At 54.0% G+C, this 115,343-nt stretch carries 95 protein-coding genes and 5 pseudogenes; 56 read left to right on the top strand and 44 right to left on the bottom strand.

Translation table 11 applies throughout. The features are described from left to right. The first annotated feature begins 272 nt into the window (after positions 1-272). Genes GPL81_RS05825 through GPL81_RS05815 form a run of 3 tightly spaced genes read left to right on the top strand, consistent with a single transcriptional unit; the run spans position 273 to position 3,343 of the window. Positions 273-1,022, top strand: a complete 750-nt coding sequence (locus tag GPL81_RS05825) for an electron transfer flavoprotein subunit beta/FixA family protein (RefSeq protein WP_160105737.1) — start codon at positions 273-275, stop codon at positions 1,020-1,022. Beyond that, positions 1,022-1,951, top strand: coding sequence for an electron transfer flavoprotein subunit alpha/FixB family protein (locus GPL81_RS05820; protein ID WP_160105735.1), 930 nt, complete (start codon positions 1,022-1,024; stop codon positions 1,949-1,951). The genes GPL81_RS05825 and GPL81_RS05820 overlap by 1 nt, the downstream gene beginning before the upstream one ends. Before the next feature lie 57 nt (positions 1,952-2,008). Next, positions 2,009-3,343, top strand: a complete 1,335-nt coding sequence (locus GPL81_RS05815) for an MFS transporter (protein WP_160105733.1) — start codon at positions 2,009-2,011, stop codon at positions 3,341-3,343. Positions 3,344-3,399: 56 nt separating this feature from the next. On the opposite strand, the gene GPL81_RS05810 is transcribed toward GPL81_RS05815, so the two are convergent. Beyond that, entirely contained in the window at positions 3,400-5,994 is a 2,595-nt protein-coding gene (locus GPL81_RS05810) for a winged helix-turn-helix domain-containing protein (RefSeq protein WP_246218898.1), read from the bottom strand. Positions 5,995-6,310: 316 nt separating this feature from the next. Beyond that, a complete protein-coding gene (locus GPL81_RS05805; protein ID WP_160105731.1) occupies positions 6,311-6,775 on the bottom strand; it encodes a PaaI family thioesterase in 465 nt (154 codons plus the stop codon). A 424-nt stretch (positions 6,776-7,199) separates the two neighbouring features. Here GPL81_RS05805 and GPL81_RS05800 point away from each other — a divergent pair, with 424 nt between their 5' ends. The 25 genes and pseudogenes from GPL81_RS05800 (at position 7,200) to GPL81_RS31350 (ending at position 36,129) form a co-directional block, all read left to right on the top strand. Then, a complete protein-coding gene (locus tag GPL81_RS05800) occupies positions 7,200-8,384 on the top strand; it encodes a lipid-transfer protein (protein WP_160105730.1) in 1,185 nt (394 codons plus the stop codon). Between the two features lie 73 nt (positions 8,385-8,457). Beyond that, positions 8,458-8,895, top strand: coding sequence for a MaoC family dehydratase N-terminal domain-containing protein (locus GPL81_RS05795; protein ID WP_160105729.1), 438 nt, complete (start codon positions 8,458-8,460; stop codon positions 8,893-8,895). Between the two features lie 10 nt (positions 8,896-8,905). Further along, complete coding sequence (locus tag GPL81_RS05790; RefSeq protein ID WP_160105727.1) at positions 8,906-9,340, top strand: MaoC family dehydratase; 435 nt, start codon at positions 8,906-8,908, stop codon at positions 9,338-9,340. Between the two features lie 31 nt (positions 9,341-9,371). Further along, a complete protein-coding gene (locus tag GPL81_RS05785) occupies positions 9,372-10,205 on the top strand; it encodes an SDR family NAD(P)-dependent oxidoreductase (RefSeq protein ID WP_160105725.1) in 834 nt (277 codons plus the stop codon). Positions 10,206-10,304: 99 nt separating this feature from the next. Then, on the top strand, positions 10,305-11,447 hold the full coding sequence (locus tag GPL81_RS05780; RefSeq protein ID WP_160105723.1) for an acyl-CoA dehydrogenase family protein: 1,143 nt from the start codon (positions 10,305-10,307) through the stop codon (positions 11,445-11,447). 97 nt (positions 11,448-11,544) lie between these two features. Further along, positions 11,545-13,107, top strand: a complete 1,563-nt coding sequence (locus GPL81_RS05775) for a long-chain-fatty-acid--CoA ligase (RefSeq protein ID WP_160105721.1) — start codon at positions 11,545-11,547, stop codon at positions 13,105-13,107. Between the two features lie 107 nt (positions 13,108-13,214). Next, positions 13,215-15,035, top strand: a complete 1,821-nt coding sequence (locus GPL81_RS05770; protein WP_160105719.1) for a DUF1302 domain-containing protein — start codon at positions 13,215-13,217, stop codon at positions 15,033-15,035. Positions 15,036-15,060: 25 nt separating this feature from the next. Then, positions 15,061-16,428, top strand: a complete 1,368-nt coding sequence (locus GPL81_RS05765; RefSeq protein WP_160105717.1) for a DUF1329 domain-containing protein — start codon at positions 15,061-15,063, stop codon at positions 16,426-16,428. Positions 16,429-16,516: 88 nt separating this feature from the next. Next, positions 16,517-17,707, top strand: coding sequence for a lipid-transfer protein (locus GPL81_RS05760; protein WP_160105715.1), 1,191 nt, complete (start codon positions 16,517-16,519; stop codon positions 17,705-17,707). 160 nt (positions 17,708-17,867) lie between these two features. Beyond that, positions 17,868-18,977, top strand: coding sequence for a CaiB/BaiF CoA transferase family protein (locus tag GPL81_RS05755; RefSeq protein WP_160105713.1), 1,110 nt, complete (start codon positions 17,868-17,870; stop codon positions 18,975-18,977). Between the two features lie 57 nt (positions 18,978-19,034). Next, positions 19,035-20,228 carry an MFS transporter gene (locus GPL81_RS05750; protein ID WP_160105711.1) on the top strand — a complete coding sequence of 398 codons (1,194 nt, stop codon included), beginning with the start codon at positions 19,035-19,037 and terminating at the stop codon, positions 20,226-20,228. Between the two features lie 10 nt (positions 20,229-20,238). Further along, positions 20,239-21,138, top strand: coding sequence for an MBL fold metallo-hydrolase (locus GPL81_RS05745; RefSeq protein ID WP_343038520.1), 900 nt, complete (start codon positions 20,239-20,241; stop codon positions 21,136-21,138). 297 nt (positions 21,139-21,435) lie between these two features. Beyond that, positions 21,436-22,938, top strand: coding sequence for an aldehyde dehydrogenase (locus GPL81_RS05740; RefSeq protein ID WP_425502527.1), 1,503 nt, complete (start codon positions 21,436-21,438; stop codon positions 22,936-22,938). A gap of 205 nt (positions 22,939-23,143) precedes the next feature. Beyond that, the gene (locus tag GPL81_RS05735; RefSeq protein WP_160105859.1) at positions 23,144-23,992 is read left to right on the top strand and encodes a helix-turn-helix transcriptional regulator; all 849 of its coding nucleotides are present in this window, start codon (positions 23,144-23,146) and stop codon (positions 23,990-23,992) included. A gap of 1 nt (position 23,993) precedes the next feature. Beyond that, positions 23,994-25,376 carry an aspartate aminotransferase family protein gene (locus GPL81_RS05730; RefSeq protein ID WP_160105707.1) on the top strand — a complete coding sequence of 461 codons (1,383 nt, stop codon included), beginning with the start codon at positions 23,994-23,996 and terminating at the stop codon, positions 25,374-25,376. Between the two features lie 266 nt (positions 25,377-25,642). Beyond that, a complete protein-coding gene (locus GPL81_RS05725) occupies positions 25,643-27,028 on the top strand; it encodes an APC family permease (RefSeq protein WP_160105705.1) in 1,386 nt (461 codons plus the stop codon). Between the two features lie 137 nt (positions 27,029-27,165). Then, positions 27,166-27,381, top strand: a complete 216-nt coding sequence (locus GPL81_RS05720; protein WP_160105703.1) for a hypothetical protein — start codon at positions 27,166-27,168, stop codon at positions 27,379-27,381. A gap of 220 nt (positions 27,382-27,601) precedes the next feature. Next, positions 27,602-28,248, top strand: a pseudogene (locus GPL81_RS05715) (dTMP kinase). A gap of 85 nt (positions 28,249-28,333) precedes the next feature. Beyond that, on the top strand, positions 28,334-28,693 hold the full coding sequence (locus GPL81_RS05710; protein ID WP_160105701.1) for a biotin/lipoyl-binding protein: 360 nt from the start codon (positions 28,334-28,336) through the stop codon (positions 28,691-28,693). Positions 28,694-29,555: 862 nt separating this feature from the next. Further along, a complete protein-coding gene (locus GPL81_RS05705; protein WP_160105699.1) occupies positions 29,556-29,831 on the top strand; it encodes a hypothetical protein in 276 nt (91 codons plus the stop codon). 375 nt (positions 29,832-30,206) lie between these two features. Next, positions 30,207-31,487, top strand: coding sequence for a tyrosine-type recombinase/integrase (locus tag GPL81_RS05700; protein ID WP_160105697.1), 1,281 nt, complete (start codon positions 30,207-30,209; stop codon positions 31,485-31,487). A gap of 624 nt (positions 31,488-32,111) precedes the next feature. After that, on the top strand, positions 32,112-33,401 hold the full coding sequence (locus GPL81_RS05695) for a hypothetical protein (RefSeq protein ID WP_160105695.1): 1,290 nt from the start codon (positions 32,112-32,114) through the stop codon (positions 33,399-33,401). A 332-nt stretch (positions 33,402-33,733) separates the two neighbouring features. Further along, complete coding sequence (locus tag GPL81_RS05690) at positions 33,734-34,303, top strand: TetR/AcrR family transcriptional regulator (protein WP_160105693.1); 570 nt, start codon at positions 33,734-33,736, stop codon at positions 34,301-34,303. 222 nt (positions 34,304-34,525) lie between these two features. Beyond that, positions 34,526-34,945 carry a phospholipase D-like domain-containing protein gene (locus GPL81_RS05685; protein WP_246218901.1) on the top strand — a complete coding sequence of 140 codons (420 nt, stop codon included), beginning with the start codon at positions 34,526-34,528 and terminating at the stop codon, positions 34,943-34,945. A 341-nt stretch (positions 34,946-35,286) separates the two neighbouring features. Further along, a complete protein-coding gene (locus tag GPL81_RS31350) occupies positions 35,287-36,129 on the top strand; it encodes a hypothetical protein (protein WP_246218897.1) in 843 nt (280 codons plus the stop codon). Between the two features lie 83 nt (positions 36,130-36,212). Here the strand turns inward: GPL81_RS31350 and GPL81_RS05675 are convergent, their stop codons facing one another. The 7 genes from GPL81_RS05675 to GPL81_RS05645 all read right to left on the bottom strand — a co-directional run bounded on the left by GPL81_RS05675 (position 36,213) and on the right by GPL81_RS05645 (position 43,475). Continuing rightward, on the bottom strand, positions 36,213-37,076 hold the full coding sequence (locus GPL81_RS05675) for a DUF4231 domain-containing protein (RefSeq protein WP_160105689.1): 864 nt from the start codon (positions 37,074-37,076) through the stop codon (positions 36,213-36,215). Between the two features lie 543 nt (positions 37,077-37,619). After that, on the bottom strand, positions 37,620-38,894 hold the full coding sequence (locus tag GPL81_RS05670; RefSeq protein WP_246218896.1) for a tetratricopeptide repeat-containing protein: 1,275 nt from the start codon (positions 38,892-38,894) through the stop codon (positions 37,620-37,622). A 149-nt stretch (positions 38,895-39,043) separates the two neighbouring features. After that, positions 39,044-39,460, bottom strand: a complete 417-nt coding sequence (locus GPL81_RS05665) for a TIR domain-containing protein (protein WP_160105687.1) — start codon at positions 39,458-39,460, stop codon at positions 39,044-39,046. A gap of 418 nt (positions 39,461-39,878) precedes the next feature. Beyond that, positions 39,879-41,150 carry a TIR domain-containing protein gene (locus GPL81_RS05660; protein WP_160105685.1) on the bottom strand — a complete coding sequence of 424 codons (1,272 nt, stop codon included), beginning with the start codon at positions 41,148-41,150 and terminating at the stop codon, positions 39,879-39,881. Between the two features lie 187 nt (positions 41,151-41,337). Beyond that, a complete protein-coding gene (locus GPL81_RS05655; RefSeq protein ID WP_160105683.1) occupies positions 41,338-41,703 on the bottom strand; it encodes a histone-like nucleoid-structuring protein, MvaT/MvaU family in 366 nt (121 codons plus the stop codon). A gap of 369 nt (positions 41,704-42,072) precedes the next feature. After that, entirely contained in the window at positions 42,073-42,516 is a 444-nt protein-coding gene (locus GPL81_RS05650; RefSeq protein WP_160105681.1) for a hypothetical protein, read from the bottom strand. 32 nt (positions 42,517-42,548) lie between these two features. Continuing rightward, complete coding sequence (locus GPL81_RS05645; protein ID WP_160105679.1) at positions 42,549-43,475, bottom strand: hypothetical protein; 927 nt, start codon at positions 43,473-43,475, stop codon at positions 42,549-42,551. 151 nt (positions 43,476-43,626) lie between these two features. On the opposite strand from GPL81_RS05645, the gene GPL81_RS05640 reads away from it, so the two are divergent. Beyond that, positions 43,627-43,932 carry a helix-turn-helix domain-containing protein gene (locus GPL81_RS05640; RefSeq protein WP_160105677.1) on the top strand — a complete coding sequence of 102 codons (306 nt, stop codon included), beginning with the start codon at positions 43,627-43,629 and terminating at the stop codon, positions 43,930-43,932. 168 nt (positions 43,933-44,100) lie between these two features. Here GPL81_RS05640 and GPL81_RS05635 read toward each other — a convergent pair whose 3' ends face one another. From GPL81_RS05635 to GPL81_RS05625, 3 genes are read right to left on the bottom strand one after another with little or no spacing between them, the layout of a single operon-like run. Further along, positions 44,101-44,577 (bottom strand): hypothetical protein, encoded by a 477-nt coding sequence (locus GPL81_RS05635; RefSeq protein ID WP_178122567.1) that lies wholly within the window; start codon positions 44,575-44,577, stop codon positions 44,101-44,103. Then, positions 44,574-44,954 carry a hypothetical protein gene (locus GPL81_RS05630; RefSeq protein ID WP_160105675.1) on the bottom strand — a complete coding sequence of 127 codons (381 nt, stop codon included), beginning with the start codon at positions 44,952-44,954 and terminating at the stop codon, positions 44,574-44,576. The genes GPL81_RS05635 and GPL81_RS05630 overlap by 4 nt, the downstream gene beginning before the upstream one ends. 11 nt (positions 44,955-44,965) lie before the next feature. Next, on the bottom strand, positions 44,966-45,391 hold the full coding sequence (locus tag GPL81_RS05625) for a hypothetical protein (RefSeq protein WP_160105673.1): 426 nt from the start codon (positions 45,389-45,391) through the stop codon (positions 44,966-44,968). Positions 45,392-45,482: 91 nt separating this feature from the next. Here GPL81_RS05625 and GPL81_RS05620 point away from each other — a divergent pair, with 91 nt between their 5' ends. Both GPL81_RS05620 and GPL81_RS05615 read left to right on the top strand, forming a co-directional pair. Beyond that, a complete protein-coding gene (locus tag GPL81_RS05620) occupies positions 45,483-45,773 on the top strand; it encodes a helix-turn-helix domain-containing protein (protein WP_160105671.1) in 291 nt (96 codons plus the stop codon). 74 nt (positions 45,774-45,847) lie between these two features. After that, entirely contained in the window at positions 45,848-46,297 is a 450-nt protein-coding gene (locus GPL81_RS05615; protein WP_160105669.1) for an antitoxin Xre/MbcA/ParS toxin-binding domain-containing protein, read from the top strand. A gap of 144 nt (positions 46,298-46,441) precedes the next feature. On the opposite strand, the gene GPL81_RS05610 is transcribed toward GPL81_RS05615, so the two are convergent. Then, positions 46,442-46,921, bottom strand: coding sequence for a pyridoxal-dependent decarboxylase (locus tag GPL81_RS05610; protein ID WP_246218895.1), 480 nt, complete (start codon positions 46,919-46,921; stop codon positions 46,442-46,444). Between GPL81_RS05610 and GPL81_RS05605 the strand changes: the two genes are divergently transcribed. The 3 genes from GPL81_RS05605 to GPL81_RS05595 all read left to right on the top strand — a co-directional run bounded on the left by GPL81_RS05605 (position 46,908) and on the right by GPL81_RS05595 (position 49,316). Then, positions 46,908-47,708, top strand: a complete 801-nt coding sequence (locus GPL81_RS05605) for a substrate binding domain-containing protein (protein ID WP_246218894.1) — start codon at positions 46,908-46,910, stop codon at positions 47,706-47,708. The two genes, GPL81_RS05610 and GPL81_RS05605, sit on opposite strands and share 14 nt — an antisense overlap. A 138-nt stretch (positions 47,709-47,846) precedes the next feature. Then, positions 47,847-48,113, top strand: coding sequence for a hypothetical protein (locus tag GPL81_RS05600; protein WP_160105665.1), 267 nt, complete (start codon positions 47,847-47,849; stop codon positions 48,111-48,113). Positions 48,114-48,314: 201 nt separating this feature from the next. Then, positions 48,315-49,316, top strand: coding sequence for a hypothetical protein (locus GPL81_RS05595; RefSeq protein ID WP_160105663.1), 1,002 nt, complete (start codon positions 48,315-48,317; stop codon positions 49,314-49,316). A gap of 334 nt (positions 49,317-49,650) precedes the next feature. On the opposite strand, the gene GPL81_RS05590 is transcribed toward GPL81_RS05595, so the two are convergent. Further along, complete coding sequence (locus tag GPL81_RS05590; protein ID WP_160105661.1) at positions 49,651-50,277, bottom strand: hypothetical protein; 627 nt, start codon at positions 50,275-50,277, stop codon at positions 49,651-49,653. Between the two features lie 409 nt (positions 50,278-50,686). Here GPL81_RS05590 and GPL81_RS05585 point away from each other — a divergent pair, with 409 nt between their 5' ends. After that, positions 50,687-51,241, top strand: coding sequence for a hypothetical protein (locus tag GPL81_RS05585; RefSeq protein WP_160105659.1), 555 nt, complete (start codon positions 50,687-50,689; stop codon positions 51,239-51,241). Positions 51,242-51,633: 392 nt separating this feature from the next. Here the strand turns inward: GPL81_RS05585 and GPL81_RS05580 are convergent, their stop codons facing one another. From GPL81_RS05580 to GPL81_RS05570, 3 genes are all read right to left on the bottom strand, one after another. Beyond that, a complete protein-coding gene (locus GPL81_RS05580) occupies positions 51,634-51,972 on the bottom strand; it encodes a hypothetical protein (RefSeq protein WP_160105657.1) in 339 nt (112 codons plus the stop codon). 367 nt (positions 51,973-52,339) lie between these two features. Then, a complete protein-coding gene (umuC, locus tag GPL81_RS05575; RefSeq protein ID WP_160105655.1) occupies positions 52,340-53,626 on the bottom strand; it encodes a translesion error-prone DNA polymerase V subunit UmuC in 1,287 nt (428 codons plus the stop codon). Continuing rightward, entirely contained in the window at positions 53,619-54,044 is a 426-nt protein-coding gene (locus GPL81_RS05570) for a LexA family protein (RefSeq protein WP_160105648.1), read from the bottom strand. Before GPL81_RS05570 ends, umuC begins: the two co-directional genes overlap by 8 nt. Before the next feature lie 277 nt (positions 54,045-54,321). Here GPL81_RS05570 and GPL81_RS05565 point away from each other — a divergent pair, with 277 nt between their 5' ends. Together GPL81_RS05565 and GPL81_RS05560 are read left to right on the top strand one after the other, a co-directional pair. Next, complete coding sequence (locus tag GPL81_RS05565; RefSeq protein WP_160105647.1) at positions 54,322-55,227, top strand: TIR domain-containing protein; 906 nt, start codon at positions 54,322-54,324, stop codon at positions 55,225-55,227. Continuing rightward, the gene (locus GPL81_RS05560; protein ID WP_160105646.1) at positions 55,224-55,991 is read left to right on the top strand and encodes a hypothetical protein; all 768 of its coding nucleotides are present in this window, start codon (positions 55,224-55,226) and stop codon (positions 55,989-55,991) included. The genes GPL81_RS05565 and GPL81_RS05560 overlap by 4 nt, the downstream gene beginning before the upstream one ends. A gap of 110 nt (positions 55,992-56,101) precedes the next feature. Here the strand turns inward: GPL81_RS05560 and GPL81_RS05555 are convergent, their stop codons facing one another. The 3 genes from GPL81_RS05555 to GPL81_RS05545 form a co-directional block, all read right to left on the bottom strand. Next, on the bottom strand, positions 56,102-57,061 hold the full coding sequence (locus GPL81_RS05555; RefSeq protein WP_160105644.1) for a hypothetical protein: 960 nt from the start codon (positions 57,059-57,061) through the stop codon (positions 56,102-56,104). A gap of 230 nt (positions 57,062-57,291) precedes the next feature. Further along, positions 57,292-58,362, bottom strand: a complete 1,071-nt coding sequence (locus GPL81_RS05550; RefSeq protein ID WP_160105642.1) for a DUF4238 domain-containing protein — start codon at positions 58,360-58,362, stop codon at positions 57,292-57,294. Between the two features lie 587 nt (positions 58,363-58,949). Beyond that, positions 58,950-59,837 carry a cupin domain-containing protein gene (locus GPL81_RS05545; RefSeq protein ID WP_160105640.1) on the bottom strand — a complete coding sequence of 296 codons (888 nt, stop codon included), beginning with the start codon at positions 59,835-59,837 and terminating at the stop codon, positions 58,950-58,952. A gap of 178 nt (positions 59,838-60,015) precedes the next feature. Here GPL81_RS05545 and GPL81_RS05540 point away from each other — a divergent pair, with 178 nt between their 5' ends. Beyond that, a complete protein-coding gene (locus tag GPL81_RS05540; RefSeq protein ID WP_160105638.1) occupies positions 60,016-63,936 on the top strand; it encodes a TIR domain-containing protein in 3,921 nt (1,306 codons plus the stop codon). A gap of 99 nt (positions 63,937-64,035) precedes the next feature. Here the strand turns inward: GPL81_RS05540 and GPL81_RS05535 are convergent, their stop codons facing one another. Together GPL81_RS05535 and GPL81_RS05530 are read right to left on the bottom strand one after the other, a co-directional pair. Beyond that, positions 64,036-64,725, bottom strand: coding sequence for a hypothetical protein (locus tag GPL81_RS05535; protein ID WP_246218893.1), 690 nt, complete (start codon positions 64,723-64,725; stop codon positions 64,036-64,038). 36 nt (positions 64,726-64,761) lie between these two features. Further along, the gene (locus tag GPL81_RS05530; RefSeq protein WP_246218892.1) at positions 64,762-65,859 is read right to left on the bottom strand and encodes a helix-turn-helix transcriptional regulator; all 1,098 of its coding nucleotides are present in this window, start codon (positions 65,857-65,859) and stop codon (positions 64,762-64,764) included. Between the two features lie 111 nt (positions 65,860-65,970). Between GPL81_RS05530 and GPL81_RS05525 the strand changes: the two genes are divergently transcribed. Beyond that, the gene (locus tag GPL81_RS05525) at positions 65,971-66,843 is read left to right on the top strand and encodes a hypothetical protein (protein ID WP_160105634.1); all 873 of its coding nucleotides are present in this window, start codon (positions 65,971-65,973) and stop codon (positions 66,841-66,843) included. A 50-nt stretch (positions 66,844-66,893) separates the two neighbouring features. Further along, positions 66,894-67,256, top strand: coding sequence for a hypothetical protein (locus tag GPL81_RS05520; RefSeq protein WP_160105632.1), 363 nt, complete (start codon positions 66,894-66,896; stop codon positions 67,254-67,256). A gap of 114 nt (positions 67,257-67,370) precedes the next feature. Here GPL81_RS05520 and GPL81_RS05515 read toward each other — a convergent pair. Continuing rightward, a pseudogene (locus tag GPL81_RS05515) lies at positions 67,371-67,925 on the bottom strand (TolC family protein); the annotation flags it as partial. Continuing rightward, positions 67,925-68,185 (bottom strand): annotated as a pseudogene (locus tag GPL81_RS05510) (cysteine hydrolase); the annotation flags it as partial. The pseudogenes GPL81_RS05510 and GPL81_RS05515, both read right to left, overlap by 1 nt. A gap of 71 nt (positions 68,186-68,256) precedes the next feature. Between GPL81_RS05510 and GPL81_RS31920 the strand changes: the two are divergent. The 3 genes and pseudogenes from GPL81_RS31920 to GPL81_RS05495 form a co-directional block, all read left to right on the top strand. Further along, a pseudogene (locus GPL81_RS31920) lies at positions 68,257-68,613 on the top strand (AAA-type ATPase lid domain-containing protein); the annotation flags it as partial. Further along, positions 68,606-68,854 (top strand): hypothetical protein, encoded by a 249-nt coding sequence (locus GPL81_RS05500; protein ID WP_160105630.1) that lies wholly within the window; start codon positions 68,606-68,608, stop codon positions 68,852-68,854. The pseudogene GPL81_RS31920 and the gene GPL81_RS05500, both read left to right, overlap by 8 nt. A 189-nt stretch (positions 68,855-69,043) precedes the next feature. Then, on the top strand, positions 69,044-69,967 hold the full coding sequence (locus GPL81_RS05495) for a hypothetical protein (RefSeq protein ID WP_246218891.1): 924 nt from the start codon (positions 69,044-69,046) through the stop codon (positions 69,965-69,967). Between the two features lie 227 nt (positions 69,968-70,194). Here GPL81_RS05495 and GPL81_RS05490 read toward each other — a convergent pair whose 3' ends face one another. The 3 genes from GPL81_RS05490 to GPL81_RS05480 form a co-directional block, all read right to left on the bottom strand. Then, positions 70,195-70,701 (bottom strand): DUF1353 domain-containing protein, encoded by a 507-nt coding sequence (locus GPL81_RS05490; RefSeq protein WP_160105628.1) that lies wholly within the window; start codon positions 70,699-70,701, stop codon positions 70,195-70,197. A gap of 163 nt (positions 70,702-70,864) precedes the next feature. Continuing rightward, positions 70,865-72,565: a caspase family protein gene (locus tag GPL81_RS05485; protein WP_160105626.1), complete on the bottom strand. Its 1,701-nt coding sequence runs from the start codon at positions 72,563-72,565 to the stop codon at positions 70,865-70,867. 402 nt (positions 72,566-72,967) lie between these two features. Then, the gene (locus GPL81_RS05480) at positions 72,968-74,671 is read right to left on the bottom strand and encodes a hypothetical protein (RefSeq protein WP_160105624.1); all 1,704 of its coding nucleotides are present in this window, start codon (positions 74,669-74,671) and stop codon (positions 72,968-72,970) included. 302 nt (positions 74,672-74,973) lie between these two features. Here GPL81_RS05480 and GPL81_RS05475 point away from each other — a divergent pair, with 302 nt between their 5' ends. Next, a complete protein-coding gene (locus GPL81_RS05475; protein WP_160105622.1) occupies positions 74,974-75,894 on the top strand; it encodes a ketopantoate reductase family protein in 921 nt (306 codons plus the stop codon). Positions 75,895-76,223: 329 nt separating this feature from the next. Here the strand turns inward: GPL81_RS05475 and GPL81_RS05470 are convergent, their stop codons facing one another. From GPL81_RS05470 to GPL81_RS05455, 4 genes are all read right to left on the bottom strand, one after another. Continuing rightward, positions 76,224-77,087, bottom strand: coding sequence for a hypothetical protein (locus GPL81_RS05470; RefSeq protein ID WP_246218890.1), 864 nt, complete (start codon positions 77,085-77,087; stop codon positions 76,224-76,226). A gap of 1,149 nt (positions 77,088-78,236) precedes the next feature. Then, positions 78,237-79,100, bottom strand: a complete 864-nt coding sequence (locus GPL81_RS31340; protein ID WP_178122566.1) for a TIR domain-containing protein — start codon at positions 79,098-79,100, stop codon at positions 78,237-78,239. 315 nt (positions 79,101-79,415) lie between these two features. Next, positions 79,416-79,988, bottom strand: a complete 573-nt coding sequence (locus GPL81_RS05460) for a TetR/AcrR family transcriptional regulator (protein WP_246218889.1) — start codon at positions 79,986-79,988, stop codon at positions 79,416-79,418. Positions 79,989-80,073: 85 nt separating this feature from the next. Next, the gene (locus GPL81_RS05455) at positions 80,074-80,787 is read right to left on the bottom strand and encodes a glutathione S-transferase family protein (protein ID WP_160105620.1); all 714 of its coding nucleotides are present in this window, start codon (positions 80,785-80,787) and stop codon (positions 80,074-80,076) included. Positions 80,788-81,122: 335 nt separating this feature from the next. Between GPL81_RS05455 and GPL81_RS05450 the strand changes: the two genes are divergently transcribed. Next, on the top strand, positions 81,123-81,341 hold the full coding sequence (locus GPL81_RS05450) for a hypothetical protein (protein ID WP_160105618.1): 219 nt from the start codon (positions 81,123-81,125) through the stop codon (positions 81,339-81,341). 246 nt (positions 81,342-81,587) lie between these two features. Here the strand turns inward: GPL81_RS05450 and GPL81_RS05445 are convergent, their stop codons facing one another. Beyond that, positions 81,588-81,908 carry a hypothetical protein gene (locus GPL81_RS05445; RefSeq protein ID WP_160105616.1) on the bottom strand — a complete coding sequence of 107 codons (321 nt, stop codon included), beginning with the start codon at positions 81,906-81,908 and terminating at the stop codon, positions 81,588-81,590. Between the two features lie 580 nt (positions 81,909-82,488). Between GPL81_RS05445 and GPL81_RS05440 the strand changes: the two genes are divergently transcribed. Continuing rightward, the gene (locus tag GPL81_RS05440; RefSeq protein WP_160105614.1) at positions 82,489-83,679 is read left to right on the top strand and encodes a patatin-like phospholipase family protein; all 1,191 of its coding nucleotides are present in this window, start codon (positions 82,489-82,491) and stop codon (positions 83,677-83,679) included. A 189-nt stretch (positions 83,680-83,868) separates the two neighbouring features. On the opposite strand, the gene GPL81_RS05435 is transcribed toward GPL81_RS05440, so the two are convergent. Both GPL81_RS05435 and GPL81_RS05430 read right to left on the bottom strand, forming a co-directional pair. Beyond that, positions 83,869-85,320 (bottom strand): argonaute/piwi family protein, encoded by a 1,452-nt coding sequence (locus GPL81_RS05435; protein WP_160105612.1) that lies wholly within the window; start codon positions 85,318-85,320, stop codon positions 83,869-83,871. Beyond that, on the bottom strand, positions 85,320-87,194 hold the full coding sequence (locus GPL81_RS05430) for an SIR2 family NAD-dependent protein deacylase (protein ID WP_218585633.1): 1,875 nt from the start codon (positions 87,192-87,194) through the stop codon (positions 85,320-85,322). Before GPL81_RS05430 ends, GPL81_RS05435 begins: the two co-directional genes overlap by 1 nt. Before the next feature lie 727 nt (positions 87,195-87,921). Here GPL81_RS05430 and GPL81_RS05425 point away from each other — a divergent pair. From GPL81_RS05425 to GPL81_RS05405, 5 genes are all read left to right on the top strand, one after another. Further along, on the top strand, positions 87,922-88,653 hold the full coding sequence (locus GPL81_RS05425) for an HNH endonuclease (RefSeq protein ID WP_160105610.1): 732 nt from the start codon (positions 87,922-87,924) through the stop codon (positions 88,651-88,653). A gap of 348 nt (positions 88,654-89,001) precedes the next feature. After that, on the top strand, positions 89,002-89,559 hold the full coding sequence (locus tag GPL81_RS05420) for a hypothetical protein (RefSeq protein ID WP_160105608.1): 558 nt from the start codon (positions 89,002-89,004) through the stop codon (positions 89,557-89,559). A 116-nt stretch (positions 89,560-89,675) separates the two neighbouring features. Beyond that, the gene (locus GPL81_RS05415; protein ID WP_218585632.1) at positions 89,676-90,329 is read left to right on the top strand and encodes a hypothetical protein; all 654 of its coding nucleotides are present in this window, start codon (positions 89,676-89,678) and stop codon (positions 90,327-90,329) included. A gap of 306 nt (positions 90,330-90,635) precedes the next feature. After that, a complete protein-coding gene (locus GPL81_RS05410; protein ID WP_160105604.1) occupies positions 90,636-91,049 on the top strand; it encodes a GNAT family N-acetyltransferase in 414 nt (137 codons plus the stop codon). Positions 91,050-91,319: 270 nt separating this feature from the next. Beyond that, on the top strand, positions 91,320-91,805 hold the full coding sequence (locus GPL81_RS05405) for a hypothetical protein (RefSeq protein WP_160105602.1): 486 nt from the start codon (positions 91,320-91,322) through the stop codon (positions 91,803-91,805). A 187-nt stretch (positions 91,806-91,992) separates the two neighbouring features. Here GPL81_RS05405 and GPL81_RS31335 read toward each other — a convergent pair. Next, a pseudogene (locus GPL81_RS31335) lies at positions 91,993-92,206 on the bottom strand (hypothetical protein). A gap of 79 nt (positions 92,207-92,285) precedes the next feature. After that, entirely contained in the window at positions 92,286-96,629 is a 4,344-nt protein-coding gene (locus tag GPL81_RS05400) for an NACHT domain-containing protein (RefSeq protein ID WP_160105600.1), read from the bottom strand. Between the two features lie 223 nt (positions 96,630-96,852). Here GPL81_RS05400 and GPL81_RS05395 point away from each other — a divergent pair, with 223 nt between their 5' ends. Further along, the gene (locus tag GPL81_RS05395; protein ID WP_160105598.1) at positions 96,853-97,749 is read left to right on the top strand and encodes a toll/interleukin-1 receptor domain-containing protein; all 897 of its coding nucleotides are present in this window, start codon (positions 96,853-96,855) and stop codon (positions 97,747-97,749) included. A 77-nt stretch (positions 97,750-97,826) separates the two neighbouring features. On the opposite strand, the gene GPL81_RS05390 is transcribed toward GPL81_RS05395, so the two are convergent. Genes GPL81_RS05390 through GPL81_RS05380 form a run of 3 tightly spaced genes read right to left on the bottom strand, consistent with a single transcriptional unit; the run spans position 97,827 to position 100,835 of the window. Continuing rightward, positions 97,827-98,885 (bottom strand): TniQ family protein, encoded by a 1,059-nt coding sequence (locus GPL81_RS05390; protein WP_160105596.1) that lies wholly within the window; start codon positions 98,883-98,885, stop codon positions 97,827-97,829. Further along, the gene (locus tag GPL81_RS05385; RefSeq protein ID WP_246218888.1) at positions 98,882-99,727 is read right to left on the bottom strand and encodes a TniB family NTP-binding protein; all 846 of its coding nucleotides are present in this window, start codon (positions 99,725-99,727) and stop codon (positions 98,882-98,884) included. The genes GPL81_RS05390 and GPL81_RS05385 overlap by 4 nt, the downstream gene beginning before the upstream one ends. A 1-nt stretch (position 99,728) precedes the next feature. After that, positions 99,729-100,835: a Mu transposase C-terminal domain-containing protein gene (locus GPL81_RS05380; protein ID WP_160105592.1), complete on the bottom strand. Its 1,107-nt coding sequence runs from the start codon at positions 100,833-100,835 to the stop codon at positions 99,729-99,731. Positions 100,836-101,592: 757 nt separating this feature from the next. Between GPL81_RS05380 and GPL81_RS05375 the strand changes: the two genes are divergently transcribed. Further along, complete coding sequence (locus GPL81_RS05375) at positions 101,593-105,468, top strand: autotransporter outer membrane beta-barrel domain-containing protein (RefSeq protein WP_160105590.1); 3,876 nt, start codon at positions 101,593-101,595, stop codon at positions 105,466-105,468. Between the two features lie 68 nt (positions 105,469-105,536). Here the strand turns inward: GPL81_RS05375 and GPL81_RS05370 are convergent, their stop codons facing one another. After that, entirely contained in the window at positions 105,537-106,997 is a 1,461-nt protein-coding gene (locus tag GPL81_RS05370; RefSeq protein WP_160105588.1) for an MFS transporter, read from the bottom strand. 215 nt (positions 106,998-107,212) lie between these two features. On the opposite strand from GPL81_RS05370, the gene GPL81_RS05365 reads away from it, so the two are divergent. After that, on the top strand, positions 107,213-108,157 hold the full coding sequence (locus GPL81_RS05365; protein WP_160105586.1) for a SphA family protein: 945 nt from the start codon (positions 107,213-107,215) through the stop codon (positions 108,155-108,157). Positions 108,158-108,162: 5 nt separating this feature from the next. Here GPL81_RS05365 and GPL81_RS05360 read toward each other — a convergent pair whose 3' ends face one another. The 3 genes from GPL81_RS05360 to GPL81_RS05350 form a co-directional block, all read right to left on the bottom strand. Beyond that, positions 108,163-109,278 carry a CaiB/BaiF CoA transferase family protein gene (locus tag GPL81_RS05360; RefSeq protein WP_160105584.1) on the bottom strand — a complete coding sequence of 372 codons (1,116 nt, stop codon included), beginning with the start codon at positions 109,276-109,278 and terminating at the stop codon, positions 108,163-108,165. A 159-nt stretch (positions 109,279-109,437) separates the two neighbouring features. Then, on the bottom strand, positions 109,438-110,094 hold the full coding sequence (locus tag GPL81_RS05355) for a TetR/AcrR family transcriptional regulator (protein ID WP_160105583.1): 657 nt from the start codon (positions 110,092-110,094) through the stop codon (positions 109,438-109,440). 11 nt (positions 110,095-110,105) lie between these two features. Further along, positions 110,106-110,891, bottom strand: coding sequence for an enoyl-CoA hydratase/isomerase family protein (locus GPL81_RS05350; protein WP_160105582.1), 786 nt, complete (start codon positions 110,889-110,891; stop codon positions 110,106-110,108). Between the two features lie 143 nt (positions 110,892-111,034). On the opposite strand from GPL81_RS05350, the gene GPL81_RS05345 reads away from it, so the two are divergent. Beyond that, positions 111,035-112,177, top strand: a complete 1,143-nt coding sequence (locus GPL81_RS05345; protein ID WP_160105581.1) for an acyl-CoA dehydrogenase family protein — start codon at positions 111,035-111,037, stop codon at positions 112,175-112,177. Further along, positions 112,174-113,295 (top strand): acyl-CoA dehydrogenase family protein, encoded by a 1,122-nt coding sequence (locus GPL81_RS05340; RefSeq protein ID WP_160105580.1) that lies wholly within the window; start codon positions 112,174-112,176, stop codon positions 113,293-113,295. Before GPL81_RS05345 ends, GPL81_RS05340 begins: the two co-directional genes overlap by 4 nt. 331 nt (positions 113,296-113,626) lie before the next feature. On the opposite strand, the gene GPL81_RS05335 is transcribed toward GPL81_RS05340, so the two are convergent. After that, a complete protein-coding gene (locus GPL81_RS05335; RefSeq protein WP_425502528.1) occupies positions 113,627-114,979 on the bottom strand; it encodes a DUF1329 domain-containing protein in 1,353 nt (450 codons plus the stop codon). Positions 114,980-115,343 lie beyond the last annotated feature (364 nt).

Below are 115,343 nucleotides of genomic sequence, written 5' to 3'. Positions count from 1 at the left end.
CACCTTCATGTTGTACGAGTCGAGCAAGCAGGGGCGAACGGTCCAATTGGCCTGGCAGGCTCACCGGCGCAAGGAATTTGCTCGCGCGAACAGGCGGCTTTGCTCCCTGTACTGGTTCGTTGGAACTACGTTCAAAACCTTCCATGCATCCTACCTTTGGTTGTCGTCGTGCCGGGGTGGCCCTTCCTAGTATTAACCGTCATCTGCCTGCTGGCCCAGCGGATTTATCACTTGCCCGGGCATGCGGCTCGGCGCTTTTTTGGAGTAATGCGATGAAGGTCCTCGTAGCCGTCAAGCGCGTGGTCGATTTCAACGTCAAGGTCCGTGTCAAGGCGGACCAATCCGGCATCGACCTCGCCAACGTGAAAATGGCGCTCAACCCCTTCTGCGAAATTGCCGTGGAAGAGGCCGTGCGCCTGAAGGAACAAGGTATCGCCAACGAGGTCGTCGTGGTCTCGGTCGGGCCCGCCGCCGCTCAGGAGCAGTTGCGCACGGCGCTGGCACTGGGTGCTGATCGCGCCATTCTTGTCGAGTGCAATGAAGAGTTGAGTTCCCTGGCCGTGGCCAAATTGCTCAAGGCTGTGGCCGATCAGGAACAACCGCAACTGGTGATTCTGGGCAAGCAAGCCATCGACAGCGACAACAACCAGACCGGGCAGATGCTCGCCACGCTAGGCGGTTTCGCCCAAGGCACCTTTGCCTCGAAGCTGGCAATCGCCGGTGACTCGGTTCATGTCACCCGAGAAATCGACGGCGGCCTGCAAACCGTGTCATTGCGCTTGCCCGCGGTCGTCACCACCGATCTGCGCCTGAACGAACCGCGCTATGCCTCGCTGCCGAACATCATGAAAGCCAAGAAAAAACCGCTGCACAGCGTCACCCCGGCATCGCTGGGCGTGAGCACGGCGTCCACCGTCCGGGTCCTCAAAGTCGAGGCGCCGGCCACGCGTAGCGCGGGGATCAAGGTCAAGTCGGTTGCCGATCTGGTGGAAAAACTGAAAAACGAGGCGAAGGTAATCTGATGGCTATCCTGGTTATTGCAGAGCACGACGCCGGGGCAATCGCTTCGGCAACCCTGAACACCGTGGCGGCTGCCTTGCAGATCGGTGGCGAAGTTGACCTCTTGGTGGCCGGTGCCAACGCAGGTGCCGTTGCCGAGTCGGCGGCGAACATTCAAGGCGTTGCCAGGGTGTTGCTGGCTGATCATGCGGCCTATGCCCACCAACTGCCTGAAAACCTCGCGCCGCTGATCGTCGAGCTGGCCGGGGCTTACAGCCACATCCTGGCGCCGGCCACTTCCAACGGCAAAAACACCTTGCCCCGGGTTGCCGCGCTACTGGATGTGGACCAGATCTCCGAGATCATCTCGGTTGAGTCGACCGATACCTTCAAGCGGCCGATCTACGCAGGCAACGCCATTGCCACGGTGCAATCGACGGCGGCGGTAAAAGTCATTACCGTGCGGGCCACCGGCTTCGAGGCCGTTGCCGCCGAAGGTGGCTCTGCAGCGGTCGTGGCGGTGTCTGCCGTGCACGAAGCCGGGCAGTCCTTGTTCATCAGCGAAACATTGGCCAAGTCCGATCGCCCTGAATTGACGGCGGCCAAAATCGTCGTTTCCGGCGGTCGCGGCCTGCAAAACGGCGACAACTTCCAGCACCTGTACCGCCTGGCCGACAAGCTCGGTGCCGGGGTAGGGGCGTCCCGCGCAGCGGTCGATGCCGGTTTCGTGCCCAACGATCTGCAGGTCGGGCAGACCGGCAAGATCGTTGCGCCGCAGCTGTACATCGCCGTGGGTATCAGCGGCGCGATCCAGCATCTGGCGGGCATGAAGGACTCGAAAATCATTGTCGCCATCAACAAGGACGAAGAGGCACCGATCTTCCAGGTGGCCGATTACGGTCTGGTGGCGGATCTGTTCGAGGCGGTCCCGCAACTGGAACAAGCCCTCTGAGCCCGCAACCCGCTCTAAAGAGCGGGTTTTCTTTTTCACATTAATAAGGAGAGCAGCATGAGCCTCGCAGCGGAGCATTACCTGCCGGAAACAGCCGATTATTCGGCGCAGCAAACCCGTGCGGTGTACCGCAAGGTGATCTTGCGGTTACTGCCGTTTCTGGCCTTGGCCTATGCCATCAACGCCATCGACCGCCTGAATGTGTCATTCGCCAAATTGCGCATGGCCGAAGACATTGCGCTCACAGATGCCGCCTATGGCATTGGCGCCGGTATTTTCTACCTGGGTTACCTGCTGGTGGAAGTGCCCAGCAATATGTACCTGCAACGCATCGGCGCCCGCGCCACCCTGACACGCATCATGCTGCTGTGGGGGCTTGTATCGGTGGGCACGGCCTTTGTCACCACGTCGAACCAGCTGATCGTCGCGCGCTTCTTGCTCGGCATCGCTGAATCAGGCTTCTTTCCGGGCGTCATCCTGTACCTCACGTACTGGTTCCCACCGGCGTTGCGCGGCCGTATCACGGCGGTGTTTTTGATGTCGGCGATGTTTGCGGGCATTGTCAGCGGGCCGTTGGCCGGGGCCATCATGAGTCATTTCGATGGCTGGCTGGGATTGCGCGACTGGCAAGTGCTGTTCGTGCTTGAAGGTGTCCCCGCGATGCTGCTGGGGGTGTTCGGATGGTTCTGGCTGGTGGACAAACCCGAGGACGCCCGTTGGCTGAGCCCCCAGGAAAAACACGTCCTGGCCACAGCCCTTGCGCAAGGACGGCCGGGTGACAGCGCCAAGGCAAGCCTGGTGCAGATATTGCGCAATCCCCGGGTGTACATCGCCGGACTGGTGTTCTTTTGCATCTACAGCGGCTCGAACACGGTGTCGTACTGGATGCCGACGCTGATTCGGGGATTCGGTGTGGATGACCTGAAAACCGTCGGCCTGCTGTCGAGCATGCCCTACATCGGCGCGGTGTTCGGCATGTACCTCTTGGCCCGCAGTTCCGACAAACACCTGGAGCGGCGTTGGCATGTGAGTCTGACCATGTTGCTCAGTGCCACCTGCTTCTTTCTGCTGGGGCCGTTCCAGCACCATCTGGTGCTGTCGCTGCTGCTCATGAGCATCGGGGCCGCAGCCGCATTGTCCGCGCTGTCGTGCTTCTGGAGCATTCCGCCGGCCTTGCTCGCGCCTTCACAGGCGGCGGTGGGCATTGCGGTCATCAACTGCATCGGTGGCATGGCCGGGGTTGTCAGCCAGATTGTGGTCGGCGCGATCAAATCGGCGACCGGCAACCTGTACCTGGCCTTCGAACTGATCGGGGTCGTGCTGGTGGTGGGGGCGATGGTGTTGCTGGTGGCCATCCCGGCCCGACAGTTGACCGAGCGGGCAAAGCCGTAGAACCGGCCGTGCGCCTCATTGCGTGTTACTCCGCGATGAGGCGCAAGGGTCGTCGCTCAGGTGATCCAGCCTCGCGAGCGAGCGATGGCGAGGGTTTCATTGCGTCCGTTGGCGTTCAGCTTGGCGTAGATCTTTTGCAGGTGCGACTTGACCGTGAACTCGGAGAGAAACACCTTCTCGGCAATCTCTCGGTTGCGGTGCCCGGCGGCCAGCAGTTGCAGGATCTGGTACTCACGCACGGTCAATACCTGGTGAGCGCCATTATCGTTTTGCACGGCCTCCATGTTTGCGGCGCTGATGCCCAGGTGTTGCAGCAGCTTGTCGACAAAACCGGTCTCGATCCCCAGTTCCTTGCACAGAGCCTTGTTCGTCGTCGCCCAACGTTGCAGCAGGCCCGCCAGACGATCGCCTTCCTCGACGAACGTGCCGATGAACCCTTCATGACTGGCCAGCCGCAAAGCATCGTTCAACGTTTGGAAGGCCTCTTGTGATTGCTGGAGGCTGTCCAGCGCCATCGCCAGCAGAATATGCAGTTTCAGCTCACGACGGTGATGCAGCCACTGCCGGGCCTGCTCGATGGCAGCGCGCAAGGCTTTGACTGCCGCTGCGCCTTCACCCTGGGCAATGCGCAAGCGCTGACGGGCGATGTCGGGGGTATCCACGTCATTGGCAAAACGAATGAAGTCGGGGCGGTCCCAGTCGCCGGCAAGGTCTGCTGCGTGCAGGGCTTGCGCTGCCGTGTCCAGGCGTTGCTCGAGCAGCGCCACGCGGGCTCGCTCCAGCCAGGCCGAGCACTCCACGCGGCGTGAGCCGACCTGACGGCCAATGTGCTCCAGTTCCAGCAGACAACGCATCCAGGTCGTGCGATCGCCCTGGCGGTAAGCGATACGCGCGGTCAACACGTGAGTGGCAATCTGGTTGTCGGGGGAGCTGACGTGCTTGGCAAAAAACAGGCAGCGCGACAGGTATTTTTCTGCTTCGTCAAAGGCACCTTGCTCGTACAAGAGCAGACCATGGAGGATGTCCATCGACAGCGAGGCTTCGTGCGGATTGCGCTGGCCGTCGATTGGCAGTCTGCGCGGCGCGCTCTGAATGCGCACGATGGCATTGCTCAGGCGTCCCTGGATCAGGTCCAGAATGCTCTCGTTGACGCTGTAGGTATGGCGCAGGAAACTCGAATTGATCCGGGGGTCGCGCTGCAGCGCGTTGGACAGCAGCTTGCGGGCCTCGTCGTAGCGACCGCTGGCAACCATATTCATCGCCACCGTACTGGCCAGCACCATATACAGGTGGGCCTCATCGGCAGGTATGCGCGCCAGCGTCTCGATGCCCTTGCGGCAACATTCTTCGGCCTGGTCGGTTACGCCCAGATGCAGGCAATTAAGGACCTCGGCGACATAGGCATAGCCTGGTCCGGCCTGGCGCTCCAGACGTTCGGCAACCTGCCGGGCATCTTTCAGACGAGTCATGCTCGCCAGCAGCCAGGCGTAGGCCTGATTGAGGTCGGGATAACGGTCGCGGGTTTGCTCTGGAATGCGGTCCAGCCAACGCAACAGCAAGCGTGTGCGGCCACTGCCGATCAAGGTGTCGAGGTACGTGTTCAGTCCTTCGGCGGCCTTGTCCGGCAGCCCGGCGCTGAATAGGTGTTCAATCGCAGGAATCGGTTGCTCGGCATCGAAAAACCAGTTTGCAGCCGCTTCGTGAAGCGTGTTCGCCATGCCCGGATACTGACGCTCCAGCGCATGGCGCAGGAAACTGGCAAACAGGTGGTGATAACGGAACCACTGTTGCTGGCTGTCGACCGGCACCAGAAACAGGTTGGTCCGTTCCAGGTGATCGAGCATGGCGCGGCTGTCACTGCGTCCGGTCACGGCTTGGCAAAGCGGGACGCAAAATTGTTCGAGGACACTGGTCTGCATCAGGAACAACCGACAGTCTTCGGTCTGCCGCGCGAGGATGTCCTCGGTGAGGTATTCGGCCAGTTCCAGGTTGGAACCGGAAAAGGAGGAGATGAACGTGGCGTGATCGTCACGATCCTTGAGTGACAGGCTGGCCAGGTAGAGCCCGGCGATCCAGCCTTCCGTGCGGCGGTACAGGGCGCTCAGCTCGTCGTCCTCAAGCGGGATTTGCCGCTTGTCGCGAATGAACGCCATGGCTTCATCGGGAGTAAAACGCAGGTCGGCCGGTCGGATCTCCAGCAATTGGCCGCGGGCGCGAATCCGCCCCAGGCCAATGCCCGGTGTGGAGCGTGAAGCCATGACCACCACGCAGCCTGAAGGGATTTGCTCGATCAGTTGCTGGAGAAAATCCAGCAGGTCGGGGTTCTGCAACACTTCGACTTCGTCGAGCAGGACAGCGAACGGCAATGGGCTGCAGGCAATGAGTTCCAGCAGGTCCTGGGCGCTGCGTTGACGATCAGGCTGTTCGTTGCGTGGTGCTTGCTCGCTGGCCATCGGCAGCAGATCGCGCAAACCGTTGTCCAGCAGGTTGACGAAGCGTTGCAGGTCGTTGTCGGCAGGTTCCAGGTTGATCCAGAGTGCTGCCTTGCCGCCGGTCAGGTAGTGCTCGCGCAATTGCTGCATGAGGGTGGTCTTGCCGAAGCCGGCCGCGGCGCGAATCAGGATCAGACGGGCGGCCTGTGCATTTGTCATCTGCTGCAACAGGTGCGTGCGCGCCAAATGGCTGTCGGCACATTTTGGCGTGGCGTACTTAAGGGGGACATTTCTTGAGGTCGATACCTCACGTGCAGGAGGCGCGGAAGCCGGACCGGCGGACATTCCCGTAGGGTTGTCCCATTGAGCAGGCATTGAAAAAAACCTCCATAGCCGTCACCTGCCAAAGAGACCGAGGGCAAGGCGACCGTTTTATTATTCTGAGTCGGTCCATATTGCCACGTCTGGTGAATGTCCGAGACTTTAGTCTAACGCAGCCCCCTTGGAGCCGTGCCCCCGGCCACCGATGCTTGAGTCAGCCTTCGCGGCCCTTGCCGTGAAGGCTGGCGGTATTGCCGATGAACGTTGCGGTGCTGCGCGCCACCAGGCGTTCGCCATGGAGCAGGTCGAGACTGGCGTGAGACAACGTGCGCCCCAGCCGGTGCACCTGGACATGGGCCTCGACCCAGGCACCGACCGGGGCCGGGCTCAGGTAATCCATGCTCAGGTTGATGGTCGCCGGCGTCAGCTCGGCGTTCGTGGCCTTTTTCAGTACCAATCCGAGTGCCGTGTCGGCCAGGGTGGCGAGGAAGCCGCCATGGGCAATGCCCAGCAGGTTCAAGTGTTCCGGTCGGATGCGGGCAGCTATTACCGGGCGGTGCTCGTGGTAGTACAGGCCCGCGCAATGCGTCACGAAACCTGCGCGCGCCAAGGGCAGGAAGCCGGCAGGCGGTTCATCCCCGGCACCTTCGGTCGGCCACGGTGCTCTGTATTCGCTCATTTGAATCCTCGTCGATGAGTGTGCCGGGAGTGTCTTGCTTCCGGCATCTGTGGGGGTTGTGTCAGCAGATACGCGTGGTGCCTGCGATGCGCACAGGCGCGTTAGTGCTTCGCTGACAACCCAATCCTAGGCTGTGGTCCTGACTCGTCGTGAGCGCCGAACGGATGATGCTGCGGAGTAGATCCGGTGTCGTTCGAAGGAGGGTGGCCAGGGCGCAAACGGGCAGGGCGGGCCCCGTGCACTGCGGCGTGAAGGCAGCGGGGCGCTACTCCCTCCACACGTTCCTTGGAACGTCTTGCGGTACCTCCGCAACTTCATCCCTTCGACGGTCGAAGCGTGCGGGTTGGCAAACCTAGGATGAACGCCAACAACAACCGGCCGGCAAATACGACAACCGATCGTAAATGCCGAAGGAAGACCGTCCATGAGTGAAAAAGTCGTCGTCGCCGGAGTGGGCATGATTCCCTTCTCCAAACCCGGCAAGAGCCCAAGCTACACCCGGATGGGCGCCGAGGCTGTACGCCTGGCCCTGAAGGACGCCGGGATCGATTACGACAGAGTGCAAATGGCGTTTGCCGGCTATGTCTTTGGCGATTCCACTTGCGGCCAGACCGCCCTTTACGAAGTGGGCCGCACAGCCATCCCGATCATCAACGTCAACAATAACTGCTCCACGGGCTCCACGGCGTTGTACCTGGCCCGTGCTGCGGTGCAGAGCGGCCAGGCCGATTGCGTACTGGCCCTGGGGTTCGAGCAGATGCAGGCCGGTGCGCTCAAGTCACACTGGGATGACCGTCCACAGACGCGGGCCAGCGTGGTCCATGTTATGGAAGACCTGACCCGTGATGTCGACCTTCCCCGTGCCCTGAAAACCTTCGGCGGTGCCGGTCGCGAACACATGCAAACGTACGGCACCCGCATGGAGACCTTCGCCGCCATTCGCGCCAAGGCCAGCCGTCATGCTTCGAACAATCCGTTGGCGCTGTTCAAGAACATCCTGACCACCGAAGAGGTGATGAACGACCAGGTGCTCTGGCCCGGCGTGATGACGCGCCTGATGGCTTGCCCGCCGACTTGTGGTGCGGCGGCGGCGATTATCTGCTCCCCGGCTTTCGCCAGGAAGCACGGCCTGCGCAGCGACGTGGTGATCCTTGCACAGTCACTGGTGACCGACCCGGTCGAGTCATTCGATCCGCCGTCAATGATTGCCTATGCCGGTTTCCACATGACCCGGCGCGCTGCGCAAACGGTCTACGAGCAATCGGGTTTTGGCCCACAGGACATACGCGCTGTGGAGCTGCATGACTGCTTCGCCCACAACGAATTGCTGACCTACGAAGGCCTTGGACTGTGCGGGGTCGGTGGCGGCGAGCAATTCGTTCTCGATGGCGACAACACCTTCGGTGGTCAGGTAGTGACCAACCCCTCTGGCGGCCTGCTTTCCAAAGGGCATCCATTGGGCGCTACCGGCCTGGCCCAATGCTACGAGCTGACCCATCAGCTGCGCGGCACGGCCGACAAGCGCCAGGTCGAAGGCCTGAACATCGCCTTGCAGCACAACCTGGGTCTGGGTGGTGCCTGCGTGGTGACGATGTACGGGTGCAATTGAGTGCATCAGACGGCGTGTCCGCCAGGCCACGCACAACCAGCAAAACACGCATAACAAGAAGAGGAAGAGACCAATGACAGACAAAAGTCTGATCGGGCACAAGCTCGAATCGTTCAGCGTCGATGTGGAGAAGGGCCGCCTGCGCTTCTTCGCCAAGGCCATCGGCGAAACCGATCCGGTGTACATCAATGAAGCGGCTGCAATCGAGGCGGGCTACACATCACTGCCCGTACCGCCGACGTTTCTCAAGTGTCTGGAAAGCGAAGGTCGCGACCTGGGTGCGTTCCTGAAACTGGTGGACTTTGACCTCGGCCGCATCCTGCATGCCGAACAATCCTTCATTTACCACGCCGTGGCCTGCGCCGGTGACGTGCTGACGTTCGATGCGCGCATCTCGGATGTCTACGAGAAAAAGGGCGGTGCCCTGCAATTTGTGGTCACCGAATCGCGGGTGACCAACCAGGATGGCGTGCACATCGCCGATGTCCGTTCATCCCTCGTTCAGCGTTGAGGAAAAGTCGATGACTCTCTCTACCCAAACCGGCGTGCAGTTCTCCGATATCCAGGTGGGCGATGAAGTGCCGCTGCTGAAATTGCCGGCGGTCAACCGCACGGCCCTCGCGCTTTACGCTGGCGCTTCGGGCGACCACAACCCGATCCATATCGACATCGACTTTGCGCGTAAATCACGCATGTCCGATGTGTTTGCCCACGGCATGTTGTCGGCCGCCTACCTCGGTCGCCTGCTGACTGGATGGGTGTCGCAACAACAAGTGCGCAGCCTGTCGATTCGTTTCACCGGCATCACCCAGTTGGGCCATGTGCCGACCTGCACCGGCACGATCACCGAGAAGTTCGAAGAGAACGGCGAGAAACACGTGCGCCTGCAGATTCGTTGCTCGAACCAGTACGGCGAAGAAAAGCTCGCCGGCGAAGCCGTCGTGGCCCTGGCCTGAACCCTTACCCCTTTTCACAGGAACAAAATGCATGAAAAAGCTTGAAGGCAAAGTTGCTCTGATCACCGGTTCTGGCCGTGGCATTGGTCGTGAAGTCGCCCTGCAACTGGCCGCCTACGGCGCCAAAATCGTGGTCAACGACCTGGACGCCGAACCGGCTGAAGAAGTGGTCGCCGAGATCCGTGCCGCTGGTGGTGAAGCCGTGGCATGCGTGGGTAGCGTCACCGCCGCCGACTTTGCCGATCGTTTCATTCAGACCGCCGTCAAGAATTACGGCTCGATCGACATCATCGTCAACAACGCCGGCTACACCTGGGACAACGTGATCCAGAAGATGAGCGACGAGCAGTGGTACGCGATCATCGACTGCCACCTGACCGCGCCGTTCCGCATCCTGCGCGCCGCTCAGCCGGTGATCAGCGCCCTGGCCAAAAAAGAGGCCGCCGAAGGCCGAGAAGTCCTGCGCAAGGTGGTGAACATCTCCTCTGGCGCGGCGGGCGGTAACGTCGGCCAGTCCAACTACTCCTCGGGCAAGTCCGGCATTTTGGGCCTGACCAAGACGTTGGCCAAGGAATGGGGCCGCATGAAAGTCAACGTCAATGCCGTCGCGTTCGGCCTGATCGAAACCCGCCTGACCCAGGCGCTGGCAGGCGAAGACAGCAAGACCGTGAAAATCGAAGGCCGCGAAATCAAGGTCGGTGTCCAGCAGGCCATGATCGACGGCGCCAGCCGCGCCATTGCGCTGGGTCGTCCTGGCAAGCCGGAAGAGGCGGCAGGTGCGGTGGTCATGCTCTGCCTGCCGGAGTCCAACTTCTGCTCCGGCCAGACCCTGTACTGCGGCGGCGGTCCAGGCTCCAACTTCTAAACACCTGTCGCGATGTATGCCCCTGTCAGCAGGGGCAACGATGAGTCGAGCCTGTTGGCCGTCCACGGTCAGCAGGCTTCAGAACCCGAGGTATTTGCAATGCTGGAAAACTACCGCTCTCCCTGGATGACCGAAGACCTGGAACAGTTCAGTGACATGGTCAAGCGCTTTGCCAAGGAATACATGGAGCCCAACGAACTGAAATGGCGCGAACAGCATTTCGCCGACCGTTCTGCCTGGCTCAAGGCCGGCGAGTTGGGCCTGATCCTCCCTGACGTACCGGAAGAATACGGCGGCAGCGGCGGCGACATCGGCCACTACGTCAGCGTGGTGCAAACCATGGCCGCCAATGGCGGTGGCCTGGGCCTCGGCCTGAGCCATATCGTCGGGCACTACATTCTGGATTCGGGCACTGAAGCGCAAAAGCTCCACTGGCTACCGAAAATCGCCTCGGGCGAAGTGATCTGCGCGATCGCCATGACCGAACCCGGTGCCGGTTCCGACCTGCAATCGGTGCGTACCCGTGCCGTGCGCAAAGGTGACAAGTACGTCATCAACGGCGCCAAGACGTTCATCAGCAACGGCCAGACCTGCGACATGGTGCTGGTGATTGCCAAGACCGATACCAGCCAGGGCGCCAAGGGTGTCTCGCTGTTCATGGTCGACACCAATACCCCGGGTTTCCGCCGCGGCAATCTGCTGAGCAAAGTCGGCATGCACGCCCAGGACACATCGGAAATGTTCTTCGATGACGTCGAAGTGCCGGTGGATTGTCTGCTTGGTGAAGTAGAAGGTCGAGGTTTCTACACCTTGATGAGCCAGCTGCCCTATGAACGCGCCCAGATTGGTGTCGGTGCCGTTGCGGTGATGGAGCGCGCCCTGCGCCTGACTGTGGACTACACCAAGGACCGTACCGTGTTCGGCAAACCGGTGATTGATTTCCAGAACAGCCGTTTCGTGCTGGCGGATGTCAAGGCCACCGTGCTGGCCTCCCGGACGTTCATCGACGTGATCATCCAGCGCTGGATCGACGGCACTCTCGACACCACCCTGGCGTCGATGGGCAAGTTCTGGCTGACCGAGCGCCAGGGCGAAGTACTCGATCGCTGCCTGCAACTGTTCGGTGGCTACGGCTACATGAACGAATACCCGATCGGCCGGATGTGGGCCGATGCACGGGTGGCGCGTATCTACGGCGGTTCCAACGAGATACAGCGCGAGGTCGTTGCGCGCTCGCTCTGACCGCAGCGTCCTGAATTGCACAGGCCTCCAGAGCGCTCACTCCGGGGGCCGACAGTTCCAAATCAATTGAATAATAAAAAAGCAATTTGGAGTTTTCATGTACATCACACAAGGGCTGCACCGTCATCTGCAGCAACGTCCAAATGCCGTTGCGATCCGCTATCAGGGGCGCAGCATCAGCTATGCCGAGTTTGGCGATCGTGTTGCGCGGCTGGCCGGTGCGCTGAAAGGCCTGGGCGTTGCCAGCGGCGATCGTGTGGCGTTGCTGGCATTGAATTCGCCACTGTTTCTTGAGTATTACCTGGCCGTGCCGTGGGCAGATGCGGTGGTCAACCCGGTGAATTTCCGCTGGAGTGCGGCGGAGATCCTGTACTCGCTGGATGAATCGGAAACCACGGTGCTGATCGTTGATGAGCACCACAAGGAACTGGGTGTTCGGGTCCTGGAACAAGCCAAGACCGTCAACCTGGTGATTTACGCCGGGGAGGGCGAGACTCCGCCCGGGATGCTGCGCTATGAGTCGCTGATCGCGATCAGCGAACCGGTGGAAGACGTGCGCCGGGGAGGGGACTCCTTGCTGGGGATCTTCTACACCGGCGGCACCACCGGCCACCCCAAGGGGGTCATGCTCAGCCACAATAATGTGACCTTCTCGGCCTTGAACGCGCTGTCCCAGGGCCGGCTGGGGGCGGATGCGATCTTCCTGCACGCCATGCCTATGTTTCACCTTGCCGACTTCGCGGCGATCACGGCGTTGTTCCTGACCGGTGGCACCCACGTCATCGTGCAGTCCTTTACACCGCAGAACGTTCTGGATGCCATCGAGCAGGAAAAAATCAACGAGATCCTGCTGGCCCCGACCATGATCCAGATGATTCTGGACTGGCATGACAAGAACGGTCAGGCACACGACGCCAGCTCCCTGCGATACATCGGTTACGGCGCCTCGTCGATCACCCCGGCGCTGCTTGATCGGGCCCGGGCCGTGTTCACTAGTGCCGGCTTCTCCCAGGGCTACGGCATGACCGAGCTGTCCCCGGTGGCCACCACCCTGTCTGCGCAATATCACACCGCCGAATACCAGGCCAACGGCAAGATGTACTCGGCCGGCCTGCCGGTGAACTGTGTGGAAGTTCGCATCGTCGATGCCGATGACAACGACGTGCCGCACGGCACCGTGGGCGAAATCATCGTGCGCGGCCCGAATGTCATGCTCGGCTACTGGAAGAAACCCGAAGTCACCGCGCACACCTTGCGCGGCGGCTGGATGCACACCGGGGACGGCGGCTACATGGATGAAGACGGGTTCATCTATGTCTGCGACCGCCTCAAGGACATGGTGGTCAGCGGCGGCGAGAACATCTACTGCGGTGAAGTCGAGGCGGCCATCGCCAGCCATCCTGCGGTCGCGCAAAGCGCGGTGATCGGCATCCCTTGTCCGAAGTGGGGCGAGACGGTGCACGCGGTGATCGTGCTCAAGCCTGGGCTTGTCGTCACCAGCGAAGACCTCATTGCCCACTGCCGCGAACGGATTGCCGGCTACAAGGTGCCGCGCAGTATCGAGTTCCGCGAGGCACTGCCGCTGACCAGCGTCGGCAAGGTGTTGAAAACCGAACTGCGCAAACCGTTCTGGGAGAACCAGCAGCGCGGAATCGCTTGACCACCGCGTGATCCCCGTGGTCGCGCGCATCACTTTCACCCCCCAGGAACCACGCCGCTTGCTTGCGAGCGGCTTGGGACCTTTATGCCAATAAAAACGGAGAACGCATGAGCACCAAGAAAATGCGCAGAGTCTGCTACCCACACCTGTTGGCCGTCGCCATCGCCGCAGCCATCCATCCACAGGCCAATGCCCAGACATTCAGCATTGGCGAAATCGAGGGCAATTTCGACTCGGCACTGTCGGTAGGCGCCAGTTGGGCCGTCCGTGGACCGGACCCGGATTTCATTTCCAACTTCAACTCGCAAGGTGTCAGGGGCGAAGCCTCGTCCCGTACCAACGATGACAACCGCCTGAACTTCAAGAAGGGCGAGACCTTCTCGAAGATCTTCAAGGGCGTGCACGACCTGGAATTGAAGTACGGCGACAGCGGCGCTTTCGTGCGCGGCAAGTACTGGTACGACTTCGAGTTGATGGATGAAAGCCGTCCGTTCTACGACATCGAAGACCACGGCCGTCAGCGCGCCGCCAAGTCCTCCGGGGCGATGTTCCTCGACAGCTTTGTCTACCACAACTACACCCTCGACGATTTGCAGGGCAACGTGCGACTGGGCAAGCAGGTGGTGAGCTGGGGTGAAAGTACCTTCATCGGCAACTCGATCAACAGCATCAACCCGATCGACGTGGCGGCCCTGCGCCGGCCCGGTGCCGAAGTGAAGGAGGGCCTGATCCCGGTCAACATGTTCTACATGTCCCAGGGCTTGTCGGAAAACGTCACTGTCGAGGGTTTCTATCAGCTCGAATGGGCGCCTTCGGTCATTGATAACTGCGGCACCTTCTTTGGCAACGACGTGACGCCTGAAGGCTGCAATGACCGCGTGGTGCTGGCGGGCCTCGATCTGCCGCCGGGCGTGGCCAAGAACACCGGGACGCCTGGCCTGACGGATGATGCCTTCATCCCGCGCACCAAGACCAAGGATGCCCGCGACAGTGGCCAGTATGGGCTGGCGCTGCGCTGGTTTGCGGCAGAGCTGAACGACACCGAGTTCGGTGCCTATGTCATGAACTACCACAGTCGCAACCCAAGCCTGGATTTCACCCGGGCGACCAGTACCGCCAGCTCGGTGGCCGCGATCCGCACCGCCAGTTACAACGTGGTCTATCCCGAAGATGTCCGCCTGTATGGCCTGAGTTTCGCCACCAACGTGATGGGTACATCGCTGGGTGGCGAGGTCAGTTTCCGGCCCAACATGCCATTGAACCTCAACGGTGCCGACATCAACCTGGCGGCCACGGGCAACGCAGCTTCACCGCTGTTCGTCAGCGGGCACTCGTCCAATGTCGCCGGAGCGCCCGTTAGCGGTTACGAACGCATGCCCGTGTTGCAGACACAAATGAGTGCCACCCGGTTCTTCGATCAGATCCTCGGTGCCGACCGCCTGACCCTGGTGGGCGAGGTGGGCTACAACCGCATCAACGGCCTGGGCTCCAGCGACGGCACCGATGTGCGTTTTGGCCGCAACACCGTGTTCGGTGCCGGGCAACTGGTCAATCAGGCCGTCTGTGTTGGCCAGAACCTGCCGGTCCCGGGCCAGCCGGGCGTAACCCGTCCGAGCAACCCGCAGCAGGAATGCAACAGCCACGGTTTCTATACCACGGACTCCTGGGGCTACCGCCTGCGCGGCAAGCTGGATTACCCCAACGTATTCGCCGGCATCAACCTGTCGCCCAACCTGGCCTGGTCCCACGACGTCGATGGCGTAGGTCCCAACTTCGAGGAAGGCAACAAGGCCGTCAGCCTCGGTGTCGATGCCGACTTCATGAACACTTACACCGCCAGCCTCAGTTACACCGACTACTTCGGCGGAAAGTGGAACACCAACACCGATCGCGATTACGTCGCCTTGAGCTTCGGCGTGAACTTCTGACACCTGTCAAACGGAGAAAACAACAATGAAATCCAGCACTCTGTTTAAAGCCTGCGCGTTGTCACTGAGCCTGATCGCTTCCGGCGTCATGGCTGCCGTTTCCGAAAAAGAGGCCGCTCAACTGGGCACCAGCCTGACGCCCTTGGGTGGCGAAAAGGCCGGCAATGCTGATGGCAGCATTCCGGCCTGGACCGGTGGCCTCAAACCCGGCGCTGCGCCCGTGACCAATGACTTTCTCGGCAATCCGTTCGAGGGCGAAAAGCCGCAGTTCGTGATCACGGCCGCCAATGTTGCGCAGTACAAAAGCAAACTGACGGCCGGGCAACTGGCGATGTTCCAGCGCTACCCCGACACCTACAAAATCCCGGTGTTCAAGACCCAGCGCACGGCATCGGCGCCACAGGCGGTCTACGACGCGGCGAAGAAAAGCGCGCTGACCACCGAGTCGGCGAATGATGGCTACTCGCTGAAAAACTTCGAACAGTCGCGTTACTACGCTTTCCCGATTCCCAAGACCGGGCTGGAAGTGGTGTGGAACCACCTGACCCGTTCACGGGGCACCAACTTCATCAGCCGCCAGGCCCAGGCCACGCCGCAAACCAATGGTGACTACACCATCGTGCAGATCGAGACCGCGGCGGGACTGCCGTGGAAGATGGCGGACGTCAAACCCGAGGACAGCGCCAACATCCTGTTCTACGCCAAACAAACGGTGACGGCGCCAGCGCGCATGGCCGGCAACGTGTTGCTGATCCACGAGACCCTCGACCAGATCAAGGACCCGCGCATGGCCTGGGCCTACAACGCCGGCCAGCGTCGCGTACGCCGTGCGCCGCAAGTGGCTTACGACGGCCCCGGCACAGCCGCCGACGGCATGCGTGTCGCTGACAACGCCGACATGTACAACGGTGCCCCGGACCGTTATGACTGGAAGCTGATCGGCAAGAAGGAAGTCTACGTTCCCTACAACAACTACCTGCTGCAATCGCCGACGCTGAAGTACGCCGACATCATCAAACCGGGGCACATCAACCAGGACCTGACCCGCTATGAGCTGCATCGGGTGTGGGAAGTGGAGGGCACCCTCAAGCCGGGCCAGCGCCACATCTACGCCAAGCGCCATATGTACATCGACGAGGACACCTGGGCGGCGGTGGAAATCGACCAGTACGACGGTCGCGGTCAACTGTGGCGCGTCAGCGAAGGTTATCTGGTCAACGATTACCAGCAGGGCGTTGCCGTTTACGCCGCGATGGGGATTTATGACCTGCTGGCCGGTCGTTATCTGGTGTCGAACCTGGGCAACGAGAACAAGCGCGGCACTGACTACGCCTATCAGCCCACCATGAATGACTTCACCCCGGCAGCCCTGCGCAACGCCGGTATCCGCTGAGTCAACCGAGCAATCGCCATCCGTCCTCGCAAGGGGGCGGACGGCTATCCCTGTGCAACTTCTAGCTTATTGAATCTGGAGAGCAGCAATGTCGCAAAAACCTTACGTTGCCGGCGTCGGCATGATCCCTTTTGTCAAGCCAGGCACCAGCGGTACCTACATCGAAATGGGCAGCGAAGCGATTCGCCTGGCGTTGCAGGATGCCGGACTCAACTACAGCCTGGTTCAGCAAGCCTATGCCGGCTATGTCTATGGCGATTCCACCAGCGGTCAAGCGGCACTTTATGAAGTCGGTATGAGCGGCATTCCGGTGGTCAACGTCAACAACAACTGTGCGACTGGCTCCAGCGCATTGTTCCTGGCGCGCCAGGCCGTGGAAAGCGGTGCGGTCGAGTGCGCCTTGGCTTTCGGTTTCGAGCAGATGCAGCCTGGCGCCTTGAAAGGCCATTGGGACGACCGTCCACGGGCCACCACGCACAAGACCCAGGGCGTGATCGACGCCTTGACCGGCGACATTGCCGATATGCCGAGTGCCCTGCGCCTGTTCGGCGGTGCCGGTCGCGAGCACATGCAAAAGTACGGCACCCAGATGAGGACCTTTGCCGCCATTCGCGCCAAGGCCAGCCGGCATGCGGCCAACAACCCGTTGGCGTTGTTCCGCAAAGTGGTCAGCACTGACGACGTCATGAACGACCAACTGATCTGGCCGGGGGTGATGACCCGTCTGATGGCTTGCCCACCGACCTGCGGTGCTGCGGCGGCGATCATCTGCTCGGAAGCTTTCGCCAAAAAACATGGCCTGCGCACCGACGTGGTGGTCCTTGCCCAGTCGTTGACCACCGACAAACCCGTGTGTTTCGAAACCCGCTCGATGATCGAAGTGGTCGGTTTCGACATGGCCCAGCGGGCTGCCCGGGAAGTCTATGAAAAGGCCGGTGTCGACCCGCTGGACATCCGCGTTGCCGAGATGCACGACTGCTTCGCCCACAACGAACTGCTGACTTACGAGTCCCTTGGGCTGTGCGATGTCGGCGGCGCCGAGCGGTTTGTCCTCGACGGCAACAACACCTATGGCGGCCAGGTTGTCACCAACCCGTCCGGTGGCCTGCTGTCCAAAGGTCATCCGCTGGGTGCGACCGGCCTGGCGCAATGCTACGAGCTGACCCACCAGCTGCGCGGCACGGCGGACAAGCGTCAGGTCGAAGGCGCCAATGTAGCGCTGGCGCACAACCTTGGCCTGGGTGGCGCCTGCGTCGTGACCCTGTACGGTCGCGCCTGATAACGCGATCCCCCCCTGTAGGAGCGAGCTCGCTCGCGATGGTCGTCAACGATGACGCGTGTTTACTGGCTAAACGCGGCGCTCTTGAGTTCATCGCGTGCAGGCTCGCGCCTACAAAAGCCTGTGCCCAACGGCCACGAGATTCATTGAGGAAAGTTTCATGCTGTCAGGAATCAAGATCGTAGAAATCTGCGGAATCGGCCCGGGGCCATTCTGCGCCATGCACCTGGCCGACCTGGGGGCGGACGTGATCGCGGTGGAGCGCTCCGATTCCGTTTCGAACAACGGCAATGCCCCGGCCAACTCGCTCAACCGTGGCAAGCGTTCGATCGTGGTTGACCTGAAAAGCCCCGAAGGGCGCGAGACGCTACTGCAACTCCTCGAAAGCGCCGATGCCGTGATCGAGGGCATGCGTCCCGGGGTCATGGAACGCCTGGGCCTGGGTCCGCAGGAATGTCAGGCACGCAATCCACGGCTGGTCTACGGGCGCATGACCGGTTGGGGCCAGCAGGGTCCGCTGGCCAACGCGGCAGGTCATGACAACAACTACGTTGCATTGTCCGGTGCGCTTTACCACAGTGGCACGGCCGGCGAAGCACCGTCGTCGCCGATCACCCTGCTCGGTGACATCGGCGGTGGGGCGCTGTACCTGGCCGTCGGCTTGCTGGCGGGTATCCTCAGTGCCCGGCAGACCGGCAAGGGCACGGTGGTCGATGCGGCCATCGTCGATGGCTCGGCGCACATGATGCAGTTGATGATGTACCTGGGCGGTCGAGGGCTGCTATTCGAAGAGCGCGGTAAAAGTGTGCACGATGGCTCGCATTTCTACGCCACTTATCGTTGTGCCGACGACCAGTACGTGGCGCTGGGTTCGCTGGAGCCGCAGTTTTACACCTTGCTGATGCACAAGCTGGGTTTGCAGGATGACCCGCGTTTTGCCAGACAGTGGGACCGCAAGCACTGGGAAGAACTGCGCGGACTCCTGGCCGACATTTTTGCCCGTCAGCCACGCCAGCACTGGTGTGATCTGCTCGAAGGCAGCGATGTCTGCTTCGCCCCGGTATTGAGCCCGCGAGAAGCTTCGCAGCACCGGCACATGGTGGAGCGGGGCGTGTACTTCGAACGCGATGGCATGCTGCAAGCCAGTCCGGCACCGCGTTTTGACGGCCAGCGTGTCACCCCAGGCGAAATTCCCGACTGTGGTGCACACACCGCAGAAGTCATGGACGCGCTCGGGGCTCGTGGTCCAACCGCTGTATGGCGTTCATGATGGCGCAGATGCGTTTAAGCCGATTATCCGTACTTACTCCATAGTGATGGCTGTGCTTTGAAAGACTCTTCTCGTTTGCCTGGTGTTCTGGACATTGTTGTATTGGGGTGGCTGCAGATTCTGGCCTGGGGCGGCTCTTTCTTCCTGATGGCGGTCATGGCCGATCCGATCATGAAAGAGACCGGCTGGCCGAGCCCATGGGTATTTGGTGCCGTCTCCCTTGGCATCCTGGTCAGTGCAGTGCTGGCCCCTTTGACCAGTCGGCTTATCTCGCGCTGGGGCGGTCGCATCGTCCTGGCGAGCAGTGGTCTGTTCATGGCGATCGGGTTGTTCATCATGGCAAGTTCGACATCGCTCCCCCTGTTCCTGTGCGCCTGGGCGGTCATTGGTGTGGGTATGGCCCTGGGTCTGTACGATTCACTCCTGGCGACGTCGGGCGGGTTGTACGGCGAGCGGGCGGGGAGTGCCATTACCGGTATCACGCTGATCTCCGGGTTCGCTACCACCCTTGTCTGGCCAGTGGTTGCACTTGCCATTGAACATTTTGGCTGGCGCAGTACCTGCCTGGCCTATGGCTGTTTGCTGCTGGTCACCGTGGCGCCGCTCTACCTGTGGGTGCTTCCGGGGGGATTGGGCGTGCTCGCCAAAAGCAATGCACCGTACGAAAAGGCAGTTTCGGTGGATGGGCGTGTTTACCTGCTGCTCACGACCATCTTTGCGGTGGGGGCGGTGATCATGACGGTGATGTCGGTCCATCTGATTGCCCTGTTGCAGGGGCAAGGGTATTCCCTCGCCATCGCCGTCGGATTGAGTGCGCTGGTGGGACCCAGTCAAGTGGGGTCACGATTTCTCCAGGTTTTTGCACGAAAGCACCACCCCATAGGGATCACGCTCATTTCTGCCGTACTGATAGCGGCGGGCCTGATGCTGGTCGCGCTGGCACCTGCGGCCAGTGCCGTGGGGCTGGTGATTTTTGGTGCGGGCAATGGCTTGCGCGCAATCATTCGAGGCGTGCTGCCGTTGGCCCTTATGTCGCCATGGCACTATGTTCTGCTGATGGGGCGGATGGCCAGGCCGTCCCTGATTGTTCAGGCGCTGACTCCGCTGGTGGGCGGCTACATCATGCAGACGTCTGGCGTGGCCAGTGTTTGGGTGGGTGTCTGTTCATTGGCGGTGCTGAATGTGGTGTTGGTGTGTGGGCTGATGCGATTGATCCGCGTTGGCGGGGCACTGTCGCCAGCAGACTCATAGGGGCTTCGTTTTGTCATTGAATTGCAGCTACTACCGCGCTCCCGCCGTGCCGCGCCGACTGACCAGCCTCAACGGCGCACCGCGCAAGCTCGATGGAGGTGTGCTGTTTGGCAGTACACCACGCCGGATCTGGGAACAGTGGATGGCTCCCGATCATGAGCACCTGGTGGAACTGCCGTCCCGCGCTCTGCTGGTCCAGGAACCCGGCCGCAATATTCTGGTACTGGCAGGGAGTGAGTTGTTGTTGGCGCCTCTGCCGCGCACCTGCAACTGGCAACCCAGGCAGAGCGGTCTTCTGAACAGTCTGGGCAGGCTTGGCCTGGGCGAAAACGATATCGATCTGGTCCTGCTTACCCATTTGCATGCCAGCCCATCACCGCAGCAATGCCGGGTCATAGACGCGGGCCAACTGCTTCGCGTGCTGTTCCCTCGTGCCCGTTACCTCACAGGTGCCGAGCATTGGCGGCGGGCCCTGCATCCACATCCCCATGAACGCAGCCGATTCATACCCTGGATTTTGCGCCAACTGGAATTCGGCGGGCGCCTTGAACTGGTCGAGGAGGGCACGAGTCCCCAACTCGGCAGTGGATGGCATCTGCACCTGAGCGATGGCTATACCCGCGGGCAATTGTTGCCGGAGATCGCCATGCCAGGCGGGCCAATGCTGTTTGCCGGTGACCTGATTCCCACCAGCCATTGGCTCGACCTGACGGTCACCAGCGGGTATGACCGTAATCCTGAAAGCCTGATTGGCGAAAAGGAACGGATTCTGGATTATCTGGTATCCAACCGAGGGCGCCTGTTCTTGCCCCGGGATCCGCAGCATGCGCTAGTGAGGGTCATGCGTAACCGCCAATCACGTTACGTTTCCTACGATCATGCTGGGCACTTCATTCATCAGGAAGCATAAGGCCTGACGGACCGGGCCTTTTGTTTTGCTGCTCAAACTGCGTCACATCACACGACGTCATAGTTTCAACAATCAGCTGTCACCGGTAGAGTTTGAAAAGGTTATTTTTTTCTTCTGGCTAAAGTTTTGGCTGCGTAGAAGCGCTTATATATGTGAATTCAATATTCATTGTCGACTATGGACGCGGTCGAGCTGGTAGATACCTGATTAGTTTTTTTGTTCTGATAAGCCATATTTTTGCTCGTTTTCCTAAATCGCCGAGTGCCGCAACATCATGATCTTGACTCATAACAAATCATGGAGCAGAGCGTGCACGACTTTAGCTACTGGCAGCAGCGGGCTGCCAAACAGAATTTTGCCGACAAGGCCTGGATTGACGGTCGCTGGGTCGCAGCTCAATCCGGGGCAAGTTTCAATTCCATAAACCCCGCGACTAATAAACTTCTTGCGAATATATCTGCCTGCGGCGATGTCGAGGTTGACCTGGCAGTAAGGGCCGCGCGGCGTTCTTTCAACCAAGGGCCATGGGTTCGTATGGCTCCAGCTGAACGCAAGAAAGTCCTGCTGCGCCTGGCCGAGCTGTTGCTGGCCCATCGCGAAGAACTCGCGCTGCTTGAATCACTCAACATGGGCAAGCCGGTGATGGACGCCTACAACATTGACGTGCCTGGCGCGGCAAACGTATTCGCCTGGTACGGTGAGGCTGTAGACAAGATCTATGACCAAGTCGCGCCAACCGCGAGATCTGCCTTGGCAACCGTCACCCGGGAAGCACTCGGCGTGGTCGCCGCGGTCGTCCCTTGGAACTTCCCTTTGGATATGGCTGCCTGGAAACTGGCGCCCGCTTTGGCTGCAGGGAACAGCGTGGTGCTCAAGCCTGCCGAGCAATCCCCGGCTACCGCTTTGAGGTTGGCCGAGTTGGCTCAGGAAGCGGGCATTCCTGACGGCGTCTTCAATGTGGTTCCTGGCTTGGGGGAGGTCGCTGGCCGGGCGTTGGGTCTGCACCCTGATGTGGACTGCCTTGTGTTCACCGGCTCCACTCAGGTGGGCAAATATTTCATGCAGTATTCCGCACAGTCGAACCTCAAGCAGGTGTGGCTGGAGTGCGGCGGAAAAAGCCCAAGCCTGGTATTTGAGGATTGCCAAGACCTTGACCTGGCCGCTGAAAAGGCTGCCTTCGGCATCTTCTTCAATCAGGGTGAGGTCTGTTCCGCTAACTCCCGTCTCTATGTACAACGCTCGATTCAAGACGAGTTCATGGAACGCTTGATCGCCAAGGCAAGCCAATGGATGCCGGGCGATCCTCTGAATCCGGCAAGTCGTGCAGGGGCGATCGTAGACACTCAGCAAGCGGATCGAATCTCGTCTGCAATCGAGCAGGCTTCGTCGCAAGGAGCCCGGCTTGTGTGCGGGGGCAATCGCCTGACCTTCAATGGTTCAAACAACTTCATCGAACCCACCATCTTTGCGGATGTTCAGCAAGACATGGCGCTGAGTAGAGACGAGGTCTTCGGGCCGGTGTTGGCCGTCACGGCATTTGACACTGAGGAACAGGCACTTGCGATGGCTAACGACAGCCTCTATGGACTGGCCGCGTCTGTCTGGAGTGATGATCTCAATCGAGCTCACCGTGTAGCTCGAGCGCTTAACGTGGGCACTGTTTCAGTAAACACAGTGGATGCGCTTGACGTCAGCGTGCCTTTTGGCGGCGGTAAGCAGTCGGGTTTTGGGCGGGACTTGTCTCTTCATTCTTTTGACAAATATACCCAGCTGAAAACGACCTGGTTCCAGCTACGTTGATCCTGAGAGGGCTGATAATAATCGGCTGTCAGGGTGCGCTAATTCCCACTATAGGGTGATATCGGTTACGTATTGCCCGTGGGATAATCACAACAAGCAAGCGATACATTCGGACGCCTCGGGAAAGGAATTCCGAGGCGCCTACAAGCACAGGTGGCGTGTGGTGGACAGTGAACAACTTGCATCAGTGCAGTGGTATCAACAGATGGCAAAAGTGGTTACTGCTGTTGGTCGACCTGATTTTGTGAGTACGCTAGTTAGAGCCTTCAGCATACTTGCGCCACTCCAGGCTACGACGGTTTACCTCTATCCGCATGACGGTCTGCCCAAGGCCTTGTTTGAACGCGACGACGAGGGGCCGTGGTTACCGGAAGGAAACGTAAAACAATATCTCTCGGGCTTTTATTTGCTTGATCCGTTTTACAGTGTTTCTGTCGAGAGTGTCGGTTCAGGTTGTTATCACCTGGCGGATGTTGCTCCCGACCACTTTGAGCGAAGTGAGTACTATGTGGCCTTTTATCAGCATGCCCATATTGAGGATGAGCTTAATTACATTCTTCAAATTTCGCCTGGCTATACAATTGCGGTATCCCTGGCCAGTGCCAGCAAATTAAACGAGCAACAACTGCAACAGTTCAAGATGATAAGTCCTTGGGTGCTGGCGGTGCTCAGTAAACATTGGGAAGGGTTAGGTGCCGATACGTTTAATGGTATGTTTGAAAATCAATTTGCCCGAAAAATACATACTGCGTTAAACAATTTCGGCAGCTCGGTTCTGTCTCAGCGCGAATGCAAAATTGCTCAACTGATATTGAAAGGGCATTCAACCCGCTCCCTTGCCGAGCGTTTAGCCATATCTGAGGATACCGTTAAAACTCATCGTAAACATGCGTATAGCAAGCTGAATATTGCCTCGCAATCGGAATTATTTTCCTTGTTTATCCATTCTCTCGCGCAAGCTCAGGATGTTTTTTTCAAGGATCCGTTAGAAAACTATAGGGGTGCAGACAACAATCCGTCCCCGCCATCAATCCAAAAACAAGAAGGTGATTGAAATGAATTTACCATTCAAGCCAGGTCGGGCGACTGAAGATTACCAGGCCTCGGACGCGGCACATCACATTCATGCTTTCCTTGATCAAAAAGCGTTGAATGCGGAAGGGCCACGAGTGATGGTGCGAGGTGAGGGCCTCTACCTCTGGGACAATGATGGTAATCGCTATCTTGATGGTATGTCGGGTCTATGGTGCACCCAGTTGGGTTACGGTCGTACTGACCTCACTGCGGCAGCCAGTGCGCAGATGAACCAACTGGCTTACTACAATATGTTTTTCCATACTACGCACCCGGCCGTTATCGAACTGTCCGAACTGCTGTTCAGCCTGCTGCCCAAGCACTACAGCCACGCGATTTATACAAACTCAGGCTCAGAAGCAAACGAGGTGTTGATCCGCACCGTGCGCCGCTACTGGCAAGTTGTCGGCAAGCCTGAGAAGAAAATCATGATCGGTCGCTGGAACGGTTACCACGGCTCGACGCTGGCGGCCACTGCGCTCGGCGGTATGAAGTTCATGCATGAAATGGGTGGCATGATCCCGGACATCGCGCACATTGATGAGCCGTACTGGTATGCACAGGGCGGCGACCTTACACCGGCTGAATTCGGTCGTAAATGCGCGCTTCAACTTGAAGAAAAAATCCTGGAACTGGGCGCCGAGAATGTCGCAGGGTTCATCGCAGAGCCGTTCCAGGGCGCCGGCGGCATGATCTTCCCGCCTGAAAGCTACTGGCCGGAAATCCAGCGGATCTGCCGTCAATACGACGTCCTGCTTTGCGCGGACGAAGTGATCGGAGGTTTCGGGCGTACCGGTGAATGGTTCGCTCACGAGTACTTCGGATTTGAACCCGATACGCTGTCGATCGCCAAAGGCCTGACCAGTGGTTATGTACCCATGGGTGGGCTTGTACTGTCGAAGCGCATCGCAGAAGCGTTGGTAGAGCAGGGCGGAGTGTTCGCACACGGCCTGACCTACTCCGGTCACCCTGTTGCAGCCGCGGTCGCGGTGGCGAACCTGAAGGCGTTGCGTGATGAAGGCATTGTCACTCGGGTGAAGAATGATTCAGGGCCCTATTTGCAAAAATGCCTGCGTGAAGCCTTTGGTGACCATCCTTTGATTGGTGATATTCAAGGAACCGGTCTGGTTGCTGCGCTGCAGTTCGTTGATGATAAAAACACTCGCAAACGCTTTGAAAATGAGAATGATCTTGCCTGGCAGTGCCGTACTTTCGGGTTCGAAGAGGGCGTTATTATCCGCTCGACACTGGGCCGCATGATTATGGCCCCGGCGCTGGTAGCAGGGCACACGGAAATTGACGAGTTGGTTGATAAAACCCGCAAGGCTGTAGATCGCACCGCGAAACTCATCGGCCGGCTTTAAACATTCCAAGGCCCGGAGCGTCGACAAACTTTTCGTCGACGCTCTCTCTCCCCCCATACATTTGCCTTTCGCTGGAGTCGTTCGTGACGGCATCGGTTACGTGCGCGCTGCCAGCGGGGAGGGCAGAGATAGAATTTTATTCTGAAGGTTGAAATCGCCTTTTGAGTGAATCTTGATTTTTTCAGTCGCCGGAGATATTCGGCGACGCGTTTCCTTTCAGCCTGAATAACAGGCAATAAAGTACTCTCATGATTTAGGAGTTCGCAATGACTACAAAAATAAGCGTACCCGACTCTTCTGGCCATGCTGGCGAGAAAACAGAATACTCCGGCTCTTCCGCAACATTCAGAAAGTCCTTGGGCATACCCGCACTGGTGCTTTTCGGATTGGCATACATGGTTCCCCTTGCTGTATTTACAACCTATGGACTTGTCACGCAAATGACCAAGGGCAACATGCCCACTGCGTATTTGTTCACGTTAGTCGCTATGCTGTTGACCGCATACAGTTACGGCAGAATGGTTCAAGCTCACCCGTATTCAGGTTCGGTTTACACTTACACTCGAAAGGCATTTGGTGCTCATTTTGGGTTCATTGCAGGCTGGACTCTATTACTCGATTATATTTTTCTCCCTTTGTTAAGCTACCTGCTCATTGGGATTTACATGTCAGAGTATTTTCCAGCCGTTCCCGCTGCAGTGTGGGCTTTGGGCTCTATTGTGCTGGTCACCGGACTAAATCTTGTCGGAATAGAATCTGTTAATCGCGTAAATCTCGTTCTTGTTGTTGCGCAGTTGGTGTTCATCGTTGTTTTCGTAGCGCTTTCCGTAAGTAAACTTAGTGGCCAGGCGAGCGAGGTGTCTTTGATGCTTCCGTTCCACAACTCTGAATTTAGTTTGCCGCTTGTTTTTTCTGGCGCGGCTGTTCTATGTCTTTCTTTTCTTGGCTTTGACGCTGTATCAACGATGGCTGAAGAAACTCGAAACCCTCGCTTCCGCATCCCGGTAGCGATTATGGCCGTAACATTGATCGGAGGCGTTTTGTTCCTGGTTGTGTCGTATTTTGCACATCTGATTTTCCCTGAGTGGAAAACTTTTGTAGATGCAGATTCAGCGTCCGTCGATGTCATGCGTCGCGCAGGTGGTGAAATGCTGGTGACAGCGTTTACTGCTACCTATGTCGCGGGCTGTTTTGCCTCTGCAATGGTTTCTCAAGCTAGCGTTTCCCGGGTGCTTTTCGCCATGGGCAGAGATGGAGCGCTACCTCGAGTCTTTGGCGTCCTGCATACCAAAAAGCGAGTTCCAGCGGCAGCGATCATTGTTGTCAGCGCTCTATCGCTGATTGCGTTGTTCATCACACTGGATGCCGTTGCAAACATGATTAGCTTCGGTGCCTTATTTGCGTTTTCTGCGGTCAACCTGGCAGTGATCAAGCACTATTTGATCGATGAAAACAAAGTAGGCCCTAAAAACTATCTGCTCTATGGATTTATTCCAGCGCTAGGATTTCTCTCGACTCTATGGCTTTGGACAAGCCTGTCACACATGTCATTCTTGATCGGCTTGACCTGGATGGCTGTTGGGATCATATGCCTGATGTGCCTTACCAGAATGTTCAAGGTGAAGTTGCCAGAGTTGCAAATGGCCGAATAATACTTGAGTGGTGAGAGGTGCTGCTTCAGCCTCTCATCAGCTTCAGCCTGTGAATCAACATCAGTTTTTGCGGCTGAAACACGGACGAAACATTCCAGCCATATGATTCGCGTCACTGAAATCCAGGGGAGGTGGAGATGAATCGGCCATCAAGAAACATTCGCAAACTGCTCGACTCAGTCGCCACTAACAATGAGAGAGCGGCGCTCGATGTGATGCGCGCAGCAGAACAGCTCCAGGACGAGGTGCTTCGTCAACGGTTGCTCAACATGATTCACAGGCTCAACCAGGACGCCAATGATTTGCGAATGGCGCGCGACGATATCCAAGGCGGTGCCATAAAGCTCGCGTGATCGGTCTCGGAGGCGTTTCTTGGCTGCGCCTTCGGGCCACTGAGGCCCCGATGTTCATTAGCGCCTGTTACCCTGATTTTGAAACCCTTTAGCCAGAAACCAGGTTAGAGTCTTCATCATTGTCTGTTCATAAGCCCCCCACACGATTCGCGTAGTCGCCACAAGCGGTCCCAGCGAACGAACCGGGCAAAAAAACCGAATATTAATCGTTATGTGAAAAATGAATCGTCCGCTGTTTGTTTCTCTAGATGGGCCCAAGGGTGCCGGAAAAACCACACTGTTGGAGGCCGTTACTAAAGTATTGAGGGCAGACAACAAAAAGGTGATCCGACTTTGCGAGAAGAAAAGCGATCCCTATAGGGGCGAAACAATGACCCTCGTTAACAAACTCGTCAGAAATCCCACCCGGGATTTGGAGTTGGAGGTTTGTGAGCGCTTTGCTGATAGCCGTACCTGGATTTCCCAGCATGTCCTGGCTAAACAGCCACCAGGCAGCATCATCTTGATCGATCGCTGGTACCCGTCTGAAGCCGCATTTCGCCGGATAGTCCCGTTTGCAGAGATTCTCCAGTTGAACATTAATCGAAACGTGCGAGTGCCAGACCTGCATGTCGGGGTTGTTACCGCCCCTGATATTTCATGGGCGAGGGCAGCGGCACGACGCCGTGGGCTGAGCAGTACTGTGATCCATAAGCTGGAAGAACATGTCGCTTGTACCAAGGCGTTCGAGGGAGCGATTGCAGATAACGGCTGGGTTTATGCCGTAATGAAGGAGCGATCGAAGACGCAACGATGCAGGTGATTTCCGAGATCTATAGAGTCCTCGATTCTCATATGCAAGGCGCCGTTTCACAACGCAATATTTAGCAAATAACGTAATTACAAATCACTATGATTCGACGCTTTGTAAGGATATAAATCCGCTCCTCTCAGTAGCAGCTGAAAATAAGTCATGGAAAGACCAAGTTTTTTTCGCCAGGAGGTTTGGGCGACAGGCTCAGGAAAGCAGTTTGGAAGTGTGCTGATTCATCAGCCACTGCGTTGCACGCTGGTCGCCGGGCCAGGTTTGGCGTTGGTGTTCGCAGTGATCGCCCTGGCGTACTTCGGCACGTACACGCGCAAAGCCACTCCCAAGGGCTTGCTGATGCCATTGCAAGGCATGCTCAGGCTGACAGCATCGGGCAGCGGCATCGTCCGAGATGTTGCCATCCGCGAGGGTGAAAAGGTTGTCAAAGGTCAACCGCTGTTCACTCTTTCCGCGGAACGCAACAGTCTGGAGGGGGGACCCAGAAACTCACTTCCGAGCAATTGAATCAGCGCGAGTTGCTGTTTAAGTAGGCACAAACGAAAAGTCAGGTATGTATCATGAGTGATTTTGGATGGGCGCTAATTGTGGGGTTGGTGATTGTTGTTGGGGCAGTGAGGGTGTTCACTCAACGAACAGGCAAGAGTTTGACGCCTGTACAAGCAATCCTGCCTATTCCTGTAGCGTTTTTGCTGGCAGCCGCACTTGTATTGATATGGAGGGCTATTCCTATATGAAAGTTGCGCTGCAGGCAGAGAGTCAGGAGTGCGGGCTCGGCTCGCAGCAGCCCGATACGATAGGTTGCTGGCCCACCTTGAGCTCAAGGCCGCGGTAGGCGCTCTGGCGGAAAAGGACTTGCGTCGGATCAACGATCTGTTGGCAGGTCAGGAGCCGGGGAGAATCAGTATGCTTGTGCCCGCCAGTCGTTACTGATCGCGGCCTATAGCTCCAACTGGATCGATTTCGATAGTGACAGACAATTTCTTGCTGTGCTCAAAGCACTTTGGCAAAGTTCCGCTCTGACACATCATTTAACATAATATACATTATGCGTATCGTCCTATACGGGCGTGGGAGCGTTTGTCGCGATCAACGATTCACCGGACAATAATTATTGATTCACCGGAATCCTTTAGAAATCATAAGCCTGTGGATCTAGCCTCAACCTACATCTAGAAATTGCAAATGACCCCCTACGCATAAAGTATGGGGCCGCTCCTGGTGCTCCTGTGGCTCTCATCGCGACGCTAGAGGGGTTGGAGCCCTGAGCGATCCAGAAAAAGTGCTAATTCACCGGAAAAAAAACGTGGTGGAAAAAGAATGTTAAATCGCCGGAATATTTGCCCTTGAAGCATGAAAAAGGGATCGCGTGGGGATTGTTGAAGGCGAAGATGCAGTATTTGGGCAAGATAAGGTGCTCGTCGACCCGATTTCGAAGCCAAAACCGCATTATTTAATCACCGGAAAAAAGAAAAAAACCTCTAAATTATCGGAAATAGCCTCATTTTTTACCAATAAAAATTCGGATACGCCCGTAATGCTTGGGTTGCGCAAGATTTTTAATTCGCCGGAAAAAAGTGAAAAAAATGATGAATTGCCGGAATCGGCCATCATCAGCGGGCGTAAATGGTTCGAGAGCCGATAGTCGTCTATTCAGCACCCAAGTTGGTGAAATACCGCGTAAAACTTAATAGATAAGTCGATAATATATGTGCGATGTAATGATGAAGTTCGGGTGCGCCCGGCGCGGTCAGCACTTTCCTATTCGAGCGTTGTGACTACTAAGTAACGAAAAATAGTATGACATTGATTTGCTATCTCCTCCTCGATACCATCCGTCTGATGAGCGCGAAATCGGCACCAAGGTTAATTACACTAAACGGCTATTTAGTGTAGTTAACTTTTTATCTCAATCGAGTTCGTGTTCCCGCTCGAGGCCTCCAACTCACGCCCAATATCCGATAACTCCCAGACCCGGATATTTCATTCCCGCAAGTTGCCATTTCATGCAGGACGTCCCATGCCTTCGTCACCGCAACCCCTGTTTGAAAGCTACCGACGCTTTTTGGAGCTGAACTTTCAGCAGATCAGTGAAGAATTACCTCTGGTGCGGGAATACTTGGCCAGCTTTCCCGAGGCACTGGAGGCTCACCAGGGCTATATCGCTGCGCGTGGATTCCTCAAATCGTATGCCGGCAATGAAGCGACCTTCAATTCCTACCGCACGCACGTGGAACGCTTACTGCTTTGGTCACTGCTGGTGGCCCAGAAACCCTTGCTGGCATTACGTCGCAGCGACGCCGAGGCGTTTATGGAGTTCTGCTTGCGGCCGGCAGCGGCTTGGGTTGGCCCGGTGGTCAAGTCGCGCTTCGTTCGGGTCGGGGGTAAGCAGAAATGCAGCGCCGACACTTACCAGCTCAATGCCGCTTGGCGTCCTTTCAGCCAGACGGCGCCCAAACGTGACAAGTATCTTCCGGAACCGGCCACGACGGAAAACCGTTACAAGATGGCTCAGGGCTCCGTGGCCCAGGTGTTTGCCGTCTGTGGCAGCTTTTATCAGTACGCCATGGACGAAGGCCTCACCGAAGCCAACCCATTTCGCGCGGTCAAACAAAAAGCGGTCTATAAGCAACGCCATACCCAAGAGGTATCTGGCCGCGCCCTCTCCCACCTCCAGTGGGATTATGTGATCGAAACCGCGGAAGAAATGGCGGAAGAAGACCCGGTTCATGAGCGTACCTTGTTTGTGCTCACGACCTTGTTTGCCATGTATTTACGCGTTTCTGACCTGGTTGGTCGCGATAACTGGGAGCCGACCATGGGGGATTTTCGGCGCGATACCATGGGCAACTGGTGGTTTCATGTGGTTGGGAAAGGCAACAAGTCGGCTAAAATCAGTGTGCGCGATGACTATGTACACAGCTATTTGACACGCTATCGCCGACACTTGGGGCTGAGTGCCCTGCCCTCACCGCATGAGACCTATCCCCTGTTGACCACCTTGAATGGCCGGGGCGGCCTTTCAGGTCGGCACCTACGCCTGTTGCTTCAGCAGGTGTTTGATCGTGGCTTGCTGAAGATGACCGCAGAAGGCCGCAGTGATGATGAGATCGATAACCTGCGTTCGGCGTCGTTGCATTGGCTGCGCCACACATCGGCAACCTTTGATGCACCTTTTCGCGATATGAAGGATTTGCAGGCGGACCTGCGCCACAACAGTCTGAGCACCACGCAAAACACTTATTACAATTCGCTCGACGAGCAGCGCGCGCACTCGGTCAAACACCTTAAGTTGAAATAGTGGAGTTGAATGATTCGGCATATACAATGCTGTCCCGTGTACTTGGTCACAAGGGAGTCGTGGTTGTGGAACGGCACCGACCCCGCCAAGTTAATAGTACATGTGGTGTACTATTAAGTTGAATTAGCTATGACTGGCGCTTGATCCACGCACGCTGCTTTAACATTCTTTCAGCCGTGCTGCTTCGCGGTGACTGAATACTTCCCTCAGCGATGCTCCGCACCGACGTTCTACAACCGATCCCTTTTCCAACGTCCCAGGTGGAATCGCCTCGGTTGATAACTGGTATGTCTGTTCTTTGTTTCTCAAGGGTCATGACGCAGGACTACCGTAGCTCCAACTATTCGATTGTCTGGAGCCTCTTGTGAAAAATGTCTTTGGCTTGAACGTGATTTTTTCAGCGTTTACCTCCTCGTTCCCCGCACGATCGGCTTCTAATAATGAGGACGGGTTCACACATTCGCCCTCCGTGGTCAACCGGGCCCGCATGGCGCGTCGTGTGGCAAGAATCGATGATCGGTTCGACGGTGCACGCAAAGCGAGCTGAGCAGAGTCAAGCGTCACACTGCATGAGCTAGGCTGTCTGATCATCGACTCCATCAGCCACCTCCTAAGCGCTCATGCATGGAAAACACACCGAACACTCCAGCCGTCATTGATGAGTCGTCCGAGGACACCGTTACCCGGGAATCACTCTACGAGCAGGCTTGGTCAATGCCGATGACCAAGATCGCGGAACGTTATGGGGTGTCCTCAAGCTACTTGGCCCGCGTATTCACCCATTTGAATATTCCCCGCCCCGCTGTTGGGTATTGGGCGAAGGTCGCCGCGGGACAGCGTCAAACCTGTCCGCCGCTGCCGGAGGTCCAGCCAGGCGCTCTCCTCGCCTGGAGCCGGAACGGTGCGCCCGAACAGATCTCACGATCATTGCCTAAAGCCCCCGCCAAAAGTCGCGGGCGCTCGTCCAGTCGCGTTGCGACTCTTCCTCGCCGGCATCCGTTACTGGTGGACATTGAAGAGCATTTTAAGAAAGCCCAGGAGACCGATGAAGGCTATCTGCGGCCTTCAAAGCGCGCGATGGCCGATCTAATTGTGAGTCGCTCAGGTGTCAATCACGCCATTGACTTCGCCAATCAGCTGTTTTTGGCCCTGATGAAAAAGGGTCTGGCGGTCGCGCTCTCTGATCCGACGACTCACATGGGCCGTGAGACAGTGGATCATCGAGAGGTGGCATCAAACAGGTACGTGCACCCTGCCCTGTGGCGACCTCAACGTCCCACGGTCGTCTACGTCGGCACCGTTGTGTTCGGCCTGTCCATTTATGAGATCAGTGAATACGTCCACGTGAAGCGCCCCGAGAAGAAATACGTCCGCCTGACTGCGCTTCCGGTAAGTACCAGACGCTCCAATTACCCTGGTGGTTGGATGATGAGCGCCGATATGCCAAGCAGCAGATTGTGTTTGCAGGTGTATTCCCCCTACTACGGTGTGGAGTGGATTCAGCGATGGACCGAGAACAAGCCTGGCGATTTGGTCAGCAAAATTCCAGGCATCGTGAAGGCTTTGCTAGCCGAGGCTCCGGCTCTTGCGAGCAAGGTGGAGATCGAGCGAGTACGGAGCGAGCAGGAGCGGCAGCGACACCTGTTACAGATGGACGAGTGGCGACGCCAGGAGGACGAGAAGCGTCGGCTCAAGGCGATTCAAGACAGCAAAGATCAGCTTGAAACGGTAATTCAAACCTGGGCGAAGGTGAACAGTATTCAGGCGTTCTTCGAAGACATTGCGCAAAGGGCGCAGCGCCTCGAATCAGAACAGCGGCAGGCTGTACTGGATCGCCTGGCTAAAGCGATGGCGCTGATTGGCGACTTGGATGCGCTCAAGCACTTTGAAGCTTGGAATCCACCCGAAGTTTAGTTATGCCGTCAATATTCAGGTCCCTGACGACTCGAAACTTTACGCCATCAGCGTAATTCGTTCCTTGGGCGAAGGACTCAGCTGACCCAAAATTTACCCAGTCCCTCGATCCCTCTTTTCTGTGCACTGTGCCTCAGAGACTGAAATTAAGGTGTGCGTACTTCCCAAGAATTGTGATGGTCCTCAGCGTTCGCTGACCGGGCTTGGCAAAACAAGCTGAGCATTCGGCGACTCTCATTGCGATCCCGTTATATGACGACTATCATGCTTGGCCATTTGCCTATTTATGGTGGCGCCAGGCTATCCGGTAAGCTCGCCACCAGGAGTAAATAATGAGGGTTACAAAGGAGAAAGCCGCTCAAAACAAGCAATCGATGGTTTTCGCCGCGGCTCGTTCCTATCGTGAAAAAGGGACTGAAGGAATTGGCATCGCCGAATTGGCCCGCTCGGCAGGTCTGACTCATGGAGGATTCTATGGGCAATTTCCAGGCGGAAAAGACCAGCTAATTGCAGAAGCGGTGAGCAAGATATTTGAGTCGAATATTGAATGCTGGAAGTCTGCTGAATCGCTCAAATCGATCATTGAATTTTACCTCTCCGAGGCGCATCGAGATGACAGCGGGAACAGCTGTCCTATTCCATCATTGGGATCTGATGTCGCGCGCTGCGGTGGTTCTGCCAGTGCTTCGTTCACCGGTGGGATCCATGGCCTGTTATCTGCCCTGATGGGGCACATGCACCAAGGCACACCGACTGAGAAAAATGAAAAGGCATTGCAGATACTGGTATCAACTGCCGGTGCAACGCTCATTGCCCGAGCAGTCGATGACGAGGGCTTGTCCTTGCACGTGTTGCAGACGGTGGCCAAGATATTGGCCGCTACCACGTCATTGACTGAATGAGGCGTGCTGAGTCCCGACCATCAGCAACTTAGAGACTGCTCATACTGCTGAACGGTGTGCCACGAGATAATCCTGTGCAGGGCTATCTGCTGGTCACAAGACTACGCAGTATCGACCCGCCCAACTCGGCCGAGGATCGCTTTTATCTGTGAACAGAGAGGTCATGTGGAATTCATTCTAAACCGCGAGGAAAGAGATCACCTTGGTGTGATAACCCAATTGATGGGCGAGGCTCAGCGAATAGTTCTGTGTTCCGGATGGATAGATCAAAAAGGGCTGAGGCTTCTTCGTACCGCTTTAAAGTCTGCACTCGCTCGAGGAGCGGAGATGACAATCGTGACAGACGTGAGGCATACACCACTACGATGCCGTTCCAGCCTTGCCAGGATGACAGCGCTTAGGCATGTCTTGGCCTCCAAAGAGACCCGACTTCATACCAAACTGTACTACTTCGAAAATGGCAGAAGCTACTCAGCGCTAATCGGTTCGGCCAACCTCACCGAAGGTGGCCTGACGCTCAACCATGAATTTTCGACGCTGATGCATGGTTGTCATGGCGATGCACAGCATCGAAGGATCAGTGAATACCTTGACCAACTCGATGCACGACACAGTCACTCAACCCCTCATTTGCGGGCCTAAATGCCGCGTAATTCAGCGATCATTCATTCCATCGATAGCACCATCGAACCCAGGAAGCTCTCTTAAAAAAAGGCGCGCGTAACATTCACTCCACACCCACCCACTAGATCCGGAGCGCGCCGCCATGGAACGCGTGATCATCCTCAGACATCGCTGTCTCGGTCCTCGCAGCAAACCCTTTCGCGGTCTCCTCGGTAAAACCTCCGATGTGGAAAAATCTAGGCCAGAGTTGCTGAAACCAAGTTGCGCTGAAACGTTAAGATCCGCATTCTGGCGGGATGTGTAGCGCCTTGGCGAATGCACAATTACGGGGTATCAAGCATGCTAAGGAGTGCGGTTTCATGTTCAATTTATTGGTGAACGCCGGTGGCTGGGCGGACAATCACGACACTTTCAGTCACGGAAGAATTCTGGAGTACACGACCCCTGCGCTGGTAACCCAAATGAGAGCTGATGGGGTGCTCAACGTTGCCGCTCTGACCGCCATGCCGACCCTTTTTATGGATGAAATGCGAGGGGACGGCGAAGAGTTTGCAAGGGTGGGCACCATTATGAGTATTCGAGACGGGGCTCGAGGTCAGGTGCTTTTAGATTACATCTACGACGCGAATGTCCCCCCGATCCCTATCGCAGAAATCTATCGCTTGCGCTCCAGACTCGGCATCAATGACTACGAATTTTCGCGCACACATTGGGCGGTGAAAGATATAGATCTTTTCCGATTCATGCTGACCGAGTTAAGAGGTTCTCGTCGTCATCCGAGGATCTTCCAGTTGCCGGAGTCAGCGACACTCGTCGACGACCAGCTATCGGTAATGATGCCATTTGCAAACTCTGCCTTAGTACTTGCCGCCATACAGCGGGCCGCAGGGGCGGCAGGTATGAGATGTGACCGGGCCGATGATATCTGGGACCACCAGACGGTTATGGAGGATGTCGTGGCACTGATTGATCGGTCTGCAATCGTGGTATGCGACTGCACAGGCCGAAACGCTAACGTGTTTTACGAGATTGGCTTGGCGCACGCTTGGGGCAAAGAGGTAATCCTGATCACGCAAAACCCGGCTGACATCCCTTTCGACCTCGCTCACCTTCGGTATCTGCATTACCACCCGAACAATGAAGGCCTGGCGACGTTGGAGGCTCAGCTGCTCGCCAGGATACGGACTTTGCGCGGAGGCTGATCAAGAGACCCGAAGCAGCTGAACAAACCTCTGCGTGGGTAAAGTCGGGCTGTGGCGCTGACCTACAGGCCACAGCCAACTCATCAATTATCTTTGCGCGCAACCCATTGCGTGTGCTCTCTCGAGAAGGCGTTTTCGGCGTCCCCGACGAATGAGGAAAACCTTTGTTCGGTCATCTCTACCTGAGATTGTTCTCGGACAAACTGAATCTCAAAGGCGGTCAAGGCGTAGGACGCTGACAGTTCGGTGTATCTTTTCGCCTGCATCCAGCTGAGTAGACTCGCTGCGGCAGCCACCATCACGTCGGTTGGCCAATAAGGCGCGGTCAGAAAGGCAATTCTGACGAGGGCTAATATGATTGCGACGACGTTGACGCCGATCAACAATCTGAAGAACCACTTGGCTGCGCGGGCATTGGAAGTTGCCTTTGCGTTGTACCAAGCCAGCTGATTTTCGATGCGATGCTCCAGGTACGCCGCCCTCCTCGCTTCCAAGCTCTGCGCGCGAAGCCGCGACATTTCCTCACTGATCTGAGGACTGTCCAGGTGGGAGGTCAGGACGCTAGCGATATCTCGATTCTGGTCAAAAACCGCCTTAATTTTCCGTCTGAACATTTCTTTCGCAGCTTCATCTTCATCGTCAAACGGTTCGGCTTTGGAAATGTACCTCCAGGTCAAAGTCTTGATCGACTCTGCGACAGCCCGACCCGCATACCAGAATCTTTCAGGACGATGAATTGCGAGGAAAACCGAACAACCCAGCGCTCCGAGCAGCGTGAGTGCTTGCAACACGGCCATGGACCAATGAGGGAAATTGATTACGGAAAGCAGGGCTGCACAGACCAGGAGAAACAGATTCACGCCCAAGGCACGGAAAAAATCCCCCTGCCGATCCTTCGATAGCTGATCTGTAGATTGATACAACGCTGGAAAGTCTTTTTCCTGCACGACGCTACTCCCTAATAACCCAGTTTTTTGTAAATATCGTCGCCATAGTAGTAGTTCTTGGTAGACATTTTTGAGAAATTTTCGATCGCATATAAAACAATTTTGGCTGAAAAAGGTACGAAAATCGCCCCTGCGCTGATGAGTAACGATGGGCACGTATGCTTTACCATGGTTCTTGTATTATCTAGATTGACCGCAATGATGCGACAACCTTTTTCGATGGCTACCTCAAGTTCCCAGCAGACTTATTCATGTTTGTAGCGAGTATCTTTTCCGATCAGGATCACAAATGTATCCGCAGCGTGAGGTGCTCCCTGCATTTTTGTTTGATCTGTCCTTCATCTTCTGGGTCTAGCGCGTCAGTGAGCTTGCAGTTCGAAAAGCTTACATCCGCGTACTCTGCATCGCTCCAGCCGAGCATAATCCCAATCATGCGAACGTCACTGTTGGTGAAGCCAACAATGACTTTCCGAGTCTCCATACGAAATTTCTTTTACACCATCAGTGTCGCTTTCTTCCGAGTAATCTGTACCGCACAAAAGACTAAGCGTTTTGTTGTCTACGGGTATCCAGGTTGATGATTTCACTCTTTCCTAACTGGAAGGTCTCAATCATCCATTGGATTGACATGTTGATCATGAATTCAGCCTCGTAAGCGATGGCCTCCTTCGCGTGACCTAGCGCCAGATAGCAATTTGAGAGGGTGGCGTATACCCACTTTATGTCTGATCGATCGACAGAATCGCTTTCTGCGAGGATAAGCTCCAATCCCTCAACGACTGAGGCCCGAACTTTGCGCGCTGACATGAAATCGAACTTCATTTCGTCCGCGTCTGACTGTTTTTCACCGCGGTATTCGTAGCAGAGCGCCAGGTTCTCTCCGTTGTAGTAATCGCGGCGGACCTCATACCCTCTGCCGTAATGCTTGATGGCCAAATCAAGATAGTGTCTTTCACCTAGCTCCAGCCAAAGCCGTTTGCAGATCGCACCAGCAATCCCCAGCGTTTCTGGATCATTGGAACTGTCAGGCGACAGAGCCGCCAACACATCCATCGCTTCAAACAATGCGACTGATAAAGTCGGAAGCTGCGCTTTGTAGGTAGCAAGCGCCAGTTGCTGGAGAATAAAGGGCTCTCCCGGTTTCATAATGGCTGCGAGCTTCAGTGTCTCTTTAGCATCTCCATGGCGACTCTGATCAGAAAACATCTGAGCCCTATGCATCAGGCCTGCGAGTCGAGTTTGCGCGGCTTCTGCGTCATCCAATAAGTCAGCGTACTGCTCGTCGGTCAGGCGAGGACGCTGGAGGCGAGGCAAGAAGGTGTAAACAGGGCTATCGGGCTGCGTCGAGAGCATTACAGCAGCAATTAGGTCTCCCAGCGCAGCACTGGCCCTCCTCGCCTCTCTTGCCGCGATATCAAATCCAATGTGGTTGTAGCGGAAGGTGCTGACGTGGTTAAGGTCAAAATACAGTCGCCCTTCATCCTCGACCATTATGATGGTCGAATTCGGCCGCAAAGCGTGCCGGACGCCCAGCTCGTACACGGCGTTGACGTTACCCGTGGATATATCTGCAATGACGAGATCCGCACGAAGCAGCATCTCGTACATTTGTGTATCAATTATCCCCGAGTGCACGATTTCATCTGCACGGATGCACCGCATGTTTTGAGCGGCTACAGCAGGCTGAATAATCGACTCGTAGGTTGCATCCAGGTCCAAGGTACGGCCTGATTCGAAATCGGTTTTCTTCCCGAATCCCATAATGACGAAACATACTTTCATATTCTCAGAATCATCAGGTAAATCTGTACCAGGCATGTCAACACTCTTAAACCGGAAGCATAGAAAATCCCGAAGCGCCAAAGGCACTTCGAAATAATCCAGGAGGGGGTTAGGTCCAGCGCGTCTGAATGGCGTTAATTAGAAACACCTCAGTTCAACGCTGCTTTGATAACGGGGCAATAGCCTTAATAACCAATTTTCGCATTGTTTAATGCGTCCACGATTCGATCCCTGGTGAAACTGGTAGCCCAAGAGGTCCCAACATTCAACAAACCTGCCGGCGACTTATTATCTTGAGCAAGCTTGATTGCCGCGATTTTGAGTCTGACGTCACTTTGTTTAGCCCTTTCGATTTCCCACTTCATCCAGTCACTCTCATGACTTTTTTCCCCGACGAGCACCAAGATGTGGGTCGCTTCCATCATCATTTTGGTTAGCGCGGTTTTGACTACCCCCGCATTGCTGCTGTTAATAGCTACGTCCGGGCCGCGACTATCAAACGCGAAATCGAAATCTTTGTTGGCATCCCAAGCTTGCAGTAAACGCTTGTAGAGAACGTCTTCCGAGTGGTCGTAGCTGATAAAAACCTTGTGCTTAGCCATTGATACACTTCCCTTTGATTGTAATTTTATTGGACAGGATCACGTTAACCGAACAAAACGCCCGACAGCCACACCTAATCACCATGCACAGATTCTCACGCAGCTGTTTCAATGAAACAGACACGAATAATCCGCAGCAAGGAGCGCATGTAATAATTAAATTGCAGATAGACCCGAAAAACTGAGGGTAGTCATGCGCAGTAACTTTGAAGTCAAGCATGACGCCCGTAATGCGACAATGACAGATAACAGCGCGAAATCAACACCTACCATGCATGATTAGTCGTTTTTTTGAGAAAAACTTTCGTTACTGAGACTATCCTGAGTCAAGAGATAAGTTTGCCAGGCTGTTGTGAAATGCAGAGCACCTGAAATGCCAGCGCTTGCTTCAAATGATGGCGTTTGCCCAAGCTGGCAGCTATGCACCAGGATCCAGCGCATCAGCCGCTTCTAACCTGCTCACAACACTGACCAGTACTGCTTCGCCGTTAGCTTTGCCCCTACAGGTCATCTTCAAAATAAATCGAATTCTGTAGTACTCGTCGATGCTGTTTGAGACGTAGATGTCCATGTGAAGGTCGTTGACTCGGACTGACCGTGCAGGCATAGGCTTCATTTCAAATTCACAGTTCAATGCCGACATCCATTTGCCTCCAGCTATCGTGACTGCGTCCTGCTCACGATAGGTGGTGTTCGGCGGAGGAGGAAAACCCGAGGTGTCAGTTGCTGTCAGATACCACTTAATGGGCTCTTTGGAAGTGTTGTGAATGCTCAGTGTCCCGTGGGCCACATCAAAATCGAGCGCAATGCTGGGTGCGAGGGGGTGGAACGGCAACACCTTGCTGAAATCATCACTACGGTCACGCAAAATCCGATAGCTGAAAATCAGCTCGTCGATTTCGGTACCTCGGGACTGGTCTGCCACGTACTCAATTCTCACTAGGGCATAAAACCCTAGGTGACTTTGCACGACACACAACGCACCGATGTGGGGGCTGAGGTTGGGTGATGAGAAATCTAATGAGGCCGCAGCAGTCACGTCTGAGCACTCCCAAGCACCAGGAGCGAAGGCTATTCCCCGGACGGTTGGGGTGTCGTTGTAAATATGGATCGACTCGCTGCCCGCTCTGCTGAAGTGCAGTTCGAAACTCCAATCCCCAGCACCGATAGTGAACCGACCGCCAAAGCTGCCATAGCCGAACCGCACAGTGTTCGTGTCTTCTGGGCTGAATGGCGGCGCTACAACACTCGCCTTCTGCGTAGACAAGTCGACACCCAGCTTCTTGCATATCAGCAAGGCAAGCTGCTCGGGTTCATAGTTTTTAGCCTCGACGTAAATTTCGCTCAGCGGCATGCCGGGGACTTTTACACGATCGAAAACCACTTGGAGCACGGTGTCATCGTTGCGTTCGAGGCGCGAGGCCAAGGCCGCACTGCGTTCAACCTTGCACCAGGGTTTGGCGACGTACTCATTGGAGACGAACATAACCACGTAGCGGGCATCGGTACCGTAAATGCCATCTAGTGACACGATGCCATCCGTTCCCCACAGAAGGACGGCTTCATCAGTGTCAAAGAAGCAACTCACCCCGAAACCTTTCAATGACCGAGCCACGCGCTCGACATAGCCCCGTTGCTCACCAGCAAACGAGAGTGCAACTTCGTACTTGAATGCTTGTTCTGCGGTCATCGTAAATCTCGAACGGGTGATTACAGCGGATCGTACACATTTATCTCGAGGTGGGGGCAACCGACAGCAGCAAGACCGTCACGCCCCCTCTCAGGGTCCCCTTCGACGTCGAGCAAGCACCTTTCAAAACGTACCAGCATGGCTGAAACGACAAAGGCCCCTAAGGGCCTTTGTCGTGAGACTAAATTTATTTGGTGCGCCAGGTCTCAACCTTTTCGGCGCCGTGCTTAAGCTTCCATTGTTTGAGCAAACGATGGTTGCCGCCTTTGGTTTCAACCGTCTCACCAGTTTCAGGATGCTTATAAACTTTGACTTCCCGCGGCCGACGCGTTGCGCGCGACGGTGCAGCAGCTCCTTTGCGGCGACCAGCCTGAGGGTCGAGCAATGCGATGACGTCTGGCAAGCTCCGCCCATACTCGCTGAGTAGCTTGCGAAGCTTGGTTTCGAACTCCATTTCTTTCTGAAGGCCGGCATCCTTTTTCATGTTTTCCAGTGCGGCTGTCTGCGAAGCTAGTTGAAGCTCGAGCTTTCGGTATTCGGCGAGACGTGACATGGGAGAACCCTATGCTGGTGAAAAAACGTTCTGTTGAGTGCGGTTGTCGCCTGCAATAGAGACTGCGCTAAGAGCAGCGCGACTCAATTTTTATTCCCCAGTACGAAAAGTTTAGCCTCGGACATTAGAGAAGCATCGGCTTAGCGCTGACTGCGTCGCTGCTGGTAGTAGTTAATCCTGACCAGATACTAGAACAACGCTTGCTGTTCAGTATAGTTTTTCACCTGCTGATAAATTTGCCCTGGACATTCGAATAAAAACTCATCGCAACCTAATCCCCTCTAGCCTGGGCCCCTTCGGAGGAGATAACTAGGTAAGGCATCAGTGGCATGCACTGACACCAATTTTGCGTTTTATTACCCCGTGGCGTCACGCTTGATCAAAAACACGTCGTGCCTTGAAGTGACGTCGCAGAATGAGATAAGCCACGCCACCACCCATCAGCGCCAAGATGCAAAGCGACAATCCAATGGAGTGAGTTGCCTTCAATACCCCGATGAAAAGCGGGCTCAACAACAGCATGACTACGACACTCAATGCAATTGTCATGGCTACTGGTTTAACCGCGGAAAGCCTCACCACTTCCCCATCCGCGAGCTGCGCCGAGTATAAGGTGTGGTTCCCCAGTATGCTTCGCACCATTGATAGCTTGACCTGACGCCCTACCTTAAGAAAGGACCTCATAAAATCATCGCACACAACATTCTTCACGCGCGTGCCATTCACCTTGATGAATGACAGCGTTCTCTCCCCCTCCGAGTACGAGCCATAGCCAATTTCTTCGATCACGCCGTCTACAATCAAAATACTCAAAATCCCCTCCCCCAACTCATGCACCGAGTGCTTCAAATCGTTTTTGTTAAAAGCACGTTTCCACTTGCAGCGTCGATGACGTCAATGCGTTGCGGCGCAATCAGTACCCACCTTTGCGACCCCAGATTCCCGCCCAAACGCTCGCGCTCCACGGACTGCACATATCCATAGACATCGATTTTGACGTTCTGGCGTAGCGCTTCAATTTGGCGTGCTTTAGCCTCGTCCTTAACTTCGAAGAAGACCTGGGAGCCACCGGTGAATCCAATGTAATACGGCACTGGACCGGGATTTAGATAGCAACGTAGCTTCGGTGCTTGCTCCAATGTGGTGGAGTTGCGGCTCTCATCGTCCGTATAGCTAAGCTTGTCCGAGAACAGGCAGTTATCGACCGAAAAACCTTTCTTCTCACTGTCGTAATTAGTCAAGGTGACGGGCACCCATTCATCTGACGTGAATTTTACCAAGGGCCTCTCTTTAACTTTGCCAGCCTCCGCTAGGGCTAGTGCGTTGATTTTTTCTGCTAGATCCTTTTTCTTGAAATTATCACCACTAGTAAGTCGTTCGGTTCCTAGTCGAGACAGCTCGGGGTTTGCCTTACGGGCATTGAATGCATCTCCAACTGAATCGGCGATGTCCGCTGCACTTTCCTCCCAATTACGCCTTGCGTTGTACAAATTGAAGGCGAGTAAAGGGCTTCTCATGTCTAGGTATTCGCGCGCATCACCTAAACCAGGATCTGAAAAGCTCACACTCTGAGGCTTGTTTTCATCTTCGATTTGTTTGAATACGGCATCATTTGCAGTCTTTTGATCCGTGAGAGAGTTGGTTTTTGTTGACTCATTTGTGACACCGACCTTATCCCCCTCCTCCCCACAGCCGCCTAATCCGATACAGCCGGCAAGAACAGCCGCAGCCATCACAAGACCTCGCTGAACGGAGGTCGATCCCATTTTCATGCCATTGCTCCTGATTGTTTTCTAACGCAAATCAGCCGTCTATGGCTGATCAAAGGGGGATTGCTAATCCCATGCCGCAAACTACCAAAACGGTAGTATTTGTAAAAGACGAAAATAGCACGATGACAGCCTTCCAAACCTAGAAGACGTCATGCGGACGAGCACACTTTCTATAAGACTCAAGCACGCAAGGCTGTGCGCCGATCTTTCACAGGAAGAGCTGGGCATACGAATCGGGCTAGAGCCAGCATCTGCGAGCACGCGGATGAATCGCTACGAGCTGGGCAAGCGCATGCCAGACCCCGAGTTAGTCGAGCGCCTAGCGGCAGAATTGAACTTGCCTGCGGCTTATTTTTACGCCGTCGAGGATGCTGAGGCCGATCTTTTGCAGCGTTACTTTCGGTTGAGCGAAGAAGGGAAAGCCAAGCTTGATAGATACTTGGCAGCCTTAGTCTAGCGCCGAAGCCAAGGCCTGAGGTCTTCCGAGCTGCGACAGTACTGCATAGATGACGGCGTATTTGCAGTCTTGTTTAACTCAATCGATTTGGGTGAAACGGCACGCAAAGGTCGAAACATAAACCTGCCGTTTGGCTCTGCACTCCTCGCCCTACTCATAAAAATGCGGTTAGTAGCGATCGCCATCGACGTAAAATCCGAGGTCGTTGAGCACATCGTTTAACGCACCAATGATCCTGGATTCCGCGCGAAATTCAGCCGTGGTGTATGACAACGCCACAGCAAGTCGAAGCCGCTCCTCCTCAACGCTCGAAGGGTCGAACGACCACACCTGGATCTTTGCAACACTCGTATCGTTGTGGTGAAAATCGTCAATGAGCTGAGCGCTGGACGACATTGCCCTCCAGCGTTCCAAAGAAACGCCATATGTCCGCTGCGGCCAATCCGCAAGCATTGTGCGTTGATCCAAGAATGTGTCGCCTACGCAATCCAGCGAATCCTCCAGATTCCTAACGGTGATATCGAATAGTCGCGGTGACGAGACGTAGCTTCGAACCTCGTCCAGGTCAATCAGCGAATCGCCGCATTTAAGCGCCCTGTGCAGGACTTCAATCAACCCATCGCGGTTGGCCATGCTGTATTTCATTGCTCAGCTTCCGTAATGGATTCACATCGTGGATGGTGGAAATGCACTCGCCGATCCGAGACGCGATTACCGCAGATGACGCAGATGTGGATGGAAGCCGATTCCGCCAGACTGAAAACGCCTTCAACATAATCATCCCCTCCGCGGTAGTAGATCCTCAATCCGCCAAACTTTTCCTTCACCTCCTCCACGGCCACCTCGCCACAGCCAGGGTGAGAGTCTGTACGGGCTGAAACGAGGGAAAATGCATGACTCAGGATGTCGAACCAACCGTCACCGCACTCAAACCCCCAAAAAAAGTGATCATTGATAAACGTGGCATTCGGGAATAGTGACAGGTTGGGTTTGCAGAGCAAATGCTCGAGGTTTGGGCTCATTTCGGGCACCTTCAACCGGCTGACCATATGACTTTCCCTGCGGCGTACGACGTATCCGCGGAAACGTCTGAATAGGTGCTCCCGCTCGCAACCTCGTATAGATACTTGCTTCCTTCTTCACTCGGGATGCCAATCAGCTTCGAAAGCGTCTCCATCCGCCACTGGTCCGTACCGTTCATCCATCCAGGCGAAACAAGCTGTACCCCACTGACAAACGCAGTGTCCGAGTTCGACCGCATCAGGCTCAAAAGGCCGATGACATCAGGGATCAAGAATTGCTGAGCGCACACGTGTTCAGGATCACCCTCCTGGAAATACTGATGTGTGACATAGAACCACTCGCGGTTCTCAGTCTGGGCGATGAATGCCCAACGCGTCGTATTTTGTTCAAACGACGGTAGGCGTGGCAGCTTTGCTGCCTCATAGGTTTCGAACATATAATTTCCCAAAAATCGCAAATGAACACTATAGTGCGTGGTATTATAGTGTTCATTTCATGCTTCATCATCTCTTTTGAGAGATGACAAGATGGAACTGAATTTTGCCTTCGCCCAGGCGCTTAGAAAATCACGGTCACGACGAGGGCTAACCCAGGAAGATTTTGTATCGGTGACGAGCCGGACCTATATCAGTCAGCTAGAGCGGGGATTGAAAACCCCAACCCTTGAGAAGGTTGAACAACTCGCTGCCGTCATGGATATCCACCCCGCCAGCCTTCTCATTGAGTGCTATCTAGAGAGATCACCAGATATCGATTTGAAGACGCTTTTCGCCAAAATTCGATCCGACCTTTCTCGCCGATCTGTAGAGAACCGTTGAGTTGATTTAGGATGTGCAGGTTTGACCAAGGCGGGTTCTGATCAATACTAGGCGACGTCATGGGAGGTGGTTGCGTGACTGAGCACATTGAGAAGAAGCCGTATGCCTTTCCGAGCCCAGGCAGCTTGGCTAGTGTCGTATCAACCCGAGCCGATTGGGTGAAGTGCTCAAAGCTGATAAAGGACGGATTGCCGGCATCCTTCTTCAATGACCTCAGCACGCTGATCGGGCTAGCTCCCAGCGATCTTGCGAGACTCATTGGGGTGAAGGAGTCTGCCCGCAGGCGATGGGTAAGGACAGGCACACTGAATATGAGGGAAAGCGATTATCTTTTTCAGACAGCTGCCGTCCTCTACTCCGCGCTTGGGTTGTTTGAAGGAGATCAATTAGCCACGCAAGAGTGGCTGAACCGACCAGCCCTGGCCTTGGGCCAGAAAACGCCAGCAGAGCTGTTATCTACCTTCGTTGGTATGAACCTGGTCGAGGCGCTTATTTGGAAGATCGAAAACGGAGTCGTGGTATGAGTGTTTGGTCGCGCCCCATAAAAGCGGCTCAAGGATTGTGCAGGCACGATCTAACGGGGCTCACTCAGCTCTTTCAACCATGGGACATCTGATTTCTTATCAGCAAATGAAATCCCTCCTTACATCGAGAGGGCTTTTCTGGATTCAGCTCGCTTGATGTTGGTACGAGTTTCTGCCCGCGACGAGCACCTTTACCAGGCGTGCAATGTCCTCGTCTGTTGTTCTCCAGGAGGAGATGCTGAGCCGAAACGCAGCCTTGCCATCCCAAGAAGACATCCCGAACCACACCTCCCCGGATTCATGAGCCGCAGACTGAATGGCCCGAGTCTCTTCGTCATTTTGCCCTCTGACGATCAATTGGTTGAGGACAACTCGATCAATGACGTCAAAACCTTCCGCCCTTAGGGTATCCGCAAGTTGCGTTGCCTGAGCGCAATGTCTGTCGACCATTTCTGCGACACCGTTACGCCCTAAAGTACGAAGAATCGCCCACACAGGTATCCCTCGGGCACGCCGAGAAAACTCGAGAGTAAGGTTTTTCTGCGATGTAGCAGTCCCTGATGAATAAACCGCGTCGCTGTTCATGGCCGCAGCGAGCGTTGAGGGATCCTTGCAGATCGCCATTGCGCAGTCGTACGGTGTGTTCAGCCACTTGTGCCCATCTACCGTCCAACTAACCGAAGCTGGTGCTGAATTTTTGGCTCGTGTCGAACCCATCCTGGCGGCCCTCGACGATGCGGAGAACAGTATTCGGGAGAATGGTGATTTGCGTGGACTGCTTCGGATTGGGATGCCATCGACAATGGGTATACGCGTGGTCATACCGAGGCTCGCAGCCTTCACAGATCGCCACCCTCTGCTTCATGTTGAGTTGCTACTGGAAGATCAGTGGCAAGACATGGTCAAGGAAGCGGTTGACGTAGGAATACGAGTTGGCAGCCTGCCGGACCTGGCAGGTACAGCGAAGCAGATCGGAACCATGCGACGGGTAATTGTTGCATCACCTCATTACCTCGAACGCCATGGCACTCCGGCTACTCCCGCCGACATCGAGCAGCATCGAATCGTCGGCGGCCCTGCGGGTTCACATGTTTCTTCGTGGAAGTTTGCTCGAGATGGCGACGAGGTCTCAATCAACCTCAACCCCATGGTCTCGACCAACGATACTGCTGGAGCATTAGCAGCCGCGGTGGGAGGTCTAGGCATTGCCTCTACCACCTCCTGGGCGTGCCACATGGAAATTGAAAGTGGTGCGCTGGTGAGCGTACTCCCAGAGTGGAAAATGGCGGAGCTTCCGGTGCATGCGTATTTTCCCATGGGGCGAACCACACGAATGGCAGCACGCGCATTTGTCGACTTCCTCTCTACCGTGTTGGCCAGCGATCCACAGCACTTCGGTCCACTGAAGTAGGCTTGCCGGTCCTCAAGATTTTGCCAGCAGAGCGGTAGGATAAGGAAAATTCCAGTGTTCAAAGGCGATCGGCTACGATCAATAGATTCAGCCTGATCCACGCTGCTTTAGAAGCGCAAAAATTCGGAGGCACTACAGTTGGGAGAGTCCAGCGACGATATTGGCAAGGCTTACAGCAGCCCCAATCTTACCTTCGAAGAGTTGGTTGAAAGAAAGGCGCTTAACCATCAGCGGATGGATGCGATCAGAGAAAAATGGCATGCCGAGAATGCTGCAATGACGATTAGTGAACGCCTCGAAGCGGCCGAGAGATTTGGGCGAGCGTTTGAGACAATCGCAGAGCAGTTTTCCAGAAGCAGGCGCCTAGTTGCCTACAAGCGCAGCGTAAGCGAAAAGTCCGATTGAAGTTTGGAGACCTAGCGCTTTAGACGAAGCCAAGCGGCAAGGAGGATTGACTAGGTTTTTAAGGGTGTTAAACGCATCAGCGTCGAAAGCCCCAGAATGACCGGACAGCACGCTGTAATTCGAGCTTTTACAGATCAGGGCGAGTGGCCTGAATGCTGTCAATTTGCTAGTATTCCAGGTCATTTCTGAAAGAGCTTGTTTATGTCTCTGGCCGCCCTCTTCGAGCTACACGAACGCGAAACACTGTATTCAGGTGCAAACCAGGCCATCTGGCACTCCCATTATGATGCTCTGCACCGCGCCAAGAAAGCGGCTAGGGAAGAAGACTTCGTAGCTACATTGGTGACGACCGGAATACCTTCCCTTGCTGAACGCTGGGCTCCACTGCTCCGCTCAAAAGGTATATCGCTAAAACTTGCCGGAGTGTTCTGCCATGGCCACCCCCAGGTTTCGTTTGGCACCCCAGCGAAAAAAGTCGAACTCGCTGATTTGCTCATCGTTCACCAGCACACGAAAGCGGGCCGAGTGTCAGCCAGAGCGATTTTACTGCAAGCGAAAATGTCGACTGATTCTACTCACCGGCTTTCCCGATCTGATGCTCAGCTTGACCTGTTTAGCCATTGGCCACCGTTTGAGTTTGTAACGGGAGGTCTTGCGCCGGGCGTGCGAGATATCAATGAACATGGCAAAGGCTCACGCTATGCGTTGGTACATGCGGGGGAGGCTTACCCTGAAAATATCAGTTGGGCCGACCAGTGCCCTTGGGCGGCGAGTGATGCAAAACAGCTACTAACGGCTGATCGCTCCCTCGCGCGCTTGTTGGGCGACATGCTGCTCAATAAAGACGGTAGACCGTTTAATCTAGGTACCAGCAAGGATGATTGGTCACGAACGATAAATGAGCTACTGCAAACCACAGGGCAACGTACGTTCAAGCGCGCAAACATCAGACAGAATCATACTTCTAGAATCACCGAGGCAGGCGCGGGTACTGTCGGCTTCATGCTGACGTATCTTGATGAAAAACAAATCGCCAGCCCGACGCTGACGTCTAAAGGTTCATTGCTCGACCGTTATTTCGGAACCGTGCCTATTTTCCAAGAGGGAAATGACGGCTCGGATTTGCCACCGAGAGATGAAACTGATCAGCCTCGCGGTGGGCTCTCAACCCTCATCATCGAGACGACTGAGGGAATAGGTTAACGATACGGGAGCCCATCCATAACGGTCTCTCTGCCACCGATGCCTGCGTTAATATCAACATGCTCCACCACTGAAAATGCTCTTAACGTTGTGGCGCACATAAGCTGTAATTTTGCGTTTCCGGTTGATCTTGCGCAGGTTGGGGCTTTTCGCTCGCCGTGTCATCAGATTGGTTAAGGCAGGTTTGAGCAAAACAATGTGAAGAACCGCCGGCTCGCGATCTTTGCGGCCTCTGAGAAAATCACTGTGCCGGACCGTTACCAGGCAACTGACGCCAATAAAGCTTGTGCCGATACATCTGATCGGTTCGCGTATAGGCACACCTTGACGACAGCTAAACATTAATCGCCGAACGGCGACGCTCGCGTGCCTCTCGTTCAGAATCGACACTTTTAATCACTTCACTCATTTGCTTGTCTCGACTCCACTCATCGGGAAGCCCCTCTTCACTAGGTAAGCCGGCATGTACACGGAGCGATCGTGCGAATTCTGACGCTCGGAGTCCTAACTCTGCGTAACCACGGCGTCTAGTCCAAAAGTAATCTGTGTGTTCCGGCGGATCATAATTGTATTCCTGTATTCCTGCGAGATTACTCATGAGCTGCTCGTGCTGATCGGGAAGCCTGAGGATCGAATACAGGAGATGTTTTGGTAAGAGCTTCCAATCAACACCTATGTCTAATGGATGAAACTCTGGAAGCGCTGTGTTCACCACATGTTCTTCACCATTCCGACCGGCTGGTTGTCCTTGTTCAGTACCGTCATCACAAGCTGCATGCATGCAGCCGTTAGCGAAGCGCTCCAAGTGAGAAACGACGATAACCCCCAGATACGCGGTATCTTTTTTTCGCTTAGTACGATTCGTTAAACCTTCCTTAACGGCGACAAATGAGTTACCAATCACAACCCCGCTAATACCAGCCACAGCCGAAATTATTGCGGAAACATTTCCAGCGTCCATAGTTGATCTCCGTAGGTCTAAGAATTCATTAACGATACGTATACACTCAATTTTTAAAGTCACCTAATGATCACCTTGCCTCTCGATTGAAGACTCGCTAGGCATTTGTGGCGGCCATAAAATGCACTTGCCTCTTTTTAGGACGACAGAGTTTTGGCTCTCATTGATGAATCGAACGGCAAACGATAAGAGTTGGCGGCAAAGTGTTGCCGGGCGAACTCGGAAAATCCGTTATAGTTACCCAGATGGAGGCGAAGTTAGTGCTTTAAGCCCTGTAATTAAAGGCTCCTGAGGGTTCTTCATATGTGGCACCTTTGTTGCTAGGGTTAGTTGCCGAAGATGTAACCTCCTCCACTTACAAAAAGGAATGAATCATGATCATAGGTAGTCGCGAGCTTCCCCTCGCGTCTTGGCAGAAGCCCGCCATCAATACAGAGGTGTGCCAAAGGATTCGCTTTTCAACCTAGCAGCACCACCACAATCCTCCCAATCTGTATCCAGCAGTAGCGAGACTTCGACGAGTACAGGTTCAGATGACAAGCAAAGCTTCGATGAAGCATTTGCGAAGATGATGGTAAATCTGAGGATGGCAACATCCTCGTCCGAAGAAGCAGTCGCCCCAGCAGTGTCTCCCCTACCTACATTGGTGTCTGAGAGTCAGGGGGCTACTATTTCCGCAGGTAATGACGATGTAGCGGACAATCTCACCCTCAGCCTGTACCAGGACTCCCCTACGTCCGAAAAATCTGCGACGGACAAATTCATGGAGTTCATGAATCAAACGGACGCGGAAAAGGCGAGAGAGCAACTTACGGGGGTAAGTAAGGAAGAGTACGAAAAAATGTCGCCTGAAGAACAAGCCTCTCTCGACAAAAAGGTTGAGGAGTTAACCAAGGAAAAGGCAAAAATGGAGCAGCAGGTAGTCAAAGCGAAAATTGCGATGGCCAAGGCTGAATTCGCCTGACCTCACTGAAACAGAAAAATGAAGGGCAGGACAAATACTTAGCCTGCTCTTCTTGGCCGCAGGTGTTTAGTGGCACGCATTTTTAGCGAACGGAGCTGAATACGTAAACACCTAGCTAATCCTAGTAGATCCCGTAACAGGCATCGGGCTAGCTGTTTTCCTGGCAGGCGGCATTTGCACTTTTTTTCCAGCAGTACGCCACGGGCACGAAAATTATCAACACCGCAAGACAGACCGGCGCAACGATCGGAGTTGCCATCTTTGTAGGTGTTTCCGGTGCAGTGCTTCATCTCGAACAATTAAAATTGACTTGGCTGTTTATGGCCAGTCTTAAACCGTTAGCGACACTCAGCATTGTTTCTCAGGATGCGTGCCTGACCTACTTGCCTCTATTAGGGCTGGATCGGCAAAACCGACACCACATCGATATATTTAAACTTCTTTTTCTTTGCCTCAGCTTTGGCTTCCAGCTCCGCGGTCAGAGTACTTAGGGTGTTAGCGTCATAGACCAGTACTTCTACCGGTCCTTCGAACTCCCTTGTTACGTGCAACGTCACCCTGAGCTTAGGTGAAAGGGGTTTAGAAACAAGACGCCAAGTAGGCCGAGCGTGAACCTCCGGCTCACGGCTCTCTTTGGGTGCAAATGCTTCTACCGTCGCTTCAGAGGGCGCTGGTTTGGGCGTACCAAATAAAGCCTGGCGCATCTCTTCTTCGTTCAATTCCGCGGACATGTATGATTACCTCATGTTGTGTTCTATTCGAATACGCCTACAAGCGTACCGTGCGTTTGAAGCGCCCGAACGAAGCATTTCGGAGACGCCTGCCATAGCTTGAGTCACGGTTGGAATCAACGCATGTGTCCTAGAAGGGCAGCACAGCATGTGTGACTACTAAGGGTTACGTTGGTCATGCTCATGGACAGAGAGCGTCTATCGCTTTGTTCAATGGAAACCTCACACCGAAAGCACGCGCACTCCAAATCAACCCCATACTTCAACGTGGACTACTTCCCTCGAATGAGGGGCTCCAATCAATAACCTATAGCGGTGTGCACATTGTAAGGCAATGCGCGAGTGGACGACTCGGCGGTTGTATATCCTAAGCCTGTTTTCTGCCGACGGTCCAAAGCTCATTAATTTTTGTGGTGTAGCTTTGGCTCATCATCTCACGTCGCATAGCCCAATCGGGATTTGCAGGCACGCTGGCCGAGCGTAGCGTTCCCCTACCCCAGCGATTGTTGATCTTGTCCAACACACCCATGAGATTTGTAGCCCCCAATGGTTGCGAGACGGGAAACAAGTCATCCGTGAACTCACCTGGCTTACAGAGATTTAGCAGTAGAACTTCGGCTTTGCTGTACTTGAACCCTGGGCGATAAACAGAGTAGAGCGCATCTACAGCTACCTTGGTCAGCAACCTTACATCGTCTGTCGGATACGGCAAATCAACGATCACACCATTTGTGTATTTTGCCTCCTCGGGGTTGAACATCCCCGTACGGATGCTCACACGAATTTTTTTACAGACCGATCCCTGCGCTCGCAATTTTTCAGATGCTCGCATCACGTACATCGCGACCGCCTCTTTGATCGGGGCTAATTCAGTAAGACGCCTGCCAAACATTCTGCTGCAACAGATTTCTTGTTTGGGAGGGTCAGGTTCGTCTAACTCAAGACAAGGTGTACCCGCTAGCTCCCTAGCCGTTTTTTCAATGACGACGCTGAATTTCCTACGCAGCATCGTAGGATCAGATGTGGCTAGATCCATCGCTGTCTTAATTCCTAACGAGTCCAAATGCACCTTCATGCGCCGGCCGACACCCCAAACCTCACTGACGTCGGTATTTCTCAGAACCCAGGCGCACTTAAAAGGATCGCAGATATCTACGACCCCACCCGTTTCAGTCTGAAGACGTTTTGAAGTGTGATTTGCCAGCTTCGCCAATCTTTTTGTGCGGGCTATTCCTACCCCTACGGGGATGCCGGTGCAGCGCAATACGTGACTTCGAATTTTGCGTCCCAGCGCATCAAGATTGGCGATGCCCGAGAGATCCGCAAAGGCCTCATCGATGCTGTAAATTTCGACTGAGGGCACCATGGTTTCGATCAGTGTCATTACACGCTCACTCATGTCACCGTACAGGGCGTAGTTACTGCTGAACGCCACCACACCATTGCGATGAAGGTGATCCTTAATTTGGAAATATGGTGCCCCCATTTTTACGAATGGTTTCGCATCATAGCTTCGAGCGATCACACAACCATCGTTGTTTGATAGCACAACGATTGGTGTCTTAGCGAGATCCGGTCTGAAGACGCGCTCGCAGCTCGCGTAAAAGCTGTTGCAGTCGATCAGCGCAAACACAGGCTCTGCTTTTTTAAACATGGCGACGTACGCTGTTGGTGATAACCCCCCAAATCGCCAATTCATCCCCCTCGAGGATGTACCGCGGCGGGTACTTCGGATTCTCCGAAAGAAGGATCATCTGAGCACCCCGCTTACACAGGCGCTTACACACGGGCTCGTTATTGAGGAGCGCGACAACAACGTCGTTATGACCCGCCTCCAAGGCACGATCAACTATTGCCAAGTCACCATCAAATATTCCCGCACCCAGCATGCTGTCCCCTGCGATGGAGATGAGATAAACGTGCGGCGCACGGATATTTAGAATTTCGTCGAGGGAGATGTGTTTTTCAATATGGTCCGCCGCAGGCGAAGGGAAACCAGCTGGGACGCGGAACGAGCACTTTGGAACCTTGATGCCATCTTCAGCAATGGGACCTAGCACGATAAAACTCATGTGAGCGCCTTTACAGATACTGTTTATTTGTACAGTAAACGTCGAAGACGAGCTTAGGTCAAATTTCGCGTCCACGTTTGCGATAAGTGGACCAGCAGGCGCGAAGGGTAGCGGGTATTTGAGACCCCTGCCCTGCTGTGCTGGCGTATCTCCGAGGTGCCTGAAACTGATTAAACCGAGGAGCTGATGGCACCTAATGGTGGCTAATTAATCTCGCTTTGACATCTCGCGTCATGGGATGATGGGCATCATTAATGCTTGGCCACGGAGGTCGGTTGTGCTCGAACGATTACAAGGTGAAAACGGACGACTGGAAGTGATGCAACTGCTGATGAAGCAGACTCTGGTCGAACACAATTCGGAGCGTGCAGATTTCCTCTTCGCCAACGGCACGCTGCATAGCTTTAATCCAGATACACCCCTCATCAGCGTTGGCGAACATACCACTGACGTTTACTTCATCCTCACCGGAGCGGTGCGTATTCATGTTGGTCGCTTCACCCTCGTAGACGCCTACCCTGCGGGCAATCAAGTCGGCGAAATTGCGGCAATTGAGATCACTGTCCGGACGACCACGGTAACGCCTGTGGAGCCAGTGATTGCTCTAAAACTCACGAAAGAAAGCTTCGTAGCTTTTCTCGATAAATTTCCGGCAGCGTCAAAAACGCTCGCATTGGATTTCGCAAATCGTTTGATCTCCCGAAACAAAGCGATAGCCAAACCTGGTAAGCGGTTCAGGATTTTTGCGATTTCTTCGAGCGAGGCACTGCCCGTTGCCATGTCGGGGACGAAGCATTTTTCGTCAGGTGGGCGGTATGAGTACACGCCGTGGCCAGCTGAAGTTTTCAGAATTGCGCATTACCCCATGGAGGATCTCGAGGCTGAGCTAGATAGAGCAGACTTCGCAATCGCGATTGCTCAAGGTGACGACATAGCAATATCCCGAGGCGGCCAGCAGCCTTCACCAAGAGATAACGTTTTATTTGAGCTGGGTCTATTCATGGGACGGCTGGGTAGAAAGCGCACCATCTTGATGGTTCCTGAAGGCAAAGAGGTGAAGTTGCCGAGCGATTTGAAGGGGTTGTCAATCATCGAATACCCGGAAGACCTCAACACAAATCCGTCTGTTGCTATCGCAGTATGGCAACGGGTCAAGGAATGTATCGATGGAGCACTCGCATGAACGAATCACAAATCAAGGCGATCAAGCAGGCAGCCGTCGACGGCCTGAATAAAGCGGTAAAAAACTGGAAAAAGGTTGGCCACCAATTTAGAGCTATGTTGGACAGCGTCAGCAACGAGTCCTTCCAGGTCAACGCCAGCAATATCCCTGGGCATCCGTTTGTGAATGAAAACGAACCTAAGGTCGATGACTTCGTGGCTTTGGTGGTAGACATGCGCAAGTCGTCCGAAAGGCTCAAGACAATCCAAAAATTCGTGGGAATCGAAAGTGGTTTTCAACGCATCTATTATGAGACGTCAGCGCTTTTACCGGCGCTGGCCCAAACGGCGTTATACAACGACGGTCATGTCACTGAATACCTGGGTGATGGGTTGCTGATCCTATTCCAGGTGGACCAGGATTCCCCCAAGAAAACCTACTCAGAAGCTTACTTGGCAGCCCAAGCTTGCGTGACAACGAGTCGCCAATTAGTAAACGAACTGCTTAGCGAACGTTTCGGTCTCCCAGAGCTACACATCGGTGCAGGACTCGCTACAAGCAAAGCATTGGTAACAATGGTCGGTATCCCAACCAACTCCCAAGCCAAGGTCATAGGGCAATGCGTCTGGGAGGCTTCCAAATTGAGCGATGGATATAATCTCGTACACGTAGCAGCAGGTCTCAAAGAAATCTGGCCACAAAGCCCAACAGGAAATTTGCGATTTCAAAAGCTTACTAAATCATCAAAGCATGATGTCGAAGGGTTCAAGGTAAGCAACGGATAAGAGAACCTGTAAGATAACGTTAATACTGAAAGGTGTATCACAACCGGAGAGAGCCTAAACGGCTCTCATCTGGCCTCACGATTTTATCGTCAAAAATATGCTTCCACATCTCAGCGAAGATGGCCTAACTCTTTTTCGGGTCCCCAATGCGTCCCATTCCACATAATCGGAAGAATTCTCGGCCCCTCCTGCACGCCTCCTGGCCATTTCTTTGCAGTCTCTCCCGCCTCCAAATACCATGAGTATTTGAGAATCGTCGCATTGAATTCGTCTTTGAGCCAAATATACTTGCGGAAAACTCCAGAATCTCCACCGTCAAAGTTTAAATTCCATCCATATAATTCTTTCCAACAGCAGAACTGATCCAGTCGTTTTAGCTCAGGTCCGAAACCAGAAACCCGCTCATCAAATTTATTCAGGAAATACAGAATCGAGGATTTCACCCTCAGCAAAAAACTTAGCCAATCAGTTACATATCCAGATATGTAATTGAAAGGGTAATTAAGTAAATACTTTCGGCCTTCGGAGTCAGTTCCAATAGCAGACTCATGTAATGGAAATGTGCCAACGTTATCTTTTAAAACATCAAATACCACGTCATCCAGTATTACTCGGGGGTTGACAGCTTGAGGTTCAAGCCCATAAGCACACTGATAGGCAGTTCCGAAAAGCATGGGGCCATGATGATAAACATTGCCGTATGTCACAGCGCCACGAATGTATATCCCAATGCTCGCACCTTGCACTGACAGCTTGGTGATTTTATTGCAAATTGCTTTGAATCCATCGAAGCTGCCTTCCGTCGATATTATTACACAGTCGGAAATGTAGCTTAGCCTGGGATCCCCCAACTCCCTCTCTACCAAGCCATCCTCGACGTGCTCGTAGACGAGTAAATCATGGTGGCCATTTGACTCAACAGACTCTCGATGCAGAAAATCCAATATATCTTTCACACGCTTAAAATCTGCGCTCTCTTCTGTCGCGCTTTCTACAGAATTGATTAATGCTTTGAAGCCAAGAATATCAATAAACGCGACAAACCTTTTTTCATACCCTTCAATCTTCACATCCCCTCCCGAAAATTAGACTTGCGTAATTTACAATGCAGTTGTATTTTTTTGCCACATACCACTTTAGAGTGGCGTAAGCAACAGAGCTGCTCGTAAACTACAGCGGCATCGTACGATTAGGCTTTTAGTAACAAAAAATCTATAAATACTGTACAAGAGTTCTTTTGATTTTGTAAACAATATTTTCGTCGCAGAAGCAGCATTGGATGTTTACACTTAAGGGGCAGTCAAGTCGTAACTTTAGACTGTTTCTTTTTTTCTTGGTCAACATAGAATTCAGACTCAGCCTGACTCTGTTCCACGTGCCAATTTTTCCACATCAATCGTTCGTCCTCAAACCTTTTTGGGCAAACCAATCTTCGACGAATTGACGGAATAGTTGGATCTTGATCTATAGAAAAGATATAGCGGTGAGCATGCTCAATGATCAACCGCCTGATCGAATGAGCCCACTCGGTAGATACCACGGTATCGCGATCCAACGGCCTAAACCCTACTTGCGTGTACATCAGGTGATTTGGACTCAATGGCATAAAAATTTGAGTACCTCGACTACCCCATCCACCACCAAAGTTGTACCTCCCTCCTTCAAAGGTATTGAGTCGAATGACCGGGTCATCAGTAGTTGGCCAAACAACGCCAGGCGGCGCACGTAAAATTGTCCACTTGTGCTGAAGGATGTGCCGCACGGTGCTCGATAGGAGATGACGTAAATGGCTGATCCAATGGAGTCTACCATTGAGCATTTCCGCCTGAACTGTTCCGCCATCTCCATCGGGTGATCGCTGGATGGTGACTTGAATAGGCGGATCATAAGTACTAAATCTCTCAGGCCTTATCAGCTTTTCGCCGCGCTGAGCCGCTCGTTCTAAATCATTTATTGACCGGCGAAGTACCTCATCAAAAATGCCGGGAAGTGTTTGGTTAAGACGTCTCTGCGTCTCAATTAGCCTTGCAGGCGTCCTCAAATCTTGAGCCGCCAGGTATTTGACCAATGTCTTCCATTCGCTAGGAACCAGCCTCTCGCTACTCAGCGCCTTGGTTAGAACAGGTCTAGCTGGCGACTCGAACTCGCGATCTAGCCACACCTCAAATTCGTCAGTCAGACCTTGGTTCGTGACGTAGGTATAAAGATGTTGTAGGTAGGCAATTCCCCTCACAGAATGAGATTTCCAGTGAGGGATATTCTGATTTTGTACCAGCAATCGGTAGGTATTTATCTTTTTGTCGACGGCCCACTGCCTCAGGTAAAACTGGGGGACATAATGGTTATCGACATGTAGCTCTTCATGAGACACAAGAAACTCCCTTTAAAAAAGCTAATTCCAACCCAACCAGGGTCTCCTTCGAGACGGTAAAGCCTTGGCGCCTTCCGTGAGTCAGTGTGCGCATCGATAATAACGTCTTCCCGCCGGATTTTGTCTGGGGGAGGACAATATAGATTGCGGTCGGCAGCTGCCTTGCGAGGTTGAGCGCTTTTGGCTTTTGCACGCAGAAGCTCGATTAACTTGAGTCTCCGAGCAGCAGCATTCACCTGCTCAAGCTGCCGCCGTTTTTCCGCTTTCGCCAGATCTTTTTCTTGGCGACGCTTTCGAAGCTGAATAGCCTGAGATCGCGCTTTTTTTGCCATGTGGGTCCCAATGCCGAGAAAATCCCTGCTGGGAAAGGATGTCGATAGCAACACAGCTTAGCCGGGCACGGCTTGGGGTCCAATTGAGGCAAGGAATACCTAAAGCATTTTTACCAAGCAGGCTGCTTAGATTTGCAGACATTAGTGAGCTACGTCGATCCCCACTAACCAGATGCACCTCTACCGGAAGGCGCTCCCAAGCATACTGCCGACAGTCCGCCACGAGCGCGATGAACGGAATCTGGCCACCAACAACTAAGGAAAACAGGAGCCCTCACGAGGAATACGAAAATTGTCGGGTGCTCCACCAACGCTATCTTTGAAAGCTTGGCTGAACTCCGCCGCAGAGTTGTAGCCCATCATCACACCTATTTGCAGTAACGTTTTTCTACTGGATGTGAGCAGTGGAAAGGACATTAAAACGCGGAGCAATTGTGAAATCGTAGCCGATGTAAACCCGGAAATTTCTATGACCTCGCGCTCCGAAGATTCGTAAAAAACACCAGGTGAGGCTTCCAGGGACCAACCTCGTTGCGGATCATTGATCATCGAGGAAACGTACCTACTGAGCGTCGGGTGAGCACACAAGGACAGCAATCCACAGCGAGAGTAGTTTAGATGGATCATTTCCCGGAACGCCAACCCCAGCGCACACTTAACAAATGCTCCTGTTACGGGCCATGGCGTCCCTTCTTCTTTCGCTAGCTCTGAGTTGAGCAGATTGACCATACGCCGAAATGGAGACTCGACCGCGACCAGGCTGGACGGCAGAAGCAATCGGTCGGGCAGCAATTTGAAAAACGTAGATGTAGCCCCTTTTGTCCCTATGACACTGGCACATAGGACCTTGGACTCATATTTAGGGGTAGACCTCATCATCTCCATTTCCACATCACCGACTGCACCATACGGTGACGTCTCTGGGAGACCCGTGTCTTTTGAAACAATGCGAAGGCTATCGTTATTATTGATGAGCAAGAAATCGCCGGCACTTAACCAAACCTCATCCTCGTCCTCCAGCAACACACCGCAAGCACCCTCGAGTATGCGCCGAAGCAGCATCGACGTCCCGCCTACACAAACCCCTCTTTGCTGATCTCTTTTCACAACCAGCCCGCCACCAGTCGACCAAGGCAAACTCACCGCAGCCCTTCGTGTGTGCATCTAAGTTTCTCGGTAATCACCCATTAACTTCTGCTCCAACCCCAATCCCCAATCCCCACTATTCTCAACTGAAAAATGAGAGCCTTTGCAGGTACGGACGGTATCCCTGCGCGCATTGATAACTTCACTGAGGTTTTGTTACCGGAAGGCAACGTGAATGAACGCGGAAACTCCGAGATATGCGGCCTTTATCAGCTACCGTCACATGCCCCGCGACCGGCGCTGGGCAATTCGTATCATGCGCGAGCTGGAATCCTACCGCACTCCAAAAGCACTTCAGCGCGATGCCTATCCAGACCGCTTGGGGCATCTGTTTCGTGACGAAGATGAAATTCCGGCCTCTTCCGATCTCTCCGATCAAATCAAAACAGCGTTAGCGCAAAGCGAGTATTTGATTGTCGTTTGCTCGCCCGACACTCCAGGCTCTCAGTGGGTGCGCCGCGAGATTGCGTTGTTCCAAGAAATGGGTAAGGGAGATCGTATCATCCCCCTACTTATTGCTGGGGAACCGCATGACGCCTTCCCACCAGAATTGCTAAAGCGTCGGGTCATACTAAAGCAACCTGATGGGACAGAAAGCATGGCCTGGGAGGATGTCGAACCTATTGCCGCCGACGTTCGCCCACGCAAGGATGAAAGCAGAACCCAAACTGAACGTCGTGCGCTGTTGCGCCTGGCCGCTGCGCTGCTTGGCTGTCGCTATGACGATTTAGCGCACCGCGATGCCGAGCGCCAGCGTACGAAACTACGTTACCAATTGTCTGGTGCTGCCGCGTTTATGCTTATCGCGGGGTTATGCGGGTCTTGGTGGTGGGATGCAAACCTGCGAATTAAGACAGAGTACTGCGCCAGCTACGGCAATCGCTGGGAGATCCCGTTTTGTGTGGGTCAGTTAGAAGAAAAACAACAAACTGGGCGAGGTATTAGTTACCGCTTTCGTATCCAGGGAGGGCGCGTGCTGGAGCTAGCTCAGGTCAATGGCTCTGGCTCCTTAGTGGAGAGACAGTACGCGAATTCCCAATATGCTTTGGATGAGCCTTGGACTAATGGGGTAGCGCAGTGGAACTTCAGATATTTGACCAAGGCATTCGGGGCAGAGCCAGTGCTCTCCTCCGCCATCCTGACGGATAGAACGGGCAAGCCGATGCGTCATATCAGTTATCAATTCGCTGACGATCATCAAGAAGCAACCGCACAATTTGACCAGGGGTTGGACCACGGCTCGGTTGTTGCCGAGAGACAGTTGGCGTCTGGAAGCCACCTGAGTCTGGTAGAGGTCAAGCCCAGCCTTGAGGGGCTGAGGTCAAGTATTGGCCAGCACCATCTAGTCTTCGACGGGCAAGGTAGGCTCAAGCGCCGAGAGTTTGAGCCAGTTGGTGGCGGTGCAACGGTCCCCGACGCATTAGGTGTGTATGGGCGTAGTTATACGTATGGCGATGCGGGTCTTATCACTCAGATTCGTAACCTTGATGCAGAGGGCAAAGAGCTGATCGAAAAGTCTGGCGTCGCAGCCGTTGGCTTGAGCTACGACACTTTGGGAAATTTGCACAGCGTGGAATGGATTGATCGCAGTGGTAAGCCGCATATCAATGAAAACTTATTTTCGCGTGTAGTCTGGCGGGACGACGAGCATGGGAACAGGGTGAATGTGGAGTACCTCGGTCTTGATGGACAACCAGTCCTCAGCAAAGGCTTAGGTGCTGCTCGACTAAGTTATCTCTACGACAAACACGGAAATACAGTGGAGACCACGTATTTCGGTCTTGAAGGGCAACCTGTTCTCATCAAGGGTGAAGGTATTGCTCGAGTGACACATCGCTACGACGAGCGAGGCAATCAGGTGGAGACCGCTTCATTCGGCCACGACGGTAAACCCGCTTTCAACAACAGCACCGGAACTGCTCGATTGACGTCTCGTTACGACGAGCGCGGGAACATTGTGGAGACCGCGTCATTCGATTTCGACGGCAAGCCTGTTCTCGACAAAAATACAGGTACTGCTCGAATGACCTCTCGTTACGACGAGCGCGGGAACATTGTGGAGGGTGCGTATTTCGGTGTCGATGGACGCCCAGCTCTGCGTAAGGACGTTGGTGCCTCACGATTGACCTTCAAATACGATAAACAAGGAAACATAGTGAATGTCGCGTATTTCGGCCTTGATGGCCAGCCTACGCTACGAAAGGACGCGGGTGTTGCGCAATGGGTCATTCATCACGACGAGCGAGGGAATGAGGATTGGGAGGCATATTTCGATACTGATGGCCACCCGGCTTCGCGAAAGGACTCGGGAGCTGCTCGATTGACCTACAGGTATGACGAACGCGGCAACGTAGTGGAGGTCGCGTACTTCGATCTGAAAGGCCAGCCGGTATTGCTCAGTGACGTAGGTGCTGCTCGATTGACCTATCGCTATAACGAGCGTGGGAACTTGGTGGAAGAAGCATATTTCGGCATTCATGGCCAACCTGTTCTACATAAGAACACTGGTGCAACTCGTGTGACTTATCGCTATGACGAGCGAGGCTACAGAGTGGAGGCTTCGTATTACGGGGTTGAAGGAGACCTTGCTCTTAGCAAAGACTTAGGTGCTGCCCGCTTGACCTACGTTTTTGACGAACGCGGTAACACAGTGGAGATCGCGTATTTTGGCATTCAGGGACAACCCGTTCTCAGCAAAGACTCAGGTGCTGCACGATTGACCGCTCGCTACGACGAACAAGGGAACGGAGTGGAAGAAGCGTATTTCGGCATTGAGGGGCAACCCGTTTTTAGCAAAAGAAAGGGTGCCACGCGAGTAACCTATCACTATGACAATCGCGGAAACGCAATAGAGACCGCGTATTTCGGGTTTGACGGACAACCCGTTCTCAGCAAAGACTCTGGCGCTGCGCGAATGACTTCTCGCTACGACGAGCGCGGAAATTTCGTGGAGGTCGCGTACTTCGGCATTGAGGGACAACCCATTCTCAGCAAAGACTCAGGTGCTGCGCGAGTGACCGCTCGCTACAACGAGCGCGGATACATCGTAGAGGAGGCTTATTTCGGTATTAATCATCAGCCGACTCTGCGCAAAAAGGTGGGTGCTGCGCGAGTGACCTCTTCTTTCGACAAGTACGGAAACAAGGTAGAAGAGGCAAATTTTGGTATTGATGGCCTACCAGTTCTGAGTGCAGACACAGGTGTGGCGCGATTAAAAAATGGCTACGACGAACGTGGGTACCTTGTAGAGATCGAGTATTTTGGCCTAGATGGAAAGCCGGCTGCGCGCCAAGACCTCGGTGTCGCGCGTTCGACTTCTCGTTACGACGAACGTGGCAACCTGGTGGAAGAAGCATATTTTGACGTTGATGACCATCCGACTATGCGCAGAGACGCTGGTGCCGCGAGAATAACCTTTCGCTACGACGAACGTGGGAACAGAGTAGAAGAAGCGTATTTTGGCATTGATGGCCAACCCGCAGCCCGCAGGGGCGGAGATGCTTCGCGATTTATCTTTAGTTACGATCAGCGCGGGAACAAAGTGGAAGACGCATATTTCGGGATTGATGGCCAGCCTGTGCTATACCCAGCCGGAGGACCAGCACGATTGGTATCTCGTTATGATGAGCGCGAAAATCTGGTGGAGAACGCCTATTTCGGCAAGGAGGGTCAGCCGATTCTGCGCCAAGACGTCGGTGTAGCACGGTTGGCATATCGTTATGATGAACGCGGTTATCTGGTGGAGGCTGTGCATTTCGGCTTGGAAGGCCAGTTGGCTCTGCGCCAAGATATTGGGGCCGCACGATTGACTGATCGCTACGACGAGCACGGGAATTTAGTGGAGGAAGCGTATTTTGGACTCGATGGTCACTTGACATTGCGCAAAGACGTTGGTTTCGCTCGATTGACCAGTCGCTACGACGAGCGCGGGAATAAAGTGGAAGAGGCATATTTTGGTATTGATGACAAACCAATCCCAGTCGGGGGCGGGTTTGTTCAATTGAAGGCTCGTTATGATGAAATTGGGAACCCAGTAGAAGTTGTTTATTTAGACATTAATGGTAATCCTCTCAACGGAAAGGCGGAGAATCATTAGTCAACAATTTACGGTTGAGTGCAGCACCCATAGCTTTCCAGCGCCAGGTGCTGATCCCATAGCGACTAAATTGCGCACAAGGAATTGCGAAATTTAATCTCACGCACCTTTAAGAATGCCAGCTGCTCCTGCCACATCCCCCGACTGGATCATCTGAAATAGCCCACGCTCGATGTCGACGACTCGGGCGGAAGGTAAGTAGGTTTGAGCAATGTGACTGAGACGATCGCACCACGCCTCATAAGCATTAGAGTTCACGATGCTCGTGGGAATGCTGGTCGCGTCCTCTTTGAACGCAGCGAGGACAGTATCGCTGTGGACCTGATGCATTTGCATGATTTGCCGATCCAAAGTCGCGGATTCAACCGGGTCCAGATACATGCGAATCTTGCTGACAAATGAGACCTTCGAAAACTGCGGAAGCTTCAGACGTGCGATGTCGTAAAGCGCTGGGCGTCGGTGTTTTGCGAACAACTCAGAGGCCTGTTCAAGCTGGGCCTCAGTGACGGTAGACCGGAAGCGCTCCACTCGAACCGAGGCCAGCCCTCCCATTTGCGCAAATCCCCAGTACAGAACATTCGACAGGCCGTTTTTGACTTGGCTGACTGAAGAGTTGAGCAGCTGTTGCTGGATGCGGGTCTCTAACTCAGTCATCGAAAGCCCGACGACGGGAGTTTGAGTCGAAAAGTCAAAATGGGCCGTCGGGAACGCGTAGCCTTTCACTGCATCGGTCAATTTGTTCACTTGGAGTGTGTCGAGCGGCATCACCTGTTCCTTTGGTGTATTCATGATCAAAGCCGAGGACTATACCGTCCTGCATCGGGATCACAACTTACTGTCGTAGATCTCAAGGGCCTGTCTCAAGACACCTCGAACGTGATCCCTTAAATGGCGTGGGGCGACAACCTGGATGTCTCCAGCGTTGCTCAGAAGGAACAAACGCAGGCCCTGCGTATCGTCTACCTGACACTTGAGCATCCAACCTTCTGTACTCGGAGTTATGACCTGCCCTTCCGCCAGCGGGTTTTCGCTCAAGCGATTGTGCAAGTTAACGCTAAGCCTCAGTTCGATATCGATTGGCCCGTCGCTGTGGATGGTCATGAGATCCTTTTGAACCTCCACGGAACGCAAGTCGTGGGCAACCAGCTCAGGAATGTTCTCCCAACAGGTCTTAACGTCCAGCATCCGGTGAAGCATAAGCGCACAAGTTTTCCCCGGACCATTGCTGCTGTATTTGCCACGAGGCGCATCAGCAAGTGGTTTTTGACCCTCAGGCCACTGCTCCTGGTGAACCAGCGCAGTGAGGTAAATGTTCGAGTCCTGATACGACAGGGCAAGCGGCTTCAGTCGATACCAGCACTGTTCAGCGGCTCCTGCGTCTCTGGGGCGATAGACGATGTCAAGACTGCTACTGCCATCGATCAACGCCTCCTGGATGATCCTCAGGTGTTCTTCCTTGTATACGCCCGGCTTAAGAACAGTGAAGCGCGTTCCGGTGGTGATGCGACCTTCTGCAACCAGGTCGCGATGGGCCTTCTTCCACAATTCCGTCGAGGCATATTCTCTGAGCTTCGCGAGGTCCTCGGTGTCGGACCGAAAGCCGAAACGATCAGCGTGCTGGAAGATGGCGGTGAGCGTCATGCACTCCATGGGAGACAAGGTCAAATCAACGCCTCCTCGCCCCTCGGTCCACAACAGCGACTTCGCGTTTGGACCCTTGTCAGCCTGTTTTACCAAACCGGGCCGACCCGCCATGGCGACAAGGTCGCGACGCGTCGTTCTGATGGAGTAAGGACCAAACTGTTCCTCGAGGACGCTATGAAGTTGTTCAGTCTTCTGCGCCGTGGTCGCGTCCTGAAGCAATTTTCGTAGGACTTTACGACGGCGGTCCCTGTCAGGAGCAGTGTATTTCGATCCAGCCAAAGAAAAATTCCTTTTATCAGAATGAGGACAAAACATGGTCCTACCAGTGAATAACATTTCCTCGTTGGCACGCAATCTTGCGCATAAATCGCCAACCCACTGGAGCATCAAATGAAGACCCAACAGGCCTACGCTACCCTTCCCCATGTCACTGACTTCATCACTTGGCTGGCTGCCGAACTTGATTCCAAGACCTTGTTCAAACACGAATACGTTGATCGCCGTAACGCTGCCAAGTGGTCGTGCGAAAGCCTGTATGACGCCTACAAGTCCTACCGTTGGAACTTCCCTGGCAACGATCGCTTGGGATACAAATCCGGTATTTCTAGCGCGGCCAACGCTGGAGCCCTCAAAGCTCTGCGCGAGGATATCATCGCCGCCGGCAGCGATGATGCGCTTGTGCTGCAAGCGACTATCGATGTCATGGCATGGGGTGGCGTTACTGCTCGCAACGTGGACTGGCTCAAGGCCAACAAACATGGCCTTGGTCGCACGATACAGGCGGTGCAATCGGCATTGATGACTGGCGATGAACACTCCCCGGTACTGCAATCCAAAGCGTTGCGCTTCAACTCGGGGATGACCAAGGTGTATTCCCTGTTGTGCCCCGGTATCTGCATCTATGACAGCCGAGTCGCTGCGGGCCTTGGGGCATTGGTAGTTGAATACTGCAAGGCGATCAAGGTGGCTAAAGTACCTGATGCCTTGTGCTTTCCTTGGGCCGCTGCGAAGGAAGGCACAAATGCTGTAGCCCCTAAACGCCGCAACCCGAGCACTGGCACCTTGCATTTCAAACGCCTGCGCTCCGGATCCCACCACGCGCGTTGGAACCTGCGCGCCAGCTATGTACTGAACCAACTCGCAGAGCGTGCGCGTGTGCTCGATACCCCGTTCCGCCTGGTTGAGCAACCCGTAGACATCCGCCTGGCCATCGAAAACAGCCTGTTCATGCGAGGCTACGACCTGGGTGCAGAAAGCCTCTGACCTAATGATCGATCACGGCGTACGCTCAACTAACTGGCAGTGAGATTCCCATGGACGATACAACTGAATTGGACAATTTAATCCTACGGCTCGCCATGGGTGGTATCGCCTCACCGGCGCTTCGTCGAGAGGTGATGTCGACTCATCCCAGTCTACGAGACAGCAAGTATTTTTCCGCGCTGCTGTCGCTCCAAGATCGGGGGCGATTAACCGGTCAGGAGATAACCGGTGTCTGGGTGTTTACCTCTATTGCGGAGGAACACATGCATGAAATCCGAGAGTGCAGCCCGGAGTTCGCAGAGATGATTATTGCGACGGATTGCGGTGATAAATGGCAAGAGATAGATGTCGACGAAATGATCGCGGACTTGGACGACATGATTCAGAAAGCACGAGCGCGGAAGTCACCGTAAGGCTACCAATGAAGGCTCAATAGCTTTGCTGTGATGTGAGATTTTTAGGTTCAATCCAACAAAAAAATCCCCTGGCCAAATGGCTCTGGGGATTTTCCTAACACACGTGGATCGTCACCCTTTCGGTGAGTTGATGCTTACACCCGAACCTGAACTCGCATCCCACCCTCCTCCGAGCGCTTTGTAGATCGCTACGATGGATCGGTATTGCTCCGTTTCGCCAAGTGCTTGTGCATCCTCAGCATTCAGACGCTCACGCTCGGCATCGAGCAACACCAAGTAGTCCGCGGTACCTTCTTTGTATTGAAGCCCGGCAATATCCGCGGCAGCACGACTGGAATTACTCTGCCGGATCAGAGACACCAAGCGCTCTTGGCGTTTGCTGTAATCGCTGAACGCATTCGATGATTCCTCCAGAGCGAGCAACACTTGCTGCTCATAAGAGGACATCGCTCCTTCAGCCTCGGCGTTGGCTCCACGGATTCGAGCTTTTACACTGCCCAAGTCGAACGCCGCCCAGGTAATGCTCGGACCAAGTCCCCACGCTTGTGCAGCCCCAGTGCCCAGCTGCGAACCTCGAGCCGCTGTAAAGCCAAGGAAACCACTCAATGTAACGCGTGGAAAAAGATCAGCTGTGTTGACACCGATGTTTGCGGTGGCAGCAGCTAGTAGTAGTGAGGCGAGACCGCCACGGTGATTCCGGCTTCCTTAGCTGCGGCGAACAGTTGACCAATGTGCTTAACGGTATCGTGTTCGACAATGCTTTTGCCGAAGACGTCCCAGCTCACGCCTTCTGGGCTGAGAAAATCGATCTGAGGATCGATGACGACCAGGGCTGCACGAGACAGGTCGAGCTTCATGCCTGTAGCTGGCAGTGCCGGGTTTGCTGGATCAACGTAGTGCGCGAGGCGTGTGGTGTCGTTGCTCATGACATTAACTCCAATCGTAGGTAAAAAAGTTGCTCTATGCCATGGCGTCCCTGAGGGCTGTTGATTAACATCGCCGCCTCCGTCATTCAGACATTGAGACACTGCAACGCTACTCGTGGCCGGGAAACATACGCGAATTACAGAACGTCATTGAGCGAGCCTTAATAACCTCCAATGGTCCGGACCTAAACCTCGATTTGCCCGATGAATCAAAAGCGCCTGCTCCAAGCACTCAATCTCCATCAGCCTCCATTGCAATTTTGACCGACGCGCAGATCAGAGATTTAGAGCGCAATAACGTGCAGGCGGCTCTCAAGGCCACATCCGGCAAACTGTTTGGGAAAGGAGGGGCTGCCGAGCTATTAGGGCTTAAACCCACTACATTGGCGTCGAGGCTAAAACGCCTGGAAATTAAGCTCGATGAATGAGCCCAAAGCATTGTGTGGTCGGCACAAAGTGAATAGCCCTCCTCGCTTCTTCGGAATTACCTATTCGAATCAAGCGTCATCCGGGCATGATTTCAACGAAATGCTGACCGTGGAGCGCGATGACCAGATCCTATACATTACTCAGATGTTGAATATGTCCGGATCAAGCTCATCGAAGCTCAGCCAGGAAGGCGCCGCTGAAGCTCTCTGGGCGATGCTGAGCGGGCCATTGCAGAGTTGACCATCATGGATTTTAAACTGAGGAAAAATTCGGCCTCATATACTGTCTACGGTTATTACCTCACCAGTTGAAACAAAGCCGATAAGTAGAAAAAGTTCGCCCACGGCGAAATTTCTTTGAAAACCGATTTTAGCTTTTCCGATAATCCTCAAACGTCCGCCATCGGTCTAGGGGGAAAAATAATTACTCATGAAACAACTAGATAGAGCAAAAGAAATGTCCAGCACTCCGGGCTACGTCGAAAAATCCATTGATTTTCTGACAAAAACAATAACCTTAACGTCAAAGATCGGCCTTATTATAGGTGGTGGCTGTATTATTTTTTACTCACTTATTAATGGGCACTACCCTCAGGGAGTATCAATAGGTGATGGCCTGTTATTTTTAATAACGGCGCTCTGTTTTGGGTTTGTGTACTTGGTTTTTACTGCCTCGTTAACCGCTACGGGAATCTTGTTTTCACCGATACTAAAAATGCTTTTAAAGCTAGGCCTTCGACTATCTAAATCTCAAAAAAATAAAAGTCTCAAGCCCGCTTTGAAATTGGAGCCAATCACCTTTTTTTCGGGTTTTCTTGGGTTGTTCGGTATATTTTTTATTATCATACTCGGACATAAATCGCCTATTGAGCACGCTCCATTAGCACTGCTACCCCTTGCACTTTATATGGTATATTCCGGGTACACAGATACGACAAATAAAATTAAAAAGCTAGAAAGGTCCGCTAAGACCTTTACATTGGCCGGTCAAAATTTTAATAACGAACTAGATGGATTGAAACAACAACGACTAATCATAGGTGCTCTTTTGATTGCGATACCTTTGATAGTCGGCGGCGTAACGACAGACCTACTAAAAAAATCAATGCAACTGGCAAAAATAAGAATTGAAAACGCAACAATTTATGTTAAGTCTCCGTTTTCAAATATTCTTCCGAACCCTTTAGATTCTAAACTTAGCGATTTCAAAAAATTTGAACATGTTACCATAACCTTCCGGGGCGTCGGAAGCACAACACTGGTCGAGGCCTCCGACGAGGATACCTACATAAAATTAGAAATACCGAATGATTCAATAATTATTGAAGCAAAAGTGACCAAAAAACATCGCTGACGCAAGATCAAATATTGGTATGACGGCTCTGCAGCGTTGAATTGCAGTGCCGCCTAGGTCACTTGGTGCAACTCTTAATTTAATAACCTACTTTTTTGTAGTGGAGAATACACCATACAGCCGATTTGAAGAACATGGGCATTGAATACCCGTTTTGAGTCAAGCGCTGACGCTTCCGGATGAATCGACGACACCGTGCTCGTAAGTAATGAAAATTTATAGGCAGCTCACTTAAACACATCGGGCAGGAGCTTCCAGCTCGACCATCTAATCGTGGGATCTAAAGGCGTTCGCTTTAAAATTCGTTTCTCACCCATGGATTTCAATCGCGCATTTTGATCCCAGGCGCTCTGCCCTCCGAGCCTGACAGCGGAATATATTGCATTAATTTCGGGGGTACTGACTCTGAAATCTTCCATGGCGAATTTAAATATTTGGTCTGATTCTTCGCGAGAAAGATACTGCTCCCAATATAAATAATCGTGGATGACCGCAGCGTAGGTGTAGATACCGTCTGGACGGAGCGCCGACCAAAAAACCCTTGGTATGCTTGCGAAATCAGTGACGAAACCAATCGGCACCCGCACTGGTTGATGCTTACCTACTTGCCCTCCTTTTGGGTTCCAACCAATTACACTATTCATGTAATAGACTGGATCTGCAAAACGACCTAACGACATCACCCCATTTGGAGTCTTCACTAACCCGGCGTCATCAATCTTTCGCACCAACATCCATTCAGTAATCCATCTGTCTCCCATTAGAACATCAGCGTATTCGTCATTCGCTGGCGCTTCACTGCCTCCGAATACAACATCCCCCCATAAAGGAAGTAGTCCTAAAGAACAACTTAGCACAGATCGCCTAGTAAGCATCACCACTACCCTCCACGTTAGTTTAATTGCCGCTCAACGGATTAAACAGCATTTCACCATCCCCCCTCATTTTCCCTAGCATTGGTATTTGTTTTGAATCCGTTCGCTGCGCCACCTTGTACTGGACGTATACGAACAACTCACTTAGCGTAATCATCCCATTATTACCAAGAATATCAGCCTCGCCACTTAGACCACTGGAAAGAAAATGTGTAAAGGTGCTCATTCCAAAATCCCGGTCAATGGCGGCAGTTTGATCCGCCATCCCCGCCGTCAGCATGTACGCACCCTGCGGTACAGCAAGTCGAGTTAGATCTGGAACCGCTACTGATTTGCGCACTACGCCTAACCCTGAAAAGCAGCTATCGATTGCGAAGAGAACCTGTTTGACTTGTTTCCCATCCAAAGCACGCTCGGCAGTAACGGATAAGTCATTCAATCTCAAGCATCCTACTGTGGGCTTCTTGAGTACACAGTCTGATGTAGCTAAATACCCCTCAGATCCCATCAAAGGATCCGGAAAGCCGTGAGTCGAAAAATATACGAAGATGCGATCATCTCTGCCCGCCAACTCAACTATTTCATCAAGGGCCTCTACGACTGTGCTCTTGTTTACCGCACCCGAAAGAATTTTTACTTCAAAGCCATTGCCTTTGAGAGCAGCCTCCATGGAGGATATATCTTTCTGTATTCGTTTTTCGTCAAACTGCGGAAATCCAGCCGCATCATCAAATTTCCAGACCCCTACCAATAGCGCATAGCTTTTTTTGTAAACCTCGTTGAAAGCAACGCTACCATTACTAACCGCTCCACCTTTGGTTAGCGTTTCGCGCGTAGGTTTAGTTATATGGTCCTTGTTGAGTGCAAACTGCATCGTCGCTGGTATTGATTCAATCCATTTATCTTCTTTAAGATGTTTAGCTTGAACTCGAAATCTATGTATGCCCTTCAACAAAACTGAATATGCTACTTGATCAGCCGAGGTCCATGCTCCCCATTCCTCATCCTCTGGTTCCATACGATACCGGTAGAGCACACTTTTTCTGTCCCCCGTAAATTCTTTGCCAACATACCAGCTAAACTTTATTGGATTTAGCAAAATCCCACCTGGAAATTTCGCTTTTGACGGAACCGTACCATTCACCTGCAAATACACAGGTGCAGTCTCGCTCGGAGGCAAAAAACCACCGACCACTTCAAACTCACTTACCTCTTGCAATGAGGACGGGTAAGCCAAAACAGTTTTAACCAACTCTCTAGCATCGAATGTATGCGGAACGAAAGCCTCTTTATATCCGGCGCCCGACTTCAAAGGATAATCTCTGAAAAGTGGTCTACTGCCTATATAAACCTTATATTTTCCGGGTCGATCTGGAGCGTTAAATCTGAAAATATAAGGTGCCGCACCGTTGGACAGCTCTTCAGAAGTTCCAGGCGCGTTGCTGAGCACGCCGTAAACCAACCAGTTGTCGACGCCCGCAGAGTCCAAAGTATCATTGGAGGCTGTAACAATCAGCGGTAAATATGCATATTCTTGGGAGCCATAAAAATACTCGGCAGTATTAAAGCGTAAAACAATGCTACTCCTCGGTTGATAGGTTTTTCTCCCTGTTTCGAACTCAACCATATCCCTGTCGACTTGAACATTGCCGGCCCATGCAGTCGTTAGCGTCAAGAGGAATAACGTAACGAAGGCAAAATAGCTTTTTGCTATAATCATCATGTAGGCACTCCTTTAACCATCTGTAAATGTCGAAACCGACAAAAACTTGAGTGGCTAAATTTTTATTCAGCTTAGTCAACTAAAACTAATACGCCACTGCGGAATGTAAGCACCTCAAAAACGTAATATAAAATCACCTTTTTTTACCGAATGGAAAGCTCCTTTTAAGCACCAAGAGCATCCGAGAATCCTTCTGTAGATTCTATCGATTTGCCCACAGTCAAAGCTCAGAGATTGCAAAGTGGGATCAACCACCTGGTCAAATTCGGCGGAGCCGGGAGCCGGTACGCATGTGGCTGCGAGAGTGAATCGTTAATGACCAGCGAACTCATAGCTATAGCACCCACTGCAACCGGCTCACGCGCCAGTTAACTAACGAGCAAGGATTCTCCTCCCACTAAACTATGGTGTAACTGGTCCATGAGCTTCTGACTGCGAATCATCGGACCTACCAAGGCGCGACGTGACGAAAGTGAATTTGTTTTTGTTCTGATCAAACGTGTAAATGGCAGTCAGCGGTACGGCGGTAACCAAGACCCCAGTTAAAACGCTGGTTATTTGGGAGTTGAATTTGTTCAACAGCGGCACACCGGCCATTGCGTTACTGATCACCCTTCCAACGTAAACGCCGAGAATTGCTGAGGCTGTCCCCGCTAGCACTACCGTAATTGCGTCGAGCTTAGCCTCATCCTTGCTCAGCATGATACGAACGCAACGCACAAGGCTCAGCGTGCATTCACGCACCAGCGCTAGCACGAAGGCGGGCATCTTGATGATCAACGAAATCAGTATTTGTGGAATGACACTCAGAGCCCCAGCTACGCCAGCCTCCAAGCCGACAGCTCGAGCGCGTGCCCATATCTGCTTTTCTTCAAAGCGCTCGCTTAGACGTTGCTGGATCCGTGCAGTGGCATCCTTTGAGTTCTGTAGCCAGCCGTCTTCATTAAGAATTCGTCCGTTGACGGTTAAGTTGCGGATCTCATCGATGAAAATATCCACGGTTTCCAGCACGATGAGACCCACGATTTGCTGTGCGGCCATCGTCGCACCGGTCAATGCTATGGTCGATCCAATTTCTACCGCTGCATCCCAACGGTGATCATTTCGATTGTCTTCTGCCCTGTTAAAGGCTTCATCGATATCTGATTTACGAACCGTCACAACCTCACCGGTTTTCTGGATCGTCACGTCAATCAGGTCAGGATCGTCGGCTCGCGGCCTCCCGTTTTGTTCGAGATATTTATAAATATTCTTGTCTTGCAGCGAGCGATTGAGCGAGTCATCTGCGAATACCAGATTCTCCTTAGAATTGATGATGCTGAAAAACTGATCATCCGTAGTACCTGCGCGCAGCAGCAGATCTTCGTAGTAATCCTTGCGGGCGATCACATGCTCAATATCTGCGCCCCAGGGATCCAGTTGCTGGTCCTTGTAATACCCGTTATCAAGCTTGTCGAAGCCTTCAGGCGTCCATGTCTCACGGGCTGCGTAACGCGCATCCTTCATCGCTGCAAAATTCGGATCATCAAACATCGCTGCACCGGTTCGCCCTGAGAATGCTTTATAGGAGTCCGACAGATTTTCGTATTTTGCAGCGCTATGATTGTCGACGTCGCGCATGACATCGCCCAAAGCAAACGACGCGACAGTACGACGAATGGCTTCACGCTTGCATTGGTCAAAGATATCGTCAATGGATTTAGCAGGCACCGGCAGCCCCTTGCGGATTCCCTCTACCATCTCCAGTGTTGTTTTTTCAATTTCAAAAGTAGCGCGAAACGAAGCCGCCACTTTCGCCGTGCCTAGGTCCTTGTATTGGGTGAATGTATCTTTGTAGAACTCAGCTCGACGCAGCTCTTCATAATCGATGCTACGAACGCTATCCGAAACAGCGACGTAAGCTCCGAACGTTTTTTCCTTAGTAAAACCGTAGGCGGTGATGGAAGTCTCTTTGGTCTTTTCGGCAGCGCTAACGGCGCTGTTTTTCACGCTCTGCGCGGCATCTTTAATATCAAAGGACGCTACAGACTCGCTGACACGGTTCGTCGCTTCGGATAAAGCGTCCTTCATAGATGCGAGAGATGCTTTGCTTGGTAGCCAGGCCATATGATCTTCCTTGATGTCAAATAGGCATCATCCTATCCCCTTCGTTGGCACTCTAAAAGATAAATTACTGGCTTATAGCCATTAGTCGTAGGTCTGCTGCACGGCCTAGCCCACCCTCCCCCAACGCCATCAATGGCAACCGATAATTTTCCATTTAAATCGCTCTTAGCCCGCATCTCCAAACGCTGACCATCCCTTCTCCGTTTTGATTTTTCCGAATTTCGTGTAGCTTTACCTAGAATGCGGGTATATACCCGCACATTACAATTCTAAGCAGTCATGTTTCATTCAGGAGTTACCAAATGCGCATTTTGATTGTAGGGGCTGGGTCTACTGGCGGTTTTTTCGGTGCAAAGCTCGCCAAGGCAGGACGCGATGTCACCTTCCTCGTGAGAGCCCAACGACTTGCCCAGCTCGAACAGCATGGCCTTTCCGTCAAGAGTGCCGCAGGTGACATCGAAATAGAGCCGCAGCTCATCACAGCGACCCAGATCCAGGGCCACTTCGACATCGTCTTGGTTGCTGTAAAAGCCTACGCGCTTGAGTCAGCACTGGAAGATATGGCTGCTGCCGTTGGCCCTAATACAGTGATCCTGCCCCTGCTCAACGGGATGCGTCACATGGAATTGCTCGCGGAGAAGTTTGGCAAGGATCGTCTTCTCGGTTGCGCATGCAAAGTAGCGACAAGCCTTGACGACAACGGTCGCATCATTCAGCAAGGAACGTTTAACGACATCGCCTATGGGGAGTTGGACGGAAGTGATTCAGAGCGCGTAGCCAAGGTGCACGACTTCATGCGCGACGCCGGCTTTGATGCCAAAACGTCGAACACAATCACACGGGATATGTGGGAAAAATGGACTCTGCTTGCAGCAATGGGAAGCATCAATTGCCTGATGAGAGGGAGTATTGGTGATGTAGTTTCGGTAATTGGCGGACGCGACTTTGCTGACGGCGTTATCGACGAGGTGGTGACCATCATCCAGGCAGTAGGCTGCCAGTTGAGCGAACCCTTCTTAGCAGAAGCCCGTCGCCTGCTTACGCTCGAAGGATCCCCACAAACCTCTTCGATGTACAGAGACTTGGTTGCTGGACGAGCTATCGAAGCCGATCAAATCATTGGCGATCTACTGGCACGAGCAGATGCGAAGGGTTTGGACGCGCCTGTGTTGGCCTTGGTTTATTCGAACCTGCTCGTATACCAATTGCAGTCGAAAAAGTGACCGATTGCTGACGCTACCGAGTAATTCGAGGGTAGCTATTCTCGCCCTTTCGGGAGGCCTTGGCTGCGTTGCTCGATTAACTTGATTGAGCATCGCATTCCCCTCAGCATTCACGTGTTTCCTAGCGTAAACCAGAATTAATGGAACGCTCGGCACCTTTGGTACATGTGTAGCAGAAATTGAAAACGGTCGACGTGACCCACCACTGGCGAACCTTCCGCATAGGGCGGGTAACCTTCAGAGGGGATAAACGCGCTATGAGGAAAGCTACCAACCAAAGAGGTCTCCCTTACATCCCCTCTCGTCATGGCCACCTTGCGGCTAGCGCCTCAGTTCATAGCAACATCGCTGAATTTGAGCATCAGTGATTCATCGTTTTTATCCCGGAAACTGAGCTTGATAGCCGGAGTCCTGTTCAGCTTGCTTCCGCTTTGTTGAAAGTTCAGCGTCACACGTGTCGGCACGTTCCTGACTAGCTGGAATGCCCTGTAATAGCCGTCATCCACCTGGCCGACGCGTACCGAATCAAGTTTAAGTGGGCCGCCCGTTTCGTCGAACAGGAGGGTGCCATCGTTAAATCGAAATCCACGATCAATGTTCAGGTTGGTCAGCTCGAACGTGCAGGTCGGCAAGCGACCTATGTTCTCGCAACCCAGCAATTCAATGCGGACGTTATCAAGGACTTCCATGCGTTTACCGAGCAGATTGGTTCCTTCGTTTTCGACAATTTTCGATTGCAGCTTGGCAAATTCGAAAGAAGGCTTCGCATATTCGGTGCCCAAAATGAAGAAGCCAAAAGAAAGGCCGATCACCATGAAAAACTGAAGCGCACCTCTCAGAACTGGCGCAAGGTTACGGATTTGCCAACCGATGGAAACAGCGCTCAAAAAGAGAAAGGTACTCACCACCAACACCACGCTCTTCCAACTAATGAAGGTGAAACCTAGTGTACTTGGATCGGGTACGACGTAAGTGATCAACGCCCATAAACCACTGAGTACAACACCCAGGCCGGCCATGCCACGTGTAATCAGCGAAGTGATTTTTTGGGTACGGGTCACGGGCGCGAGTAAATCCTGCTGAAGCGTCAACGTTGCCAAATCCTTGTTTTTAGCCGAGTCAGCCGCCATTAAGGGCGATGGGCCATTGAAATAGAAATCCCTGGGATGCCAGGCAGGTAGCGATTGTGGCACGTTGCCACTATCAAGTCATCTTGTGACAGTTCCATTAAAGTCACGACGGCTAAATATGAAAGCCCGCCACACTGCACGATACCTATCATCTATGCGTGAGCGACTAGATCCCAGGAAGTACCTGCTTCGCGGAAGTACGCCATCAGATTTTTCATTGTTGAAATGGAATAGCTGAATGCCAGTTCTCGTTTAGATGCTTGCTACTGGTCGAAGGCGCCTGTCGCAACCGTCATCAATGGGTCGGACGCAGCACGTCTCAACAGACTGCAATCGGCCTATAGCTGCCTTCCACCAACTTCCGCTTTGGGGGCTAGAGTGTGTATGTGACCTTCACCTTATCGCATGGCAGCATCATCGACATGATCGCATGGCTAATCACCTGGGAGAGGCTGGACGTACGGCAGGAGCCTTACGAAAAAGTTGCGGCAATACTTAGCGGCCGGCGGTCAGAACGCTCAGTGGCTGGGTGTATGGAGTTCCTTTACCTCCGCGCGAGGTGCGATGCCTCATCTATGGCCTACTACGCTAACCATCCAAAAGAAATGATCGAACGTGCCCAGCATCCGCTGCTGATAAAAGGGGTGCCCCATCAACGAATTTCCTGTGGGCAAAATCCGTGGTTGTATGGGCGCCGTGTCACGAATCTGAAAATTTCTCGAGACGGAGAGGATGAGGTTTTAAAGTGGCACGAGCCGCCTATTTTTTGTTGGAAAGGGACGTCACGAACCGAGTTTGAAATAGCAGACGCGGGGGAACTGGAGGAATGGCGGCGCCCAGCAAATCGCCCGCTTAGTGAAGACGTTTACCGATGGAGAAAATAGGAGGCGCGCATGCAAGCGTTGCTAATAGTGTGAAAGCATTGATACAGCCTAGATAGCAGCGACCTGTTGAATCCACCCTTGATCGCGACAGCCTGGTTTTAGCCGAATTGATGCAATTCACGAAGGGCTCCACTGGGTCGATTGCTACCCTTCGCGACAGGTAGCAATCGATCTTAAGGCGCCATGTGAGATAGCCATCCCCTTACACGATTTTGTTCGAACTGCGAATTCGGTCGGTACAAAACCATCGGGAAATACAGCTTGGCCTGCTTGCCTTTCATCATTACGGGCAGGCTGATGACTGACAAGGAAGAAGCCAGTAGCTGGCTTACACCCGCATGACCTTGTTCCAGTCGATCTCATGACCGACGGCTTCAAGCTCACGGCCCAAGGCTTGCTTCCAGCTACCTTCCATGGACTCCCACACCACACCGGCGAAATCGCTGGGAATCTCGAGGGTGCCGCGCTTTAGTGCACAGACCTTGTTACGTCCGAGGCGCCCGAGGAAATAGCCTAACTCGAGCAAGACGTTCTGTCGGGCGCGCGGCTCTGGCGTGCCGCCTTTGACGCAGCCCTCATCGTCCGGGGTTAGCAGCACCACGGCAAAACCGACTTGTCCATGCGCTTCGACCTTCTCCATAACCGTGCGGCCCTGATTGGCTTGCTCATGCAAAATGATCGGCTCGAAGCCCAACTGCATGAGGAAACGGGCCACTGTTTCCCGAGCACCTTCGTCATGCCCATGCACAACAAACACACGGCGCGACAAAGCCGTATTGTTTTCCGAAAGGTTTGCGTCAAGCTTCGATTCGGCAGCGTGTTCAGCATCCACGAGATCTTCTCTTAGTGTCCGCTGAGCCTCCTTCAGGAGAGCAATCGATCGATCGATACTTTCACGAGCGTACCGTTGGTTATTCGGTCGAACGTCATCAAGTGAGATCGGGAAGGCATGGATCATGGCCGCACCTTGAAAGCGCCGAAACGTAGAGGTGTTTTCACCAAAGCACCGTATTAAGGTGTCTTTAATCGCCGCGGCCAGAGCAACTAGGTCAGCAGGTGCGCTACTAGAAACCGTCTCTAAATCAAACCGCTCAAGCTCTGTTATGCGATCGCCCAAGCGGGTGATGCCCCGCTCAATGGCGGCCTTAGATAGTGGTGGTGAAGCAGCAGAAGGAGGTTGAGCGCCTGCCATCGGGTGAATCCTTTCCTATAGGTGATAATGGACATTATCACCTATAGGAAAGGATAGCGGAGGCTGTTTGGGTTACCTGTCGCCACCGTCCGCTTTGGGTCGATTGCGGCCCTACGCGACAGGTACCAATCAGTCACAATTGGCCACTGAACCGTCAGGTAATTTCCCAGCTGAAATAGGAAAGAGTTCATGGCTCAGGAGGTAGACGCTGACTCGTAAGAATTCGCTCGCCAACGGAAGTCCGCGCAAAAACGCTACAACTCCCCGGAATGCCCAAAATCAACGATGAGAATGGTCGACTGACCGGTGTGCTTTTCAGCGCGATGGGAACGGCCCATTATTCCAATAGGCTTCGAGAATGTCGTCATAGACTTGTACATCCTCACAGCCCCGGGCAACCAGCTGGGCACCTTCAACCGCCGAAAATATTGCAAATGCCCACTTGCGCAACGCCTCTGCGTCGAGATCTTGAGCATCCAGCGCAAGGACGATACTCAGCCAATCAACCAGCTTGTTGGTAAACCTGAGAACTTCTACTCTGACCTCTGGAGCAAGATCTGCGTATTCGGCTGCCATGATCCCCCCCATACACATGCGGTTCTCGCGCACTAAAGTCGCGCGAAAAACCTCTACGTAGCTTTTGATGCAAGATCTTCTGTCTTTGGAATCACTAAGAACCTGATTGAGATACTCGAGAAATTCATTAGTGTATTCATGGGCCAGGGTAGCCCCCAGGTCACCTTTCGTAGGAAAGTAATAATGGATACTTGAGCTTTTGACACCAACCTCTTTTGCCAAATCTCGAAAGCTAAGCGAATTGTAGCCACGCGCTTGCACCATCGAACGCGCGGCCATCATGACTGCCTGCCTTGTATCACCTGTGGCCACGATCAAACTCCCTCGAAATGGCTGAATGTATTGAGCTGACTATGCCCGGTCAAGACCGGGCATAGTAGTTAATACAGCCTGGGGATCAAGCTTTACTGTTCAGATATTCGAGCAGTGGCGTCAGGTGCGGAAGATCCTCTGGCAGCAATTCCTGACCACTACGGTTTTTCACGCTTGGGCGTTCAGCTACGCGGGCACGCCATTCAGTCAGCGCAGCATGCTCCGCGGGAACATTGAGGCCCGCGTAATCCCCATGGATCAATGCGCAGAAAACAGTGATGTCCGCGACTGAAAATGAGTCGCCTGCAACGAATGGACGGGATTTCAGCACTTCGTTGAAGTACGCCATTCCTTTTATGGCTTTCTGAGCGTGTTTCTCACCCCACTCTTTACGCAGTGCCCAATCGGCATCCTTGTGCTGCTTGTTCACGTCTCCCAAGCCGGGCGTGGCGTGGTGGAAGAACACACCAATGCCATCGATCAATTGGTCGTCTGCGCGCTTCTGCATCATCTGGATTTCTGCTTTTTCTCTAGCGGTACGGCCCGTCAGGATAGGGTTGCCGTCAAGCTCGTCCAAGTAATGAGTGATCGCGATGCATTCGGCGATGAATGTCCCATCGTCCAGCTCCAGCACCGGCACAGTGCCTGTCGGATTTTTTGCCAAGAAAGGCGCCTTCTGATGTTCCGCGTTGTAAAGATCGACTTTGACAAACTCGATCTGCGACTCGATGCCTTTCTCTCCCAAAACAATGCGAATGCGAGCTGGATTTGGAAAACCTGGAGTGTCGTGAATTTTCATGCGGGCTGATCCTGACGTGAGCTTTCGATTAGGGATGGAAAAACTGCTATCTATCTACCGGTAGATAGATACTGCGCCCGCATCGAAGGTTTCGTCAAGCGATTCCCCATCCCCGCGCTGTGCCAATCGCTCGCGTATAGATTTGGGTCGACTATTTGCCGCTCCAGTGACTGCAAATCCAGAGGTGATCCCTTAGCACAGCCCGCTATGGTCGTTTTCTGACACTTGTAATCAGGTAACGCCCTGGGCAAATGGGTAGCTGTGCGATCCACCCAATCCCCTACCCAGCGAGAAGATGAACTAGGCTCCTTGTACACCTCTCAAGGACGACCGACATGCCAGATGACGCAGACTGCAAGATCGCCGTAGCAGATGCCCTGACATTGCTACTGCACAATCAGCACGCGCTAGGTGCAGCGATAGAAGAGATTACTAGCTGGCTTTCAACGAACGGAGTAAATAGCGTTGCAGAGAACGCAGTAGCAGCCTTGGAAACTTTGGACACAAATGCAGACGTGATTACAGATGCGATTCTGCGACTGCGGCGCTACTAATAATTCTGGATACACAGGTGGCTGGCGATTAAAGAGTAGATTGCACATCTACAGGACGGGTAGCAATCGGCCAATTACGGCCTCTGGCGAAGGGCAAGAGTCGACTGTGGATTCAACCGTCCAATCGCAATGAACAGAAAACGGCCAGACGCCCCGCATTTTATACCTTCGGCGAGTATTCTCGTCCTCCCCTCTACAGTGCCCCCAAGCCGAAGTATGGAGGGCGTGCACAAGCGTGCTGGATTGTTAACCGGCGATTATTTTCGACTCATCAACCCGGTCTACTTTCGTGCCGGTCAAAGCATTCTGGAGTCTGGTTTCCACCTCAGCCTTCGACATCAGGCGTATAGGTTGAGCGTTCACAACGCGAATTTTTGCCTTGGCAACCGCCTCATTGAAGTTTGACGCAAATGCTTCGGACTCCGCAGCCGCAGGGTTGGTGGCTGCGGACTTTGGCGACTTGGCGGGTAAAACTTCCTGCCTAGTCGTCTGATTATCCTCGATGATTTTCTGGCGTTTCGCGCCGGCGTAATAGGTGTGATTAGCGAACGATCCGTTGATGTTCATTTAAGAAGCCTCTGCCAATTAATAAATGATTAGAATCATTTATAAAGCAAACTTCAAGCCAACTCTTCCGACTTTAGAACCCCCCGTCAAATGGGCAAACTCCAGAATCTCAATCTACAATCGGGCGCATCCCGATCAGTTAGAGCGGCAAAAGGTTGCCTGCCTTCGGCAGCGCTTCACCGCCTTGCTGAAGGGCCGCTGCGCCCTTCTCCGCTTTGCACCGATGAGCCGTTAGCTGGACCTCACAAAGGTCTGCTTTGGGTCGACTCCTGACGCTTTGATGCGTGCGCATAACGCTGAATGTCACTACGCTCTTGACCACGGTCTATTAGGTTCATCTGTCATTATCTATATGACCAGCTGTAGCCAGGCACGCCCAAGGTTTCGGCGCCTTGTTGCTCTCGTAGCCCAGGGCCAGAGTTTCGTTATAACGAAAAACAGGCGAGCAATGCGTCTGCTGGTGAGGGCAGAGGAAGAGAGGCTCCAGTAACGCAATGACCTCCTCACGCCTCAAAGTAATCACTTTTTGGATAGTGATAAGCCCTTTATAGTGTCGATCGGCAGAACCGGAGGATGCGATTTGAAGCAATTTCCGCTCAGGCCTGGCGCCTCTCTGGACTTGTTTCTTCAAGCATGTCTGCCCCGCCGAGACGCCGTCCCTCAAACCTTGACTGAAAAGGCCGTGATCCCTGGCATCCCTAATGCTCGTTACAGGTTGGACCACGATCGCTCTCCTTTCATTGAGGATGCAGTGCAGTCCAACAAACGCGAGAGCCAGGTACTCGCAGAGGCTGGAAAGCCCAACACTATCTTGCCGCTCGCGCACATGCTGGCAGTTTCCGGTGGCGGCGATGCGGGCGCATTCGCCGCGGGACTGATTGCTGGATGGACGGCGCATGGGACTCGCCCCTTGTTCAAAGTCGTCACAGGCATTAGCGCGGGAGCCCTCGTCGCCCCTTTCGCTTTCCTAGGGTCTGAGTACGATGGAGTGATTCGTTATGTCTCCAACGCGATCGGTCCAAAAGACATCTTTCATTCGCGAAATGTTTTAACTCGTTTCGCAAGCGATGGCATAGCGGACAGCAAGCCACTGTCGCGACTCATCGCAAAGTATGTCAGTGCTGAGATTCTTACAGCGATCGCATCGGAATACTCTAAAGGACGAATACTGCTGATCGGCACCACTGACCTTGACTCAGGTCGGCCAGTCACTTGGAACATGGGCGCCATTGCCTCAAGTCAGGCATCGGGAGCGCTCGATCTCTTTCGCAACATCATGCTCGCCTCAATGAGCATTCCCGGTGCAGTCTCACCCGTCATGATCGATGTGGAAGTTGATGGCAAACAGTTCCAGGAAATGCACGTGGACGGAGGGGTGATCACTCAAGTGTTTCTCTACCCGCCCACCACCATAATGGAGCTGAGCAAATCTACTGGAGCACCTTTGCGACGCGACCGTAATTTCTACATCATTCGTAACGGGACGCTGGACCCTCAGTGGTCCGGGACGAAACGCCGCACATTGAACATCGGCGGCCGAGCTATCAGTACATTGATTCAGACTCAGGGGATCAGCGACCTGGAGCGAATCTACCGTATGGCGCAGCAGGATGGAGCTGATTTTAATCTAGCGTTCATTGGCGCCGATTTTGACGTAACGCATGAACGGAAATTCGACGGTGAGTACATGAAGCGTTTATTCGATTACTCCTTTCAGCTCAGCGCGAAGGGCTACCCATGGCATAGCTCCCTGCCCTCGCAAAAAAACTGACCATCCAAACGCCAGTAGAGTGATTTAACCAGTCTGTTGCATCTTTCGGTTGAGTGATTCACGCAGCTCGGAAATCCTGAACGGTCCAATAAGTAGCCGAGAGCGAATATTGAGACCGAGGGAATTGCTGTGAATGAATGACTGGATCCGCAAAATACGGTTTTTCAGATTATAGAACGCAGCCCCCGGCTACATAAATAGACGGTACGGATACACATTGCCAGGCAGATCCGGGACATTGGCGATCGTCCGAGCTAATCTCTGCGAGTACCGGATACTCACCGGAACTGGGTCGTAGAGAGCGTCATTATTCCAATCCATTTTAGTCAGAGCCATGGCCTCATGGGCAATGAGTTCAAGTGGACCACTACCCGCATGCCGAATGAGTTGGAGCGGTTTTGGAATGCTCTTCTTCCCTTGGTAGTAGTCGCCTTTGATAGACACCTCAGGTGCATTGCCCGCCACCCAAATGAGCGCTGAGTTACCTGATCGAACAACCATCGTTCCCCGCGGAACCGGGTAGCCAGACGGCTTGCTCAGTGGCTTCGCTCGACCGGATTCAATTAGCCAGACACCTCTCCAACACGATGCCGCACCGACCTCGATGCATTCAACTTCGGCTACGCCTGACAACGCATCGAACGCACCTTCAATTTCCTCTGGCTTGAACGCGGTAGTTTTATGGATGACGAGTCTTTGGGGTAGGTTTCCGCCGTTTCTCCCTTGGTAGAGCGCGAGGCTCCTTGCAAGCACCGCTCGCATATCGTCTCGACTCAGGAAAGGATTACGGCGGGCCTCAGCTACATCTACTACCGGATCACGCGCCTCGAAGGCGACAAACTGCATTCCACCGCCATCCATGTCGAACACCTGAGAACAACAAGTCACATAATGAGCATTGCGCTGATCACCGCGTAGTGCATAGGCAAGACCGATGTAGGCCGTGTCAACCGGCACACCCTTCAGCGGTGCCAACTTCCACGGTGTACCTGCTGCTTTCACGTATAGAGCAATTGCAAGGCGCCAAGCGAGCGATGCCATGTATTTAAACTTGAAGACTCGGTCATTCAGTACCTGGGTGGGGATGTTGTACTTAGCGCCAAGAGCCTTGAGCACATCGTGTGCATCGAAAAACCTGCTGCGTGTTGCTGGAGCCCAAGAGTCAGGTAAATGGATAAGCACTACGTCGAACTCGTTTCGAATTAGGGCTAGACGGCCTAAGGCTGCGTCCATTGCTTGGAACAGCCGCTCTTGAGGCGTGCCATCGCCGGGAAGCTGGCTCAGGGAGTCCGGCCACTTGATATGCGCGCCGCCGGGTGCGGATTCAAGCCTCACGTGGAATAGAGGTTCGAAGCCAGGGTACGGAGGCACGTACTCTAAGCGGTCGCTTGGACGGTACGACTCGCGTAAAGAGGCCATCAGTTGTCCGCGAGTTTTGAACGCGCTCTCTGGGCCAACAGTTGCGATCCGAACCCGTGGAGTGAATCCGCCAAATGAGCCCTTTGAGTAAGGGCCGAAGTTAACAAGTCCTCTCAGAGGATGCACGTCTATCTGCTCAGCATCCGAGGGAGAGAAAGAAAGCAACGGCTCGTCCAACAGGATGAACGGCGGAAGCTTTGATGCATTCGCGGGACTTGCCATCAAGTGGTCCTGTTGAAATACGGATGATGATGGCCAGGTCGGCTCCAACCGGTGATCTGCGAGACAGCAAATTTCGCATCGATGCCTGCACCCTCCTCCAGACCAAAGGTGCACACGGTGCCATCTTTGGTTGAGGCAAGTAGAGTCGCCCACGCGCCAATTATCGCCGCCCATTGCTTGTTGTATTTTGGGGCCCAACGTTCTCTTCGCCAGTCGCCGGCGGGATCGCCCTCTCGACGCTCAGGTGCCATTTCTAACGCACTGCCTCGCTCAGCACTTTCTGACTCGATTTGCTCCAGCCTGGGAATGTCAACGAACGTGTACGGCTCAAAAGCGCACCACCAGCGGCTATCAATTTGCTCCAGCTTCAGAAATATGCCTTCTTGGAAAGGAAAGCCTAGTTTTGGAACACTCCCTGTCAGCGGGCTCTCATAAGCAGCACGCAAATGAGAAAGCTTTTGGGTCCACAGGCTCGACCTATCGTTACCTTCGCTTTCTTGAGGAGCGGCGACGACCAGTGAATGACCAGATCGCTTGTATCTAGGAATTAGATGGCGGTGGCGCGAGAGCGCTTTGACTAGCGAATCGTAAAGTAATCCAAGCGCCCAACTGTCCTTACTCGCGTCCAGTGCCACCGTTCCGGCAATCTGTGCACCAAGAGATGCAAGCGCAATTAATACCTCATCATCTCTACCGAACACTGCTAACTCGCGACCGTTCGCAGCCACTACGGCCCTACATTTTTTTTCTTTAAGCAGCGCTCTGACAGCCGGAGAAGTTGCTGCGTTTGTAAGTGTCATCCGACGCGCTACGCGCGGGAATGACTCGATCAAGATCGCCGAATACCTAAGCACCGGAAAATTCCGTGCTTCAGTATCCGACAGTCGGACTGGCACCAAACGAGGTGCGGCCCGTCCCTGCATCACGTGATCCATCAGTACCGGCGGTAAGTCGATATGTTTGATCACGTCAGCCGCGAGTTCGTCGAACGTCTTGCACTCGACCACCGCGACATCAACACCAGCAAGTCGAGCAAGCTCTAGAAACTTCGAGACCTCGGGCAGAAGTCGAGATACCGCTGATGTCACCCAGTACAGGCCATTCGGGAACGGCATTGTCTCCCGCAGAACAGAGGTAAGCGCCTCCATGATCGAGGCATCCCGACCGCTGTAACCAACGAATACCATGCCGAAACGCTTGCTGGCCTCGACCAGCACGTGCCTCATATGCTCGTCTTGTTTCTCCAACTCTGAACCGGTGTTCTTGATTGAGTTGGATTGGTAATCGCCATGAAGCTTCGCTACCAGGGGCCAGTCTGACTCGCTCAAGCTCCGCATTGCACGCTCACTCGAATCAATAGCCGCTACCGTCGGACGGGCTTGTTCAACGGTCGGCAACAGAGCATTGGCGGATAGAGCAGACTCTTCAATTAGCGGATCGAAGTTCGTGGTAAACACGCAATCCACTTTCCTTGCCGCAAGCAAGCTTCCGAGCACTCGGTGCCCGAAACATTGCGTACCTTTAGAGATAGCGTCATCGATGTACTGCCTGCGGTGCCGTGGCTGGGGGTAGACAGCCTCGAACGCAGCCGCATACTCAGTTGGGTCGCCGTCGAGTGGCAGGAGCGACGATCTCCGGAAGAATTCATCGATCCGGTCAATCCAAACCTGATCGCCGGTATCGATTTCGCGCTGTGAGAGGTTGTTCTCACGACAGAATATTTGTGCTTTAAAGTCCCGAATCATGGCATAGCCTGTAGGAATTCCCGAGGCTGCTGATGCTCCGGCGCCTAAAAACCAGGCAACAAGATTTGGCCGCAACGCTAATGCGGTCGAGAAACTCCGTGCGGACATTGTCTGGATTGATTGCGTCACGTCACTTCCTTGTTTCTATTCGTTATAGCCGTCAACGCTTGATAGAACCCAATATAGACTACGTGCGGATATCGACTCGACGTAGAAAAAATCTCTGATGTATATACAGACCTTGGCCTTGGCCCCGTGTAGCGCGCAGAAAGGTCGATGACCGTTCATAACCACTGAAATTGGCATGAACATTCAAAGCTGCTGGACGATTCTGTTCCGCACTGGGCAATGCCAGCCTCAAGACAGCTCAACCTGCAACAGCCCAGAAAATTGGAAATGCAAAACTGGCACATCGCCATCTATTTGCTATCGTTAGATTTCGTTCAAGCTGAAATTAACCGAGGTGCTGGACATGACAATCGTAAAGGCAGTGGCGTTGGGTACGGCAGGTAATGAGATTTCCAAGAAAATCACTGGCACAGACGAAGTCAGTGCGGGCCGGACAGTAGTGGCAGCTGGATCTGGGGCAGTGCTCGGGGCCGCTGCGGCTGGCACGATAGCCGTAGGAGCCGCTGCTGTAGGGATCGTTGCCGCGCCAGTCACGATACCTCTGGCAGTTGGTGCAGCTGTCATAGCAGGCATCGCAAGCCTGTTTGATTGACTACTCACTTGATATGTACATCAAGGATGAAGTGCATATCCCAGATAAAATTCGCTGCCTGATGATCGAGCTAATTGAGCTGGTCGAGCGAGTCGCCTCCCACAGCCACCTGGGTATCGAAAGGAATCGACGATAATGCCACCTGCAAATATCAGATATTGCGCAGTTCATGAAAACACTGCTTGGCGGAAGGTGCGGGGCCATACCTCTCTAGAGAACGCGTTATTCGGAAAGAAAGACGGTGCGCCAGGCCTATTCGAACACCGGGCGCGTATCGATTACGTAAAGCACGGAGAGCCGCTTTTCGTTGTTATTTGGGAGGAAGGTAAAAGCACCGGGTTCATAGCCAAGAGTGATAGCTCAAGTAGTGACGGCACGACGCGCGTGCCAGTAGATGCGAGGCTTCTTCAACAATATGATGCCAATGGCGGAGCCAGTATTGCTGAACTGGAAGCTCATTTCTCTTCTACAACCATCAATCAAGCATCTTCGGAAATCTCGGCGCAAGAAACTCTCATCGATGAAGCTGAGGAAGGGGCGCTATTGCTTAAGAAACATCTGGTACGGGAACGCAACTCCTCGATCGTAGCATCGAAAAAAGCTTCAGTTCTTGCCGCCACCGGTTGTTTAGCCTGCGAGGTGTGTGAATTCGACTTCACGCTTATTTATGGAGAAATTGGCGCCAATTATTGTGAGGTTCACCACACCGAGCCCCTTGGTCACCGAAAAGGAACCGAGAAAACGTCGCTTCAGGACCTGGCTATATTGTGCTCAAATTGCCACAGCATTATTCACCGAACCATACCCATGTGGAGCATTAGCGTTCTCGCGGCCCACCTGCGAGCAATTCGGATCAGGCCCCTATAACGCGTACCAGCGGTGAACATAAAAGTTTTCTTGGCCCTTCGATGATGATATCAATTCACAGCCGACTAACTCGTCGCTCAAAACGCCATCCGCTGCACGAAAATTAGGGGTTCTAACTCTCTTTTAGCAAATGAGGGATCTGCGAAGCTTGCAGTCCACGCTATCCTCCAGAGCCGTAATGCCTACGCACCATCGGGTAAAAATACAAACGGTAGAACAGGCTACTAACCATCAGAATTCCGAGGTAGCTTCTCAGAAACATCCCTTGCATTTAGTGATGGCTCATTACTACTATCGCCACTGAAATCTATCGGTGCATTGTGCAAACTGATTTTCTTGAGATGCAATATGGAACGTAAAGTCAACTTCTGTTATCAAGCGATAAATGACATTCAGGCAACGATCCGTGCAATTGATGCAAAAATAGGTTTTTTGATGGTTGTAATATTTATACCAATCGCAGCAATCAAAGAAATCTTGTCAATCTACAGCGGCATTGCAGCTCATTCGCAATGTTTAATGCTGTTAATGTGGCTGATTGCCGCAGTGTGGGCCGCCACAATAATTGTCTTATTTAGAGCACTTTGGTCCATTAAAAACCCTGGCAAGAGCGTGGAGGGAAATGATGCTACCGGCGTATTTTTCAACAGCGCGCATTATAAAATGAGCGCCATAGACTGCATTTTTAACTTTCCAATCAAGTCTGATATCGATCTTAAAACTGCCATCACCAATATCCCTGAAGACGATGCAGATTTACTTAAAGAGCTAGTCTTTGAAAAAATGAAACTAGAGTACATACGCGATATCAAAATGAGAAGATGCTCAGTTAGTTCGGTGCTAATCCTTTTCTGGGTAACCTCCGGCGTTAGCCTTTATATATATTCACTTATGAGCAAATTCTAGAAATGCTTTCACACAAAGAAGTCACCGCTATAACCGCATGCATAAATGACGCCTTAGATCGAGCGGAAAGACATTGGAAAAATGGAGGTTACACTCTCGTTAAAAGCGCGATAGCTATGGATGCTGCTATTGTGGTTAACGAATCAGCCCCTTCTCATATACCTGGCCACAACAAGGTTCAGGATGATGAGACAGTAATTGATGAATTTATTGCTCTAGTAGCTGATATGCGCGATTCAAGCAAGCATCTAAACTCGGCCATAAGTGAAAAAACAGCAAAGGTCTCGCAGCTTCAACGAGTTTATTATGAAACGTCCGCGTTGCTACCCGCACTGGCAATGACGATAAAATTTAAAGAAGGAAATGTCACCGAATATTTGGGAGATGGAGTGCTGGCTCTATTTCAAGTAGACCCTAAAGATAAGTCTAAAGCTATTTATGCTGCTCATGCAGCAGCTGTTAACTGCATAGGTGAGACACGGAAGATGGTGAACGTTGCTCTTTCCGAAAGATATTCGCTACCTAGCTTAGACCTTGGGGTCGGGCTCGCCATGAGTAAAACGATAGTTACATTAATCGGTTTGCCTGGTGAAAAGCACCCTAAAGCATTTGGCGAGTGTGTATTTCGAGCAACCAAATTATCCAGTGGAAGGAACGAAATCTATGTAGATACTTTCGTTAAAGGATCGTGGCCAACGTCTGAAAATGGAAAACTGCGATTCTTAGAGCGATCCAAAGGTGAGGTTTCTGGTTATCTTATTTCTGCATAGGTGCTAAACCATCAGTTGACTATAAGACTTTCGCCCTTGAGTATTGTCTGAAGACTGGCGGGCGTTTATACATCCGACGGATAGTGTGGTGCAGGTTGGGTTTTGAAGCTCTGAGTGTAGGGTGATCTCCCTGAAATTCTAGCAACCCTACGAGGTTCATCCTCAACCTGCTATGAGACGATCTGCAATCAACAACATAATACGTCGTTTATATTTTGGCTTACGGTTTGCTCAGTCGACTAAACTGTGCCAGAGATATGGTGCGGGCCAGCGCTGTAGGAACACCTTTTCCAACGGAGAAAAAACATGCTCAGAGCAGTTGATATTAATAGTCCAGATAAAGTAATGAGCGAGGTCCTTCGCGAGCGAATTGTTAAGGGTAAAAATCCGAATACACGAGAGTTTCTTATTTTGCTTAATGATGAGGAGGTAGGTCTGCTTATATATGAAGATTCAGGGCATCCTCAGAGTTTTATCTACGAAATATTCGTACTCCGTGATGCGAGGAAAGGTGGGATCGGAACTTGGATTCTGTCGCAAGCGGAACGGGTCGCAACTGAACTTCGCCGGACATCCATCTGCCTGACTGCAAGATCGCTCTACCAGGACGAGTTGAGCGATGAGGATTTAGTCTCTTGGTATGAAAAACAAGGCTACATTCGAAACTCTGTTGAAAGGAATAGGTTGGAAAAAGCACTTTCTATTCCTCCTGAGTTGTAGTGCGGCATATCGCCAGCTCTCCTGAATACGAACGCTGCACCTGTATCGATAAGTAAATACCAACCCGCTTGCAGAATAAACAATCCCATGCAACGAGAAGAGGGATTAAATATTTAATACATTAACCAGCCCCCCTTATTTGACTTAAATATTTCATATCGGTAAACTAAAAATATAATAATAAAAATAGAAAATGCATATATGATAATAGCAATCCACTGCAATACAAAACCTGACTCCACCTTGTACAGTGAACAAGTGGCGAGTCTGATGGGTAACCCTACCAAGATATCCTTCACCAAAAACGCCACAGACAAAACAAACCTTATCCAAACCTCGTTTTCAGAAACAATTTTTAATTACAACAAGTTTACAGAGGTAGTCGCGCGAACCGAGACATCGAAAGGCACAATCCGCAGCAAATTCTTGATAGCATCTGAAATCAAAACCAACAGATGCACTCTACGTACAGATTACAATTATCCTGCCCTTGCCCTACCAGACCGTAAGACAATTGAATTTCAACAGCTACTAAGAAACCGTAAGGAAACAAGAGAAGGTGGAGCAAATCTTCCAGATTCCTTGAGACGATTCCACCACTGGCTGGTATCTGAAATTGCCCAAAACTTAAACCATTCAGGATATTTTTCAGAGTTACACTTGAACATTGAAACTCAGTGCTTTGAATTAGAAATAATGCCTACACTTCGGGAACAAATCCGAGTCAAGGTTTGGGGGCTAGCTGAAAGCGATTAATGCTAACCTCCCCTCCTCCGATAATTTCTGATGAGTCGGACGTTTAAAGTATGATGTCGCGCCGCCCACTAGGCGCGTCACTATCTGGATACGATTTTTTGCCGTACATTATTCATCCCTCTAAAGAAACGAAACTGCCCCCGCACCGGCAAGCACGGCGGAATACTCACGCTGAACGGGCCAGTCCTCAAATTTGACTGCCTCGGAGCCTGGCCAGCCCCTGATTGATGAAGCCCGCATTCTCTCCGATCGCTGAGAGTGCGCCTCGAATATTATCGCCGACCTCCTCCAAGCCTTGCTCCTCCGAGTGAAGCGTAAGGTCCCATTAGCGCTGCTTCCAAAGCTAGCTGGTTCTGATACATCCTCTCTAATACGCAATGAAGCGAATACTCGTCACTCATTAATACGCTTCTTCCACATCACTTAGGTTCGCCGAATACTGCCGGAATGTTGAGTCGCCGGGAGTACGTCGCTGTTGAGTTACTTAATCAATCCTCCGGCGCCGGTAGAAAGGCGTGGGCGCAGATCAAGCACCTTGATTAGCAACCTGACACTGTTGCCCATCTCGGTCATAACTTTAGACGCTTCGGATTCAAGCAGCGCTCGCAACCCATCAATGTCTATTAATTCGCCAGTTTCCGGGTTCTCCCATTTCCGGTCGCTAGCTACAGTCACCAGAAGACAGCCAGATCGACAGCTCTCCGCCGCCATGTACCGCGTGACGAGTTGATTTTTTATCGTGTCGCGCAGTACCCGACCAGACCAGTTGTTTTCTCCGACTTTGAGTTCAATTGTTGCCTGCTGTCCTGATACGGCCCGCATACGGATATCCGTTTCTTTTTCGTCAGCGGTGGCTCCTTCTTGATCGACTGTGTAGAGATGATTGGATGCGTCTCTTAATACCCGAGCAATCTCCCGCCGCATCACCTTCTCCTCTCGGATCAAGATCCAAGCATCGCGTGGCGAAATATCCTGGAGTAACAAATCATCAATGTCCTCGAACCGATCGACAAGCACTGCGTACAGGTCGTCGCCGGTAGTAGGTGGTGCCTCGCCGTAGCGATTCAGGGTCACCACATCTGATTCGGTAAGCACCGCGCCATCAACTTCTTCTGCCGATTTCTCTCGCGCAAGTAGCGCGAGGCGATCACGGAAATGAGCGAATAGCGGGTCTGCGATTATCTCGAGTTTCACTGTCCAAGCTACCGAACCCTGAGTGTCGAGTATTGCGTTAAGGAGAGAATTTCGTGCGTCTTGAGCATCGTCTCTAGGGCCTGGTGAGAAGGTACCTCGATGGGTAATGTCGTCGGAGGGACGAACATAACGATATGCAAGCCGCAGCAACCGCAAGAGGAGTTGCGGGGTAAAGCCAGCTCTTTTCAGATCGACACGCAGACTAGCGAAACGGCTGCCAAACAAAGCACTGAAAGCATTGATAGCGGGACCCGTTGGCATGGGAGGAAGCGGCGCTAGGAAAAGCTCCAGAGCGTCCGTTCCTGCCGCCGGGTCGAGCCGCATTAATGTAGTTAGCCAAACCTGGTTGATGGAGTCGTTTGTGGCAATGTTGAGCCGCTGAGCAGCCAAGATACGAATCTTGTCCTGCGTACTGTCACCGCCGTGCTGAAGTAGGATTTTCAGTACGCGCTCGAGTCGACCTAACGCACCGGTCTCATCTTCTCCATCACAAGGATTGCTGACAAAGGAATCGAGCCACGTGAGCAATCGCGGTACAAACAATTGCGCGACGACAGCTGGGGCATAGCTCACGTCCTGGAGAAGCATTGCAAATGAATTTGTCGTAGCGGCTTCATCGAGTTCAGCAGACAAATCTGGACCAAGGGTCTCTTCGACCGCATCTTGAAACTCCCGAGCTAGGGATTCGAACCATGCGGGAAAACCGTTGCACTCTATTCGAGCGTAACGCGTGGCCAATTTTGCCTCATCGATCGAAAGCTTTTGCGCCCAGTTAGAGTCTTCGGCTTCTGCGGCTATCGCGGCCAGTCCGAGCTGCCACCTAATAAGAAAGGTCCCCTTTTGGCCCTCCGGCCTTTCGTAGCGAAGCGTGGGATTATCGCCACGCCACATCGAGCGCATGCTGACACGTAATCTATCCGCGATTGCTTTACCAAAGTGGCTCTCAACAAAACGCCGATCCCATCCTGATGCACGACTCTCGTTCCCAGAACGTTGCATCGCCTGCCAGAGATTCCAAGCGGTATTCCCTGCGCGGTCAGGCTTAAAGGCAACATCCGGTTGCTCCGCTAACTCGCGCCAGAATGTCACCCAGCTCGCATGTCGCTTTGCCTGACGCTCCTCATTGGCTACGCGGTGCTGATCTAATTCTGCTTCTAGCTTGAGCATTTCCGGATCGACTTCCGGGGGCACAAGCTGTCGGTCGATAAGAGCGATCAACTCTGGCGCATCGAGAACGTGCTGCTTTAGGCTTTCGATGTGGTCACGGGAATCGCCAATACCGTCCCATAGCCCTCGCATACATGCATGCAGCATCATTGCGCGCTCTGGGAACGTGCGACTGGAGTCAGCCAACGTGCGGCGTACCCAAGCTGCATCCTGGACGTAATTTAATTGGAGTGGCCCGCGTAATGAAACCTGCCAAAATCGCGCCCAGGGGTCAACGGATGAGTGAAGACTCTCGTTGAACGCATCGTCAGCCCAGAAAGCTGCCTCACGATGGTCTGACTCCAGATCCGCAATTGCCCTTCGCAGCTTATTAAATGTCTCCTCATGAATATAATCATCAGGCTTAAGACGCAGTGCGATCGTGGAAGAACGAAACACCTCCACTCGATACTCGCCCTCTTGAATAAGCCTCGAGCAAACTGCCGCGAGAGTTGAGAGCAAATGTGAGCGCTTGCTGACTAGATTCGGCCACTCTTCATCCCAGGCCAAACCATCCGTGATCAATCCGGTCAAACCTTCGCGCAGCGCCTCCAGATAGCCTGGAGGAAACTGAAGCTCTGCAAAGATGTAGGGTAGCGACCACTCCTGCTCGAAATCCTTGCTGGATGACTCTGAGAGTCCCCTCAAAATTCCACAGAGTCGTGCAGGTGCAAAAAACAGAGGAAGCAATCTGACTATGGCTCCATACACAACTTCATCAGGCCATAGCGTCTGCGCCTCTTCCATCGACTGTGCTAAGAGATCTACCCGGGGGTCACCAAGACGGGCCAGCGACGTAATTGCATCAAGACGCTCACCCGCCCTAGCAGAGCCATCTATTGCGACTGCATGAACGATATCTGCACACTCGGGCATGGGTCCTGCACCGATGAGATCAATCAACAGTTCACGAACCTCATGGTTCTCAATGCCCTGCCCCCACAGTTCCAAAACTAGTGGTTCTAACTCTGGTCTAGCAAAACGATGGATCTGTACCAGCGGAGCTTGCAGACCACGCCATCCTCCAGAGCCGTAATGCCTAACGTATGACCTCAATGCGTCCTCGCACTGAGACAGCGTGAGCGATTCCGGATCAGCGTAATTCAGCAGAACGCTGGGATCGCGATCTCGGACTTCAGAAAAAATAGTTGGCTGTGATGACGCTAGCCATGCCGCGACCGGACGCATTGTTGGACGGATGACTTTGTCATTTTGTTGAGTCTCAGCGAAGAGCAATCGCTTTACTGCTTTGATTGGCACACCCTGGCTCATACGGAGGTCGAGATATTGAGCTGCAAGAAACTCGAGGACCGAGCGGTGATGGAATCGGACTCGACCGTAACTCGCAAACCCGAATAGCGCTCGCTCCAGCAAAGTTTCCCGCTCTTGTGGAGTCCAGTCATGTAGCACCACTTCGGGATTCAGTGCTCCGCCTGGCTCACCACCACGATCCGCCTCCACACTGAGGCGTATGGTCAACTTCCGGGTAAGCAGCGCAGCAAGCGCAAGCCGGCTCGCTCCATCCAGCGCCTTGTCGGGAGAGAGTTGCGCAGGCTCTCTTCGATCTGTACGCGGCTTGAGTTTGACGTGGATATTTTGCGCCACTTGCTCTCGATGGGTGCGAATACGACGGTACTCTCGCCAGTCAGAGCAAAGCTCAACAAGATCTTGCGGTCGCCGTGCAAAATCCTCCGCGTTGCGCTTACGTATATCCTCTATTAAGGCATCAGCATCAGCGACACCCTCAATGACCGCCATCTCACGAATTTGCTGGTCGGAAAAGGGCATTAACGCGACGTTACGCCATACCAGAGGTACCTCCTCCTTTTTGGTGGAGCGCCGCACGCGGCCCGACGCAATGTCTGCAAAATCATCTTCACTCGGCGCCAGTTCGACTCGGTCAGGCACCGGTAAATGCCGTTCGATAATCTTCTGATCCACAGCGACCGGTCGGGTGGTAATAACAATCCGCACTCTTCCAAGCTGGCTACCAATAGCCTTTGCCAAACGCTTGAGAGCAACCTCAAACGAACCGAGAGTTAACTTCAACTCATCGATCGAATCTAGAAAAAAGGTCGCTATTTCGGATTGGGCAGCTAGCCATGCGTCAAGCCGCTCCTCTTCATCTCGGGACAGCAGGTCCGACAAATTGTTTGCGGCAAGCTGGGATAGTTCTAAATAGAACGCCGGCTCTCCGTTCTCCCACAATGCCTGCTGCTGTGCTCGACACTCATATGTCTTCCCCGCACCGGCTTCCGAAACGATCAGAATACGCTGCGATTCCAGCAGCGTTTCCCATCCAACATCCTTTGCCCAGCCCAATCGTGAAAGCATTGATGCCGACTCTATGTCAGCAACCTCTTCCTGAGATAAATTGCGGAAGGTACGCTGAATACGATGGCGATTATTTTGTTGTGTTGGCATCAGCGGCCTGCATCCTTTTCAGTTGAGCCAGAACGGTTTTTGCAGCGTTATCATACGCGCGAATTTTGTTGATGTTAGCTGGTAAGATCTACGCTCCTAGGCCTCTTTTCTTGGGCCTGCCGGACGATCTGAAACGCAAATCGCATTAATCTAGAAAAACCTACGTGCTTCGTGATTGACGGTGAATAACCGACCTCTTACGGGCGTCAAATTGAGGTCAGGGATGTCCATTTCTACGCTTACGAACACAATCAATCGGCTGCAAAGAGAACTGGCAGATATCTCCAAAAGCGTTAGCCAGGAAACGAAAAAGGAGTCAGACCTCCTTAGTCGGATCGGTCAAATTCAGCGCTCAATTACGAAGAGCACCACATTAACCGCCTTAAACACCAAACGTAGTGAGATCGAACGTAAGCAAAAGGAGATCGCAACGGTTGCTGGCAAAAAGGCCGCTTTGGCAAAAAAAGAGGCCGATAAAAACAGCCAGCTTCTGAAAGCAAGGCAGGACCTTTCAAAAGAGGAGGAGCGCGAGCGTAAACGTATCTCCACTGCCCGTGAACGAGAGATTCGGAAAGAAAACGACCTCATCCGGCAGGGTCAGGTATCGAGGCTGATGCTTGAGCGCGAGATCAATGCTGAACGTGCTGCCACCACCAGCCTCAGCGAGGCTCAGTCCTCCCTCCCCGCATTAGATGCTGAGCCAGAGGTTGAATACGATCTGTTCATCTCTCACGCTTCCAATGACAAAAAGGATTTGGTGGAACCGTTGGTTGAAGCGCTGCAAGCTCTAGGGGTCAGGGTTTGGTACGACAAACAAGCGCTGCGGGTCGGTGACAGCCTGCGGAAAAAAATCGATCAGGGCCTGTCGAACTCACGCTTCGGAACAGTGGTCCTTTCCTCTGCGTTCTTCGCCAAGCAGTGGCCTCAATACGAACTCGATGGGATGACGGCATTAGAAATGAACGGCAGAAAGATGATCCTCCCGATTTGGCACAAGACGTCGAAAAGCGAGGTCATAAAATTCAGCCCCACCCTAGCCGACAAGGTAGCGCTTAATTCGTCAACAATGACTATTGAAGAGATCGCGAATGAATTAGCTGATGTGGTTTTAGATAGATGATGGGCAGTCTACAGCCGATGTGCACAGTCTTCACACGGATTACAAATAGCAAAAAAGCCGTCCCAGTTTTATTTTGGCTAGCAAAGTACCCCTTCGATAAAGTCACTCAAATAATCCGAGACTACATCCAAACTGCCAAGCTGCCTCTCAAGAGTTGAATATTCAACCGCATGAACGTGGCCTGCGCTAAGTTCTCCCAATGTCTTCGAATCTGGAAAATCAAATTCTGAATCTAAAACTATTTTTTTAAACATCGAATGCTCCTTCGGCGAAAAAATATTAAAAATTTTTCCAAGCAATAGCAAGGCACACATCCTCTCATAGGGCACGCTATTAGAAGCACCGTAATCTAGTCTATCTTTGAAATCTAAAACCTTATGCACAATAAGTGGATTGGCAGCAGTGAGCAATTCCTTTGCCACGCCAGAGCTATTTCGATCTGTTCTAGGAACTAAAAACAACCGCAGGATAAAATTTACTGCACTTGTTAATTGAATAGAGTCCACAAGAACATCTGTGCCGGGCAAAACGCAGAACCTTGTACGATCAATCTTGTTTATCCACATCTGAACACGCAAGGTCAACCATGCACGAATGTTGTTAGGAGGGAGCCCATGCATGTGACGACGAGTGTAGGAACTTCCTTTCCGCCCTTGATAATAGTCACCGAGATTTCCACGTACATAAGCATTCCACTGCTTATCAAGAATTGGGTACCCATCAATAAAACTAAGCAAACACCAATGAATCGGACAATACGGTTGAGTTACATAGCACCAGGATTTCCTCCATGATGGAAATCTCTTCTGGAGGACGTCTGACTGGATGCACAGATGGCAATAAGCAGTGCGATAATTTGGTGAAAGAAGAAGTGTGGAAGTTGGCCTGAATATTTTTTCAATGATGCAGACATCCAAATGCAGTTCACGAGCAAGCGCTAATCCTCGCGACTCATGAAAGTCGAATTCCATACTGAGACCAGGTGCTAAAAATCTTCTTTTTTGATCATCTTCATACTTCCACTCAATTATATCTCTTTCCGAAATACCTGATATTTTCGGATTCAGCGCACACCTTGTTAGCCACGAAGGAAAGGTTTCATCGAAGATGGGGTGCAGCAAATTTGAAAATTTCATGGATTCAAGAACTCCTTATAACCCAAATCATCTTCCAGAGCCAATTTTATCATTTCCCTGTTAATTACCTCCACCCCGGTGGCAATTGCGTAACATGCCGCGGTTGTCAGCATTTTAACTAATCTATCCATCACACCTTTTGAAAGCTCATAAATCAAGCGCAGCATATCCTCTTGATGTAGTTGGGAGGGGTTTTTCAGGTTAAAGCGCTTTTCTAGGGTTGCTACAAAATTCCTGAAGTCTTCGTTCAACGACCACATTGGCAATTCACGCATATAATACCGACGAGCTAACTGATCATCGTAAAGTAGTGCGTTTTTTGCCCTACCCACTCCAAACCCAATAATAGACAAATTGTAAGGTGAACCAGATAACCCCTTCAGCAATGACAAATTCCGTAGCTGCTCAGTTTTTGGTACGATGAGGGACTCATGAAACTCATCTATAACAATGCCCCTTATGCCATGAGAGTGTATATAGCTTGCTATTTCTTTTGAAAGAGTTTCCCTGCCCGCTCCTAACTTCATTGGCAGCCCTATAGCTTCAACTATCAACTGCTTGAATTTCAGCTTTCCGGAATTTTCCGTTAGCGTCATAAATACCAAAGGTGAACCCAAGCCACGGTTCATTTTCTGTAATTGGGTTACAATGGAAGTTTTTCCAGTGCCACCCTCCCCACAAACAAGCATACATGGCGCGGTTGTACGAGGAGGAATTTCCAACATCGTAAGGATTGCGTTAAGAGTTTTGCGAGCATGAGGGCAGTCTATCCAAAACTCTTGTAGAAGATAGCTTATCCTCCTCTGCTTATCGTAACTTCCATTCTCGATAGGATTACTCACATCAAACATCCTCGCTATCGTAAATGACCGGGCCCTTTGTAAAATCTATCTCTGCCCTCGCGACCGGCTTAGGTGCACGCTCAGCTGGGTCGAAATGTTGATCAAGAACGTGCTTAGAGTAAGCTTTTGCCGCCTTGAGTCGTTTCTTGGATTGTTTCGTTTTTTTAATACTTTCGCGTACTTCTTGTTCATTACCATCGCGGGCTGCAACAACATTCTCAAGCATCCCTTTGGAACTTGTTCGATATGAATGTTTGTTTGCAATCAGATGCTGCTCATAACTTAGATTATCTCGAGTAAGGTCAGCGAAACGCAGTTCGATGTACGAACCTTCAATTTTTGCCCATATCGTATACAAAGCGAATGGGTCGTACTTTATAGTTACATTTCTTAAGCCGATATGATGACTCAACTCTGGCGCCCAATAATTACGACCAAACAAACTAACACCGATAGGTCTGATTTTTCGATTTTCCTCGGGCATAAAATCAAGCCTGAACTTAAACGGATCTGTGATTAATTTTTGGTGAGCACCCATAGCATCTTTTATTGCAAAAGCTTTATTCCATTTTTCAGAAGGTCGACATTTCAAAGCCGAGTGCACGCTGTAATTGTAAATCTCGACTTGCCTTGCAAACCAGCGATTGAACTCTTCAATCGTTAACGCTGCATGTTTTTCACTATCATAGTCGCCTCTTTTCAATACATTCGACATCGTCGTACCAGGTAAAAAATGGACATGGCTATTCATCATAGTACCAATCAAACGTTCAATATGGCCGCCCCAATGTTTCTTTCCTAGGGGCCGCCATTCTGTTTTGATACCATGAAGCGCACATGCCCTCTGAAGTTTGAGCGCACGAAACTCCGAAGCGTTGTCCATGTGGAGGATTTCAAACACTCCACAGAAAGGGTGATTTACGTCACCACAACCTATATTCTCCAGATACTGCTTCTTTGGTAGCACTGCGTGAGTAATTGCACAAGCGACTGATAAAATAGACGGTGCATGAAAAGCAATATAGTAGCCCAATATTATGCGCGTATATGCGGCCGTTAAATAACGATATGCGCTTTCAACCATCCATGGCGTCAGATGCTGCTGCATTAGGCTTACTCCCGATTGAAATTTTCAACCAGAGCTTAACTCGAACGGATCTAGTGCGTTTAATGTTGAGATGAACTCGCCCTTCAGCTGCCCTTTACGTTACAACCAAAAAGAATAACTAAACTAAATGTCTCTTTATTGAGCTATAAAATAGAAACAGGCGTCAAATGCTGTCGCTGCCACTGTCGGCCAGCCTGCCAGCGACTGCACACCCCACCGATCCCGCCCCCCACCACGATGGAGTCATAAATATGTTCCAACTGCCCGCCCTCTATTTATTGTTGTTGGTGTGCAAGTTGTCCTGCCCGGCGTGAGGGCCGTTACGGAGCCTCGCGACAATGGTGTAAGCCAGCAGGAATTATCAGTACGGCCCGAATGCGCACCATTGTTCCTTCGAGCCATTCGACAAGGCTAATTTGTCGGTTGCTGGAGGTTTTTTCTTTTTTGCCAAAACCGGACTACGCTGCACAGGCGTTCGCTCAGTTTTACCGCGAAGCAAGGTCTGAATGTTTTGAAATAACCGTTCACTTTGCCTGAATGGAATACTCCGGCTGTTTAATCACACTCGTATATATGCCGTTTCCTTTTGTAGTGGTGGCCTGATGCGAGAATCGTCAACGGAGAGACGATTTCCATGCGCATGCCACTCAATAGAGATGCTCCCCTCCCCTGGCATCCAATCGATTCGAGACACCTCCCCGCCTTCACCACGGCGTTGCTCGTCATGTTGATGCTTCCATCAACAAGTGTGCCCGTCATGGCGCAGCCTGTCCCGGCCGGTACCAACTTGAATAGCCTGACACCGGTCAACGGCAGTGTCTGGGACCTGCAAGGCGATGAATTTCTGTCCAACGGCACCAGCATTTCATTCGCCAAGGCTTTGCCGGCAGGTCAGCCAGGACTGACCATCAACGGCGTTGGGGGCGGCAGCACCGTTACGCTGAATGACGGTGCCGGTCACTTCGGGTTCTTTTCCGGCACTGCAGCGACACTCAACCTGAGCAATGTCACCTTTGTGGGGGGCAATGAGGCCACTGGCGGGGCCATTTCCCTTGCAGGCGCGTTGACCGTTAATGGTGACCTCGCCGTCATTAACAATTCCGCGACCAACGGCAACGGTGGCGCCGTTGCAGTCAACAACGGAGGCATAACCGTTAACGGCAACCTTGTCGCCAATAACAACACCAGTGGTTCCGTGTCTCCCAACACCACAATAAAAGGCGGCGGCGCGATCTATGCGGGTGCCGGCGATGTCGTGGTAAGCGGCAATACAAGCTTGAACGCCAATAGCACCACCGCAACCAATTCAATCACGGGATCGGGCGCAGGCCCTGGTGGCGCCATCCGCGCGGCGAACGGTAACGTCCGACTGGCGACAGCCGGTGGCAACGTGACCCTGACCAATAACCTGTCATCCTCCAACGGAGGCGCGATCTTCGCGGCCGGCAGTACTGTGGGCAATGTTTCGCTGGGCGCGGCTGGCAGCACGCTGACGATTACCGGCAACTCGGCAGGATTCACGCCGGGCGGCGCGCAGGTTCCGGGAAATTCGAGTGGAGGTGCGATCTCCAACACAGCCGGGACGACGACATTGACCGGCAACAACATCCTCTTCGCCAACAACAAAGCCACCTCCAATGGCGGAGCGATTGCTTCGCTCGCGGTGAACGCCACCGGCAATGTGACCGCCACCAACAACACCCTGACCGGCGGCAACGGCGGTTTCATCAATGCGGGGGCCGGCGGCGTCACCGTTACAGGCACTTTCACGGCGAACAACAACATCGGAGCCACCTCAGGGGGCGTCATTTTCACGACCGGTGCCGTGCTCGTGACCGGTGATGTAAGCCTGGATAACAATATCGCCGCCAGTGTGTTCAACGGCCAGGGCAATGGCGGTGCGATTGCCGCTACGACCGCAGCCAGTAACGTCAGCCTGGCGACAACCAGCGGCAATGTGTCCATCACCAACAACAGAGGCTCGTGGAGCGGCGGCGGAATTATCTCCAACGGCAGCGTCGCCTTGGGCAACAGCAGCTCCCTGGTGACAATTACCGGCAACAAAGCCGGGTTCAAACCCGATGGCGCCCTGTTCGCGGGGTCCGTGGCGTTTGGCGGCGCGCTTCGGGTCTTCGGCACGACAACGCTCAACGGCACCGCCATCACCTTGTCCGATAACACTGCCTCGGCGAACGGTGGCGGTATCTATTCCAACAACGCAGTGACAATCAACGGCAATTTGACGGCCAACGGCAACACCGCTTTAGCCAATGGCAACACCGCGTTAGCCGATGGAACTGGAGGCGCGATCAACGCGCAAGCTGGCGGCGTCGCCGTGAATGGTAGCCTCAGCGCCAACAGAAACGTTGCCGGTATCGGCGGCGCCATCAATGCAGTGGCTGGCGACGTGACCGTCACGGGTGGAGTCGCTATGGACAGCAACATTGCAGGCAATGGCGCGGGAGGTGCGATCAATGCCGCCAGTGGCAATGTGAGCCTGGTGACTGTCGGCGGCAATGTCTCCTTGACGAACAACACCGCGTCCTCCAATGGCGGCGCGATTTCCGCGGCCGGCGCGATCACTATCGCCGGGCTCGACAATACGATTTCCAACAACCAGGCAACGCTCGACGGCGGCGCACTCTACTCCGTCGGCGCTTTTACCCTCACCGCAGGTGGGGCGACCGCGTTCAATGGTAACAGCGCCGGTGGCAAGGGCGGCGCGATCTGGGGCGGCAGTGACGTCACGCTTAACGCGACGGGTGGGGACATCAGTTTTTCGGGCAACAGTCACGTCGACCCACAGGCCAATGCGATCTACCTGAACAATACCGGTGGCGCGTCCACGACCACGTTCAATGCCCAGGCGGGCCGGACGATCACGTTCTTCGATCCGGTACAGAGCAACGCCGCCAATGGCTTGGTGTCTGTCCTGAAGACCGGTGACGGCCTGCTTTCATTTGATGCATCCCACTACAGCGCCGAAGTCGACCGCTGGTCTCAGCTCTACGCTGACACGCAGGTGCAGGCCGGTACTTTTGAAGTTTCCAATAACGCGATCTATGGGGTCCGCATGACCGATGTGTCAGGCACCACGCCCAGCAGCTTCGTGATCGCACCCGGTGCCACGTTGGCCGGTGGTGTCGCGGGCACGGTACGCGCCGACCAGTTCATCCTGGGCGACAACTCAACGCTCAATATCGCCGGCCGGCAGCCCACCCTCCGTGGGACGTTCACGATTGACAGTGCCAGTGCGACCTTCAATCCAGGCAGTCAGGTACTGTTCAATACGCGCCTCAACGACGGTGTCGTACAGGACACTGACGTGCTGGTGCTCAATCACGCGGCAACCAGTGGCACGGCCTCGCTGCGGGTCACCAATGCGGGGGGCCTCGGCGCGGTGACAGTTGGCAATGGCATCAAGGTTGTCGACGCAATCAACGGTGCAAACACAACGGCCAGCACTTTCACCCTGGCTGGCCCGGTTTACGCCGGCCCCTACGAATACACCTTGCATCGCTCCAGCGTGGATAACAGCAATGAACAGGCCTGGTACCTTCGTTCGACGGTTGAACCCGAGCCGCCGACGCCACCTGAACCAACGCCACCTGATCCCCCTCCTCCACCGGTGCCCAATTATCGGCCGCAAACTTCGCTCTATACCGCAGTCCCGGCCCTGGCGCTGGTCTACACCCGGACCCTCGTCGACACACTGCATGAGCGGGTCGGTGAAGAGCGCTTGAATCAAGGAGAGCCTCGGGCCGCCGATGTCGAACAGACCTACGGCCCTTCGCTGGGCTGGGGCCGGATGATTTATCGAAGCGGCGAACAGGACGGTTCGAAGAGCATTCTCGGCAATACCCCCGGGTACAACTACGACCTGACCGCCTTTCAGGTCGGTGTGGATCTGTACCGTAATGTAAGACCCGATGGCAGTCATGAGCAGGCCGGAGTGTCGTTGGCGGTAGGCAACATCGACGGCGGGGTCAGCCACTACACCGGCAACAATGCCGGCGATGATACGTTGCGTGCTTACAGTCTCGGAGGCTACTGGACTCACTTTGGACAAGCCGGCTGGTACCTGGACGGTGTGTTGCAACTGCACCGGTTCAACATCGAGGCCAAGCCGACCGACATCAACAAGTTGAAGACCGATGGCTGGGGCTATAGTGCATCAGTGGAGGCCGGTTATCCGTTTGAAATGAAGCAAGATCTGTATGTCGAGCCCCAGGCGCAGGTGATCTACAGTTCGATCGATCTGGATGACAGCGACGATTTGGCCGCGAACGTTCGCTTCGAGGATGTGGACTCGCTCATTGGCCGGCTTGGAGTACGCATTGCCAAAGACTGGGTGACGGCGGGCTCGGACAATACTGTGCGGCGCACCAACGCCTGGGTGCGGCCCAGCGTGTGGCACGAGTTCAAAGGGCAACCGAAGACCGAGTTTTCCTCACAGAACGGCTTCGTGCCATTTGAAGCGGACATCGGCGGTACTTGGGGCGAAGTGAATGTGGGTGTCGACTACCAGGCCAATGCTCGTACGACGTTCACGGTATCGACCGGGTATCGGCAAGCGTTCGACGGCGACAGCCACGGGTACGATGGGATGCTCGGCGTGAAGGTCGCATTCTGACGAGTGAATGGTCTGTTTCGGCAGGCTGTTGGCTGAATGGCTGCAAGCAGATCGGCCAACAGTCCAGCTCAATCCTCAGCCTGCGACAAAGGCCTGGCCACCTGCTCCAACCCTCGACGCTCCGCCGCCACGCCCCAAATTGCCTGCACCAGCGCCGCCACACACATCAGCGCAGCGCCTGTCAGATAACCGATCAATAGACTGCTGCGCTGCTGGGTCTGGATAAGTTGACCGAACAGCGTCGGCCCGATGATACCGCCCAGGCCAGTGCCAAACGCGTAAAACACGGCGATGGCCAAGGCGCGGATTTCCAGGGGGAAGGTTTCTGACACGGTCAGGTAGGCGGAACTGGCCGCGGCCGATGCGAAAAAGAAGATCACCATCCACGCCGCGGCTTGCTGGGTGACGTCCAGCCAGCTCTGCTGGAAGGCATAGCCAGACAGCGCCAGCAATATTCCGGACGTGGCGTAGGTGAGGCTGATCATCACCCTTCGGCCGATCACGTCAAACAGGCGCCCCAACAGCAGCGGCCCGCAAAAATTACCCAGTGCCAGGGGTAATACGTACCAACCGACATGCTCGGCGGGCACCTGGTAAAAATCGGTGAGCACCAGCGCGTAAGTGAAGAAGATCGCATTGTAAAAGAAGGCTTGTGCGGTCAGCAGGGTCAGCCCCACCAGCGCCCTGCGCCTGAATCTGATGAACAGGGTATGGAAGACCTCCGCCAGCGGCGTATGGTCCCGCGCGTGCAGACGCAGCGGTTTGCTGGTCACCGCCGGCAGTTCATGGCCTTGCTCGCGCAGACGCGCTTCGATGTCTTCGACGATGCGTCGCGCCTCCTCGTGCTGACCATGGATCAGCAACCAGCGCGGGCTTTCCGGCAGCCACAAACGCATGACCAGGATCAACAGGCCCAACACTGCACCGATGCCGAAGCACAGGCGCCAGCCCAGGTCGCCGCCGACCACGTGCGGGTCAAGCAGGACGATGGCCCCGCCGGCCCCAAGCGCTGCGCCCAGCCAGAATGTACCGTTGATGGTCAGGTCGACCCAGCCGCGATAGCGAACCGGGGTGAACTCCTGGATGGTCGAATTGATCGCCGTGTATTCGCCGCCGATGCCCATGCCCGTGAGGAAACGCAACAGCAGAAAGCTGTCCAGGTTGAAAGAGAACGCCGTCGCCGCGGTGGCGCCCACATACAGCCATAACGTCACGAAGAACAGCTTGCGCCGCCCCAGACGGTCGGTCAGCCAGCCGAATACCAAGGCACCGAGCACGGCGCCGGCGATGTAGATGCCGCCGGCCAGGCCAATATCGACATTGCTCATGTGCAGTTCGGGGCTGTTTTTCAGCGCACCTGACACCGAGCCGGCCAGGGTCACTTCCAGGCCGTCGAGCAACCAGGTGATGCCCAGCGCGCACACCAGCAGGGTGTGAAAACGGCCCCACGGCAAGCGGTCCAGGCGTGCAGGAAGATGGGTTTCGAATATCGTGCCGGGCTCGCGGCCATGCAGCTGTAGGTGGGTCATTGCTACATCACTGTCATGCAGTGCCTTGTGAGTTAGGAGTCAGCCCCTGGGGCGTGAGTTCAAAATACGTGGCTGACCTGAGTGCAGGATTCGGCCTTGGGGTGGTGACTGCTGAAGGGAAAAAAAAGCAGCGTCCAATCAATGGTTTTTTGGGTAGGAGCTACTCTTTAGGGCGCACTGTCAGGATGCAGGCTTTCCGAGAATCGAGGATCTGGATGAATTCAAGAACAAAACATGCATTGGGTTTGGCCGTCTTGTTGCCAGCCGCGCTGGTCCAGGCCGATGACGGCGGCATCAGTTTCTGGCTACCGGGCCAGTTCGGGGCGTTGGCCGCGGCGCCTAGCGAACCTGGCTGGAGCATGCCGCTGGTTTACTATCACGTCAGCGCCAAGGACGACGCCAACAAAGGCGTTCCACGCGGTGGACGGACCACGTTCGGCCTTGATGCCACAGCGGACCTGCTGTTCGCCTTCCCCACCTACACCTTTGCCGAACCGTTGCTCGGCGCCCAGGCCGCCATTGCAGTGGGCACTGCGGTGGCGCGCTCCGAAGCCAGTGTCGATGTCACACTGACCGGGCCACGGGGCCGGGCCTTTTCCGGCGGCACGGACGACACGTTGAAGGGGGCCAGCGACCTGCTTTATCTGGGCACGTTGAAATGGAACCATGGGGTTCACAATTTCATGGCCTACACGATGGGCAACGTTCCGGTCGGCGCGTACGACCCCGATCGCCTGGTCAATATCGGCCTGGGTCATGCGTCCCTGGATGCGGGGGGTGGCTACACCTATTTCGACAAGAAAAACGAGTTCTCAGCCGTCGCGGGCATGACCTACAACTGGGAAAACACCGACACCGACTATCAGAACGGGATCGACGCTCACCTGGATTTGAGTGCCTCGCACTTCATCACCGACCAGACCCACCTGGGCCTGGTCGGCTACGTCTACCATCAGGTCACGGGCGATAGCGGAAGCGGCGCTACCTTTGGTGACTTCAAATCCCGGGTCAATGGCATCGGCCCCCAGATCGGGCATTTCTTCAAGGTGGGTAAAGATCTCTGGTACGCCAACCTCAAGGGCTACGACGAGTTTGATGCCAAGAATCGACCGGAGGGCTGGAACGTCTGGCTTACCGTGGTCGTTCCCCTGTCCGAATAGTTCACCTACGACCGCCAGAGGCCGGCAAGGTCCCGGGCTCCGAGCGCGTCCATGACCTGGGCGGTGTGCGCGCCACGGGTGGGGATCGCGCCGGGGGTGATCCGTTGGCCGTCGAAACGCGGTGCCGGGCTGGCTTGCAGCATGCCATCGCGTTCGAAATACACGCCCCGCTCCACCATGTGCCGGTGCCGGGAGGCTTTACGCGGGCTCAATACCGGGGCAAAGCACACGTCGGTGCCTTCCAGCAGATCACACCAGTGCTCACGCGGCTGGCTGGCAAATAGATCGGCCAACAGGCCACGCAGCTCGTCCCAGCGTTTCATGTCCCATTGTTTGGCGAACCGTGAATCGTCCTGCAAACCGAGCTTTTGCATGAGCAACGCATAGAACTGCGGCTCCATCGAACCGAGGGCCACGTACTGATCGTCGGCGCAACGATAGGTGGCATAGAAATGCGAGCCATCGTGAACGCTTTTGCCACGCTCCTCCTGCAGCAAACCCCGGCGGGACAGAGACATCATCAGCTGCATCATGTGTGCCGAGCCGTCGACGATGGCCGCATCGACCACGGTGCCTTTACCCGTCTGCCGTGCACTGAGGATACCGGCCAGCAAACCGATGGCCAGGTACAGTGCCCCGCCACCGACATCACCAATCAGGGTGATCGGCGACGAGGGGGCCTCCCCGGCTGTGCCGCAGTGATAAAGGGCGCCGGACAAGGCAATGTAGTTATTGTCATGGCCGGCAGCACTGGCCATCGGACCGCTCTGCCCCCATCCCGTCATGCGCCCGTAGACCAGCCGCGGATTGCGCGCCTGGCACGCCTGCGGACCAAGCCCCAGTCGCTCCATGACCCCGGGGCGCATGCCCTCGATGACAGCGTCGGCGCTTTCGAGGAGTTTCAACACCGCTTCACGCCCTTCAGGGCTCTTCAGGTCGGCCACCACCGAACGCTTGCCACGGTTCAACGGGTTGTCCGGGGCATTGGCCTGGCCGGTGATCGACACGGACTCTGCGCGCTCGACCGCGATGACATCCGCGCCCAGATCGGCCAGGTGCATGGCACAGAATGGGCCTGGGCCGATTCCGCAGATTTCTACGATTCTGATACCTGACAGCATGTTTTTTCCTCAATGGGTCCTGGCCTGACAACAGGCATCCATCGCCCCTGCCGTGACTTGCAGGTAGGCGAACCAAGAGGAGCACGCTAACAAAGACCCCTGCTAAAACCCGCCACCCGCCATGGGTGGCCGGGTCAAGGTCCGGTTCCAGCTCGGGGATCAAACGTGAGCAGGTGGCAAGGTTGCCAATGCATGTTCGATGAACATCAGCAACTGCGTGCGCAGCAGCTTCAAGTCAATGCCCGTAGGGTCCAGCAGGAATTGCAGCATCATCCCGCGCAATGTGCCCAGGATCAGTAGCGCACTGGCCATCGGATCGACCTGTGCGCGGATCTCACCCGTGTCGATGCCTTCGCGAATGTATCCGGCCAGGTGTTCCATGACCGAGTGGTTGTATTCGGCGAGGATCTGCACGGTTTCCGAGTCCTGGGTCACGGCTTCCGACATCAGTGCCAGCAGCGCACGGGTATTCACCCAATCGCCATCCGGGCGCGACAGATAAGTACTGACGAAGCCCTTGAGTGCATCCAGTCCGGGGCGCCATTGTGGCGACCGGGCTTCGACCAGCTCCATGAACGTGGCATTGACGAAACCCGCCAGGGCGCGCAGCAGTCCGGCCTTGTTACCGAAATGATGGGTGGCCAGGCCGCGGCTGTAGCCGGCCTCCTCGCCGACCTCTGACAACGTCATGCCCACCCAGCCCTTGCGTGCGACGATCTGCCGGGCAGCGATCAGCAGGCGTTGCTCCGCCTCGGCGCGGCGCTCGATCTGGGTCCGACGCGCCGTCGGCTGGGTGGGTTTTTCAACGGGTTCCATCGGGCAATTCCTTACTGACCTGAAAAAACGGGGGTGCGGCGTTCGGCCATGGCACGGGTGCCTTCGGCAAAATCGGCGCTGACAATCTGCCACTCCTGCTCGGACGCTTCGCGGTCAATGACCTGGTCAACCGCATCCGCCAGGCCCATGCGCAGGGTTTCACGGCTGGACATGACCGCCCTCGGTGCCGAAGCGGCAATTTCCTCGGCCAGCTCGCGGGCCATTTGGCGCTCCTGACCCGGCTCGGCAAGCACATCGGCCAAGCCGATCCGCACCGCCTCACAGCCATCGATCCGCCGCCCGGTGGCAATCAACAGCGCCGCCATTTGCGGGCCGACCAGACGCGGCATGGTAACCGAAATCCCAAAGCCCTGATGAATGCCCAAGCGATTGAAATTGGCGCAGAAACGGGCCTTTGCGCTGGTTACCCGGAAATCCGCGACCAGCGCCAGACCCAGTCCACCGCCGATGGCCGCGCCCTCTACCACGCAGATCATGGGCTTGCGCGTGCGAAACAGGCGCACGGCGGACTTGTACACGCGGCGAGGGAATTGCGGGTCGCACTGCTCCGCCCCGGAGAAGTCCGCCCCCGCGCAAAACACCTTGCCTTCTGCCTGCAGGATGACCACCCGGCACTGGGGCTGCTCATCGAGGTGTTGCAGGGCATCGGCCAGGTCATTGATCAGTTCGGCATCAAAAAAATTATGGGGCGGACGACTGAAACTCAGGGTCGCGACGTGGCCGTCGAGGTCCAGTGACAGGCCGCGGCCGGGGATGAATGAAGTGGTTGTCGACATGAAAGCTCCATCAAGGGGGGACGATTTTCCGGGTGGCGGGTGGCTTGATCGCTGCCGGGGTTGCTGCTAGCTTATTTACTTGTTGTCCGTTCAGCAAGTTAGAAAATCAACCACCCTACCCCTTTCCACACGAGCAAAAAGCCATGCAGGCACTCGATATTCGTCCCTGTCACCTGGACGCCGACGCACAGGCTTTACGCGCCGAAGTGCGCGAGTTTGTCGCCCAGACACTGAAGGACTACCCGGCCCACGAACGCGCCAAAAACTGGAACGGCGCCGATCCCGCGTTCAGCCGCAAACTGGGCGAGCGTGGCTGGCTGGGCATGACCTGGCCCAAGCGCTATGGCGGACACGAACGCAGTGCCCTGGAGCGCTACGTGGTGCTCGAAGAGCTGTTGGCCGCCGGCGCACCGGTCAATGCCCACTGGATCGCCGAGCGTCAGTCCGGCCCGCTATTGATGAAGTTTTCCCCCGACGTGCTGGCGCCCAGGCTGTTGCCTGCCATTGCCCGTGGCGAGCTGTTGTTCTGCATTGGCATGAGCGAACCGAACGTGGGTTCCGACCTGGCGTCGGTGCAGACCCGCGCCGTGAAGACCGAGGGCGGCTGGATCGTCAACGGCAGCAAGGTCTGGACCACCGGTGCCCATCGCAGCCACTACATGGTCACGCTGCTGCGCACCGGACCGAAGGACGACAAGAATCGGCACGCGGGCCTGTCGCAACTGTTGATCGACCTGCAGGCCACTGGCGTCACGGTCCGCCCGATCTACAACATGCTTGGCGAGCACGACTTCAATGAGGTGTTTCTCGATAACGTCTTTGTGCCGGACGATTTTGTCATCGGTCAGCCAGGCGATGGCTGGAAGCAAGTCGGCGCTGAACTGGCGCTGGAGCGCAGCGGCCCGGAACGTTATCTGAGCTGCACGCAGTTGTACCTGGAAATGCTCGACGCCGCCGCCCCGCAGAACAGTCGCCACGCGGTCAGCCTGGGCCGGGTCGCGGCGCGCTATGCGGCGCTGCGACAAATGTCGCTGGGGGTCGCCGGCATGCTCGCTCGCGGTGACAACCCCGCGACGCCGGCGGCGCTGGTGAAAGACCAGGGTGCCCTGCTGGAGCAATCCCTGCCCGACCTTGCCCACGACCTGTTTGGCGGTGAACGCCAACCCGGCTCCCGACTCGACCAGGTGATGCGTTACCTGACCCAGACCGCCCCGTCGTTTTCCCTGCGTGGCGGCACCCGCGAAATTCTTCGCGGCATCATTGCCAGAGGATTAGGACTGCGATGAACCAGGCACTCAATTATCAAGCGGTGGACGACAGCGCCCCCTCGGAACTGCAATCGATGATTGCCGACAGCGTCGAGCGCCTGTTCGCCGAACAGATCACCCCGCAGGTACTGGCACGTTTCGACGCCGGGCACGGGGCAACGGCGTTGTGGCAACAGGTGGCCGATCTCGGCCTGCCCGGCGCCCTGATGCCTGAGGAAGCAGGTGGCAGCGCGGCCAGTTGGCTGGACGTCAGCCCGGTATTGCGCGCCATTGGTTATTGGAACGCGCCACTGGCCTTGAGCGAAACCATGCTCGCCTCGCTGCTGCTGTCCCGGGCGGGTCTGCACGTGCCGCAAGGTCCGATCACGCTGATTCAGACCGGTCACCTGGGCGACCTGCGTTTGGCCGACGACGGCTACCTGAACGGTCGCGCCTTCAACGTACCCTGGGCACGCAGCTGTCGTTGGGCAGCGGTGGCCGATGCTGCCGGACAGGTGGCGCTGGTCGATCTTTGTCAGGCACCGGTCAGCGTGGAAACCGGTAGCAATTTCGCTGGCGAGGAGCGCGACACCCTGCACTTCACCCATGCTCCCGCTCAGGCGGTCGGTGTACTGCGGGTGGCCGATGTGGAGGAACCTGTGTGGCTGTTCGGTGCGTTGATGCGTGCCTGCATGTTGGTCGGCGCGCTGGAGTCGAGTCTGGACAAGGCCGTCGGTTACGCCAATGAACGCGCACAGTTCGGCAAGGCCATCGGCAAGTTCCAGGCGATCCAGCAGCAACTTGCGCAAATGGCCGGTGCCATCGGTGCCGCGCGCATGGCCACGCAAGTCGCGTTGCGCAGTGCCTGCGAGGCGTTTCAGGCCGAGCCTGGCGCCCGAAGCAGTGTGTCGTTCGATGTGGCCGTCGCCAAAGTCTGCGCCGGCGAAGCCGCGACCCTGGCCACCTCCGTCGCCCATCAGGTTCACGGTGCGATCGGCTTCACCCACGAGCACACCCTGCACTTCACGACCCGTCGCTTGTGGTCCTGGCGCGATGAATTCGGCAGCGATGCGCAGTGGGCCGAAATCCTCGGCCAGGCAGCGATTACGGCGGGTGGCGCAGGGTTCTGGGCTGGATTGACGCAGCGCAACCTCTGACAAGACGGTCATTGCAGGCGCTGGCTTGCCAGCTCCCACAGGAGGCGCGTGTTTTTATACGGCATGTGCGCATTGCTTTTGTAGGAGCTGGCTTGCCAGCGAAAGCGGAGCATCCGTCAGCATTGATGTTGGCCCTGCCGCCGTCTTCGCTGGCAAGCCAGCTCCTACAGGGGGCGCGTGTATTTATCGGGCATGTGCGCAGTTCATTTGTAGGAGCTGGCTTGCCAGCGAAAGCGGAGCATCAGTCAGCATTGATGTTGACCCTGCCGCCGTCTTCGCTGGCAAGCCAGCTCCCACAGGTCGGTTCCTTTTTTTTTCGCGCACAGCGGTATCAGCGTACGCCGGCACCCGCCAGGCTATCGGACGTCCAGCCGTTGTCGGGACTCAATTTGTCCATGACCTGCACGCCACCTTTGCCTGGCCATACGTTGATGTAGTACGTGCCGGCGATCAGGTCGTAGTGGCCGCCCGGCGAGTTGTTGATCGCGCCGACGTCATACATGGCGGTCATGTAGCTGAAGCCGGGGCGCCACAGTTGGCCGCGGCCGTCGTACTGATCCACCGCCAGCGCGGTCCAGCTGTCTTCGTCGATGTAGAAGGTGCGCTTGGAATAGACGTGGCGCTGGCCTTCCTTGAGCGTCGCCTCCACGACCCACACGCGGTGACGTTCCCAGCGAACCAGGTCGGGGTTGATGAACTTCGGCCCGAACACGTTCTGGGGATCTTCGGCATAACTGAAACGGTAGGTGTTGTAGGGAACGTACATTTCCTTCTTGCCGACCAGCTTCCAGTCGAAACGGTCAAGCCTGCCGTTGAACAGGTAGATGTCATCGACCGTGGACATGCCGGAGGTACTGGCGTTCGGCGTGTCGTAGGCCAGGTCAGGGGCCAGGCGCACGCGGCGTTGGCCAGGCAGGTACTGGAAAGCACGACGACCCTTTTCGGTATCGATGCTCTCGAACGTCATCACGGCTTCGCCGGCGCGTCGTGCCGGGCCTGTGTAGTTGGCGCGAGCGCGGGTGATGATGGTGGGGTCTTCGGCCTTGGTGGTGTCGTAGTACGGACTTTCCAATACCCATCGCCCCTCGGTCGAGACCACGAGCTTGCCGGCTGCATCCACGTTGTAGGCGCCATACTTAGGTGCGGTGTAGCTCATGCCCTGATAGCGGGTCAAGTGGTTGAACATGACCTCGATGCCCCGCTTGGGAATCGGGAAAGGAACACCGGCGCGTGCGTTCTGCAGGTTTTGGTCATTGTTGGTCAACTGCGCCCGGGTCGCATTTTTCAGCGTGTTGTCCAGCACGAATTGTGGGTAACCCACAGTACGATGCGAGGGATAGACGTCGATGCGAAATCCCGGCCGGGTCTTGATCAGCGCCTTGGCACCTTCGGTGAGTTTGTCCGCGTAAGTGTCGACGTTCGAGGCGTCGATAGAGAACAGCGGCTTTTCACTGGCGAACGGATCAGGCCGGATGCCCTTGGCCTTGTCGAAACCCGGCGGCGGGGTATGTAGCCCGCCGGTGTAGGCAGGGATGGTGCCGTCGGCGTTACCGGCCATTTCCGCACCCACCGGTGTCAATGTCGTGCCCAGTTGTTTGGCTTCCTGCTCTGTCACTGCTGCATGGAGCACGCCTGCGTGTGCGGCCAGCAGGCCGACCGCAATCAGAGTTCTTGTCAGTTTAATCATGTCTCCAACCTCTGGGATGGTGGTTTGAGCGTCTTCTAAAGCGCGCCCTGCCCTTCAGGGAACGAAACATTCTCGTCCGATCCGGGTAGTGTTTTTTTAACCAACCCACCCCTCCCTTCGCCCCCCCCTTATTGGTTTGGCAAGGGAGGGGTACCCCGTTACCCGATTGGAAACTCAAACGCCACGCGGCCACGGAATTCGCGTGGCGGTTGTGCGCGAGGCTTTGTATGGGTTACCGGTTCAGGCGAATAAGACTAGAATGGGCTCCGCCACGCGACTCGGGTTGGGGGCACCCTCGATTTTCAACGGCATTTCATAGGGTATCTGAGCGCCGGTGCCTTTCCGCGGTTCAAAGGACTTG

Origin of the sequence: Pseudomonas izuensis, assembly GCF_009861505.1 — a bacterium.
GTDB lineage: Bacteria > Pseudomonadota > Gammaproteobacteria > Pseudomonadales > Pseudomonadaceae > Aquipseudomonas > Aquipseudomonas izuensis.
Note: the sequence above shows the minus strand (reverse complement) of the source record. Positions and strands in the feature narration are given on the sequence as shown.

Coding starts and splice junctions, on each gene's coding strand:
- GPL81_RS05345 (WP_160105581.1), top strand. CDS start 111,035: ATGCAGGCACTCGATATTCGTCCCTGTCACCTGGACGCCGACGCACAG.
- GPL81_RS05820 (WP_160105735.1), top strand. CDS start 1,022: ATGGCTATCCTGGTTATTGCAGAGCACGACGCCGGGGCAATCGCTTCG.
- GPL81_RS05825 (WP_160105737.1), top strand. CDS start 273: ATGAAGGTCCTCGTAGCCGTCAAGCGCGTGGTCGATTTCAACGTCAAG.
- GPL81_RS05480 (WP_160105624.1), bottom strand. CDS start 74,671: ATGGCCTGGCTACCAAGCAAAGCATCTCTCGCATCTATGAAGGACGCT.
- GPL81_RS05455 (WP_160105620.1), bottom strand. CDS start 80,787: ATGAAAATTCACGACACTCCAGGTTTTCCAAATCCAGCTCGCATTCGC.
- GPL81_RS05580 (WP_160105657.1), bottom strand. CDS start 51,972: ATGTCCGCGGAATTGAACGAAGAAGAGATGCGCCAGGCTTTATTTGGT.
- GPL81_RS05720 (WP_160105703.1), top strand. CDS start 27,166: ATGAATCGGCCATCAAGAAACATTCGCAAACTGCTCGACTCAGTCGCC.
- GPL81_RS05635 (WP_178122567.1), bottom strand. CDS start 44,577: ATGAAATACAGCATGGCCAACCGCGATGGGTTGATTGAAGTCCTGCAC.
- GPL81_RS05665 (WP_160105687.1), bottom strand. CDS start 39,460: ATGGCTAAGCACAAGGTTTTTATCAGCTACGACCACTCGGAAGACGTT.
- umuC (WP_160105655.1), bottom strand. CDS start 53,626: ATGTTTAAAAAAGCAGAGCCTGTGTTTGCGCTGATCGACTGCAACAGC.
- GPL81_RS05395 (WP_160105598.1), top strand. CDS start 96,853: ATGTCCATTTCTACGCTTACGAACACAATCAATCGGCTGCAAAGAGAA.
- GPL81_RS05380 (WP_160105592.1), bottom strand. CDS start 100,835: ATGCAGCAGCATCTGACGCCATGGATGGTTGAAAGCGCATATCGTTAT.
- GPL81_RS05730 (WP_160105707.1), top strand. CDS start 23,994: ATGAATTTACCATTCAAGCCAGGTCGGGCGACTGAAGATTACCAGGCC.
- GPL81_RS05365 (WP_160105586.1), top strand. CDS start 107,213: ATGAATTCAAGAACAAAACATGCATTGGGTTTGGCCGTCTTGTTGCCA.
- GPL81_RS05390 (WP_160105596.1), bottom strand. CDS start 98,885: ATGAAATTTTCAAATTTGCTGCACCCCATCTTCGATGAAACCTTTCCT.
- GPL81_RS05790 (WP_160105727.1), top strand. CDS start 8,906: ATGACTCTCTCTACCCAAACCGGCGTGCAGTTCTCCGATATCCAGGTG.
- GPL81_RS05410 (WP_160105604.1), top strand. CDS start 90,636: ATGCTCAGAGCAGTTGATATTAATAGTCCAGATAAAGTAATGAGCGAG.
- GPL81_RS05760 (WP_160105715.1), top strand. CDS start 16,517: ATGTCGCAAAAACCTTACGTTGCCGGCGTCGGCATGATCCCTTTTGTC.
- GPL81_RS05540 (WP_160105638.1), top strand. CDS start 60,016: ATGAACGCGGAAACTCCGAGATATGCGGCCTTTATCAGCTACCGTCAC.
- GPL81_RS05735 (WP_160105859.1), top strand. CDS start 23,144: ATGGCAAAAGTGGTTACTGCTGTTGGTCGACCTGATTTTGTGAGTACG.
- GPL81_RS05655 (WP_160105683.1), bottom strand. CDS start 41,703: ATGTCACGTCTCGCCGAATACCGAAAGCTCGAGCTTCAACTAGCTTCG.
- GPL81_RS05775 (WP_160105721.1), top strand. CDS start 11,545: ATGTACATCACACAAGGGCTGCACCGTCATCTGCAGCAACGTCCAAAT.
- GPL81_RS05710 (WP_160105701.1), top strand. CDS start 28,334: ATGGAAAGACCAAGTTTTTTTCGCCAGGAGGTTTGGGCGACAGGCTCA.
- GPL81_RS05645 (WP_160105679.1), bottom strand. CDS start 43,475: ATGAAAATGGGATCGACCTCCGTTCAGCGAGGTCTTGTGATGGCTGCG.
- GPL81_RS05755 (WP_160105713.1), top strand. CDS start 17,868: ATGCTGTCAGGAATCAAGATCGTAGAAATCTGCGGAATCGGCCCGGGG.
- GPL81_RS05595 (WP_160105663.1), top strand. CDS start 48,315: ATGTCTCTGGCCGCCCTCTTCGAGCTACACGAACGCGAAACACTGTAT.
- GPL81_RS05805 (WP_160105731.1), bottom strand. CDS start 6,775: ATGAGCGAATACAGAGCACCGTGGCCGACCGAAGGTGCCGGGGATGAA.
- GPL81_RS05810 (WP_246218898.1), bottom strand. CDS start 5,994: ATGACAAATGCACAGGCCGCCCGTCTGATCCTGATTCGCGCCGCGGCC.
- GPL81_RS05560 (WP_160105646.1), top strand. CDS start 55,224: ATGAACGAATCACAAATCAAGGCGATCAAGCAGGCAGCCGTCGACGGC.
- GPL81_RS05785 (WP_160105725.1), top strand. CDS start 9,372: ATGAAAAAGCTTGAAGGCAAAGTTGCTCTGATCACCGGTTCTGGCCGT.
- GPL81_RS05640 (WP_160105677.1), top strand. CDS start 43,627: ATGCGGACGAGCACACTTTCTATAAGACTCAAGCACGCAAGGCTGTGC.
- GPL81_RS05375 (WP_160105590.1), top strand. CDS start 101,593: ATGGCGCAGCCTGTCCCGGCCGGTACCAACTTGAATAGCCTGACACCG.
- GPL81_RS05445 (WP_160105616.1), bottom strand. CDS start 81,908: ATGAACATCAACGGATCGTTCGCTAATCACACCTATTACGCCGGCGCG.
- GPL81_RS05370 (WP_160105588.1), bottom strand. CDS start 106,997: ATGACCCACCTACAGCTGCATGGCCGCGAGCCCGGCACGATATTCGAA.
- GPL81_RS05700 (WP_160105697.1), top strand. CDS start 30,207: ATGCCTTCGTCACCGCAACCCCTGTTTGAAAGCTACCGACGCTTTTTG.
- GPL81_RS05400 (WP_160105600.1), bottom strand. CDS start 96,629: ATGCCAACACAACAAAATAATCGCCATCGTATTCAGCGTACCTTCCGC.
- GPL81_RS05450 (WP_160105618.1), top strand. CDS start 81,123: ATGCCAGATGACGCAGACTGCAAGATCGCCGTAGCAGATGCCCTGACA.
- GPL81_RS05620 (WP_160105671.1), top strand. CDS start 45,483: ATGGAACTGAATTTTGCCTTCGCCCAGGCGCTTAGAAAATCACGGTCA.
- GPL81_RS05405 (WP_160105602.1), top strand. CDS start 91,320: ATGGGTAACCCTACCAAGATATCCTTCACCAAAAACGCCACAGACAAA.
- GPL81_RS05570 (WP_160105648.1), bottom strand. CDS start 54,044: ATGAGTTTTATCGTGCTAGGTCCCATTGCTGAAGATGGCATCAAGGTT.
- GPL81_RS05660 (WP_160105685.1), bottom strand. CDS start 41,150: ATGACCGCAGAACAAGCATTCAAGTACGAAGTTGCACTCTCGTTTGCT.
- GPL81_RS05740 (WP_425502527.1), top strand. CDS start 21,436: ATGGAGCAGAGCGTGCACGACTTTAGCTACTGGCAGCAGCGGGCTGCC.
- GPL81_RS05435 (WP_160105612.1), bottom strand. CDS start 85,320: ATGGCAAGTCCCGCGAATGCATCAAAGCTTCCGCCGTTCATCCTGTTG.
- GPL81_RS05625 (WP_160105673.1), bottom strand. CDS start 45,391: ATGTTCGAAACCTATGAGGCAGCAAAGCTGCCACGCCTACCGTCGTTT.
- GPL81_RS05685 (WP_246218901.1), top strand. CDS start 34,526: ATGGGCGAGGCTCAGCGAATAGTTCTGTGTTCCGGATGGATAGATCAA.
- GPL81_RS05495 (WP_246218891.1), top strand. CDS start 69,044: ATGAAACAACTAGATAGAGCAAAAGAAATGTCCAGCACTCCGGGCTAC.
- GPL81_RS05425 (WP_160105610.1), top strand. CDS start 87,922: ATGCCACCTGCAAATATCAGATATTGCGCAGTTCATGAAAACACTGCT.
- GPL81_RS05490 (WP_160105628.1), bottom strand. CDS start 70,701: ATGTTGGTGCGAAAGATTGATGACGCCGGGTTAGTGAAGACTCCAAAT.
- GPL81_RS05695 (WP_160105695.1), top strand. CDS start 32,112: ATGGAAAACACACCGAACACTCCAGCCGTCATTGATGAGTCGTCCGAG.
- GPL81_RS05475 (WP_160105622.1), top strand. CDS start 74,974: ATGCGCATTTTGATTGTAGGGGCTGGGTCTACTGGCGGTTTTTTCGGT.
- GPL81_RS05630 (WP_160105675.1), bottom strand. CDS start 44,954: ATGAGCCCAAACCTCGAGCATTTGCTCTGCAAACCCAACCTGTCACTA.
- GPL81_RS05770 (WP_160105719.1), top strand. CDS start 13,215: ATGAGCACCAAGAAAATGCGCAGAGTCTGCTACCCACACCTGTTGGCC.
- GPL81_RS05780 (WP_160105723.1), top strand. CDS start 10,305: ATGCTGGAAAACTACCGCTCTCCCTGGATGACCGAAGACCTGGAACAG.
- GPL81_RS05765 (WP_160105717.1), top strand. CDS start 15,061: ATGAAATCCAGCACTCTGTTTAAAGCCTGCGCGTTGTCACTGAGCCTG.
- GPL81_RS05520 (WP_160105632.1), top strand. CDS start 66,894: ATGGACGATACAACTGAATTGGACAATTTAATCCTACGGCTCGCCATG.
- GPL81_RS05795 (WP_160105729.1), top strand. CDS start 8,458: ATGACAGACAAAAGTCTGATCGGGCACAAGCTCGAATCGTTCAGCGTC.
- GPL81_RS31350 (WP_246218897.1), top strand. CDS start 35,287: ATGTTCAATTTATTGGTGAACGCCGGTGGCTGGGCGGACAATCACGAC.
- GPL81_RS05420 (WP_160105608.1), top strand. CDS start 89,002: ATGGAACGTAAAGTCAACTTCTGTTATCAAGCGATAAATGACATTCAG.
- GPL81_RS05535 (WP_246218893.1), bottom strand. CDS start 64,725: ATGAATACACCAAAGGAACAGGTGATGCCGCTCGACACACTCCAAGTG.
- GPL81_RS05350 (WP_160105582.1), bottom strand. CDS start 110,891: ATGTCGACAACCACTTCATTCATCCCCGGCCGCGGCCTGTCACTGGAC.
- GPL81_RS05500 (WP_160105630.1), top strand. CDS start 68,606: ATGAATGAGCCCAAAGCATTGTGTGGTCGGCACAAAGTGAATAGCCCT.
- GPL81_RS05610 (WP_246218895.1), bottom strand. CDS start 46,921: ATGGCGATCTGCAAGGATCCCTCAACGCTCGCTGCGGCCATGAACAGC.
- GPL81_RS05815 (WP_160105733.1), top strand. CDS start 2,009: ATGAGCCTCGCAGCGGAGCATTACCTGCCGGAAACAGCCGATTATTCG.
- GPL81_RS05800 (WP_160105730.1), top strand. CDS start 7,200: ATGAGTGAAAAAGTCGTCGTCGCCGGAGTGGGCATGATTCCCTTCTCC.
- GPL81_RS31340 (WP_178122566.1), bottom strand. CDS start 79,100: ATGGCAGGCGCTCAACCTCCTTCTGCTGCTTCACCACCACTATCTAAG.
- GPL81_RS05525 (WP_160105634.1), top strand. CDS start 65,971: ATGAAGACCCAACAGGCCTACGCTACCCTTCCCCATGTCACTGACTTC.
- GPL81_RS05340 (WP_160105580.1), top strand. CDS start 112,174: ATGAACCAGGCACTCAATTATCAAGCGGTGGACGACAGCGCCCCCTCG.
- GPL81_RS05590 (WP_160105661.1), bottom strand. CDS start 50,277: ATGGACGCTGGAAATGTTTCCGCAATAATTTCGGCTGTGGCTGGTATT.
- GPL81_RS05725 (WP_160105705.1), top strand. CDS start 25,643: ATGACTACAAAAATAAGCGTACCCGACTCTTCTGGCCATGCTGGCGAG.
- GPL81_RS05670 (WP_246218896.1), bottom strand. CDS start 38,894: ATGCCTGGTACAGATTTACCTGATGATTCTGAGAATATGAAAGTATGT.
- GPL81_RS05690 (WP_160105693.1), top strand. CDS start 33,734: ATGAGGGTTACAAAGGAGAAAGCCGCTCAAAACAAGCAATCGATGGTT.
- GPL81_RS05355 (WP_160105583.1), bottom strand. CDS start 110,094: ATGGAACCCGTTGAAAAACCCACCCAGCCGACGGCGCGTCGGACCCAG.
- GPL81_RS05415 (WP_218585632.1), top strand. CDS start 89,676: ATGGATGCTGCTATTGTGGTTAACGAATCAGCCCCTTCTCATATACCT.
- GPL81_RS05360 (WP_160105584.1), bottom strand. CDS start 109,278: ATGCTGTCAGGTATCAGAATCGTAGAAATCTGCGGAATCGGCCCAGGC.
- GPL81_RS05485 (WP_160105626.1), bottom strand. CDS start 72,565: ATGATGATTATAGCAAAAAGCTATTTTGCCTTCGTTACGTTATTCCTC.